This is a genomic window from Pelagibacterium sediminicola, from assembly GCF_003390885.1.
GTDB classification, from domain to species: Bacteria; Pseudomonadota; Alphaproteobacteria; order Rhizobiales; family Devosiaceae; genus Pelagibacterium; species Pelagibacterium sediminicola.
Map to the genome: position 1 here is coordinate 1 of NZ_QMEL01000005.1, position 115343 is coordinate 115343.

At 62.6% G+C, this 115343-nt stretch carries 96 protein-coding genes and 6 tRNA genes (1 of these 102 running past the window's edge); 41 read left to right on the top strand and 61 right to left on the bottom strand.

Annotated elements, in window-relative coordinates; translation table 11 throughout:
• Positions 1-243 precede the first annotated feature (243 nt).
• From DQG18_RS09515 to DQG18_RS09545, 7 genes are all read right to left on the bottom strand, one after another.
• Positions 244-924, bottom strand: a complete 681-nt coding sequence (locus DQG18_RS09515; RefSeq protein WP_116654040.1) for a DUF2497 domain-containing protein — start codon at positions 922-924, stop codon at positions 244-246.
• A gap of 171 nt (positions 925-1095) precedes the next feature.
• Entirely contained in the window at positions 1096-2445 is a 1350-nt protein-coding gene (locus DQG18_RS09520; RefSeq protein ID WP_116654041.1) for a TolC family outer membrane protein, read from the bottom strand.
• 127 nt (positions 2446-2572) lie between these two features.
• Entirely contained in the window at positions 2573-3226 is a 654-nt protein-coding gene (locus DQG18_RS09525) for a protein-L-isoaspartate O-methyltransferase family protein (protein ID WP_198669720.1), read from the bottom strand.
• A 207-nt stretch (positions 3227-3433) separates the two neighbouring features.
• Positions 3434-5041, bottom strand: a complete 1608-nt coding sequence (locus DQG18_RS09530; protein WP_116654042.1) for an ABC transporter ATP-binding protein — start codon at positions 5039-5041, stop codon at positions 3434-3436.
• Entirely contained in the window at positions 5038-5862 is an 825-nt protein-coding gene (locus DQG18_RS09535) for an ABC transporter permease (protein ID WP_116654043.1), read from the bottom strand. The genes DQG18_RS09530 and DQG18_RS09535 overlap by 4 nt, the downstream gene beginning before the upstream one ends.
• Positions 5859-6806: an ABC transporter permease gene (locus tag DQG18_RS09540; protein WP_116654044.1), complete on the bottom strand. Its 948-nt coding sequence runs from the start codon at positions 6804-6806 to the stop codon at positions 5859-5861. The genes DQG18_RS09535 and DQG18_RS09540 overlap by 4 nt, the downstream gene beginning before the upstream one ends.
• Positions 6807-7159: 353 nt before the next feature.
• The gene (locus tag DQG18_RS09545) at positions 7160-8632 is read right to left on the bottom strand and encodes an ABC transporter substrate-binding protein (RefSeq protein ID WP_116654045.1); all 1473 of its coding nucleotides are present in this window, start codon (positions 8630-8632) and stop codon (positions 7160-7162) included.
• Positions 8633-8891: 259 nt separating this feature from the next.
• On the opposite strand from DQG18_RS09545, the gene DQG18_RS09550 reads away from it, so the two are divergent.
• On the top strand, positions 8892-9107 hold the full coding sequence (locus tag DQG18_RS09550; protein WP_116654046.1) for a hypothetical protein: 216 nt from the start codon (positions 8892-8894) through the stop codon (positions 9105-9107).
• Positions 9108-9206: 99 nt separating this feature from the next.
• Here the strand turns inward: DQG18_RS09550 and DQG18_RS09555 are convergent.
• A tRNA-Asp gene (locus DQG18_RS09555) sits at positions 9207-9283 on the bottom strand.
• Between the two features lie 211 nt (positions 9284-9494).
• Between DQG18_RS09555 and arfB the strand changes: the two genes are divergently transcribed.
• Positions 9495-9923 (top strand): alternative ribosome rescue aminoacyl-tRNA hydrolase ArfB, encoded by a 429-nt coding sequence (gene arfB / locus DQG18_RS09560; RefSeq protein ID WP_245958427.1) that lies wholly within the window; start codon positions 9495-9497, stop codon positions 9921-9923.
• Here arfB and DQG18_RS09565 read toward each other — a convergent pair.
• The gene (locus DQG18_RS09565) at positions 9920-10183 is read right to left on the bottom strand and encodes a hypothetical protein (RefSeq protein WP_157970093.1); all 264 of its coding nucleotides are present in this window, start codon (positions 10181-10183) and stop codon (positions 9920-9922) included. The two genes, arfB and DQG18_RS09565, sit on opposite strands and share 4 nt — an antisense overlap.
• Positions 10184-10407: 224 nt before the next feature.
• On the opposite strand from DQG18_RS09565, the gene DQG18_RS09570 reads away from it, so the two are divergent.
• The gene (locus DQG18_RS09570) at positions 10408-10929 is read left to right on the top strand and encodes a YgjV family protein (protein WP_116654048.1); all 522 of its coding nucleotides are present in this window, start codon (positions 10408-10410) and stop codon (positions 10927-10929) included.
• A gap of 84 nt (positions 10930-11013) precedes the next feature.
• Here the strand turns inward: DQG18_RS09570 and DQG18_RS09575 are convergent.
• The 9 genes from DQG18_RS09575 to DQG18_RS09615 all read right to left on the bottom strand — a co-directional run bounded on the left by DQG18_RS09575 (position 11014) and on the right by DQG18_RS09615 (position 20604).
• Positions 11014-11089 (bottom strand) — tRNA-Val (locus tag DQG18_RS09575).
• Positions 11090-11263: 174 nt separating this feature from the next.
• Entirely contained in the window at positions 11264-11536 is a 273-nt protein-coding gene (locus tag DQG18_RS09580; RefSeq protein WP_116654049.1) for an HU family DNA-binding protein, read from the bottom strand.
• Between the two features lie 308 nt (positions 11537-11844).
• Positions 11845-14277, bottom strand: coding sequence for an endopeptidase La (gene lon / locus DQG18_RS09585; protein WP_116654050.1), 2433 nt, complete (start codon positions 14275-14277; stop codon positions 11845-11847).
• Positions 14278-14488: 211 nt separating this feature from the next.
• Entirely contained in the window at positions 14489-14884 is a 396-nt protein-coding gene (locus DQG18_RS09590; RefSeq protein WP_116654051.1) for a hypothetical protein, read from the bottom strand.
• A 169-nt stretch (positions 14885-15053) separates the two neighbouring features.
• Positions 15054-16331: an ATP-dependent Clp protease ATP-binding subunit ClpX gene (gene clpX, locus DQG18_RS09595; RefSeq protein ID WP_116654052.1), complete on the bottom strand. Its 1278-nt coding sequence runs from the start codon at positions 16329-16331 to the stop codon at positions 15054-15056.
• A gap of 176 nt (positions 16332-16507) precedes the next feature.
• On the bottom strand, positions 16508-17137 hold the full coding sequence (locus DQG18_RS09600) for an ATP-dependent Clp protease proteolytic subunit (RefSeq protein ID WP_116654053.1): 630 nt from the start codon (positions 17135-17137) through the stop codon (positions 16508-16510).
• Between the two features lie 321 nt (positions 17138-17458).
• Complete coding sequence (locus DQG18_RS09605) at positions 17459-18928, bottom strand: NAD(P)H-hydrate dehydratase (protein ID WP_116654240.1); 1470 nt, start codon at positions 18926-18928, stop codon at positions 17459-17461.
• Between the two features lie 140 nt (positions 18929-19068).
• Entirely contained in the window at positions 19069-20457 is a 1389-nt protein-coding gene (gene tig / locus DQG18_RS09610; RefSeq protein ID WP_116654054.1) for a trigger factor, read from the bottom strand.
• A 62-nt stretch (positions 20458-20519) separates the two neighbouring features.
• Positions 20520-20604 (bottom strand) — tRNA-Leu (locus DQG18_RS09615).
• Positions 20605-20903: 299 nt separating this feature from the next.
• Here DQG18_RS09615 and DQG18_RS09620 point away from each other — a divergent pair.
• On the top strand, positions 20904-21242 hold the full coding sequence (locus DQG18_RS09620; protein ID WP_116654055.1) for a P-II family nitrogen regulator: 339 nt from the start codon (positions 20904-20906) through the stop codon (positions 21240-21242).
• A gap of 73 nt (positions 21243-21315) precedes the next feature.
• The gene (gene glnA / locus DQG18_RS09625) at positions 21316-22725 is read left to right on the top strand and encodes a type I glutamate--ammonia ligase (RefSeq protein ID WP_116654056.1); all 1410 of its coding nucleotides are present in this window, start codon (positions 21316-21318) and stop codon (positions 22723-22725) included.
• A 176-nt stretch (positions 22726-22901) separates the two neighbouring features.
• Here the strand turns inward: glnA and DQG18_RS09630 are convergent, their stop codons facing one another.
• Positions 22902-23795 (bottom strand): sulfotransferase domain-containing protein, encoded by an 894-nt coding sequence (locus tag DQG18_RS09630; RefSeq protein ID WP_157970094.1) that lies wholly within the window; start codon positions 23793-23795, stop codon positions 22902-22904.
• 505 nt (positions 23796-24300) lie between these two features.
• On the opposite strand from DQG18_RS09630, the gene parE reads away from it, so the two are divergent.
• The 3 genes from parE (at position 24301) to DQG18_RS09645 (ending at position 29162) form a co-directional block, all read left to right on the top strand.
• Positions 24301-26319, top strand: a complete 2019-nt coding sequence (gene parE, locus DQG18_RS09635; RefSeq protein WP_116654058.1) for a DNA topoisomerase IV subunit B — start codon at positions 24301-24303, stop codon at positions 26317-26319.
• A 252-nt stretch (positions 26320-26571) separates the two neighbouring features.
• Entirely contained in the window at positions 26572-27906 is a 1335-nt protein-coding gene (locus tag DQG18_RS09640) for a DEAD/DEAH box helicase (protein WP_116654059.1), read from the top strand.
• Between the two features lie 194 nt (positions 27907-28100).
• Positions 28101-29162, top strand: coding sequence for a GGDEF domain-containing protein (locus DQG18_RS09645; RefSeq protein WP_116654060.1), 1062 nt, complete (start codon positions 28101-28103; stop codon positions 29160-29162).
• Positions 29163-29419: 257 nt separating this feature from the next.
• Here the strand turns inward: DQG18_RS09645 and DQG18_RS09650 are convergent, their stop codons facing one another.
• The 7 genes from DQG18_RS09650 to DQG18_RS09680 form a co-directional block, all read right to left on the bottom strand.
• Positions 29420-29806 carry a HesB/IscA family protein gene (locus DQG18_RS09650; RefSeq protein WP_198669721.1) on the bottom strand — a complete coding sequence of 129 codons (387 nt, stop codon included), beginning with the start codon at positions 29804-29806 and terminating at the stop codon, positions 29420-29422.
• Positions 29807-29808: 2 nt separating this feature from the next.
• Positions 29809-30198, bottom strand: a complete 390-nt coding sequence (locus DQG18_RS09655) for an SUF system Fe-S cluster assembly protein (RefSeq protein WP_116654061.1) — start codon at positions 30196-30198, stop codon at positions 29809-29811.
• Between the two features lie 9 nt (positions 30199-30207).
• Positions 30208-31425, bottom strand: coding sequence for a cysteine desulfurase (locus DQG18_RS09660; RefSeq protein ID WP_116654062.1), 1218 nt, complete (start codon positions 31423-31425; stop codon positions 30208-30210).
• Positions 31425-32636 (bottom strand): Fe-S cluster assembly protein SufD, encoded by a 1212-nt coding sequence (gene sufD, locus DQG18_RS09665; RefSeq protein ID WP_157970095.1) that lies wholly within the window; start codon positions 32634-32636, stop codon positions 31425-31427. Before sufD ends, DQG18_RS09660 begins: the two co-directional genes overlap by 1 nt.
• A gap of 10 nt (positions 32637-32646) precedes the next feature.
• On the bottom strand, positions 32647-33411 hold the full coding sequence (gene sufC, locus DQG18_RS09670; RefSeq protein WP_116654242.1) for a Fe-S cluster assembly ATPase SufC: 765 nt from the start codon (positions 33409-33411) through the stop codon (positions 32647-32649).
• Positions 33412-33481: 70 nt separating this feature from the next.
• The gene (gene sufB / locus DQG18_RS09675; RefSeq protein WP_116654064.1) at positions 33482-35011 is read right to left on the bottom strand and encodes a Fe-S cluster assembly protein SufB; all 1530 of its coding nucleotides are present in this window, start codon (positions 35009-35011) and stop codon (positions 33482-33484) included.
• A gap of 26 nt (positions 35012-35037) precedes the next feature.
• Positions 35038-36231 (bottom strand): cysteine desulfurase family protein, encoded by a 1194-nt coding sequence (locus DQG18_RS09680; RefSeq protein ID WP_245958428.1) that lies wholly within the window; start codon positions 36229-36231, stop codon positions 35038-35040.
• A gap of 221 nt (positions 36232-36452) precedes the next feature.
• On the opposite strand from DQG18_RS09680, the gene DQG18_RS09685 reads away from it, so the two are divergent.
• Together DQG18_RS09685 and tyrS are read left to right on the top strand one after the other, a co-directional pair.
• Positions 36453-37115, top strand: coding sequence for an alpha/beta hydrolase (locus tag DQG18_RS09685; protein ID WP_116654066.1), 663 nt, complete (start codon positions 36453-36455; stop codon positions 37113-37115).
• 46 nt (positions 37116-37161) lie between these two features.
• A complete protein-coding gene (gene tyrS / locus DQG18_RS09690) occupies positions 37162-38415 on the top strand; it encodes a tyrosine--tRNA ligase (RefSeq protein ID WP_116654067.1) in 1254 nt (417 codons plus the stop codon).
• 171 nt (positions 38416-38586) lie between these two features.
• Here tyrS and DQG18_RS09695 read toward each other — a convergent pair whose 3' ends face one another.
• Positions 38587-42054, bottom strand: a complete 3468-nt coding sequence (locus DQG18_RS09695; protein ID WP_116654068.1) for a hypothetical protein — start codon at positions 42052-42054, stop codon at positions 38587-38589.
• 141 nt (positions 42055-42195) lie between these two features.
• Here DQG18_RS09695 and DQG18_RS09700 point away from each other — a divergent pair, with 141 nt between their 5' ends.
• Together DQG18_RS09700 and DQG18_RS09705 are read left to right on the top strand one after the other, a co-directional pair.
• Positions 42196-42657, top strand: coding sequence for a peroxiredoxin (locus tag DQG18_RS09700; protein ID WP_116654069.1), 462 nt, complete (start codon positions 42196-42198; stop codon positions 42655-42657).
• A gap of 82 nt (positions 42658-42739) precedes the next feature.
• Positions 42740-43888, top strand: a complete 1149-nt coding sequence (locus DQG18_RS09705; RefSeq protein WP_245958429.1) for a M23 family metallopeptidase — start codon at positions 42740-42742, stop codon at positions 43886-43888.
• A gap of 138 nt (positions 43889-44026) precedes the next feature.
• Here DQG18_RS09705 and DQG18_RS09710 read toward each other — a convergent pair whose 3' ends face one another.
• From DQG18_RS09710 to DQG18_RS09725, 4 genes are all read right to left on the bottom strand, one after another.
• Positions 44027-44953, bottom strand: a complete 927-nt coding sequence (locus DQG18_RS09710) for a pirin family protein (RefSeq protein ID WP_116654070.1) — start codon at positions 44951-44953, stop codon at positions 44027-44029.
• Positions 44954-45228: 275 nt separating this feature from the next.
• A protein-coding gene (gene prfB / locus DQG18_RS09715) for a peptide chain release factor 2 (RefSeq protein ID WP_116654071.1) occupies positions 45229-46348 on the bottom strand; the annotation gives its coding sequence in 2 pieces (ribosomal slippage) (positions 45229-46278 and positions 46280-46348; 1119 coding nt in all).
• Between the two features lie 200 nt (positions 46349-46548).
• Entirely contained in the window at positions 46549-48957 is a 2409-nt protein-coding gene (locus DQG18_RS09720; protein ID WP_116654072.1) for a penicillin-binding protein 1A, read from the bottom strand.
• Between the two features lie 281 nt (positions 48958-49238).
• Entirely contained in the window at positions 49239-50471 is a 1233-nt protein-coding gene (locus DQG18_RS09725) for an N-acetylmuramoyl-L-alanine amidase (protein ID WP_116654073.1), read from the bottom strand.
• A 600-nt stretch (positions 50472-51071) separates the two neighbouring features.
• Between DQG18_RS09725 and DQG18_RS09730 the strand changes: the two genes are divergently transcribed.
• Complete coding sequence (locus tag DQG18_RS09730; RefSeq protein WP_116654074.1) at positions 51072-53684, top strand: Rne/Rng family ribonuclease; 2613 nt, start codon at positions 51072-51074, stop codon at positions 53682-53684.
• A gap of 247 nt (positions 53685-53931) precedes the next feature.
• On the opposite strand, the gene DQG18_RS09735 is transcribed toward DQG18_RS09730, so the two are convergent.
• On the bottom strand, positions 53932-55077 hold the full coding sequence (locus DQG18_RS09735; RefSeq protein ID WP_116654075.1) for a pyridoxal phosphate-dependent aminotransferase: 1146 nt from the start codon (positions 55075-55077) through the stop codon (positions 53932-53934).
• Positions 55078-55419: 342 nt separating this feature from the next.
• On the opposite strand from DQG18_RS09735, the gene DQG18_RS09740 reads away from it, so the two are divergent.
• The 9 genes from DQG18_RS09740 (at position 55420) to aat (ending at position 60708) form a co-directional block, all read left to right on the top strand.
• Positions 55420-56283 carry a DsbA family protein gene (locus tag DQG18_RS09740; RefSeq protein ID WP_116654076.1) on the top strand — a complete coding sequence of 288 codons (864 nt, stop codon included), beginning with the start codon at positions 55420-55422 and terminating at the stop codon, positions 56281-56283.
• The gene (locus DQG18_RS09745; protein ID WP_157970096.1) at positions 56276-56620 is read left to right on the top strand and encodes a DUF2087 domain-containing protein; all 345 of its coding nucleotides are present in this window, start codon (positions 56276-56278) and stop codon (positions 56618-56620) included. The genes DQG18_RS09740 and DQG18_RS09745 overlap by 8 nt, the downstream gene beginning before the upstream one ends.
• The gene (locus tag DQG18_RS09750) at positions 56620-57051 is read left to right on the top strand and encodes a DUF4440 domain-containing protein (RefSeq protein ID WP_116654078.1); all 432 of its coding nucleotides are present in this window, start codon (positions 56620-56622) and stop codon (positions 57049-57051) included. The genes DQG18_RS09745 and DQG18_RS09750 overlap by 1 nt, the downstream gene beginning before the upstream one ends.
• Positions 57052-57118: 67 nt before the next feature.
• Positions 57119-57307, top strand: coding sequence for a hypothetical protein (locus tag DQG18_RS09755; RefSeq protein WP_116654079.1), 189 nt, complete (start codon positions 57119-57121; stop codon positions 57305-57307).
• Positions 57300-57590, top strand: coding sequence for a type II toxin-antitoxin system RelE/ParE family toxin (locus tag DQG18_RS09760; RefSeq protein ID WP_116654080.1), 291 nt, complete (start codon positions 57300-57302; stop codon positions 57588-57590). The genes DQG18_RS09755 and DQG18_RS09760 overlap by 8 nt, the downstream gene beginning before the upstream one ends.
• A gap of 101 nt (positions 57591-57691) precedes the next feature.
• The gene (gene aroQ, locus DQG18_RS09765; RefSeq protein WP_116654081.1) at positions 57692-58126 is read left to right on the top strand and encodes a type II 3-dehydroquinate dehydratase; all 435 of its coding nucleotides are present in this window, start codon (positions 57692-57694) and stop codon (positions 58124-58126) included.
• A gap of 45 nt (positions 58127-58171) precedes the next feature.
• Positions 58172-58663 carry an acetyl-CoA carboxylase biotin carboxyl carrier protein gene (gene accB / locus DQG18_RS09770; protein ID WP_116654082.1) on the top strand — a complete coding sequence of 164 codons (492 nt, stop codon included), beginning with the start codon at positions 58172-58174 and terminating at the stop codon, positions 58661-58663.
• Positions 58664-58674: 11 nt separating this feature from the next.
• Positions 58675-60021 (top strand): acetyl-CoA carboxylase biotin carboxylase subunit, encoded by a 1347-nt coding sequence (accC, locus tag DQG18_RS09775; RefSeq protein ID WP_116654083.1) that lies wholly within the window; start codon positions 58675-58677, stop codon positions 60019-60021.
• Between the two features lie 42 nt (positions 60022-60063).
• Positions 60064-60708, top strand: coding sequence for a leucyl/phenylalanyl-tRNA--protein transferase (gene aat / locus DQG18_RS09780; RefSeq protein WP_116654084.1), 645 nt, complete (start codon positions 60064-60066; stop codon positions 60706-60708).
• A gap of 170 nt (positions 60709-60878) precedes the next feature.
• Here the strand turns inward: aat and DQG18_RS09785 are convergent, their stop codons facing one another.
• Together DQG18_RS09785 and DQG18_RS09790 are read right to left on the bottom strand one after the other, a co-directional pair.
• Complete coding sequence (locus DQG18_RS09785) at positions 60879-61271, bottom strand: DUF2155 domain-containing protein (RefSeq protein WP_425454222.1); 393 nt, start codon at positions 61269-61271, stop codon at positions 60879-60881.
• 28 nt (positions 61272-61299) lie between these two features.
• Positions 61300-61737: an NADH:ubiquinone oxidoreductase subunit NDUFA12 gene (locus DQG18_RS09790; protein WP_116654086.1), complete on the bottom strand. Its 438-nt coding sequence runs from the start codon at positions 61735-61737 to the stop codon at positions 61300-61302.
• Between the two features lie 508 nt (positions 61738-62245).
• On the opposite strand from DQG18_RS09790, the gene DQG18_RS09795 reads away from it, so the two are divergent.
• Complete coding sequence (locus tag DQG18_RS09795; RefSeq protein WP_116654087.1) at positions 62246-65932, top strand: vitamin B12-dependent ribonucleotide reductase; 3687 nt, start codon at positions 62246-62248, stop codon at positions 65930-65932.
• 128 nt (positions 65933-66060) lie between these two features.
• On the opposite strand, the gene DQG18_RS09800 is transcribed toward DQG18_RS09795, so the two are convergent.
• The 3 genes from DQG18_RS09800 to DQG18_RS09810 all read right to left on the bottom strand — a co-directional run bounded on the left by DQG18_RS09800 (position 66061) and on the right by DQG18_RS09810 (position 68278).
• A complete protein-coding gene (locus DQG18_RS09800; protein ID WP_116654088.1) occupies positions 66061-66294 on the bottom strand; it encodes a hypothetical protein in 234 nt (77 codons plus the stop codon).
• A gap of 66 nt (positions 66295-66360) precedes the next feature.
• Positions 66361-66819 (bottom strand): YbaK/EbsC family protein, encoded by a 459-nt coding sequence (locus DQG18_RS09805; protein WP_116654089.1) that lies wholly within the window; start codon positions 66817-66819, stop codon positions 66361-66363.
• A 37-nt stretch (positions 66820-66856) separates the two neighbouring features.
• Entirely contained in the window at positions 66857-68278 is a 1422-nt protein-coding gene (locus DQG18_RS09810) for a TIGR03862 family flavoprotein (protein ID WP_245958430.1), read from the bottom strand.
• Between the two features lie 257 nt (positions 68279-68535).
• Between DQG18_RS09810 and DQG18_RS09815 the strand changes: the two genes are divergently transcribed.
• The 3 genes from DQG18_RS09815 (at position 68536) to DQG18_RS09825 (ending at position 72182) form a co-directional block, all read left to right on the top strand.
• Positions 68536-69789, top strand: a complete 1254-nt coding sequence (locus tag DQG18_RS09815; protein WP_116654090.1) for an aminopeptidase — start codon at positions 68536-68538, stop codon at positions 69787-69789.
• 14 nt (positions 69790-69803) lie between these two features.
• Positions 69804-70394, top strand: a complete 591-nt coding sequence (locus DQG18_RS09820; RefSeq protein WP_157970097.1) for a DUF1176 domain-containing protein — start codon at positions 69804-69806, stop codon at positions 70392-70394.
• 309 nt (positions 70395-70703) lie between these two features.
• Positions 70704-72182, top strand: coding sequence for an AMP nucleosidase (locus tag DQG18_RS09825; RefSeq protein ID WP_116654245.1), 1479 nt, complete (start codon positions 70704-70706; stop codon positions 72180-72182).
• Positions 72183-72292: 110 nt separating this feature from the next.
• On the opposite strand, the gene DQG18_RS09830 is transcribed toward DQG18_RS09825, so the two are convergent.
• The 3 genes from DQG18_RS09830 to aspS all read right to left on the bottom strand — a co-directional run bounded on the left by DQG18_RS09830 (position 72293) and on the right by aspS (position 78252).
• On the bottom strand, positions 72293-74578 hold the full coding sequence (locus tag DQG18_RS09830; protein WP_116654092.1) for an NADP-dependent malic enzyme: 2286 nt from the start codon (positions 74576-74578) through the stop codon (positions 72293-72295).
• A 92-nt stretch (positions 74579-74670) separates the two neighbouring features.
• Entirely contained in the window at positions 74671-76260 is a 1590-nt protein-coding gene (locus tag DQG18_RS09835) for an EAL domain-containing protein (RefSeq protein ID WP_157970098.1), read from the bottom strand.
• 195 nt (positions 76261-76455) lie between these two features.
• Positions 76456-78252 carry an aspartate--tRNA ligase gene (gene aspS, locus DQG18_RS09840; RefSeq protein WP_116654094.1) on the bottom strand — a complete coding sequence of 599 codons (1797 nt, stop codon included), beginning with the start codon at positions 78250-78252 and terminating at the stop codon, positions 76456-76458.
• 164 nt (positions 78253-78416) lie between these two features.
• Between aspS and DQG18_RS09845 the strand changes: the two genes are divergently transcribed.
• A complete protein-coding gene (locus tag DQG18_RS09845; RefSeq protein WP_198669722.1) occupies positions 78417-78791 on the top strand; it encodes an iron chaperone in 375 nt (124 codons plus the stop codon).
• Positions 78792-78866: 75 nt separating this feature from the next.
• Positions 78867-80024 carry a ribonuclease D gene (rnd, locus tag DQG18_RS09850; RefSeq protein ID WP_116654096.1) on the top strand — a complete coding sequence of 386 codons (1158 nt, stop codon included), beginning with the start codon at positions 78867-78869 and terminating at the stop codon, positions 80022-80024.
• A gap of 147 nt (positions 80025-80171) precedes the next feature.
• Here the strand turns inward: rnd and DQG18_RS09855 are convergent, their stop codons facing one another.
• From DQG18_RS09855 to DQG18_RS09890, 8 genes are all read right to left on the bottom strand, one after another.
• On the bottom strand, positions 80172-81320 hold the full coding sequence (locus DQG18_RS09855) for a Gfo/Idh/MocA family protein (RefSeq protein WP_116654097.1): 1149 nt from the start codon (positions 81318-81320) through the stop codon (positions 80172-80174).
• 12 nt (positions 81321-81332) lie between these two features.
• On the bottom strand, positions 81333-82388 hold the full coding sequence (locus DQG18_RS09860; RefSeq protein WP_116654098.1) for a sugar phosphate isomerase/epimerase family protein: 1056 nt from the start codon (positions 82386-82388) through the stop codon (positions 81333-81335).
• 232 nt (positions 82389-82620) lie between these two features.
• On the bottom strand, positions 82621-83757 hold the full coding sequence (locus DQG18_RS09865; RefSeq protein WP_116654099.1) for a Gfo/Idh/MocA family protein: 1137 nt from the start codon (positions 83755-83757) through the stop codon (positions 82621-82623).
• Between the two features lie 2 nt (positions 83758-83759).
• Positions 83760-84515, bottom strand: coding sequence for a sugar phosphate isomerase/epimerase family protein (locus DQG18_RS09870; protein ID WP_116654100.1), 756 nt, complete (start codon positions 84513-84515; stop codon positions 83760-83762).
• Between the two features lie 18 nt (positions 84516-84533).
• Entirely contained in the window at positions 84534-85616 is a 1083-nt protein-coding gene (locus DQG18_RS09875; protein ID WP_116654101.1) for an ABC transporter ATP-binding protein, read from the bottom strand.
• A gap of 5 nt (positions 85617-85621) precedes the next feature.
• Positions 85622-86566: a carbohydrate ABC transporter permease gene (locus DQG18_RS09880; protein WP_116654102.1), complete on the bottom strand. Its 945-nt coding sequence runs from the start codon at positions 86564-86566 to the stop codon at positions 85622-85624.
• A complete protein-coding gene (locus tag DQG18_RS09885) occupies positions 86563-87444 on the bottom strand; it encodes a carbohydrate ABC transporter permease (protein ID WP_245958436.1) in 882 nt (293 codons plus the stop codon). The genes DQG18_RS09880 and DQG18_RS09885 overlap by 4 nt, the downstream gene beginning before the upstream one ends.
• A 138-nt stretch (positions 87445-87582) precedes the next feature.
• On the bottom strand, positions 87583-88824 hold the full coding sequence (locus tag DQG18_RS09890) for an ABC transporter substrate-binding protein (protein WP_116654247.1): 1242 nt from the start codon (positions 88822-88824) through the stop codon (positions 87583-87585).
• A gap of 523 nt (positions 88825-89347) precedes the next feature.
• Between DQG18_RS09890 and DQG18_RS09895 the strand changes: the two genes are divergently transcribed.
• A tRNA-Arg gene (locus DQG18_RS09895) sits at positions 89348-89424 on the top strand.
• A 139-nt stretch (positions 89425-89563) separates the two neighbouring features.
• Positions 89564-89998 (top strand): universal stress protein, encoded by a 435-nt coding sequence (locus DQG18_RS09900; RefSeq protein ID WP_116654248.1) that lies wholly within the window; start codon positions 89564-89566, stop codon positions 89996-89998.
• 319 nt (positions 89999-90317) lie between these two features.
• On the opposite strand, the gene DQG18_RS09905 is transcribed toward DQG18_RS09900, so the two are convergent.
• Both DQG18_RS09905 and DQG18_RS09910 read right to left on the bottom strand, forming a co-directional pair.
• A complete protein-coding gene (locus tag DQG18_RS09905) occupies positions 90318-90776 on the bottom strand; it encodes a DUF192 domain-containing protein (RefSeq protein WP_116654103.1) in 459 nt (152 codons plus the stop codon).
• A gap of 32 nt (positions 90777-90808) precedes the next feature.
• On the bottom strand, positions 90809-91360 hold the full coding sequence (locus DQG18_RS09910) for a cold-shock protein (protein ID WP_116654249.1): 552 nt from the start codon (positions 91358-91360) through the stop codon (positions 90809-90811).
• Positions 91361-91704: 344 nt separating this feature from the next.
• On the opposite strand from DQG18_RS09910, the gene DQG18_RS09915 reads away from it, so the two are divergent.
• The 4 genes from DQG18_RS09915 (at position 91705) to DQG18_RS09930 (ending at position 93011) form a co-directional block, all read left to right on the top strand.
• Positions 91705-92121, top strand: a complete 417-nt coding sequence (locus DQG18_RS09915; protein ID WP_116654104.1) for a VOC family protein — start codon at positions 91705-91707, stop codon at positions 92119-92121.
• Positions 92122-92227: 106 nt separating this feature from the next.
• On the top strand, positions 92228-92692 hold the full coding sequence (locus DQG18_RS09920) for a YcbK family protein (protein WP_245958431.1): 465 nt from the start codon (positions 92228-92230) through the stop codon (positions 92690-92692).
• Between the two features lie 71 nt (positions 92693-92763).
• Positions 92764-92839: transfer RNA gene (locus DQG18_RS09925), tRNA-Glu, on the top strand.
• Positions 92840-92936: 97 nt separating this feature from the next.
• Positions 92937-93011, top strand: a tRNA-Glu gene (locus DQG18_RS09930).
• Positions 93012-93247: 236 nt separating this feature from the next.
• Here DQG18_RS09930 and DQG18_RS09935 read toward each other — a convergent pair.
• Together DQG18_RS09935 and DQG18_RS09940 are read right to left on the bottom strand one after the other, a co-directional pair.
• On the bottom strand, positions 93248-93970 hold the full coding sequence (locus DQG18_RS09935; protein WP_116654106.1) for a dihydrofolate reductase family protein: 723 nt from the start codon (positions 93968-93970) through the stop codon (positions 93248-93250).
• 29 nt (positions 93971-93999) lie between these two features.
• Positions 94000-94737: an SDR family oxidoreductase gene (locus DQG18_RS09940; RefSeq protein ID WP_116654107.1), complete on the bottom strand. Its 738-nt coding sequence runs from the start codon at positions 94735-94737 to the stop codon at positions 94000-94002.
• 405 nt (positions 94738-95142) lie between these two features.
• Here DQG18_RS09940 and DQG18_RS09945 point away from each other — a divergent pair, with 405 nt between their 5' ends.
• From DQG18_RS09945 to DQG18_RS09955, 3 genes are all read left to right on the top strand, one after another.
• The gene (locus tag DQG18_RS09945) at positions 95143-96051 is read left to right on the top strand and encodes a LysR family transcriptional regulator (protein ID WP_116654108.1); all 909 of its coding nucleotides are present in this window, start codon (positions 95143-95145) and stop codon (positions 96049-96051) included.
• Positions 96052-96326: 275 nt separating this feature from the next.
• A complete protein-coding gene (locus DQG18_RS09950; protein WP_116654109.1) occupies positions 96327-97721 on the top strand; it encodes a dipeptidase in 1395 nt (464 codons plus the stop codon).
• A 345-nt stretch (positions 97722-98066) separates the two neighbouring features.
• Positions 98067-98819 (top strand): SDR family NAD(P)-dependent oxidoreductase, encoded by a 753-nt coding sequence (locus tag DQG18_RS09955; protein WP_116654110.1) that lies wholly within the window; start codon positions 98067-98069, stop codon positions 98817-98819.
• 255 nt (positions 98820-99074) lie between these two features.
• Here the strand turns inward: DQG18_RS09955 and recJ are convergent, their stop codons facing one another.
• The gene (gene recJ / locus DQG18_RS09960) at positions 99075-100865 is read right to left on the bottom strand and encodes a single-stranded-DNA-specific exonuclease RecJ (RefSeq protein ID WP_116654111.1); all 1791 of its coding nucleotides are present in this window, start codon (positions 100863-100865) and stop codon (positions 99075-99077) included.
• A 149-nt stretch (positions 100866-101014) separates the two neighbouring features.
• Here recJ and DQG18_RS09965 point away from each other — a divergent pair, with 149 nt between their 5' ends.
• Entirely contained in the window at positions 101015-101548 is a 534-nt protein-coding gene (locus tag DQG18_RS09965) for a hypothetical protein (RefSeq protein ID WP_116654112.1), read from the top strand.
• 176 nt (positions 101549-101724) lie between these two features.
• On the opposite strand, the gene DQG18_RS09970 is transcribed toward DQG18_RS09965, so the two are convergent.
• From DQG18_RS09970 to argC, 3 genes are all read right to left on the bottom strand, one after another.
• Positions 101725-103071 (bottom strand): homoserine dehydrogenase, encoded by a 1347-nt coding sequence (locus DQG18_RS09970; protein ID WP_116654250.1) that lies wholly within the window; start codon positions 103069-103071, stop codon positions 101725-101727.
• A gap of 566 nt (positions 103072-103637) precedes the next feature.
• A complete protein-coding gene (locus tag DQG18_RS09980; protein WP_116654251.1) occupies positions 103638-104849 on the bottom strand; it encodes an LL-diaminopimelate aminotransferase in 1212 nt (403 codons plus the stop codon).
• A 175-nt stretch (positions 104850-105024) separates the two neighbouring features.
• Positions 105025-106077: an N-acetyl-gamma-glutamyl-phosphate reductase gene (gene argC / locus DQG18_RS09985; RefSeq protein ID WP_116654114.1), complete on the bottom strand. Its 1053-nt coding sequence runs from the start codon at positions 106075-106077 to the stop codon at positions 105025-105027.
• Positions 106078-106220: 143 nt separating this feature from the next.
• Between argC and DQG18_RS09990 the strand changes: the two genes are divergently transcribed.
• The 3 genes from DQG18_RS09990 to DQG18_RS10000 all read left to right on the top strand — a co-directional run bounded on the left by DQG18_RS09990 (position 106221) and on the right by DQG18_RS10000 (position 109299).
• The gene (locus DQG18_RS09990) at positions 106221-107504 is read left to right on the top strand and encodes a glycosyltransferase (protein WP_116654115.1); all 1284 of its coding nucleotides are present in this window, start codon (positions 106221-106223) and stop codon (positions 107502-107504) included.
• A 116-nt stretch (positions 107505-107620) separates the two neighbouring features.
• The gene (locus DQG18_RS09995) at positions 107621-108370 is read left to right on the top strand and encodes an electron transfer flavoprotein subunit beta/FixA family protein (RefSeq protein ID WP_116654116.1); all 750 of its coding nucleotides are present in this window, start codon (positions 107621-107623) and stop codon (positions 108368-108370) included.
• Positions 108367-109299, top strand: coding sequence for an electron transfer flavoprotein subunit alpha/FixB family protein (locus DQG18_RS10000; RefSeq protein ID WP_116654117.1), 933 nt, complete (start codon positions 108367-108369; stop codon positions 109297-109299). The genes DQG18_RS09995 and DQG18_RS10000 overlap by 4 nt, the downstream gene beginning before the upstream one ends.
• Before the next feature lie 108 nt (positions 109300-109407).
• Here the strand turns inward: DQG18_RS10000 and DQG18_RS10005 are convergent, their stop codons facing one another.
• The 5 genes from DQG18_RS10005 to ctaD all read right to left on the bottom strand — a co-directional run.
• On the bottom strand, positions 109408-110286 hold the full coding sequence (locus DQG18_RS10005) for a carbohydrate kinase family protein (protein ID WP_116654118.1): 879 nt from the start codon (positions 110284-110286) through the stop codon (positions 109408-109410).
• 6 nt (positions 110287-110292) lie between these two features.
• The gene (locus tag DQG18_RS10010; protein ID WP_198669724.1) at positions 110293-111216 is read right to left on the bottom strand and encodes a pseudouridine-5'-phosphate glycosidase; all 924 of its coding nucleotides are present in this window, start codon (positions 111214-111216) and stop codon (positions 110293-110295) included.
• Positions 111217-111451: 235 nt separating this feature from the next.
• Positions 111452-112594, bottom strand: a complete 1143-nt coding sequence (locus tag DQG18_RS10015; RefSeq protein WP_116654119.1) for a fumarylacetoacetate hydrolase family protein — start codon at positions 112592-112594, stop codon at positions 111452-111454.
• Positions 112595-112661: 67 nt separating this feature from the next.
• Positions 112662-113000 carry a hypothetical protein gene (locus DQG18_RS10020; RefSeq protein ID WP_116654120.1) on the bottom strand — a complete coding sequence of 113 codons (339 nt, stop codon included), beginning with the start codon at positions 112998-113000 and terminating at the stop codon, positions 112662-112664.
• Positions 112997-115343 carry the 3' portion of a cytochrome c oxidase subunit I gene (gene ctaD / locus DQG18_RS10025; protein WP_116654121.1) on the bottom strand. The gene runs 167 nt beyond the window's last position, so the window shows 2347 of its 2514 coding nt (coding positions 168-2514); its start codon lies off the right edge, out of view — the gene reads right to left on this strand; the stop codon is at positions 112997-112999. Before ctaD ends, DQG18_RS10020 begins: the two co-directional genes overlap by 4 nt.

A 115343-nucleotide genomic window follows, 5' to 3' on the forward strand; every position in this document is an offset into this window, starting at 1 on the left:
ACCTACGACGCCATCATCGACGCTGCCTGCCAAGCCTGGAACAACCTCATCGACCAGCCCCAAACCATCACCTCTATAGGAATGCGCGACTGGGCGCATATCGGTCAATCATGACAGCCGTTGGTATTACCTTCCCCATCCCCGCCTGTCACCCCGGAATCCAGACCGAACCCGCAGCAATCGCGAGAGCCTCGACGATCCCGTCAAACACTGAAGTATTCTAAGGCCAGCATAACGCCGCAGCTACCCGCCGCGCGATACGCGCTCGATTTCCTGCGTTACGATCCGCTCGACCATGGCGGGCAGGTTTTCCTCGAGCCATTCCTTGAGCATGGGCCGCATCATTTCGCGGATCATGGCCTCGACCGTCAGCCCCCCTGCCGTAAGCGGCATGTCAGGGGAAATGCGCGGCGCATTGAGTTTGGAGAAAGCCGAGGAAACGGCGGCGGCGGTTGCCGGTTCGAGCAGTTCCTCGGCAAGATCGGCACCCAGATCAGGGTCGGGCATCGGCGCCGCCTTCGCAAAATTCGCGGCAGGCTTTGGCGCGGGCTTGAGGACCGCGACCGGCGGCGCCTCCTCGTCCTGCGCAAAAGCGACATCGTCCGGCACCACCATTTCCGCCGCTGCCTCAAGGCTTGCGGCGGAAGGCATTTCGGGTTCGGGCGTTTCGATTTCGTCGGGCTCCGCCACAGCACCGTCATCGATGATCTGCTCCGGCGAGAGCGCAAGGGTGGAAACTTCGTCTTCGTCATCATCGCTGAACGGATCGATGACAGGGCTTGGCTGGGGCTCGGCGGCTTTGGCACCGGATGCGGCCGCCGCAGGAACCTTTTGCGCCGCGCTCTCGTCATCATCGGCAATGATCTGCCTGATCGATGACAGGATTTCATCCATCGTCGGTTCTTTGGCAGCCGGCTGGTTCATGCTCGCCTCATTCCCAGTTTGCCCCCCAACAGGGCGGATACTCTACACTTTGCGAACCGGACCCGGCGATCGCGGCGTTGATTCGCTTTACAATACCTTAACGCGGGAGTGCGGGCCGCGAAACGGGCGGGCCGGGCAAGCCATGCTTATTCCACGGAAATCCTTACCGGGTCAGCGCAAATTGCCCCAGACATCAGCGGGGGCTTCGGGAACCCGCACGGGCTCGGCCACCGTGCCGTCTGCACCGCGAAGCTGCACCGGCAGGCCCAGATTGGCCGCGCTCAGCGCACCGGTCGCCGCGATAAGCGAATAGCTGGCAATGGCGCGCTGCGCCTGCGCGGATGCAAGAGCCTCCTCGGCATTGAGCAGGCTGGCCCGCGCGTTGAGTACATCGAGGGTCGTTGCCTGCCCGACCTCGTTCTGGTCGATCACAGCCTGAAGCGCAAGGCGGCTGGCCGCGACGGCGGCGGTTGCCGATTCGATCTGTGCGGTCGTTGCCTGAATGCCCGCCCAGCCCTGACGCACCGCTTCGGTGATCTGGTCGCGCGTTGCAATGCCTTCGACCTGCGTCTGAATCTGCCCGATATTGGCTCGCTCCACAGCCGGATCGCGCGCCGGAACAAATATCGGCACCGACAGGCGCAACGAAACGGAAGCCTGGCTGGCAATCGTATTGGTGGAAAACCCGCCAAGCCCGGCCTGTCCGGTAAATGAGATGGTCGGGCCGAACCCGGCAACGGTTTCGTTATAACCGTGCTGGGCAGCGCGAATTTGCGCGGCGGAGGCAAGCAGCGCCGGATGGTTCGTTGTCGCCGCCGCGATCGCGGAATCGAGCGAGCCCGGCAGCAGATTGCCGAAGCGGTAGGATGCGGAAAGGCCGCGCGGCTCGTGCCCGACCCAGCGCACGTAATTGGCCTCGGCCTGCCGCAGATTGTTGATCGCCCCCTGATAGGCTGCCTCGGCCTGCGCAAGACTGGCCTGCGCCTGCGCCACGTCAAGCTGGGTACCCTCTCCCAGTTCCAGACGGTCTCGTGCCGATTGCAGTTGCGCGCGCACGAAGCCGATATTTTCCTGCCTTATGTCGACGATGCGCCTGTTGGTTACAACGTTCACATAGGCCTGCGCCACTGAGAGCAATACGTTCTGCTCGACGTTGCGTGCGCCCTGCACCGCGGCATCATATTCCGCCTGCGCTCTCAGGATCGCGTCATCGGTGCTGCTGTCGAACAGCGTCTGGGAATAGCTCAGGCCCAGGCTATCGTTCGGCGCGGTGCGCCCGGGTACGTCCGACCACGTATAACCCACGCTCGCTTCGCCGCCGATGGTAGGCAGCCGCGCGCCCTCCGCGCTCCTGATTCCCTGCTGGGCAGAACGGACCGTAAGAAAGGAGGAGGCAAGGGAGGGATTGTTCGCATAGGCGTAAGCCATTGCATCCGCCAGGCTTTCCGCATGCGACAGTGTCGGGGTTAGCCCAAGAGCCAGCGCAAGTGCGCCCAAGCGAAAAACTTTCAATACCGACATGATACCGCCTCCAGCGCGCCCGCTAACCTATTGTGCCGGCGCGCTTGTTTCAATGTGCTGACGGGAGGTTGTCCAAGTTTTAATACCCGTAATGTGCGCGGCGTGGTTTGGGCGCAACACTTGCCCTTCAGAACCGGAACGCGGGTGCTTCCGCGAAGCTCGCGATCACCGGTATGCTGGCGTTGAAGGCGGGACGCGACGAGATGTCCTTGCCCGATTTCACATAGACATGGGCGACCGCAGCGTTTCCGTGCCCGTGCACGGCGACCAGCCGTCCCTCGTCGCCAAGCTGCCTGAAAAGCGTTGTGGACACCTGGTCTACCGCGCCCTCGATGATGATGACATCGAAGGGTGCACTCTTCGGAGCGCCATTCTCCAGCGCGCCGACCACCACTTCGGCATTGGCGATCCCCTGCGCCCTGAGCGCATCGTTGGCCGCCGCGGCCAGTTCGGCATCGTCCTCGAGCCCGGTGACGCTCGCGGCCAGCCCGGCTAGAACCGCCGTCGAATACCCCGTGCCGCACCCCACATCGAGCACCTTGTCCTGCGGCCCGACCTCGGCAAGCTGGATGAGGCGTCCGAGGCTGGCCGGGGCGAGCATGGTGCGTCCCGCCGAAAGCTTCACGTTCTCATCGATATAGGCCAGCGCCCGGCGTTCTTCCGGAACGAAGGTTTCGCGCGGCACGCGGTTCATCACATCCAGAATACGCCAGTCTGTAATCCCGCTGGTCCGAAGCTGATTATCCACCATCGTCCGGCGCGCGCGTGCAAAATCGATCATCCCTGATGTCCCTGGCAGGATAAGTATGAGGCTCCCCGGCTCAATACCGCCGCCCACCAAGGGAAGCAAGCGCTTTGGGCTGGATCGACATTCAGAGCAGGCGGCGGCATCGCTCCCCCCTCACCGGTGGAGCGATTGGAGCCGAAGAAGGGTTGGGGGTCAGGGGGCTGCGGTGCAGGCGAAAAACGCCCAACAGCAACTTTACCATTACTCCCCAAACCGTGTCTTCAGCGCCGCATCGAGTCTCGGCGCCGCCGCGATAAGCGCTCGCGTATAGTCGTGCCGGGGGCGCTCGAACACCTCGCTGGTTGCCCCGCTTTCCACTACCTTGCCGTCCTTGAGCACATAGACCCGGTCCGTCACGGCCCGCACCACGTGAAGGTCGTGCGAGATGAAGAGATAGGCGACCCCTATGCGCTCGGAAATCGCCGCCAGGAGATCGAGGATCTGCGCCCGGATCGACACATCGAGCGCCGACACCGCCTCATCGAGAACGATCAGGGAGGGCTCGACGATCAACGCCCGCGCGATCGCGATCCGCTGGCGCTGCCCGCCGGAAAATTCGTGAATGAACTTGTTCGCATCGGCAGGAAGGAGCCCGACCTGCGTGAGCACGGTGTCGATCCGCCGGCGCCGCTCGGCACCCGAGGGCGCTTCCGTCCCAAGAAGATGCAGCGGCTCGGCCACCAGCCGCTCAACCGTATGGCGCGGATTGAACGAACCGTAAGGGTCCTGAAACACCATCTGCATCGCCCGGCGCGTTGCAAATGCCGTATCGCCGGGCCCGCGTACCGGCGCGCCGTTGATCGCGATCTCGCCCGCCTGCGCCGTTTCCAGCCCCAGCACCGCCCGCGCCAGCGTCGATTTTCCACTCCCGCTTTCTCCCACCAGTCCAACGCTCTCGCCTTGCGCAACGCTCAACGAGACCCCGTCCAGCGCAACCTTGAAGGCCCGTGGAGCCCAGGGGGCCGGTTTCGGCTTGGGATAGGTGCGGACAAGCCCTTCCACCTCGAGCAGCGTGCGCGCCGATTGCTGGGCTTTTCGCGCAGGGACATGCGCGGAAGCCGAAAAGAGTTTTCGCGTATAGGGATCGCGCATCTGGCGGAAAACATCGCGCACCGGCCCGCTCTCGACCACCCTGCCCGCCTTGAGCACGGCAACCGTATCGGCCATTTCCGCAACGACCGCCAGATCGTGCGTAATGAGGATCAGGCCCATCCCGTCCTCACGGACCAGATCTTTGAGAAGATCGAGCACCTGCGCCTGATTGGTCACGTCCAGTGCCGTGGTGGGTTCGTCAGCGATCAGCAGGCGCGGCCTCAACGCAATGGCCATCGCGATCCCCACCCGCTGGCGCTGCCCGCCCGATAGCTCGTGCGGATAGCGCGAAAGCGGAAACTCCTCCGCACCGAGCCCGACCCGATCCAGTGTCTGCCGGGCGATCGCCATGGCCTCGCCGCGTCCGGCCTTGCCATGCACCAGCACGGTCTCGGCCACCTGCGCGCCGATGGTTTTGACCGGATTGAGCGCGGTCATCGGCTCCTGGAAGATCATCCCGATGTCGTCGCCCCTGACGTCATTGAGCGCACGATCCGAAAGCCGCGTCAGCTTGATGTCATCGAAGATGACCGAGCCGGAAAGCCGGGAGTGGCGGGGCAGCAGATTCAGGATCGACAGCGCGGTCAGCGATTTGCCGGACCCCGATTCCCCGACGATCCCCAGGATCTCGCCCCGCCCGGCCTCAAGCGACACGCGATCCAGAATCGGCGTCGGACCAATGGACAGCGAAAGATCCTTGACGCGCAACAGGCTCATCGGCTCCTCTCGCGCAATCGGGGATCGAGCAGGTCGCGCAAGCCGTCGCCGAACAGATTCAGCCCCAGCACCATCAGAACGATGGTTAGCCCCGGCACGATAGCGACATGGGGCGCCAGCGCGATCATGGTCTGCGCCTCGGCCAGCATCCGGCCCCAACTCGGGATGGGCGGCTGGGCGCCTAGCCCGACATAGGCCAGCCCCGCCTCGGCGAGAATGCCGAGCGAGAACTGGATGGTCGCCTGCACGATCAGCGTATTGGCGATGTTGGGCAGAACGTGCTCGAGCGAGATATGGGCCGCCCCCTTCCCCGACAGCCGCGCCGCCATGATGAATTCACGCGTCCAGACCGGCAGCGCCGAGCCGCGCGCGATGCGGGCGAAAACCGGGATATTGAAGATCCCGATGGCAATGATCGCGTTGACCGCGCCCGGTCCGAATATCGCGGTGATCAGGATGGCGATGACCAGCGCGGGAAACGCAAAGACCACGTCGTTTCCCCGCATCACGATCTCATCGAGCAGGCTCCCATGCGTCGCCGCCGCGAAAAGGCCCAGCGGCACCCCCACCAGCACGCCAACGCCGACCGCGATCAGCGCCACGGCGATGGAAGTCTGCGCGCCGACCATGAGCATGGAAACGATATCGCGCCCGAAATGGTCGGTCCCCAGCCAGTGCGCGCCCGAAGGCGGCTGCAGCCGGTCGGCAACCGACAGAACGGTGATGTCGTACGGCGTCCAGACCATCGATACGGTCGCCAGCACGACGAAGAAGGCCGTGATCCCCGCGCCGATGACCAGGTTGAGCCCGACGCTCCTCATGTCACCGGCCTCCTCAGGCGCGGATCGACCAGCGCATAGGTGACATCGACGATGAAATTGACGGCCACCACGGCGAAAACCAGAAGCATCACGACCGAACGCACGACGATCAGGTCGCGCGCATTGATCGCCTGAAACACCAGCCTGCCCAGGCCCGGCAGAAAAAAGACGTTCTCGATGATGATCGCTCCGGCCAGCAGGAAGGAAAACTGCAACCCCATTATGGTCAGCACGGGGATCAGCGCGTTGCGCAGGGCGTGGTGACGCAGCGCCTGCCCCCGGCTCAGCCCCTTGGCGCGCGCCGTCCGGATATAATCCTCATCGAGCGTGTCGATCAGCGCCGAGCGCATCATCCGCGCAAGGATCGATGCCTGCGGCAGCGCCAGCGCAACGGCGGGCAGCGTCAGCGCCTTCATTGCAGCGTAAGGATCGTCCCAGCCGGGAAATCCGCCGGCGGAAAACCAGCGCAGCCCCACCGAGAACGCCAGCACCAGAAGCATAGCGAACCAGAAATTGGGCACCGCGATCCCCAACTGGGTCACCCCCATGATGCCGGTATCGAGCGGAGAATTGCGCGACGCCGCCGCCAGCGCGCCCATGGGAATGGCAATGAGGGTGGAGAGCGTCAGCGCATAGATCGCCAATGGCAGCGAAACCCCCAGCCGCGCCCCGATCAGGTCGGCAACCGGAACCCTGTAGGTATAGGAAATCCCGAAATCGCCAACCGTCATCCCCGCCAGCCAGCCGCCATAGCGGGCCCAGAGAGGCGCGTTGAGCCCCAGCTGGTCGCGCAGCGCGGCCACCGTATCGGGTGCGGCATTGAGCCCGAGCATGAAGGCCGCCGGATCGCCCGGCAGCACCTCGAGCACCAGAAAGATCACAAGGCTGGCGGCCAAAAGGCTCGCCAGCAACGACCCCAGGCGCTTGAGGACGAAGAGTGTCATTCCGTGCGCTCCGCGCCTCTGGTCAACACCGCAGCCCCCTTCCGCCCCCACGGAACACGGCTATTGCATATGTTTCGGCTATCGCCGACCCCTCCTCCCATCCTCCCCCGCAAGGGAGGAGGTGCTGGCCTTGTACGTAGGGAGACAACAAGGAAAAGGAAACACCCTCCCCTTGATGGGGAGGGCTGGGGAAGGGTGAAGCCACACACGCAAATCTATCTACTGTAGCCCTCCGCCTTGAAGGGAGAAAAACCGTAAGACAGCCTTTTTCGCCCCCCTCTTCCCTTTGTGGGAGAGGGTTGGGGGCAAGGGGGCCAGCGATATTGCCATGAGCCATGAATGCCGGACTGGCCCTACCGCCAATAGACCGCGGTCAGGTCCGTCGCCTGCGTGGGCGCATTCACCCATAGCCCTTCAAGATCGACGTGCTGGATAGCGGTCTTGGCCATCTGGAAGAGATAGGCGTTGACGTAGTTCTCCGCGATGTCCCGCTGGGCGGCCTGCAAAAGTTCCGTCCGCCGTTCGGGATCGGTGGTAAGGTTCAATTCCTCCATAATCGCCTTGAACGAAGGCGCGCCGTAGCCGAAATAATAATCGTCCCGGCCATAGATCTCGATATCGAGCGGCTCGGTGTGCGAAATCACCGTAAGGTCGAAGTCGGCCCCCGAAAACACCTGTTCGAGCCACTGCGCCCATTCCATGTTGACGATGTCGGTCTCGATCCCCACGGCACGAAGCTGCGCGGCGATGATCTCCCCACCCCGGCGCGCATAGGTCGGCGGGGGCGGCAGGGCCAGCGAAAGTCGGATCGGCCCGACGCCTGCTTCCTCGAGGAGTTCCCGCGAGCGCTCGGGGTCGTAGGCGGAAAGATCGGTCAGATCGACATAGGCGGGATGGTGCGGCGCGAAATGCGTGCCGATCGGTGTCCCGTACCCGAACATGGCCCCATCGATGATCGCCTGCCGGTCGATGGCGTGGGCGATCGCTTCGCGCACGAGAATGTTGTCGAGCGGCGCACGGCGGTTGTTCATGGCCAGCAGCGTTTCGCCCTCGGTCGAGCCCACGACCGCGACGAATCGCGGATCGGCATCGAGAATGGGCAGCATTTCAGGCGCCGGGAAGATCGGGAACGTATCCACGTCCTCGGCCATCATCGCCGCGAACGCTGCGGTCGGATCGTCGATGAACCGGAAGGTGGCGCGTTCGAGCCGCGCGGGCTCACCCCAGTAATCTCCATTGCGCTCGATGACGACGCTGTCCCCTTGCGTCCAGCGCGCAAAGCGGAACGGACCGGTGCCCACCGGATTGCTGGTGTTGGCATCTGCACTCGAAGGCGAGACAATCACCGCATCGCCCCAGGCGAGGTTGAACAGCAGATTGCCGTTCGGGTGCTCGAGCGTCACGACCGCCGTCAGGTCGTCCGGTGCCTCGACCGTGGCGATCGCGTCGAACAGCACCTTTTGCGCATTGACCGAATCGTCGGCCATGGCGCGCTCGAAGGAAAAGACCACGTCATCGGCCGTCATCGGCGTGCCGTCGTGGAAGACGACGTCTTCATTGAGATGGAAGGTATAGGTCAGCGCGTCCTCGGAAATGTCCCAGCTCTCCGCCAGCGCGGGCAGGATCGCACCATCGGGCCCGAACCGGGTCAGCCCCTCGAAGACATTGGCATAGACCACCTCGTCGATAGCGGCGGCAGCGCCCGCTGTCGGATCGAGATGCGGCGGCTCTAGCACGAGGCCGACGACGATGTCGGTTCGTTGTGCCAGCACCGGCCCCGTCCACAGCATCGCCAACGCCAGCCCCGTCATCCATACCTTGTTCATACGTCCATCCTTTCCCCATAAAAACCCGCCGAGTCGGAAGGCTCCCTTTCGGAGCCGGGATAATGGGGGCAATGGGCACTGGTCGCAAGGCCTGCAAAAGTTTAACAAGACCGCATTAAACGCCTGTTTTTCCTGCATATTTTAAAACAACCAAGGATTATTTTTTGACCGAATGGAACAAATTCGCCAGAATCCGCTTTGCCCTTCACATAGCCACACTTATATAGGCAACGGTTGTTTAACGACGACAGGGGACAACATGGCCCGAAACGACCTCTTTTCGATGCAGCGCAGGCACACAAACACCGCCATGACGGCCCCGGAGCCCGAATGGCGCGAGAACCTGCGCGATCTGGGCCTCATGCTCTCCGGCATCTGGCAGGACGTGCGTGGCGATCTCGCCGATAGCTTTTCCGATTACGTAAAGTGGCTCACCGCCGGCCTGCGCCGCGCCTTTTCCCAGCGCGCCGAATAAAATTCACCCATATCCCGCAGGCATTCCGGACCGTGGTCACGCCACGGTCTTTTGCCATGCGCCGGATGTATCGACATTGCACTGATGCGGAAAAGAAAATGGCGGGAGTGACGGGACTCGAACCCGCGACCTCCGGCGTGACAGGCCGGCGCTCTAACCAACTGAGCTACACCCCCTCTGGGGAGGCTGTTGCATCCCTCGTAAGGTGGGCTTCGTTTAGCGGGCACCCGAAAACAAGTCAAGCGGCATTGCCGCTGGTTCATAGGGAAAATCACACAAACGCCCCGCGCATGCGTCGCACACCGGCAAAACCTTGATAGCGTTGACGTTTTGCCCCATATCGAAATGCTGTTTATTTTACGCTCTCACGAACCGGGAGGCGCACTGTTGGCCGAATCCATACCCATCACGGATCGGATCGTGCTCGATGCGGACGAGATCGTGTTTTCCTTCGTCAGAAGTTCGGGCCCCGGCGGGCAGAACGTCAACAAGGTGGCGACCGCCGCCCAGCTTCGATTCGACGTCGAGAACTCCCCCTCCCTGCCCAACGGCATCAAACCCCGCCTCAAGCGCCTGGCCGGAAGCCGCATGACGGCTGATGGGGTGCTCATCATCTTTGCCGACCGGCACCGCTCCCAGAATCGCAACCGCGAGGACGCGATCGCCCGTCTTGCCGATCTCATCCGCGCCGCCGCTATCCCGCCCCGGCCGCGCAAGCCGACACGCCCGACCCTTGCCTCAAAGACACGTCGCCTCGAAGCAAAAACCCGGCGCGGCGCTGTCAAATCCCAACGGCGGACACCGCCGGTCGACTAAAATATCAATCCGGCCAATCTCGAGACCGCATCGACGGCCAGTTCGGCCCAGACCAGCACCAACAGCACGACGATCCCGGCACAGGCCAGCGCCCGGAAGACCGGGTCCTTCAATTTTCGCCACGCAAGATCGAGCGCAAGGCCGGTGGCGAAAAGCAGCGCACCCATAACCAGAAAGTCCCCCGGCGCCCAATCCCAGCCGCGCCCATCGACGCCGCCATCACGAATGGTCAGCACCAGCGGAATGAGAAGAACGAGCAAGGTCCCCGCACCGACCCGCAAAAGACTGTTGCGGTTAAAGACCATATCTCTGGCTAGTTTGCACTCCCGCTCCGAAGGCGGCGAATTCCGCGCTATTCCCTCCGGCAAGCATTCATGGTTACCTTGGCAGCTTTTTGAAGGGGGATGGTGATCGTGCGCCCGGATTCGGAGGAAAATATGTCGCGCTGCGAAATGTGCCTTGATGCACCGCAAAAGGCTGCGCGATGCTGAACCTTACCCCCTTCGAACTGACCGGCCAGATAGTCGGCGTATTGGCCCTTATTCTGTGCGTAGTTGCATTTTCCAGCAAGGATGACGACCGGCTGATGGCCGTCCTCATCCTGGGAAATATCGCCTTTGCCACTCAGTTCGCTCTCTTCGGCGCCTGGACCGCATCAGGCGTCACGACCGTGATCATCCTTCGCCTCATCCTCGCGCGCCGCATGCCCGGCAGTTGGAAGGCCATGCTCACGATCCTTGCCGCCACCGTCTGCGTTGCCGCGCTGACCTGGTCGGGACCGCTCGACGCTATCCCGCTGGTCGCTGGCATCCTGGGGACATACGCCATGTTCATGTTGCGGGGCATACAGATGCGCCTCACGATGGCGCTGGTCAGTCTGTGCTGGATCATGACCAACCTGCTCATCGGATCGGTCGGCGCACTCGCCGCAGAAGTCTTCATCCTCGTCACCAACCTGCTCACCATCGCCCGTATCGCCCGGAGCCAGGCCCCGCGGACGACCTAGCCTTGAACCGAAACAAGGCCGCAAGCCACAGGACGAGCGGAAGCGAGGACCCCGGTGAACGGTACGGCGCGTGAGAGAGAAAAATGGTGGGCGATGACAGACTCGAACTGCCGACATCCTCGGTGTAAACGAGGCGCTCTACCAACTGAGCTAATCGCCCTTGCCGCAAGGCGCGGAAAGTGGTTCGGCCTGCTTGGGCCGCTGCGGGGCACTGCTTAAGCGCAATAAGATGCCGCGTCAAGCGCGACCGATACCGCCCCGGAAAGCTGTTCTGCAAATGGCGAGACCCCGGACGCCGTCCGGGGTCAAACCAAGAACCATATCGGTATATGGCTTAGTTCAGCGCATCCTTGAGGCCCTTGCCGGGCTTGAACTTGGGCTGGGTCGACGCCGGAATATCGATTTCCGCGCCGGTTGCCGGGTTACGGCCCTTGGTGGCCTTGCGCTGCACGGCAGCAAACGTGCCGAAGCCGACCAGGCGCACTTCATCGCCGCCCTTGAGAGCTGCGGTGATGGCCTCGAAAACAGCATCGACTGCTGCCCCGGCATCTGCCTTGGTGAGACCGGCCTTGTCCGCAACTGCCGCGCTCAGATCGTTCTTGTTCATAGCGTTTCCTCACAATGAATTGCCCATCCCAAAATTCGGGGCTGGGCGGAAGCGCGATCACCCTTTTACGATTCCGGGGTAAAAGCAAGGAAAACTGCGGGTTTCCGCGTTTTGCAAAGCGGAAAATCGGCAGTTTTCCACCCCCATTGCAGCTTGGCCGCGCTCGATCAGGAGAAAAATCATCGTGACGGCCGGAAACGCCTAGTGGACGGGGGACTACGGGTGAAGAACATGCTCAGGGAAAAGTGACCATCACAACGAAAAACGGCGCCCGAAGGCGCCGTCTGGGTTCAGGGTGACAAGAGGGATCAGTGCGGCAGCGCGGCACCGGCATCCTCGCCCTCGGCGGCAGGCGTCTTCTCCTTGAGATCGGCCTCATCGAAATTCCATTCGATAGCTTCAGGCATTTCCACAAGCGCGTGCTCGAGCACCTCGCCCATGCGCGAAACCGGGACGATCTCGAGGCCTTCCTTGACGTTGGCCGGAATCTCCTTGAGATCGCGCACGTTCTCTTCCGGGATCAGCACCTTTTTGATGCCGCCCCGAAGCGCTGCAAGCAGCTTTTCTTTGAGCCCCCCAATCGGCAGCACACGGCCGCGCAGAGTGATCTCGCCGGTCATCGCCACATCGTTGCGCACCGGAATCCCGGTCATCACCGATACGATGGCCGTCGCCATGCCGATGCCCGCCGAGGGGCCATCCTTGGGCGTTGCGCCTTCGGGCACGTGTACGTGGATGTCGCGCTTCTCAAATAGCGGCGGCTTGATGCCGTATTCGACAGCCCGGGCCTTCACATAGGTCGCGGCGGCGGAGATGGACTCCTTCATCACGTCCTTGAGATTGCCCGTGACGGTCATGCGGCCCTTGCCGGGGCTCATGATGCCTTCGATAGTCAAAAGCTCGCCCCCGACCGCCGTCCAGGCAAGTCCGGTCACAACGCCCACCTGCGGCTCGGTCTCGCTTTCGCCATAACGGAAGCGCGGTGCGCCCAGATATTCCTCGACCACCTCGGGGGTGACGTCGATTTTCTTCTTGCCGGTGATCAGGATGTCCTTGACCGCCTTGCGCATCAGGTTCGCGATCTCGCGCTTGAGATTTCTGACGCCCGCCTCCCGCGTATAACGGCGGGTCAAAAGCATCAGGCTCTCATCGGGCAATTCGAACTCTTCGGCGCGCAGCCCGTGCTCCTTGAGCGTTTCGGGGATGAGGTGACGGCGGGCGATTTCCCACTTTTCCTCATCCGTATAACCCGAGAGCCGGATGATCTCCATGCGGTCGAGCAGCGGCCCCGGAATGTTGAGCGTATTGGCCGTCGTCACGAACATCACGTCCGAAAGGTCGAAATCGACCTCCAGATAGTGGTCCGAGAATGTCGAGTTCTGCTCGGGGTCGAGCACTTCGAGCAGCGCCGAGGACGGGTCGCCCCGAAAATCCTGCCCCATCTTGTCGATCTCATCGAGCAGGAACAGCGGGTTGGCCTTGCCGGCCTTCTTGAGCGATTGCACGATCTTGCCCGGCATCGAGCCGATATAGGTCCGCCGGTGCCCGCGGATTTCCGCCTCGTCCCGCACCCCGCCCAGGCTCATGCGCACATATTCGCGCCCCGTCGCCTTGGCGATCGAGCGTGCCAGCGAAGTCTTGCCGACGCCCGGAGGGCCGACAAGGCACAGGATCGGTCCCTTGAGCTTGCCGGTGCGGCTCTGCACCGCCAGATATTCGACGATGCGCTCCTTGACCTTTTCAAGACCGTAGTGATCGTTGTCCAGCACCTGCTCGGCGAACTTCAAGTCCTTCTTGATCTTGGACTTCTTGCCCCAGGGCAGGTTCAGCATCCAGTCGAGATAGTTGCGCACGACCGTCGCCTCGGCAGACATCGGCGACATCTGCTTGAGCTTCTTCATCTCGGCCGCGGCCTTCTGGCGGGCTTCCTTGGAGAGCTTGGTCTTGGCGATGCGGTCCTCGAGCTCCTGAAGCTCGGAGGTGCCGTCCTCATTGTCGCCCAGCTCGCGCTGGATCGCCTTCATCTGCTCGTTGAGGTAGTATTCGCGCTGGGTCTTCTCCATCTGGCGCTTGACCCGGCTGCGGATGCGCTTTTCGACCTGCAACACGCCGATCTCGCCTTCCATCAGCCCCAGCACGCGCTCCAGCCGTTCGGTGACCGAAGGCGTGGCCAGGATATCCTGCTTGTCCTGGATCTTGACGGTCAAGTTGGACGCGATCTGGTCGGCCAGCGTCGAGTGATCCTCGATCTGGGCAACAGCCGCGACGATCTCCGAGGAAATCTTCTTGTTGAGCTTGGCGTAGTTCTCGAACTCGGACACCGCCGAGCGCGCCAGCGCCTCGGCCTCGACCTCGTCATGGGCGACGAGTTCGAGCGGTTCGGCGACCGCCTCGAAATAATCCTCGGTCTGGACGTACTTGTCGATTTTCGCGCGGTACAGCCCCTCGACAAGCACCTTGACGGTACCGTCCGGCAGCTTGAGCAGTTGCAGCACCGAGGCGATGGTACCGATCTCATAGATGGCGTCAGGGGCGGGATCGTCTTCCTGCGCGTTCTTCTGCGTCACGACGAAAATATGCTTGTCCTCGCGCATCACCTCTTCAAGGGCACGCACGGACTTTTCCCGGCCTACGAACAGCGGAACGATCTTGGTGGGGAACACCACGATGTCGCGCAGCGGCAGAACGGGGTACACCTTGGAGCGGTCGATGCTTTCGACCGTCTTGTTGTCTTCCGACATTCTCTATCCTTTCACGGCTGGCGCAAAGGGAGGGGCACCAGCCAATCCGGCATTCGTCCGATGATGGCCTGCAACCCGCTAGGGATTCGTAAACCGCCCGGAACGACTCTTCGATCATAAGATAGGGCATAAACCGCGCGCCACAAGCGCGCGGCCCAACATTTCCCCTTTCCAAACCGATGATATCGGAGCGCGTTGACTGCCGGAGCGGTTAGCGGAGCTGGAGCTTGTCGGCCTGATAAGCTTCCTCGCAAGCATCCAGCTCGACCAAATAGCTTGTCTCATCGTCCAGCGCGAAATCGGCCGCGGCCTCATCGAAGATCGCCCAGATCTCCTCACCCTCTGCGGTGGGCAGCCCAGCCTCGCGCATCACCTCATCGAGCCGCTCGCCCAGATCATAGGCCATGTCCTCATAATGGAGCGCATCTTGCGACCCTTCGTCCCAATAATAGGCTTCCTCAAGAAACAGTGCGCTGCACCAGATGGCGTCAATCGTGGCCGGGGAAAGATTGGCGGTGAGTTTAGTGACCGGTTGCCCGTAAGCGGCTGGCGATCCGAGCAACAGACCGCCCGCCATGACCGCCAGCACGAAAATTCTGCTTTTCATGGATCATCCCCCGATAGATGCCGCAACCGCTTTTTAGGACATTTCAGAGCTTGAAGAAAGCAGCCTCGCACTCACTCCCTGCTTTTCCAGCAAAACGAGCGGGGTCTTCCAATTCCAAATGAAAAAGCCCGGAGAAATCTCCGGGCTTTCGCAAAATCCGGCCGGGGCGTTACGCTCCCGACTTCATATCTTCCTTGGCGCGCTCGGCGTAAATATAGAGCGGGCGGACATCCTTGTTTTCCACCACGTCCTGGCTGATCACCACTTCCTCGACCCCTTCGAGCGAAGGCAGGTCGTACATGGTGTCGAGCAGAATCGCCTCGAGGATCGACCGCAGCCCGCGCGCGCCGGTCTTGCGGGCGATCGCCTGCCGTGCCACGGCCTTGAGCGCGTCCTCGTGGAACGTCAATTCGACGTTCTCCATCTCGAACAGCCGCTGGTACTGCCGCACCAGCGCGTTCTTGGGCTCGGCCAGAATCTGGACCAGCGCATCCTCGTCGAGGTCTTCGAGCGTGGCGATGACCGGGAGACGGCCGATGAATTCGGGGATCAGCCCGAACCGCACCATGTCCTCGGGCTCGACCTCGGCCAGAACGTCGCCGACGCGACGGTCCTGCGGGTCCTTGACGTCGGCCATGAAGCCGATGGAAGAACCCTCGCCGCGTTCGGAAATGACCTTTTCAAGCCCCGCGAACGCGCCGCCGCAGATAAAGAGGATATTGGTCGTATCCACCTGCAGGAATTCCTGCTGGGGATGCTTGCGTCCACCCTGCGGGGGAACGGACGCGACCGTTCCCTCCATGATCTTGAGCAGCGCCTGCTGCACGCCCTCGCCCGAGACGTCGCGGGTTATGGACGGGTTATCCGACTTGCGCGAAATCTTGTCGACCTCGTCGATATAGACGATGCCGCGCTGGGCCTTCTCGACGTTGTAGTCGGCGGCCTGCAGCAGCTTGAGGATGATGTTCTCGACATCCTCGCCGACATAGCCCGCCTCGGTCAGCGTCGTCGCATCGGCCATGGTGAAGGGCACATCGAGAATGCGCGCCAGCGTCTGGGCCAGAAGCGTCTTGCCGCAGCCGGTGGGGCCGATGAGCAGGATGTTGGACTTGGAAAGCTCAACGTCCTGATTCTTGGCCGCATGGTGCAGGCGCTTGTAGTGGTTGTGCACGGCGACCGAGAGCACGCGCTTGGCGCGGCGCTGGCCGATCACGTAGTCATCGAGCACCTTGCAGATGTCGGCCGGGCTCGGCACGCCATCGGCGGACTTGACCATCGAGGTTTTGGATTCCTCGCGGATGATGTCCATGCACAGTTCCACGCACTCATCGCAGATGAATACGGTCGGACCAGCGATCAGCTTTCGGACTTCGTGTTGGGATTTCCCGCAGAACGAGCAGTAAAGCGTGTTCTTTGAGGAGTCTCCGCTCGAATTTTCCTTGGACATCCAGTTACTCCGGTAAGCGCGTCCCACGCTTTGGGTTAGATCACCGTATCGTTCAAGGCTAGTCCCATGGACATGAACAAACGGTATTCATTACGACCATAAAGGCCAAGTGCGCGGGGCGCAATCCAGACAGGCGCCGCATCGGCGCCTGTCGATAAATGCGGTAAATGCTGCGGTCAGGCGCCCCCTTCGGGGATGGCGCGCTTCTCGTGAACCTGGTCGATAAGCCCCAGTTCCTTGGCCTCTTCGGGGCTCAGGAACCGGTCGCGTTCGAGCAGGTCCTCGATTTCCTGATAGGAACGCCCGGTGTGCTTCACATAGATTTCATTGAGGCGCTTCTTGAGGCTTTCCGCCTCACGGGCGTGAATCAGGATGTCGGTCACCTGTCCCTGATAGCCGCCCGAAGGCTGGTGCACCATGACCCGCGCATTGGGCAGACATCCGCGCATGCCGGCGTCACCGGCCGTCAGCAGCAGCGAACCCATCGATGCCGCCTGCCCGAGACACAGCGTCTGCACCTTGGGGCGGATGAACTGCATGGTGTCGTAGATCGAAAGCCCCGCCGTCACCACGCCGCCGGGCGAGTTGATGTACATGGCGATTTCCTTTTTCGGGTTCTCCGATTCAAGGAACAAGAGCTGCGCCACGATCACCGAGGCCATGTTGTCCTCGACGACGCCGGTCACGAAAATGATACGCTCGCGGAGGAGGCGCGAATAGATGTCGAACGCGCGTTCGCCACGGTTTGACTGCTCGACCACCATCGGCACGAGCGTGTTGTTCAGAAGTTCGACGGGATCACGCATGTCTTTAAAAATTCTCCCCCAGGGAAACGAATCGGTTGGATGGCGATTGCAGCGAGGTTGGTTTAACGGCGGGTAAAGCGTCAAATAGGTTTTGAGCAGCGCCGGTTCAATAGCAATCCCCAGATGGCCCAAATATGGCGGCATGCTTAACCGCTAAAATGCCGTCTTTGCCGCAAACCTATCAATCCCGGAATGACCTTGGAGTGGCTGACACGCTTCCACCTTCTATCCTCACTATCATTCTGGGACGTGCACCCGGGTCCAGACCGAACCCGTCAAAATCGTGGAAACCTTCATGATTTCATCAAAACCCGAAACGACCTAAACCATCAATTCCGCCAAAACCCCCGGCACCAGCCCCGGCAGATCGTCAGCCACGAGCCCCGGCTTGTCGAACGCCCTGCCCGCCCTGCCATGAACGAATGCCCCCGCGCATGCCGCGTCGAACCCGTTCATGCCCTGCGCCAATAGCCCGCCCACGATCCCGGCCAGCACGTCCCCCGCCCCTGCCGTCGCCAGCAGCGGCGTTGCCATGGTGTTGATGACCGTTCGTCCATCAGGCCGGGCGATGACGGTATCCGCCCCCTTGAGCAATATCGTCGCGCCGGACCGGGCGGCGGCCTCGCGCGTCCTCGACGCCTTGCATCCCCCGATCTCGCCGAATAGCCGCACGAACTCGCCGTCATGGGGCGTCAGCACCACGTCTCCATCCCCCTTGGCGGCAATGGCCGAAAACAGCAGGTGCGGTTCCTTGGTAAAACTGGTCAGCGCATCGGCATCGAGCACCACCGACGCCTTGCTTTCGAGCGCGGCCAGCACCCGTGCATGCGTTGCTTCGCCAATCCCCGCCGCCGGGCCGATGATGACCGCATTCTTGCGTTCATCCTCCAAAAGCCCCGCGAACGCCTCGGCGGTCTCGGCCTCCGCCAGCATGATAGCCGTCAGATGCGCCGCATGGACCCGGAGCGCGGCCCGGTCGCCCACCACAGTCACCAATCCGGCACCAACCCGCGCGGCGCCCTGCGCAGCCAGCCGCGCCGCCCCGGTGTGGAACTCGTCCCCTGAAACCACCACGCAATGACCGGCGGAGAACTTGTGCCCGTCACGCTTGCGCCGCGGCAGGCTCCAGAGCTTGGGATCGTTCTCGAACAGCGACACCTCGATGTCATCGAGCACGCTGTCGGGTATCCCGATATCGGCCAGCAGGATTTCTCCGCAGAACGCCGCGCCAGGGAACAGCAGATGCCCCGGCTTGCAGCGGAAGAACGTGACGGTCAACACCGCCTCGACCGCAACCCCGTGCACCGCGCCGGTCTCGCCATCGACACCGGTCGGAATATCGACGGCCACCACATCGGCGCCATTGGTGTTGATCGCCTCGACCAGCGCGCGGGCTTCGCCATCGATATCCCGCGCCAGCCCCGCGCCGAACAGCGCATCGACGATCAATCCGAAATCCCGGCACATGTCCGGATGCGCGGGCTCTACATTGCCGGTCCAGCGCCGCGCCATCACGGCGGCATCGCCCGCAAGATCGGCCTTTTCGCCCAGCAATCCCACCCGCACCGGCCAGCCGCGCTCCTCGAGCAGCCGCGCCACGACAAATCCGTCCCCGCCATTGTTGCCCGGCCCGCACAGCACAAGCACCGGCTGGATCGGGAAGCGCCGCGCCACCTCATAGGCGACCGCCTGCCCGGCGTTTTCCATCAATGTCAGGGAAGCGATACCGGCCTCGACAGCAAGTTTGTCCGCATGCGCCATTTGCGAGGGGGTAAGAAGGTCCTGCACCATGATCTCCAGCATAGCCGGGCCAGGCCAAACGCCATAGCCGCGACTGCATCCCCCACCTCAGCCCATCCGGAACGAAAAAAGGCCCGCAACGGTTGCGGGCCTTCCCTCAAAATTCTGACGACTATGTGGCGGTTGCCCTGTCAGTGCTCGTGATCGTTATCGATATCGAACCCATCCTCGCCCTCGCGGACCAGCTTCACCAACTCGTCGCGGGTGATCGGCTTTTCGGTCACCGTGGCGAGTTCGGAAACAAAATCGATGACCTTGTTCTCGAAGATCGGCGCGCGCAAGGCGGCAAGCGCCTGCGGGTTCTTGCGGTAGTAGTCGTAAACCTGCTGCTCCTGCCCCCGGAAGCGGCGCACCTCGTTGACCAGCGCCTGCTGGTGCTCCTCGTCGGAAACCTGGATGTCGTTGACATTGCCGATTTCGGCGACGACCAGCCCGAGCCGCACGCGGCGCTCGGCGATCTTCTGGTAATCCTCGCGGGCCTTTTCCTCCGTCGTACCTTCGCTCTCGAAGGTCTTGCCGTGGTGCTCGACCTCGTGCTTGACGCGGTTCCAGATCGCCTCGAACTCGGCTTCGACCAGCTTTTCAGGAACGTCGAACTTGTGGCCTTCATCGAGCGCATCGAGCACAAGGCGCTTCATGCGCTGCAGCGAAAGCGAGGCAAGCTGGCTTTCCATCTGCTCGCGGATCGCCTTCTTGAGACCGTCGAGGTCTTCGAGCCCGATGGTCTTGGCAAACTCGTCATCGAGCTTGGCATCGCCCTTGGGGCCATCGACGTGAAGCATCTTGACGTCGAACTCGGCCTTCTTGCCCGCCAGTTCCTCGTTCTGGTAATCCTTGGGGAAAGTGACCTTGATGGTCTTTTCCTCGCCCTTCTTGATCCCGATGAGCGCGTCCTCGAAGCCGGGGATGAACTGGCCCGAACCGATGATCAGGTGCGTGTGGTCGGCAGCGCCGCCCTCGAAGGGCTCGCCGTCGATCTTGCCCACGAACGAGATGCCGACGCGGTCGCCATCGGCAGCAACGCCCTCGTCGCCCTTGTCCTCATATTCACGGTTGTTCTTGAAAAAGGATTCGACTTCCTTTTCCACATCGGCGTCGGCCACCTCGACGACAGGCTTTTCGATCGCGATCTTCTTGAAGTCCATCAACGCGACCGGCGGCAGCACTTCATAGCTAACCGAGAACGCCAGGTCCGATTCCCCGTCGAGCACGCGGTTGATCACCGCCTGATCCTCGGAAAGATCGATCTCGGGCTGGGTCGCGGCCTTTTCCGAGCGTTCCTCGAGCGTCTTGGAAACGGTGTCGTTGATCGAGTCCTGTAGCACTTCGCTCATCAGCGAACGGCCATAGACCTTCTTGAGGTGGCTCACAGGCACCTTGCCCGGGCGGAAGCCCTTGATCTGCACCTTGCCCCGAACCTCGTCGAGCTTTTCGTCGAGTTTCGATGCGAGCATCGTCGCCGGAATGGTCACATCGAGTTTGCGGCGCAGCCCTTCGTTCAGAGTTTCCGTCACGTTCATGTTCAAATCGATCCCGTCTTTGGACTGTCTTTTGCTGATCTTTGGTGAGCGGCCCGATGGACTGGTGCGGGTGAGAGGAGTCGAACCTCCACGCCTTGCGGCGCTGGAACCTAAATCCAGTGCGTCTGCCAGTTCCGCCACACCCGCGCCTCGTGCCGACCGGCGCCGAGTTTGGCACGCGGTCTATACCAGGATGCCCGGCCAGTCAAAGCATGTTTGCTCCAGCGCCACCCTGCCCACATGTGTAAGCCGGACCCTGCCATTGTGCAAACTTTGTGCACCTTGCACAATTATTGCTCACCCCATAGCGCCACCGCGACCTATGCCGCGCCCGGTTCAGCGTGTAGGATATTGAAATCACGCAATAAACCGCATTCGGGCACGTTTGGCACATCCCGTGCATTGATCGGGAATAACCGGTCCCGGACGAGAGAGGAGCACTGGACATGAAAAAGATCGAAGCGATAGTCAAACCCTTCAAGCTCGATGAGGTGAAGGAAGCCCTTCAGGAAGTCGGGCTCCAGGGCATCACCGTGACGGAAGCCAAGGGGTTCGGGCGGCAAAAAGGCCATACCGAGCTTTATCGCGGGGCGGAATATGTCGTGGACTTTCTACCCAAGGTAAAGGTCGAGGTGGTGGTGCCCGACCAACTGGCCGACAAGGCCATCGAAGCCATCCGCAACGCTGCTCAGACGGGGCGCATCGGCGATGGCAAGATTTTCGTCACATCCGTCGAACAGGCCATCCGCATCCGCACCGGTGAAAGCGGGGACGACGCCCTCTAGAGCGGTGGGCACCACTTATTCGGTTCTCGAAGAGCCGCCAACAGCAAGCAACCATACCAATAGGGATCAAACAATGAGTTCAGCAAGCGATCTCATCACCAGGATCAAGGACGAAGGCATCAAGTATGTCGATCTGCGCTTCACCGACCTGCGCGGCAAGCTTCAGCACGTCACCATGGACGCTTCGGTGGTCGATGCCGACCTGTTCGAGGACGGCGTGATGTTCGACGGCTCCTCGATCGCGGGCTGGAAGGCCATCAACGAGTCCGACATGGTGCTGATGCCCGACACCGGCTCGGCCTATGTCGATCCGTTCTTTTCGGCGCCCACGCTCTGCATCAACTGCGACATTCTCGAACCGGCCACCTATCAGCCCTACAACCGCGATCCCCGCTCGATCGCCAAAAAGGCCGAGGCATTCGTCTCGACCTCTGGCATCGGGGACTCGGTCGCCTTCGGCCCCGAGCCGGAATTTTTCCTTTTCGACGACGTCAAATATTCCACCTCGACCTACAAGGTCGGGTTCCAGGTCGATTCCAGCGAACTGGGCGTCAATTCGGACTCCGATTACGAGGGCGGCAATTCCGGCCACCACATCCCGCTCAAGAAGGGTTATTTTCCGGTGCCCCCGGTCGATAGCGCCCAGGACATCCGCGGGGAAATGCTCGAGGCGCTCGCGTCGATGGGCGTGGTCGTCGAAAAGCATCACCACGAAGTGGCCTCGGCTCAGCACGAACTGGGCATTCGTTTTGCGCCCATGATCACAGCGGCCGACCACGTCCTGCTCTATAAATACGGCGTCCAGCAGGTAGCCGCCCAGTACGGCAAGACCGCGACCTTCATGCCCAAGCCCGTCTATGGCGACAACGGCTCGGGCATGCACTGCCACCAGTCGATCTGGAAGGCGGGCAAGCCGCTGTTCGCCGGTGACGAATATGCCGGTCTTTCGATGGATTGCCTTTATTATATCGGCGGCATCATCAGGCACGCCAAGGCCATCAACGCCTTCACCAACCCGACCACCAACTCCTACAAGCGCCTGGTGCCCGGCTTCGAGGCACCCGTGCTGCTGGCCTATTCGGCCCGCAACCGCTCGGCCTCCTGCCGTATTCCGTTCGGCCAGAGCCCCAAGGCCAAGCGCGTCGAGGTCCGCTTCCCCGATCCCCTCGCCAACCCCTACCTCGCCTTCGCCGCCCTGCTGATGGCGGGTCTTGACGGCATCCGGAACAAGATCCACCCCGGCGACCCGATGGACAAGGATCTGTACGAGTTGCCCAAGGAAGAACTCCGGGACATCCCCACCGTCTCGGCCTCGCTCCGCGAAGCACTGGAAAATCTCGACAAGGACCGCGATTTTCTCAAGGCGGGCGGCGTCATGGACGACGATTTCATCGACAGCTATATCGAACTCAAGATGGAAGAAGTCATCCGCTTCGAGCACACCCCGCACCCGGTGGAATACGAGATGTACTATTCGGCGTGATATGCGCTGGTGTCAGGGAGATATCGTTCTGGTCCCCGGGAATAAATCCCGGGGCGACACCGGAGAAAAGGTCAGGATCGCGCCAAAGCGCCATGTCATTCCGGGACCTGTTCCCGGCAATCCAGCGCGATCTCACGACAATCACGCAAGCATAGCCCCGAGTTGATGCGAAATCCTCAGCCCGCCATCACCGGTGCGTATTTGGCCGCGATGGCCAGCGCTTCGGCGCGCTCGATCCCCGCATGGCTTAGCACACGCTCGGTGAGATAGCCGTGCCGGTTCATTTCGATCGCATGGCCCTCGATGACGGCGCGGGCATGGGCGGGCTGGAGGATCGTGCGGTAATCTCGCCGATCCTCGGCCCACCCTTCGGCCTTGTGCATTTCGGCCATCAGCCCGCAGGCCTTTTCGATGGTCCGTTCGTTGGCAGGGATGGCCATGTGCCTTGCGAGTTTCTGGAATTCGCGCGCCGGATCGGCCACCATGTCCTCGAAGCGCAGGACGAGGATTTCCTTTTGCGGCGCCCCGGTCCAGCTTGCCACGTTCTGCGTCCACGAGCCCTGCGGCTCGGCCACCGTGAACTGCGCCTGCTGCACGCGCCGGTCCGTCTTCATCATCAATTCGATGATCCTGAGCGGAGCAACGCCTTCCATCTCGACCAGCGCAGCGGCGACGTTGAGCGGGTTGCGCACCACATAGGTAGCCCCGCCCGTCACCTTGGGGTTGATCGTCTCGTGCCCGTGAAACGTGCCGCGGATCGCGTGGGTCCGTACCACCGGCAGCGAAATGTCCTCTGTTGCCAGCAGCGTATGGACCTTGGGCCGCGCTTCGGCCACTTCCAGTTCATCGAGCGTATCGTGCTCCCTGCCGGTCACGGCCCTGTAGAGCAGCCCATGCGCATCCCAAGGGATGATGTTGTCGAGATTGCGCATGTCGATCTGCTTGGGCGCATCGGGCTGGCTCAAAACGATCAGCAGATAGGCCATGGAGCGCACCCACGTTCCGCCCGAACGCGGATACGAGGCAACGAAATAAAGAGGGCGGACGGACTTTCCCGCTGCAACTGACACGAGGGCATCTCCCGGATCGGAACTGGCCGATCTCTAGCGCCACGCGCCCGCGTACGCAACAAACGAGAACGTCTCAGATGAGGAAAAAACCAAGGGAAAGAACGCCGATCACGGCGGGCCGGGGAACCGAGAGGTGGGCAAGCCGGTACGCAATACCGGTCAATCCGGCCTGCAACCACCAAATCGTTCCGTGCTGATCCCCGGTTGCAAGATACGCAACGCTGCCACCGGATTTTGCACGCATACGGCAACTCCAAACACATGAACCGTATGAAAAAATTTCTACACTGCCGGGCTTAAAAAAGTGCTGATGAACAACGAACCGTTGGTAAATCCGCTCATGAAAATGATACCTGCGCCTGTCCCGCGATGGCACACGTCAATCGCCCGTCCCTGACCGGAAACTCTTGAACACCCCGGAAAACTATGGTGTTTCCGGCAGACCGGCCCACCATATGCTATTGCAGTATCCACATTGATTCGCGGGGATGAACCTGACCGACCGATGAGTGAAGACAACGATCTGTTTGGCACGCCCCAGCCCGTGCCGCCCCGGCCCCAGCCCCGTCCGACCCCCGCCCCCCAGAAGCCGGCGGCGGGTGGCGAGAGCTATTCGGCTGCTGACATCGAGGTTCTCGAAGGTCTTGAACCGGTGCGCCGCCGCCCCGGCATGTATATCGGCGGCACGGACGTCAACGCGCTGCATCACCTGTTTGCCGAGGTCATCGACAACTCGATGGACGAGGCGATCGGCAGCTACGCAACCCGCATCGAGGTACATCTTGGGGCGGACGGTTATGTCACGGTCATCGACAACGGGCGCGGCATCCCGGTCGAAAGCCATCCCAAAATGCCCCATCTGTCCGCGCTCGAAGTGATCATGACAACGCTCCACGCGGGCGGCAAGTTCGACTCCAAGGCCTATGAGACCTCGGGCGGCCTGCACGGCGTCGGCGTCTCTGTGGTCAACGCACTTTCCGACGATCTGGTCATCGAAGTCGCGCGCGAACAGACGCTCTACAGGCAGACCTATTCGCGCGGCAAGCCGACCTCGGCGCTGGAGAATCTGGGCCGCGTCAACAATCGCCGGGGCACTTCGACCCGTTTTCATCCCGACCCGGAAATCTTCGGCCCGGCGCTCAAATTCGTTCCCGACCGCATCTTCCGCATGACGCGCGCCAAGGCGTATCTTTTCGGGGGCGTGGAAATCCGCTGGTCGTGCGATGAATCTCTTGCCTCGGGCGATGTCCCGGCCAAAGCGAACTTCCATTTCCCCGGCGGCCTGCGCGACTTTCTCGAACGCCGCATCGAGGGCAAAACCCGCATCATCGATGACGTCTTTTCGGGCAAGGCCGGAAAGCCCGGCTCGCATGGGGCGGTGGAGTGGGCATTCGCCTGGTATCTGGGCGACAGCTTCACCTCGTCCTACTGCAACACCGTGACGACGCCGGATGGCGGCACCCACGAAGCGGGGCTGCGCACCGCCCTGCTCCGGGGTTTGAAGAACTACGCCGATCTCGTGGGCAACAAGCGCGCCTCGGTCATCACCTCGGAGGACGTACTCGGCCATTGCGGAGCGATGCTGTCGGTGTTCATCCGCGAGCCCGAGTTCGTGGGCCAGACCAAGGACAAGCTCGCCTCGGGCGAAGCCACGCGCATCGTTGACAATGCCATCCGCGACGCCTTCGACCACTGGCTGACCGCCTCCCCTGCCCAGGCCAACAAGCTGCTCGACTGGACCATCGAGCGCGCCGAGGAGCGCGTCCGCCGCCGCAAGGAAAAGGAAGTCGACCGCAAGACCGCGACGCGAAAGCTGCGCCTGCCCGGCAAGCTGGCCGATTGCAGCCAGTCCGCCGCGCAGGGTGCCGAACTCTTCATCGTGGAAGGCGACAGCGCAGGCGGCTCGGCCAAGCAGGCGCGCGACCGCGCTTCACAGGCCGTGCTCCCCCTGCGTGGCAAGGTGCTCAACGTCGCCGGAGCCAGCCGCGACAAGCTCAAGGCCAACCAGCAGATCGCCGATCTCGTCCAGGCGCTGGGCTGCGGCACGCGCGACAAGTACCGCGAGGACGACCTGCGCTACGACAAGATCATCATCATGACCGACGCGGACGTGGACGGCGCCCACATCGCCTCGCTGCTGATGACCTTCTTTTATCAGGAACTGCCGGGCCTCATCGAAGGCGGGCACCTCTATCTCGCCCTGCCCCCGCTCTACCGCATTTCGCAAGGCGCCAAGACCCTTTATGCCATGGACGACGCCCACAAGGACCGGCTCGTGGAGACCGAGTTCACCGGGCGCGGCAAGGTCGAGATCACCCGTTTCAAGGGCCTTGGGGAGATGCCCCACGCCCATCTCAAGGAAACGACGATGAATCCCAAAACCCGCACGCTGCTGCAGGTGAGGATCGAGGCCGACCGCGCCGATACCGCCCAGACGGTCGACCGTCTGATGGGCAACAAGCCCGAAGCACGTTTCGAGTTCATTTCCGAACACGCCGCCTTCGTTACTGATGTCGATGTGTGATGCGTAAAATGCCCGCACATTAAGGATTGCGGCCTTTTGAACATTGACTTGGGAACATGTTCCGTTATGGTCCGCCCCGTCAGAGGCCAAATGGTAACATCGGAACGATTTTCAGGTCCCGGTGACAGCGTAAAGCACAAGGCTGCCATGGCAGTTCTCGCGAGATTGCGGTGCGTTTGGGAATGAAGAACGGAAAGCCGCTTTCCGTTTCAACGTCGCCCCTCTGGCACAAGTGACAATGGACATCCGATTTTGACCGTAAAATTTTCCGAGCTCGGACTGGGCGACAAGGTGACCGACGCCGTCACTGCCGCCGGCTATACCAAACCGACCGACATCCAGGCACAGGCCATCCCGCACGTCCTTGAGAAAAAGGACCTGATCGGCATTGCCCAGACCGGCACCGGCAAGACCGCCTCGTTCGTCCTGCCCATGCTGACCCTGCTCGAAAAGGGCCGCGCCCGCGCCCGCATGCCGCGCACGCTCATTTTGGAACCCACGCGCGAACTCGCTGCGCAGGTGCACGAGAATTTCGAGAAGTACGGCAAGAACCATCGCCTGACCGTCGCCCTGCTGATCGGCGGTGTCTCCTTCGAGGACCAGAACAAGAAGCTCGATCGCGGCGCGGACGTGCTGATCGCAACGCCGGGCCGCATGCTCGATCATTTCGAGCGCGGCAGGCTGCTGTTGACCGGCGTGGACATTCTCGTCATCGACGAGGCCGACCGCATGCTGGACATGGGTTTTATCCCCGATATCGAGCGCATCTGCTCGCTGCTGCCCCCGCGCCGCCAGACCCTGTTCTTTTCGGCCACCATGCCGCCTGAAATCCAGAAGCTCACCCAGCGCTTCCTGCGCGATCCGGTGAAGGTCGAGGTGGCCCGCCAGAATTCGACCGCCGAGACCATCGACCAGAAGCTTCTGAAGGTCGGCAAGACCCCCGCCGAAAAGCGCGCCGCGCTGCGCGACCAGATCCGCGCCGCCAAGGACATGCAGAACGCCATCATCTTCTGCAACCGCAAGCGGGACGTGGCGACCGTCGCTCGCTCCCTCGAGCGACACGGCTTTAACGCGGGCGCGCTGCATGGCGATATGGACCAGAAAAGCCGCATGGATACGCTGGACCGTTTCCGCACCGGCAGCCTTGCCATTCTGGTCGCCTCCGACGTTGCGGCGCGCGGCCTCGATATTCCCGCCGTCAGCCACGTCTTCAATTTCGACGTGCCGACCCACGCCGAGGATTACGTCCACCGCATCGGCCGCACCGGGCGCGCCGGACGGTCCGGATCGGCCATCACGCTGGTCGGGCCCTCCGAGGGCAAATATGTCGATGCGATCACCAGCCTGATCGGCCGCCAGATCGACTGGATCGACGCGCCCGCCACCAGGGCTCCTGTCCGCGAGGACAAGCAGGACGACAAGCCGCAAAAATCCCGCGCCGCCGAAAAGCCGCGCCCGGAAGAGAGCCGCAAGCCGCGTCCCGAGAAGCGGCGCCATACATCCGACAACGACACCGAACCGGCCACATTCGGCGCGGACGGCCATATTCCGGCATTTCTCCTGCGTTCGGTGGGGAAGCGCGCCTGACGTTCGGCGATCACGAACGCGTGACCGCCTGTGGATGATAGCGCCTGCGCGAGATTGCGCTGGACACGCCAAAATGGAATGATTAGCAAATGCTGACTGCACGAGGGGGAAGTGCAGGGTCATGCAGCAACTGAACTGAACCCCCGCCATTCTCGAAGCAGGTTTCGCCTCGATTCAGGTCTGTTGGACGTAAAGTGACGAAACTCGATTTTGATCGTGCATCCGGGTTCGCGAATGCGGCGCTCGCTTTGCTCAAGCGTTCGCAGATACCACCCTTCCCGGTCTATTTCGAGCTGTTCTATACCTATGCGACAGCCGCCAACCGGGACCTGAACAAAAGCGTCAACGCGATCCTTGCCGAAAAGGGCTCCATCGGGATCGATGACGCTTCGACACTTTGCGAAAAACATCTCAAGATTGCCGACATGGACGCGCGGCTGCGTCACATGTCGCAGGTGATGAGCAGCAAGATCACCGACGTCAACCATGCCATCGAGATCGCGATGGTCACCGCCAGTTCCTATTCAGGCTCGCTCCAGCAGGCCTCCGGCGACCTCGAAAATGGCGGGATCGACGAGGACGCGCTAAAGCTCCTGTCCTCGCGGCTCCTCAAAGAAACCCGCCGGATGCAGGACATGAACCGCAAGCTCGAGGCCGAGCTTGAAAACACCAAGGACGACATTTCCGTCCTCCAGCGCGATCTCGATGAGGTGCGCAAGGAATCGATGCTCGATCCCCTGACCAAGATCGCCAACCGCAAGGCCTTCGACGAGCAGCTCGAAGCCGAGATCGAGCGCACGGTCGCCAGCGGCAAGCCGCTCTCACTGCTTGTCTTCGACATCGACCATTTCAAGGCGTTCAACGATACCTACGGCCACCTGACCGGCGATCAGGTGCTGCGCCTCGTGGCTCAGGTCTTGAAGGCCAATCTGCGCGGCCGCGACATGTCGGCCCGCTTCGGGGGCGAGGAGTTCGTCGCGATCCTGCCCGAAACCGATCTGGCGGGCGGGCTCAATGTGGGCGAAACCATCCGTGCCGCCGTCCAGTCAAAAGAACTGCTCAAACGCTCGACCAACGAGAAGCTGGGCCGAATCACGCTCTCGGTAGGCGTTGCCACGTTCCGCAGCGACGACACAGCCGCCACCCTCGTCGAACGCGCCGACAAATGCCTTTACGCCGCCAAGGGCAACGGCCGCAACCGCGTGGTCGCCGAACACCAGCTCTCGGAAAACAACGGCACGATCGATGTGGCTTGAGTAAGGGCCGCAACTTTCGTCACTGCTGGAGCCGTTCAAAGTTCATGGAATCGGTGTGGCGGAGGCTCCGCACTGGACCCCGGTAATAAATACCGGGGTGACAGCGGAGTTTGTGGTTGGCTCCCCGCCCATCTTTCCCATCAAATGTCACCCCGGTATTTATTACCGGGGTCCAGTGCGAGCCCGGCCAAATCATCGGGAGCATATCGTTTCCATCACAATCTGAAACGATCCGGGGAAGCAAAGGCGAAAAATGTTCAGGCGGTAGCCGCCGCGCGCGCCGCAGCGATCTCGGCAAGGTCGGCGGGCTTGAGCTGCACGCTCTCCCCGCACCCGCACGCGCCTTCCTGATTGGGATTGTTGAAGGTGAAGCCCGAGGACATTTTCGATTGCTCGTAATCCATCACCGTCCCCAACAGGAACAGCGTCGCCTTGGGCTCGATCCAGACGTGAACACCCTTCTCATGGATGTGATCGTCGCCCGCCACCGGCTCGGTGACGTAATCGAGCGTATAGGCCATCCCGGCGCAGCCGGCGTTCCTGACGCCAACCCGCACCCCGGCCACCGGCTTGTCGCTATCCGCGATGATTTCGCGGATGCGGTCTGCGGCGCCATCGGTAAGGGACATAATCGCGAAAGGCATTGCTACCACCAGTTCAGCGCAACCTGCGCTTCCTCGCTCATCCGGTCCGGCCCCCAGGGGGGGTCGAACACCATGTGGACCTCGACATCGGAAATGCCCTCGACGGTGCGCGCCGCGTTCTCGACCCATCCGGGCATTTCGCCCGCCACGGGACACCCCGGCGCGGTCAGCGTCATGTCGATGGTGACCTTGCGGTCATCGTCGAGGTCCACCCGGTAGATGAGCCCGAGTTCATAGATATCGACCGGGATTTCCGGGTCATAGACGGTCTTGAGCGCACCGATCAGGTCGGCCGTGATCCGCTCCACCTCTTCGGGCGGCAGGGCGGAGCCGGAGGCTGAAACCACTGCGGACTTTTCGTCGTCGGTATCGGTGGAAACTGTGTCGTTCATCGTCAACCTCTAGAAAAACGTCCGCGCCTTCTCGATGCCCTCGACCAGCGCGTCCACATCGTCCTTGCCATTATATAGGGCAAACGAGGCGCGGCATGTAGAGGTCGCGCCAAATCTCTTCAAAAGCGGCATCGCGCAATGGGTCCCCGCGCGCACCGCGACCCCGTAGCGGTCCAGCAGCGTCGAGACGTCATGGGCGTGCGCATTGTCGAGCGTGAACGAGAAAATCCCGCCCTTGCCCGGCGCATTGCCGATAACGCGCAGCGAATTGATCCGCGCCAGCCGCTCATGGGCGTAAGCGGCGATCTCGCGCTCGTGGGCGGCGATCGCATCCCGCCCGACACTCTCGACATAATCGATGGCCGCGCCGAGCCCGATGGCCTCCACGATGGGCGGCGTCCCGGCCTCGAAGCGGTGCGGCGGCACGTTATAGGTAACCGCATCGAGACTCACTTCCTCGATCATCTCACCGCCACCCTGATAGGGCTGCATTTCGGCGAGCAGGTCATGGCGCCCGTAAAGAACGCCGATCCCCGTGGGCCCGTAAAGCTTGTGGCCGGTGAAGACGTAAAAATCCGCGCCGATGTCGCGTACGTCCACCTTTTCGTGCACCGCGCCCTGGCTGCCGTCGATCAGCACCGGAATGTTCCTGGCGTGCGCGATCTCGACGATCTTCCTGAGCGGCGTGATCGTGCCCAGCACGTTGGACATATGCGTGATGGCCACCATCCGCGTGCGATCGGTCAGCGCCGCCGCGAACGCATCGAGATCGAACGCGCCCTCGTCATCGACGTCCACCCATTTAAGCACCGCGCCCTTGCGCTCGCGATGAAGATGCCAGGGCACGATATTGGAGTGGTGCTCCATGATCGAAAGGACGATTTCGTCGCCCTCCCCGATCCTGGGCCCGGCAAAGGAAGCTGCGACCAGATTGATCGCCTCGGTCGCCGAGCGCGTGAAGATGATCTCCTCGGCCCGCTCGGCGTTCAGAAACGCCCGCACCTTTTCCCGCCCCGCCTCGAAAGCGTCGGTTGCGCGGTTGGCCAGCGTATGCAGGCCCCGGTGCACATTGGCGTATTCGTGCCGGTAGGCGTGGTCCATGCGGTCGAGCACCTGCACCGGCTTTTGCGCCGATGCGCCGCTGTCGAGATAGACCAGCCGGTTGCCGTGGATATTTTCCCCAAGGATGGGGAAATCCGCGCGGACCCTTGCGAGATCGATGCCCATCAGCCGGCCTTGCCGAGCCAGCCCTCGACAACCCCGCCAAGTGCCTCGATGACGTGCTCCTCACCGACCGCTTCCACGACTTCCTCGAGGAACGCCCGGATCAGCATGGTTTCCGCATCGGTGCGCGAAATGCCCCGGCTCATGAGGTAGAATAGCCAGCTCTCATCGAGATCGCCACAGGTGGCGCCATGGCCGCACACGACGTCGTCTGCGAAGATCTCAAGCTCGGGCTTGGTAAGGATTTCGGCTTCATCCGAAAGCATCAGCCCCTGCATCATCATCTTGGCGTCGGTCTTCTGCGCGTCCTGGGCGACGTTGATCCGGCCCTGGAACACCGCCTTGCCCCGCCCGCGCGCAATCTGCTTGTAAAGCTCGGTCGAGGTGGTGTGCGCCACGCCATGGGTCACATCGAGCGTGATGTCCTTGTGCTGCCCGTCATTGACAAGATTCAGCCCGTAGAAATCGCCATGCGCGCCCTCGCCGGTGAACTCGGCGAAAATCTGCGCCCGGGCGAGATCGGCACCCGCATTGATGACGACGGACTTGAATTTGGCACCCGCCGACAGCCGGTATTCGAGCGAGGCGAAATGCGTCGCCTGACTGGCGGAAAGATCGACGAGGATATGGGTCACCTCTGCGTTTTCGCCCACCGAGACGTAGCTCCCGGCGTTGCCCATATGCCCCGCATCGCTTCCCGAGACGGTCTCGATCACCGTGGCCTTCGATCCGGGGGCAAAGGCGATCTTGGCCCCGCTGTGCACATGGGCGGCCTCACCCTCCATGCGCCGGTCGATATGGACCACCGTTTCGACGTCCCCGGCCAGCTCGATGCTGACCGATTCGGGAACCAGTGCCGCGTTGAGCCGCACGAGCACGTCGTCGCGCGTCGTGAGCGTCGCCCCGGCAACCTTGGAGACGATCACCCCGTTGGGGGCCGTACCGGTATTCTGCACCTCGCCATTGGCAATGACGATGCGATAGGCGCCCGGAATGTCGATGGCCGGCGCGCCCGCGCCCGCCCCCTGCCTCGCCAGCGGCGGCACCGCCGAGAGCAGGGTCTTGAGATCGGTATAGTGATAGGATTCGACGCGCCGGGTCGGCAGGCCGATGACCCGCAGCCTTTCCGCAGCGTCGGTCGCGCCCGTACTTTCGAGCTGGCTGACGAGCGCTTCCTCGGCCGCGCTGAGACGAACTGGTGTCTGGATATTCACGGTCCGCTCCTTATGCAGCGTGGGATTCGTCGAAGTCGGCATAACCCTTGGCTTCGAGCTCGAGCGCCAGTTCCTTGCCGCCAGTCTCAACGACCCGGCCATTCGAGAAGACGTGCACCACGTCGGGGACAATATGGTTCAAAAGCCGCTGGTAGTGCGTGATGACCAACATGGCGCGGTCATCGCTGCGCAGCCGGTTGACACCTTCCGACACCACCTTCAGCGCGTCGATGTCCAGCCCGGAATCGGTCTCGTCGAGGATCGCGAGCTTGGGCTGGAGCAGCGCCATCTGCAGGATTTCCGCGCGCTTCTTCTCGCCGCCCGAAAAGCCCACATTGAGCGGGCGCCGGAGCATGTCCTGCTTGATGTCGAGCAGGCCGGACGCATCCTTGATCGCCTTCATGAACTCAGGGGTGGAAAGCTCGCCCTCCCCGCGCGCCTTGCGCTGGGCGTTCATGGCGGCCTTGAGGAAGGTGAGCGTTGCAACGCCCGGAATTTCGATCGGGTACTGGAAGGCGAGGAACACGCCCGCCGCCGCGCGCTCATCGGGCTCCATCTCGAGGAGATTTTCGCCGTCGAGCAGCACTTCGCCCTCGGTGACCTCATAATCTTCCTTGCCCGCCAGAACATAGGAGAGCGTCGATTTGCCGGACCCGTTCCGGCCCATGATCGCATGAACCTGGCCGCGATCGATCGTCAGGTTCACGCCCTTCAAAATTTCATTGTCCTCGACGCGAACGTGGAGGTTGCGGATTTCAAGAAGTGGTGTCGTCATTTTTGTCTCCGGCCCGCTGGCCGCCCCATATTTCATCTGCCCGCCTGGCGGGCGCCAAGTCCTGTTTCGGTCAGCCCACGCTGCCTTCGAGCGAAATGCCGATCAGCTTCTGGGTCTCGACCATGAATTCCATCGGAAGCTGCTGGAGCACGTCGCGCACGAAGCCGTTGACGATCAGCGCCACCGCCTCTTCCTCGTTCAGCCCGCGTTGCAGGCAATAGAACATCTGGTCATCCGAAATCTTCGAGGTCGTCGCCTCGTGCTCGAACACCGTCGACCCGTTCCGGCTTTCGATATAGGGCACCGTATGGGCCCCGCACCGATCACCGATCAGCAGGCTGTCGCACTGGGTGAAGTTGCGCGCGTTGGTCGCCTTGCGGTGCGAGGAAACCTGCCCACGATAGGTGTTTTCCGAGAACCCGGCGGCAATGCCCTTGGAGATGATCCGGGAAGAGGTGTTCTTGCCCAGATGGATCATCTTGGTGCCGCTGTCGATCTGCTGGTGGCCGTTCGAGATAGCGATGGAATAGAATTCGCCCCGCGAACCGTCCCCGCGCAGGATGCAGCTCGGATACTTCCAGGTGATCGCCGAACCGGTTTCCACCTGCGTCCAGGAAATCTTGGAGTTCTTGCCCCGGCAATCGCCGCGCTTGGTGACGAAGTTGTAGATGCCGCCCTTGCCGTCCTTATCGCCGGGATACCAGTTCTGGACGGTCGAGTACTTGATCTCGGCATCGTCCAGCGCCACCAGTTCGACCACGGCGGCGTGAAGCTGGTTCTCGTCGCGCATGGGCGCCGTGCAGCCTTCGAGGTAACTCACATACGAGCCTTCCTCGGCGATGATCAGCGTCCGCTCGAACTGGCCCGTATTGGGTTCGTTGATGCGGAAATAGGTCGAAAGCTCCATCGGGCAGCGCACGCCCTTTGGGATGTAGACGAACGAGCCGTCCGTAAACACCGCCGAATTGAGCGTGGCATAGAAATTGTCCGTCACCGGCACGACCGAACCGAGATACTTCTTCACCAGGTCGGAGTGCTCGCGGATCGCCTCGGAGATCGAACAGAAGATGATGCCGTGCTTGGCAAGTTCCTCGCGGAACGTCGTCACCACCGAAACCGAGTCGAACACCGCGTCCACGGCCACATTGCCGCTGAAGGGGGTGCCATCCGCACCATTGTCTTCCCGCACGCCGGCAAGAATCTTCTGTTCGGAGAGCGGAATGCCGAGCTTTTCATAGGTCCGCAGCAATTCGGGATCGACCTCGTCAAGCGACTTCGGCCCGTTCAGCCCCTTTGGCGCGGCGTAATAGTGCTGGTCCTGAAAATCGATCTTGGGATAGGAGACGCGTGCCCAGGTCGGCTCATCGAGCGTCAGCCAGCGCCGGAATGCGGCCAGCCGCCATTCGAGCATCCATTCGGGTTCATCCTTCTTTTTCGAGATGAACCGGATCGTATCCTCATCGAGCCCCTTGGGGGCCTTCTCGGTCTCGATGATCGTCTCGAAGCCGTATTTGTACTTGTCGACGTCCAGCGCAAGAACCTGATCGACGGTTTCCCTGTCGATTTCTTCCTTGAGTGTCGGGATGTCGTAGTCGGACATAGGTCTCTCCTGATATTCGCGCCCGCTCATGCGGCCGCGCCGCTCCGGCGTTGCCGGTTCATGACCGTCTCGAACGCCGTAAAGAAGGCGTCGACGTCTTTTGTTTCGCTGTTCCAGCCCAGGCTCACCCTGAGCCCGCATTCGCTGATTCTAGGGTCAACGCCCATCGCGCTCAGCACGTGGCTTCGCCCCACCTTGCCCGACGAGCAGGCCGAGCCGGATGAAACCGCAACCCCTGCCAGATCGAGCGCCATCATCGCCACGGTGTTCGTTATGCCCGGAACGGCGAAATTGGAGACCGTTCCGATCCGTTCGGCACCCTTGCCGAAAACCACTGCATCAGATGCCATATCGGTCAGCCGTGCCTCGAAATCAACCAGCACGCCGCCAATGCGTTCCAGATCGAAAGCCTCGGCATTGGCCTTGCAGGCCGCGCCGAACCCCGCGATCAGCGCGGCCGATTCCGTGCCGCCGCGCCGCCCCTGTTCCTGCCCGCCCCCCGGCACGAGCCGCACCGTGTCGCAATGGCCCTTGACCAGCAGCGCGCCCACACCGGCAGGCCCGCCGATTTTATGCGCGCTCACCGCCACCATATCGGCGGGGGAAGCGGAAAAATCGAGGGCCAGCTTGCCAAAACCCTGCACCGCATCGATGACGAGAATATGAGGCGTCGGCCCCACCATCGCCTCGATCCGCCCGCGCGGCTGGATGACGCCGGTTTCGTTATTGACCCAGGAGAACGCAACCAGCAGTTTTTCGCCCGCCGCATCCGCCGTTTCGATCATCAGCGCCAGCGCATCGAGATCGACAAGGCCGTTCTCATCGACCCCAAGCACCCGCACCGATGCACCGCTCGCCTCCCCCGCCTTGAGCGCGGCGGCGTGGTCGGTCGCGCCAACGACGACGCGGGAAATACCGAAAGCCTTCACCCCACCCACGATCGCCTGCGTCAGCGCCTCGGTGGCCGAACCGGTGAACACCACCTGCCTGGCCTCGGCGCCCGCGAGCGCCGCCACCTCATCGCGCGCATCGTCGATCAGCTTGCGCAGCGCGCGCCCCGGCCCGTGCACCGAGGACGGGTTGCCCACGCGCCCGAGCGCTGCGATCATCGCCTCCCGGGCTTGCGGGAGCAGCGGCGCCGATGCATTATGGTCGAGATAAGCGGCCATCCGATCCATCAACTGGTCCGAGGTCCGGCTGCCCGAAGGCGTGAACCTCAAACAATCCTTGAAATTCAGCGCGCACCTTCAGTACAAGGGGCGCTCAACAAAGGCCGGTAAAACGGCGGATACCAATTTGGAATAGTTCTAAACTGGTATTTCAGTCAGTTTTATGGACACCCGGGGCGTTCGTCAAGCCGCGCCGTTCGCCTGAATGGCTCCCATGCACGAGGCGCGCTGAAATTGCCATGGGCCGGATAATATCAAAAGGTAGTGCTCAAATGCCTGAAGTGATTTTTAATGGCCCCGAAGGCCGTATCGAAGGCCGTTACCAGCCGGGCAAGGAGCCCAACGCCCCCGTCGCGATCGTTCTTCACCCCCACCCCCAGTTCGGGGGTACGATGAACAACCAGATCGTCTACAATCTTTTTTACATGTTCGTGGAACGCGGCTTTGCGGTGCTTCGCTTCAATTCGCGCGGGGTCGGGCGTTCGCAGGGCGTATTCGATCACGGAGTCGGCGAGCTTTCCGACGCCGCCGCGGCGCTCGACTGGCTCCAGGCCCTCAACCGCGAAAGCCGGGGCTGCTGGATCGCCGGGTTCTCGTTCGGCGCCTGGATCGGCATGCAGCTCCTGATGCGCCGCCCCGAGGTCGAGGGCTTCATCTCGGTCTCGCCCCCGGAAAATCTTTACGATTTCTCGTTCCTTGCCCCCTGCCCCTCCTCGGGCCTGATCATCCATGGCGACAAGGACCGCGTGGCCCCTCCCGAAGCGGTCCAGAAGCTCGTGGACAAACTGAAGACCCAGAAGGGCATCACCATCGAACAGCAGATCATCGAGGGTGCAAACCACTTCTATGAAGGCAAGATCGACGAGTTGATCGGCAATTGCGGCGAGTATCTCGACCGCCGCCGGGCCGAGATCGCCGCCGGCGGCGGACGTTGAGCGATAAACAAAAACATCCTCAAAACCTTCGACCGGGTCCTGCCCAATGACACAGTTCAAATCGGAATTCCTCGCAACGCTCAACGAGCGCGGCTTCATCCATCAGATCTCCGACCCCGAGGGGTTGGACAAGGCTTTTGCGAGCGGGGTCGTCACCGGCTATATCGGGTATGATCCGACCGCCGCTTCGCTCCATGTCGGCCACCTGATGCAGATCATGATGCTGCACTGGATGCAGAGGACAGGCCATCGTCCCATCGCGCTGATGGGCGGCGGCACCGGAATGATCGGCGATCCTTCCTTCAAGGACGAGGCGCGCAAGCTGCTTACGGTGGAGGGCATCGCCGCCAATATCGAGGGCATCAAGCGCAAGTTCGCCAACTTCCTCGATTTCGACCGCCCCGGGAACCCGGCCATCATGGCCAACAACGCCGACTGGCTGCTCGGGCTGTCCTATGTGGAATTCCTGCGCGACGTGGGCCGTCACTTTTCGGTCAACCGCATGCTGAGCTTCGATTCGGTAAAGCAGCGCCTCGATCGCGAGCAGTCGCTCTCGTTCCTCGAATTCAACTACATGATCCTGCAGGCCTACGACTTCGTGGAACTGCACCAGCGCTATGGCTGCGTGCTGCAAATGGGCGGGTCGGATCAGTGGGGCAACATCATCAACGGGCTCGATCTGGGCCACCGGATGCTGGGCGCGCAGTTCTTCGCGCTCACCTCGCCGCTGCTCACCACTGCCTCGGGCCAGAAGATGGGCAAGACCGCGAACGGGGCTGTCTGGCTCAACGAGGACGCGCTTTCGGTCTACGAATTCTGGCAATACTGGCGGAACACCGAGGACGCCGACGTCGAGCGGTTCCTCAAGCTCTTTACCACCCTGCCGCTCGATGAGATCGCGCGCGTCGTCGGGGGCGTCGCCACCGATATCAACGAAGCCAAAAAGGTGCTGGCCACAGAGGCCACCGCGCTCGTCCACGGCCGCGCCGCCGCCGAGGAAGCCGCCGCCGCCGCCGTGGCGCTTTTCGAGGCAGGTCAACTGGACCTTTCGCTCCCCACCATCCAGATCGGCTGGTCGGCGCTGCGCGGGGGCCTTGGCATTCTCGCCGCCGCCGTCACCGCCAACCTTGCCAGCTCAAACGGCGAAGCCCGCCGCCACATCCAGGCCGGCGCGCTCAAGGTCAACGACGAGACGGTAACCGACGACAAGCTGGCGCTGGGCGAAGAACACGTCCTCTCCGAAGGCGTCATCAAGCTCTCGATCGGCAAGAAGCGGCATGTGCTGCTAAAGCCGGTCTAAGCGATAGACGCTGCTGCGCAGCGCCCCCTCATCCGCCCTTCGGGCACCTTCTCCCACGAGGGGAGAAGGTGGGCACTGTGGAGGTTTCGGCTCTTGAGCCCCCTCTCCCCTTGAGGGAGAGGGGCTGGGGGTGAGGGGGCCGCGATGCTTCCGCAGGCACAGCATCCGAGTTTACCCCCCCGTCTGCTCCTGCGCCCGATACTCGAACAGCGTCCGGAATACCCCCGGCGCAAGAATCGAAACCGGATTGACCAGTATCTGCGGCTGGCTCAGCGGACCGCGTACGGCAAACGTCACCCCGATCAGCCCCTCCCCTTCGCGCCCGCCGAAAATGGGCCCCAGGATCGGCAGTTGCTGGAAGATGTTGTTGAGCCCGAACAGCGGCACGTAGGTGCCGGCAAGGTCGTATTGCCCGTCGCGCGTCAGGACGTTGCCGCGCATGGTGCCCCCCACCGTATCGCCATAAAGCGCCGCTTCGAGAACCTCGATCCGGTCGGCGGTGCGCAGGAATTCGGCGCGGCCGAAATCGAAGGACAGTGAACTGCTCCGCCCCAGCACCTGCCGGGATTCCTGATGTTCGCCCACGATCTGGGACAGATTGGCTTCATCGGCGATCGAAAATTCACGGATGATGAATTCACCGCGATCGATCCGCGAAGGCGGATCGTAGCGCATGACGAGGCTCCCCTCGCCCCCGACGAGACGCGGATAGACGCCGATGAAGCGCAGGACGGCACCAATGTCGTTGGCCGCATAGGAAATGACGCGGCCTTCGGGCAGCGCGTTGGTCGTCGCTGACATGGTGCGCCCGCCGCCCAACTGCCCGGTGAGATTGACGCGCCGCAACTCGTCGCCGCGCACGGCAAGGTCGAGATCGAGATTATAAACCACCGCCGCATAGTGCCCCAGCGCGCGGTCGAGATTAACTGAGACATTGAAGACCTGGTTGCCCAGGTCCTCGCTGGCCCCGGCATCGGGATCGCCCTCAAGATCGAAGAAGCGCTTGAGGATGGGCTTGACGTCCAGTTGCTCGCCCCTGACCGCGAGCGAAAACCCGCCATCGATCTGCGTCATCGATACCTGGGCATCGTCCCCCGGACTGATCTGGAAGGTGGAGAATTCGGCCAGTTCCAGCGTGCCGTCGAGCCCGACATCGACATCGCCCATCAGCCGCACCGTACCGAAGGCAAGGTCGAGATCGCTGATCGCCGTCCGGTCGCCGTCCAGCCTCACCACCCCCGCCAGCCGCCCCGGCGCGCCGCGCTCCTTGGCGATGCCGATATCGGTGAGCCTCAACCCCGCATCGGCCAGATCGGCCAGCACCTGAAAGCTCCCGTCGGGCATCGGACGGGTGACTACCCGCACATTGCCATCCATGAACTCGGAAAGATCGAGCCCGATCGAGCGCGCATCCTCGACGCTGAACGTGGCGGCAGCCCGGAAATCGGCCGCCTCGTTTCCCGAGCGCGTGGCGTGAAGATCGACCGCGATATCCTCGAGCTTGCCCTGCCCCGCAATATTGAATCCGGCCTGCGAGGCGGTGAACGACAGATTGGTTTCGGAAAAGCCGAACCCCTCTATGGGGTTGATGCTGCGCAGGTTGGCGACCGATCCGTTGAGCACATAATCGGTGCTGATCATGCGCCCTGTTTCATCGGTCTTGATCGTCGAGATCACCGTCGCCGCCACGTCACCGCCGAGGTCGTCCGCCAGCGCATCGAGGTCGAACCCGAACTGAAACTCCTCGAGAAGGTTGAGCGGCTCGGCATTGGCGATCCGCATCACTGTGGGCACCGAGCCCGATATGTCGCCGGAAATTTCAAAAATCTGCGTCGGCGCGGAAGTATCCTGATTGAGAAAGGCCGCGTTTGAGATGGCGATATTGCCGGATGGATCGGTGATCGTCGCCTTCTCGAACGCCATGGTGAACTGGTTGTCGCGCACTGTCACCCGCGCCTCGCCATCCACCCCGAACTGGGGAATGCCCTCGAAAGGCTGTAATTCGAGATCGGAGCCGACGATCTCGATATCGATCGAGCCTTCGGGGACCGGGCCGGTCTGGTCGGGATTGCCGATGGTGCCGACGGGGAATTTGAACCGCATGTCGGCGGAATGGACCTGCCCGTCGATGACATATTCGGCGAACAGCTCCCGTGCCTCGGGCGAAAACAGATAGGGCCAGAGCCGTTTGAGATCGTCCGAGGACGCGCCGCGTCCGCTGATCGTCACATCGAGCCCGATCCCCTCGCGGACCGTGTCGACGCGCCCCTGCATGACGACGCTGACATTTTCCCGCGCACCCACCATCCGGTCGATGCCGATCGCCCCGTAGAGCGGGGCCGTCCAGCCCTCGAAACTGAAAAGCTCGAACGGCTCCCGGGGCGCATCGAGGTCGTCGGGGTGCAGCCACACATCGCTGGCCCGGATCGAGAGGCCGACCGTTGGCCCGAACAACTGATCGAACCCCATGACCAGATCGCCGCTGACCAGCCCCCGGCTCTGCCCGATGGCGGCATCCACATCGGCAAAGCTGAACCGCGATTCCCGCGGGGTCCACGCGACCTCGAACGGCTCGGTCTCGATGGCGAACAGGTCGTTGTTGAGCCTCAGCGCGGTGCCGGAAAGATCGATGGTGAAGGTCGCGCCTTCAACGATGCCTGCCGCATCGTAATCGATCTGCGCGCCCAACCGCCCCACCCCGCGCAGGGCGGCAATGCCCTCGGCGTCGTCGAGAAAGGGAATGACGGTCGAAAAGTCGATGTCGTCCACATCCGCCGAGATGACCGCGCCATCGACGGTCCGCTCGCGCACCAGCGTCCCGTGCATGGTCCGGCCCGCGATCTGCGCCGAAAAGACCGCCGAGACCCGCCCGTCCTCGCGTCCGGCCCGGACCTCGACGCCGATGCTGTCGAATTCCTTGTAGAGCCCATAGACCGTGTCGAGTACGCCCGCCGAGCCGTTGCGCACCTCGATGCGGTTGACCTGTCCGCCCATGGCGCGGGCGGCAACGTCCGCAAGCGAGGTGTTGATGTTTTCCACGTTGGCGATCAGCCAGTCATTGTCCGAGCGCAGCCCGGCGGCGCCCTCCTCCATGCCGTCGAGCGACAGCCCCTCGCTGCCGATGACGACCCCCTCGACGGTTTGGGCTCCCTGATGGATGCGCACGACCGAGGGCGTGCCATCGCCGGGGTCCTCGATATCGAAGCGGGAAAGGCGCGTGCCGAGCAGGTCCTGGACGGCCTGGAAATGGGGCTCGATCATGACGATCCGCGCCTCGGGCCGCCCGCGCAGCATCCCGAGGGGTGAAATGGAAATATCGAGGGCCGACATGGTGATGAGCGACTGATGTGTCTGTTCGGTCAGCGTCACGTCCGAAAGGCGGAAAGCCAGATCGACCGGCCCGTTGAGCGACAGCCCGAAATCGGTCCAGCCGACGGCAAAGCTGTCATCGACCACCCCGGCCACCATCGATTGCGCCCGGTCCGACAGGAAGTTGAGCGAGATCGGTCCGAACAGCAGACGGACATAAACCAGCGCGAAAAGCGCGACCACAATGAGTGCAGCGATACGGATGGCCCCGAGCCAGCGCTTCTTGCGCGCGGGACGCGGAGGGTCCGGGGTCATGGCGGTTTCGCTCACATCATAGGGTCCAGATCGAGTCCATTCCGGATTACCGGGAAGAATCGGCTAAAAGCCGATCAGCCGTTTGGGCGACCATACTGGCTCGAATGTGGCCGAACACCTAAAATGCCACGAATTTCGCATAAGGATGCCATTTTCATGATTGTGCTGGCCAAAGGCGATGCCGCCCCCGATTTCACGCTCCCCACTGACGATGGAAGCCATTTCACGCTTTCCGCCCATCGCGGCCGGTCGGTGCTGCTCTATTTCTATCCGCAAGCCGATACGCCGGCCTGCAACGACCAGAATATCGGCTTCACAACCCACGCCCCCGCCTTTGCCGAAAAAGACATCGTGCTGGTCGGCATCTCCCCGGATAGCATCGAAAAACTGGCGAAGTTCAGAACGACCTACCAGCTCTCCCCGATTCTTCTCTCGGACCCCGATCACGTCGCGATCGGCGCCTACGGTGTCTGGGGCGAAAAGCGCAATTATGGCCGCACCTATATGGGCCTCATCCGCTCGACCTTTCTTGTGGGACCGGACGGCAAGCTCACGGAAATCTGGCGCAATATCCGCGCCAAGGGGCACGTGGAACGAGTCCTGAAAGCGCTGGGCTGAAGGCTTTGTTAACCATGAGCCCGCATAGTTTCCCCTGGTCATCTTTCGGCAGAAGCCGCCTGTATTTTGGGGGAAGCGTCAGGTGCGTTCCGGGGAAGCGCAGAGCGGGTTTGGGCGGGCAAAACCCAAAAGCCCGCAACGAGGGCCGCATAAATCCGGTTTCCTGTTCTATGCGCTTTTCGCGCTGCTGCTCGGCACGAACGCCGTGACCGGCATCGCATTCTATTATACTCCCGAGATCAACGACCTGCTGCGCGAGGACAACTCGGCGATCATCACCGCCTATGAGCAGCGCATCGTCCAGCTAAGGCTTGAGGTCGACCGCCTCCATTCGCGCCAATACGCCCAGATGGGCGACATGAACCTGCAGATGCACGAACTGGTGCAACAGCAGGAAATCCTTGCAGAACAGCACGAATATGTTCGCGCGCTGGCCGACATGGCCCGCGACATGGGCATCGCCATGGGCGGCACAAGCGCGCCCGTCGATACCGATATCGTTACCGGCGCCATCGGCGGCCTGGCGCCCGCCGAAACCGGCGATACGGCAGTGCTGGCCCAGAACCTCATCGCCATGCAGGAAGAAACCCGCATGGCTCTTGCCTCGCTTTCCGATGCGGCAACGCTCTCGACGCAGGAGATCGTGGGCACGCTGGAAACCCTCGGCGTCCGCCCCTCCATGCCTCGAGACGAGGGAATCGGCGGCCCGTTCATCCCCGCCGATGGCATGGGCGAGCTTTCCATCATCGAGGAAGCCAATGCGGTGGCTTCGGCGCTGGCCCGGTTCCAGTCAGCGCGCCAGACCCTGATGATCACCCCTGTCCAGCGCCCGGTCGCCGGAAACCTCTCCATGAGTTCCAATTTCGGCAACCGCATGGACCCGTTCCTCAAGCGCACGGCCTTTCATTCCGGCATAGACTTCCGCACGCCGACCGGCACCCCGATCCTCGCCGCCGCCAAGGGCACCGTCACCTATGCGGGCACCAATGGCGGCTACGGCAAGATGGTGGATATAGACCACGGCAACGGGCTGGTCTCGCGCTACGCCCATATGAGCGCGATCAACGTGCATGAGGGACAGTCGATCAGGGGCGGAGAGCGGATCGGGCTTGCCGGATCGACGGGCCGGTCGACCGGCCCGCACCTTCATTTCGAGGTCCGGCGCGGCGGCAGCGCCGTCGACCCCAGCCGTTTCATCACCGCCGGGCGAACCCTCGCCAAATTCTTCTGAGAACGCTCCAAATTGAACGAGAAAACGATTTTCGTTCAATTCGTTCAGTCAAAATTTCCGCTCCCCTCCCAGCCAAGTCATTGATTTTCCTATGCCCACGCTATCCCGGATCGTGAAAGCGGGGATAAGTCGAGAAAATCAGAACGAAGCGTCGGGCAGCGGGATGACTTCGGTTTCGTCGGGCACGGCGCCGAACCGGGCCATCTTCCAGTCCTCCTTGGCCTCCTCAATGCGCTCCCTGCTGGACGAGACGAAATTCCACCAGATATAGCGCGGCCCCTCGAGCGCGGTGCCGCCCAGAAACATCATCCGGCTCGGGCGCACGGCGGTGACGGTAATGGCATCGCCGGGGCGGAAGACGAGGAGACGCGGCGCCTCGAACACGTCCCCTGCGATATCGATCGCGCCCTCGACGAGATAGATGGCCCGCTCCTCGTAATCGGCATCGAGCGGGGCGGAAAGGCCCTCGGCCAGCGTCACCTCGACATAGAACCAGTCCGAAACCATCGAAACACTGGCGCGCTTGCCGAATGCCTTTCCGGCGATGACGCGGGCGTTGAGGCCATTGTCTGCAACGACGGGCAGATCGGTGGAGGAAAAATGCTGGAAACTCGGCGCGATCTCTTCCTGGCCCTTGGGCAAGGCGATCCAGCTTTGGAGGCCCAGCAGCTTATGGCCGGTGGCCCGCTCGACCTCGGGCGTGCGCTCGGAATGGGAAATCCCGCTGCCCGCCGTCATGAGGTTCATGGCGCCGGGCTCGATAGCCTGGATATTGCCCTCACTGTCGCGGTGCATGACCCTGCCGTCGAAAAGATAGGTGACGGTGGCCAGCCCGATATGGGGATGGGGCTTCACGTCCATCCCCTGCCCGGCCACGAACTGCACCGGGCCGAAATGATCGAAGAATATGAACGGCCCCACCATCTGCTTCTTGCCATGCGGCAGCGCGCGGCGCACGGCGAACCCTTCGCCAAGATCGCGCGTGCGCGGCACGACGACGAGTTCGAGCGCATCGCAGCTCTGCTTGTCGCCGAGGATGGGATCGCGGTCTGGCATCCAGCTCATGGGGGGCTCCTGTAGGTGTTGGAGCATACCCCGACACCTCAGCGTGTACCAGCCAGCATCGCTGGCCCCCTCATCCGACCTTTCGCTTCGCTCCGGCCACTTTCGTCATTCAAATCGCTCCACCGGAGCGATTTGCCCTTCGGGACATTCCTCAATCCCACAAGGGGAGAAGGGGAACCCTGCGGATGTTTCGGCTCTTGAGCCCCCTCTCCCCTCGTGGGAGAGGGGTTGGGGGTGAGGGGGTGCGATGCTTGCCAAAAGCCGGAAAGGCCGAGCTACCCTTCTTCCCCCGTCTCAGCCCCCACCCGCTGCGCCAGCGAGGCCTCCATGAACTTGTCGAGGTCGCCATCGAGCACATCCGAAGGCGCGGTGCTTTCCACCTGCGTGCGGAGGTCCTTCACGAGCTGGTAGGGTTGCAGGACGTAGGAGCGGATCTGGTGGCCCCAGCCGATGTCGGTCTTGGAGGCCGCCTCGGCGTTGGCCGCTTCCTCGCGCTTTTGCAGCTCGAGTTCATAAAGCCGCGCCCGCAGCATGTCCCAGGCCTGCGCGCGGTTCTTGTGCTGGGAGCGCTCGTTCTGGCACTGGACGACGATACCGGTGGGGATATGGGTGATGCGCACCGCCGAATCGGTGGTGTTGACGTGCTGTCCGCCCGCACCGGAGGCGCGGTAGGTATCGATGCGCACATCGGCTTCGCTCACATCGATATCGATGGAATCATCGATCACCGGATAGACCCAGACGCTCGAAAAGCTGGTATGGCGGCGGGCCTGGCTATCATAGGGCGAGATGCGCACGAGGCGATGCACCCCGCTCTCGGTCTTGAGCCAGCCATAGGCGTTGTGGCCCTTGACCAGAATGGTCGCGCCCTTGATGCCCGCTTCTTCACCGGCGGTATATTCATAGGTCTCGACCTTGAACCCGCGCCGTTCGGCCCAGCGCGTGTACATGCGGAACAGCATCTGCGCCCAGTCCTGGCTCTCGGTGCCCCCGGCCCCGGCATGGACTTCCAGATAGCAGTCATTGGAATCCGCTTCGCCCGAAAGCAGCGTCTCGACGCGCATACGCGCGGCGGTTTCACGCAACTCGGCAAGCGCGGCCTCCGCCTCGGCGACGATTTCGCTATCGCCTTCGGCCTCGCCAAGTTCGATCAGTTCCACATTGTCGGCAATGCCCGATTCGAGCGCCTTGACGCTGGCGATGGCGTCTTCGAGCGACTGGCGCTCGCGCATCACCTGCTGGGCGGCTTCAGGATCGTTCCAGAGGTCGCCCGATTCCGATCGGGCGTTGAGGGCGTCTAGTCTTCGCTGGGCCGTATCCCAGTCAAAGATGCCTCCTCAGCAGGCTTATGGCCTGCTTGATGTGATCGACGGTCTTTTGCGTTTCCGCTCGCATTGTTCTTCCACTTTTCAAGAGATGCGGCTGTGACTTAATGGGAAATGGCGGGAGGATCAACTGCCAGCATCCGTGCGTGTGGCTTCACCCCTCCCCAACCCTCCCCATCAAGGGGAGGGTGCTTCCTTTGCGTGGTTGTCCCATACGCTCCAAGCCAGCACCTCCCCCCTTGTGAGGAGGTTGGGAGGGGGTGACGATGCCTACCACAACGCTCCCGTCCCAGTGACAAACCCCTGGGAATTCCCGCCCTGGATATTCTCGAACGCCGCCGAGTGCACGCCGATGACCGAGGTGATGAGGTTCGCTCCCGTTCCCGGCTTGAACGCCTCGCGCACCCCGCCGCCTGCCGAAGCAACGCCGGTGGCCGGATCGATCCATTCCAGCCGCATGCCTGCGGGCATGTTGAAGGGCGTGGCGGGCTGTCCGCGCAGGGCCGCCCCCACGAAATCGGCAAAGATCGGCGCGGCAAGCTCGCCGCCGGTGGACGAGCGCCCCATCGAGCGCGGAATGTCGTAGCCGACATAAACACCTACCGCCAGTTCGGGGGTGAAGCCCACGAACCATGCGTCCTTGTAATCGTTGGTGGTGCCCGTCTTGCCCGCCACGGGCCGGTCGAGACGGCGCACCGCCGTGCCCGTGCCGCGCTGGACGACGCCTTCCATCATCGAGGTGATCTGATAGGCGGTCATCGGGTCGAGCACCTGCGCGCGGTTGTCGATGATGTAGGGTTCCCCCTGCCCCGTCCATTCGGCCTGCTCGCACCCATCGCAGATGCGCTCGTCGTGGCGATAGATCGTCTGCCCGTAGCGGTCCTGGATGCGGTCGATCAGCGTGGGGGTGATCCGGCGCCCGCCATTGGCGATGGTGGCGTAGGCCGATGTCAGGCGCAGGACCGTCGTTTCGCCCGAACCCAGCGCCATCGAAAGCACCGGCATCAGATCGTCGTAAATCCCGAACATCTCGGCATAATCGGCAACCATGGGCATGCCGAGGTCCTTGGCCAGCCGCACCGTCATCACGTTGCGCGACAGCTCGATGCCGCGCCGCAGCGTCTGCGGACCATAAAATTGCTGGGCGTAGTTCTCCGGTCGCCAGACCGAGCCGTCCGCGTTGACGATTTCGAGCGGCGCGTCGAGTATCACCGAGGCCGGGGTATAGCCATTGTCGAGGGCTGCGGCATAAACGATGGGCTTGAAGGACGAGCCGGGCTGGCGCATGGCCTGGGTCGCGCGGTTGAACTCGCTTTCGGCAAACGAGAACCCGCCGACCATGGCGAGCACGCGGCCCGTGCGCGGGTCCATGGCCACCAGCCCGCCCTCGATCTCGGGCACCTGGCGGAGCGCATAGACCCCGTCCTGATCGGCGACCGGCTCGACATAAATGACATCGCCTACGCTCAGAAGCTGGCTCAGCGGCTGGCTGACCCAGCCCACCGCCGATCCGGGCACCTGCGCCTCGACCCGCACGGGATCGACCCGTCCATCGACATCGATGGCGGGGCGCAAGCCTATATGGGCGAGGTTGTTTTCCATTTCGAGGACGACCGCCAACTGCCATTCGGGCACGTCGCGCAGGGGCGAAATCTGTGAGAGGGCAATACCCCAGTCGCCATCGGTCTCGATGGTCGCCACCGGCCCGCGAAAACCGCGAGCCTGATCGAAACCGATAAGCCCGTCCATCAGTGCGCGCCGCGCCAGCGCCTGCAAACGCGGATCGAGCGAGGTGCGCACCGACATGCCGCCGCCATAAAGCTGATCCTCGCCGTAAAGCGAGCCGAGCTGGCGGCGCACCTCCTCGGTGAAATATTCAGCCGAATAAAGCTGGCTGCCGCCCCGGCGCGGGATGACGTCAAGGTTCTCGGCCTTGAAGGCCTCCCCTTGGGCGAATGTGATGTAGCCGTTCTCGACCATGCGATCGAGAACCCAGTTGCGCCGCTCGATGGCCGCTTGCGGGCGCCGGAAGGGATGGTAATTGGCCGGCCCCTTGGGGAGCGCGGCGATATAGGCGGCTTCCGAATAGCTCAGTTCATAAAGCGCCTTGTCGAAATAATTGAGCGCGGCGGCGGCAACGCCGTAGGAATTGAGCCCCAGGAAAATCTCGTTGAGATAAAGTTCGAGAATCTTGTCTTTCGAGAAGGTGTTCTCGATCCTGAGCGCCAGCAGGGCCTCCCTGATCTTGCGGTCCCAGGTCTGCTCGGAGGTCAGAAGAAAGTTCTTGGCCACCTGCTGGGTGATGGTCGAGGCGCCGACCAGCCCGCTGCCGCCATTGAGCATCCCTTCGACATTGTCGCGCGCAGCCCGGATGACACCCGCGACGTCGATGCCGAAATGGGAATAGAAATCCTTGTCCTCGGCGGAAAGGAACGCGGCGATCACGTGGGGCGGGATGGTCTCGACCGGCTGGAACAGCCGCCGCTCGCGGGCGAACTCGGCCAGAAGCGTGCCGTCGGCGGCATGGACGCGGGTGGTGACCGGCGGCTGGTAATCGGTGAGCGAGGTATAATCGGGCAGATCCTCGCTCACGATGAAAAGATAGGCCCCGACCCCGAGCAGCCCTGCCAGAGCGACAAACACGCCAAACCCGAAGAGCCAGCTCAAAAGTCGAAACATATACCGCCATTTCCCAAGCGCGGCGCATGGCGCCGACTGCGAATCATAAATACCAGACAAGGATTAAATTGTGGACGGCGGGAGCAGATTTGTGATGGATGGGCGCTCAAAAGCAACATCGCAGCACCCCTCATCCGACCTCCGCTTCGCTCCGGCCACCTTCTCCCTCAAGGGGAGAAGGGAACCCTGCGGAGTTCTCGGCTCTTGAGCCCCCCTCTCCCCTTGCGGGAGAGGGGTTGGGGGTGAGGGGTGCGCGATGTCAAGCCTCGCGCCGGGACTGGCTACCCCCGCCCCTCGAAATAGATCGCCACCCCCCGCGCCAGTGCCGCCGCGACGCGGTTGAGCCAGGCGTCGGTGGTCAGGTTTTCGGTATCGTCGGAGTTGGACAGAAACCCCAACTCGATCAGCACCGAGGGAACGTCCGGGGCGTTGAGGACGAAGAAATCGGCCTGCCGCAAGGGGAAGCGCCGCAACTGAACGGAAGGTTCGAGCTGGCTCAGGAGCGCCTGGGCGGCGGAATAGGATTGCCGACGCGTTTCCCGGCCGAAAAGATCGATCAGCACGTCGACGACGGCGGGGTCCTCGGGCGGACCGAACCCGGCAACGAGATCGGCGCGGTTTTCATTTTCGGCCAGCACCCGGTCCAGCGCGTCGAGCACGATGTCGCCGCGCGTATAGATGCTCGCCCCGCGCACATCCTCCTGATCGAACGAATCGGCGTGAAGCGAGATGAAAAGGTCGGCCCGGTTGGTGCGGGCCAGCGCGACCCGCTCGGCAAGGGTCAGAAAACTGTCGTTCTCGCGCGTCAGCGCAACGTCGAACTTGCCGGTCTCGACCAGAAGGCTCTGGAGCTTGAGCGCGAAGGCCAGCACGATATGCTTTTCCTCGAGCCCCGAGGCGGACTTGGCCCCGCCATCCACCCCGCCATGCCCCGGATCGATGACGATGAGCGGGCGGACGGTGACCTCGGCGGTTGTGGTTTCGCCCGGCGCGGTCTCGGTGCTGTCGAGCGCGGGCTCGGCAACGGGCGCCGCCTCGTCGGCGGGAATATCGCGCACATTGGCGGCGAAATTTTCAGCCGTGTCGGGAATGAGATCGATGACGAGCCGCGCCGGCTGATCCTCGAACGCTTCGAGGATATAGGATTGCTGCACGCGTGCCGGCGCGGTCAGTTCCAGTTCAGCCCGCACGCGCTCGGCCCCGGCCGAAGCGATATCATAGCTGGAGACCAGCCCGTCCCCGGCCACCTGCCCCCCGCTGTCCCCGGACTGGGCGCGCAATTCGATGATGACCCTTTGGGGCGCGGCCAGCGTATAGATGGTGAATTCGGTGGGGTTCGTAATGTCGAGCACCAGCCGCGCCCGCTCGGCGGTCGAGGTGACGCGCGAATCGAGGATGGCGGGCAATGCGGCGGTTTGCGCATCGGACGCATCCTCCTGCGCCAGCCCGGGCGCGGCGGGAAAGACGGCGAGGATCAAAAGGACAAGGAGCGCCCGCAAAGGTGCAAAATTCATACCCGACTCCGTTTGGCGCGCACCTTATGCGATTCTCCGGCATTTTGAGGGCCTGCTTGCATCGGCACGAAACACTCCCCACATCGGGCCGATGTTCAGCCCCAGATTGCCTATTGCCAATCGGGGGGAACACTCGTAAGGACAATATTCGGGCCCGAATATCGTTTGCGGCGAGGCCATTGCATCGTTTTGCGCCTTTTGAAAAGGCCGGTGGCAATTGCTCCTGATCGCGCAGCGGCTAGATGCCCGGATGAAGGATATTGGCCCTCATGGGCCGCGGCGGGTTCAGTATCGTGCCCGCCGGTTGCGCGGAAGGACCGTTCCGGTTTCCCAGCCGTGCGACACCGAGTTTGAGCGGCGCGAGGGCAGAATTTCCCTTCCCGCTCTGAGGATGAGGTCGAATGGGCACTTCGCTGGCAAGAAGCGACACCGCAGATTTTCTGTGCCGCAGCCAGTGGCTCGATGCCTCCGCGACCGAACCCCAAACCTCCCCGGACGTCCAAGGCGTCCTTTTTCACACGACATACGCCTCGCATGGCGCCGGCGCCCATCTTCATGGTGGACGCGGCATCGGCGCGCGAGCGCGCGGAGTTTTCTTAAATGCCTACAAAAAGAATGTTGGTGGACGCCACCCACCCGGAAGAAACGCGGATTGTCGTCACTAGCGGCAACAAACTCGAGGAATTCGACTTTGAGTCCGCCGAACGGCGGCAACTGAGGGGCAACATCTACCTCGCCAAGGTCACGCGGGTCGAACCTTCCCTGCAGGCGGCCTTCGTCGAATATGGCGGCAACCGCCACGGCTTTCTCGCCTTCTCGGAAATCCACCCCGACTACTACCAGATCCCGGTCGCCGATCGCGAAGCCCTGCTGAAAGCCGAAGAAGAGGCCGAGGAGGAGGAAGCCGCGCTCGACGATGCCGAGGCCGACGGCGGTGACGACGACCACCACGATGACGACGACAATGGCGAGAATGGCGACAACGGCGATTCCAGCCACGATCTCGACGCCCCCAACGCCGCAAGGCCCAAGGTCGTGCAGATCGGCGAAGGCGATGCACTGGAAGATATCCAGGAGCGTCCGCGCCGCAGCCAGCGCAAATACAAGATCCAGGAAGTGATCAGGCGCCGCCAGGTGCTTCTGGTCCAGGTGGTGAAGGAAGAGCGCGGCAACAAGGGCGCGGCACTCACCACCTATCTTTCGCTCGCCGGACGCTATTCGGTACTGATGCCCAACACGGCACGCGGCGGCGGGATCTCGCGCAAGATCACCAGTGCGGCGGACCGCAAGCGTCTGAAGGAAATCGCTTCCGATCTCGAAGTGCCCCAGGGCATGGGCGTGATCCTGCGGACCGCCGGAGCGGCGCGCACCAAAGCCGAGGTCAAGCGCGACTTCGAGTATCTGATGCGGCTGTGGGAGAACGTGCGCACCCTGACGCTCGAATCCACCGCCCCCTGCCTCGTCTATGAGGAGGGAAGCCTCATCAAGCGCACCATTCGCGACCTTTACAACAAGGACATCAGCGAAGTCCTCGTGGCGGGCGAGGCGGCCTATCGCGAGGCCAAGGATTTCATGCGCATGATCATGCCTTCGCATTCAAAGAATGTGCAGATCTACAAGGATGATGCGCCCATTTTCTCGCGTTTCAATATAGAAACGCAGCTCGACTCCATGTTCCACCCGCAGGTGACGCTCCCCTCGGGCGGCTACATCGTCATCAACCCAACCGAGGCGCTGGTTTCGATCGACGTCAACTCGGGCCGCGCGACCCGCGAGCACAATATCGAGGACACCGCGCTCCAGACCAATCTCGAGGCGGCCGAGGAAATCTCGCGCCAGCTTCGCCTGCGCGACCTTGCCGGGCTGATCGTTATCGACTTCATCGACATGGAAGAGCGCCGCAACAACCGCGCGGTGGAAAAAAAGCTCAAGGACTGCCTGAAGAACGACCGCGCACGCATCCAGGTCGGCCATATCAGCCATTTCGGCCTGCTCGAAATGAGCCGCCAGCGCATTCGCTTCGGGGTTCTGGAAAGCTCGACCCACTCCTGTCCCACCTGCGCGGGCACCGGACTGGTGCGCTCGGTCTCCTCGGTCGCGCTGATGGTCATGCGCGCCATCGAGGACCACGTGCTGCGCAAGCCGGGCCAGTCGATCAACGCCAACATGCCTGCCGAAGTGGCGCTCTATATCCTCAACACCAAGCGTGAAACGCTGCTGGCGCTCGAGGCCAAATACGGGCTGTCGATCACCATTTCGGCGCTGTCCGATCTCGTGGGTTCCCAGTTCAATATCGAACGCGGCGAGGCCCGCACACCGGTTTCGGCCGCCGCCGTCCAGCATATCCGCGCCGATTCCGCCACCATGAGCGATTATGACGAGGCCGAGGGAGAGGCCGAGTCCGAAGGTGAAGAAACCGCCGACGCCGACAGCCACGTCCAGCGCGACGGCAAGCGCCGCCGCAGGCGCCGGCGTGGTCGCGGCGGCAACGGTAACGGCGATAGCAATGGCAATGGCACTGACGCCGTGTCGCCCGAGGAAGCGGCAACGCCCGATGCCGAAAGCGGCGATACCGAGGAGGGAACCGCTCCCCTCGCCACCTCTGAAGACGACGACGATCATCCGCGCAAACGCCGCCGCCGCGGCCGCCGTGGCGGACGCCGCAACCGGCGCGGACAGGATGGCATGGAGACCGACAACGGCGATGACGAGGGTTCGGCGGAAGCCGAAGCCATGGACGCCGTCGAGGGCCGCACCGCCGAACCGGCTCCGGTCGAGGACGACACGCCCCCTGCCGATGCCGCCCCTGTGACCGAGGCTGAAGAGCAGCCGGTCAAAAAACCCCGCCGCACCCGCAAGCCCGCCGCTGCCAAGGAAGTGGAAGCCGAGACGGCAAGCGAACCGGTGAGCGAGGAACCCACACCCGTTGCGGAAGAACCGGCACCCGAAGCGCGCGAAGAACCCGTCAAAAAGCCCCGCGCACCGCGCCGGAGAGTGACGAAAAAGGTTGAGGCCGAAGCCCCCGCCGAGGAGGAGGCGAGCGAACCGGCAGCCGAGGAGCCGGCGCCCGAGCCGGAAAGTCCGGCTCCCGCCCGATCGCGCAAGAAGGTGGTGCCCGCCGACGAAATCGTCACCTCGTCAACCAGCACCGGCGAGGAAGAAAAGCCCAAGAAAGCCGGCTGGTGGCAGCGGCGGCTGGGGTTGGGTAGCTAAACGATCAGCTTGCCTCCGTCGCTATCCCGGGCTCGACCCGGGATACACAGCAAACCATCCAACACGGTGGACTTTGCAGCATGGGCCCCGGCTTTCGCCGGGGCAGCAAAGGAGCATGAGGCTCATTGCGTCAGAATCTGAAATGATCTAGACAGAAGAAATTCGATGGAGGCGGGCGTCGGCACCCAAAAAGGTCGAGCGAACGCGTGCGGGGAGTTCCGCGTAACAAGCCGTTCCATCGCCGTCCTCACGCCCCCGAGCGCAAAAACCGTTCCATCCGCTCCAGCGCTTCCTCGATGTTTTCGCGCGTTCCGGCGTAGGAAAAACGCATGTAGCGGCTTCCGTTGACGCGGTCGAAGTCGGCGCCGGGGGTTGCCGCGACACCCGCCTCGTTGAGCAGGCGCACGCAGAAGTCCATGGTGTCGTTGGTGAAAGGCGCCGCGTCCACATAGGCATAAAACGCACCATCGGCGGGTTCGGCGGAAGCAAAGCCGAGGCGTTTGAGGCCGTCGGCAAGCAGCAGCCGGTTTTGCGCATAGTCGTCGCGGCGCTGGTCATAGACCACGCGCTGGTCGAGCGCGGCGAGCGCGGCGTGCTGGGATACCGACGAGGCGGAAATGAAAAGGCTTTGCGCCATCATCTCGGTGCGGCGGACGACATCTTCGGGCATCACCAGCCAGCCGATGCGCCAGCCGGTCATGCAGTAGTATTTCGAGAAACTGTTGATCACCACGTGGTCGGCGCTGGTTTCGAGGGCGCTGACATCGCCCCCGGCGTAGTTCAGCCCATGATAGATCTCGTCGGAAATGAATCGCACGCCCAACCGGTCGCAACAGGCAATGATCGCCGCCAGTTCTTCCTTGTCGAGCACGGCGCCGGTGGGATTGGCGGGACTGGCGAGCAAAAAGCCCTCGAAGGGCATTTTTTCATAAGCCGCCTCGATGTCGGCAACGCTCGGCTTCCAGCCATTGGCCGCGCTCAGAGGGATTTCGGCAACGCTCATGTTGAGCGAGGCGAGAATGTTGAGATAGGCCGGATAGCCGGGCCGGGTGACCGCAATCCGCGCGCCGGGCGCAAATGCCGAAAGGAATGTGAGGATAAAGCCGCTCGACGACCCCATGGTGATAAGGATACGCCCGGGATCGACTTCTGCGCCGTGCCTCTCTCCGTAATAGCCCGCAAGCCGTTCGCGCAAGGCTGGAAGACCCTTGGCCGAGGTGTAACCCATGGGCCTGCCAAGGCACCCCCTCACTGCCTCGAGCACCGCCGGAGCGGGCGCACCCCCCGGTTCGCCAAGTTCGAGATGGCATATATCCCTGCCCTCCGCCTCGAGCATCTGCGCCCGGGCAAGAATCTCCAGTGCATAAAACGGTTCGATTGCGGCAAGAGTCATCTAACAGTCCGATTTGAGGTAGGAACGCAGGAGCAAAAAGCGCAGCCCGTCCAGGGCTCATTGCCCGGTTTTCCAGAGCAATCCAATCCCGGGCTGGCCGGCGAGCCGGAAGAGGGCAAAAAGGCTAATTTCTAATATCAGCTTTATAAATAGAATTGATTACCGTGTCGATACAAGTATATGGTAATTTGTTCTATAAAAAAAATAATATTACGGAAATTATTGCCCTGTCCCGCCATCGGAGCCGACATCACGGATTCGGCAACAATAGATTCTTGCTTGCCCGCATAGCTCCGGCCCCATGCTAAGGAAAGGCCAAACACAGGCGATTCGGAGCTGTCGATGACGAACCTGACAAACATTGCGACCACGGCCGCCGTCGCGGCGGTATGCGCGGGACTTGTGGCGGGGGTGCTGGTCCGTCCCGCGCCGGGGCCCACCCAGGCCGAGATCGCCGCGATGATCGATACCGCCGTCACCGAGCGGCTGGCCGAAACCGCCCCTGCCCCGGCAGCCGGCCCGATGGACACCGCCGATCTCAACACCGCGATCGAAACCTTCCTGCTCGACAATCCACGCCTGCTCGAAAGCATGTCGGTGGCGCTGGAGACCGAGATGCGCGCCGAAGAGCAGGAGCGCGCCCGCATCGCGCTCACAACGCTCGAAGACGATATCTACAACGACCCCGCCAACATCGTGCTCGGCAACCCCGAAGGCGACGTGACGCTGGTCGAGATGTTCGACTACAATTGCGGCTATTGCCGCCAGGTGCTGCCCGACGTGATGGCGCTGGTCGAGGAAGACCCCGGTCTGCGCGTGATCCTCAAGGAATTCCCCATCCTCTCGCAAGGCTCGGTCGATGCCGCCCGCGTCGGCGTTCTCGTCAACAAGCAGGGTGTCGATTACGCCCGGTTCCACACCGCGCTCTTTTCCGCCCGTGGCGCGGTGACGGGAGAAACCGCGCTGGCCGCCGCCGAAACCCTCGGCCTGAGCCGGGTGATGATCGAACTCGACATGAACACCGACGACGTCACCGCCGCCCTCCAGCGCAACTATACGCTGGCGCAGGGGCTGGGGATTTCGGGAACGCCCGCCTTCATCATCGGCAACGAGGTGATCCCCGGCGCGGTCGGCAAGGATGAACTGGCGCGCCGCATCGCCAACATGCGCGAATGCGGTGCCACCCAATGCCCCACCGATGGCTGAGGCCATCCCCGACAAGGCGCTGGCACGGCGCCTGGACCGGGTCGCACGGTGCTTCGATGCGGGCGGACGCCTCCAGCGCTGGCCCTCGCGCCGCGCCGAGCAGGACCTGGCGCTATGGATCATCTGGTCGCAACTGCCGGGCGATGGACAGATGGATGAACTCGAAATCAACACCCTGCTGCGCACGTGGCACGATTTCGAGGATTATGTATTGCTCAGGCGCGAACTGATCGAAATGGACCTCCTGCGCCGCACGCCCGATGGCCGGATCTACCGCCGCGTGGCGCGGGACCTGCCACCCGAGGCGGCGGCACTGGCGGAAAGGCTCGGTGCGTGATGGAAAAGGCCGCGCGGGAACTGTTCGATCGCTATGAGCGCTTCTTCAACCGCTCGCTCGCCGGCGACATGGACATGGAGGAAACCGCCGCCCTCTACGCGTCGGAATTCATAGCCGCCTCACCCGCCGGGGTGATGACCGGAAAGAACGACGAAAAATTCCGTGAGGCCATGCTCGGCGGATATGAGCATTACCGGGCCATCGGAACGAAAGGGATGAAGGTCCGCAACGTCCGCATTTCAGACATCGACGAACATCATTGCGTGGCGCACGTCGCATGGACCGCCTTTTATATGCGCAAGGACGGCTCCGAGGTGGCGATCGATTTCGAGGTCCATTATTTCGTCCAGGATACGGACGGAACCCCAAAAGTCTTCGGCTGGGTCGCCGGCGACGAGCAGGCGCTTTTGAAAGAGCGCGGGATTATCTGAGCCGGACGAGGCACTGTCGATATGCTCGAATGTGGCGGACAAAGGTGATCTGTGAGATAATGGACCTATGAGCACAAACGAAAAGCCGATCTCGATAGCCGACGCAATCTCACCGGTTCCCGTTGAGCCGACCGGAAACGTCGAGGCATGGCATCTTGAGAAAATCGGCCAACGCCACAAGGCCGCCGACGAGGGCCACTTCGTAGCCGCTGCCGACGTCCAGGCGGTGATCCGCAAATTCGTTCCCGATGAATGAAATCGTCTGGCTTCGGGATGCGCTGCAAGATCTCGATGACATAGGCTCGTATATCGCGCTCGATAACGAGCGCGCAGCCGCACACATCGTGCGACGTATCGTTGAGGCCGTTGCCGTCCTTTCCTGGCATCCCAAACTGGGCCGCCTGCTGGCGGATGGCGAGACGCGTCGCCTGACGATTACCGGAACCCCCTACATTGCGTTTTATCGGCTGCGCGAGCGAATCGAAATACTGGCGATTTTCCATGCTGCGCGGCGCTTTCCCGACACATTTCGCGACTGACGCCCGGAAATCGTCCGCTAATGGTTCTTTCTTTGCCATTTCTCTCGATTTCGTATAACCGGGCTTGCAGCCGAAAGACCGGTGTCGGAAAATCATAGTTCATGACAAAGCGCGTACTGATCCTCAATGGACCCAATCTCAATCTCCTGGGCAGCCGGGAGAAGTCGATCTATGGCGGCAAGACGCTTGCCGATATCGAGGCGCTGTGCCGCGAAACGTGCGAAACCCTCGATCTGTCCTGCGATTTCCGCCAGTCCAACCACGAGGGCGAACTGGTCGACTGGATCCAGTCGGCCAGGAAGACCGCCGACGCCATCATCATCAACCCGGCCGCCTATTCGCACACATCCCTTGCGATCCACGACGCGCTGCGCGCGGTGGACAAGCCGGTGGTCGAGGTGCATCTGTCCAACATCCACCAGCGCGAACCCGTCAGGCACCACTCCTACGTCTCGAGCGTTGCGGTGGGGGTGATTTGCGGGCTGGGCGCGACCGGGTATAAATTGGCCATCGAGGCCGTAGCCGAAATCCTCTAGAAAGAGAATGTCCCCGGCCAGGCGGGGCGTGGAGCAACGATAACAATGGCAAAAATCTCTCAGGTCGATCAGGACCTCATCCGCACCATCGCCGAACTGGTCAATGAGGCCAATCTCGCCGAGATCGAGCTCGAACAGGATGATTTCCGCATCCGCGTCACCCGCACCTTCGCCAAGGAAGTGGTGCAGGTCGCAGCGCCCGGATACGCCGCGCCGCACGCCCCCGCCCCGGCGGCAGCGCCCGCCGCCGCTCCCGCCGCAACGCCGGTTCCCGCCGCATCGAGCGAAGACCTTGCCTCGAACCCGGCAACGCTCACCTCGCCCATGGTGGGCACCGCCTATCTTGCGCCCGAACCCGGCGCCAAGCCGTTCGTGGAAGTGGGCTCGAAGGTTTCCGAAGGCCAGACCGTGCTGATCGTCGAAGCCATGAAGACCATGAACCAGATTCCGGCACACCGCGCGGGCACCGTCACCCGCATCCTCGTCGATGACGCATCGCCGGTCGAATACGGTGAGCCGCTCGTCGTGATCGAGTAGAGGACGTGTCCATGTTCTCCAAGGTCCTCATAGCCAATCGCGGCGAGATCGCGCTGCGCATCCTGCGCGCCTGCAAGGAGCTGGGCATCCAGACCGTCGCCATCCACTCGCTGGCCGACGCCGACGCCATGCATGTCCGGCTGGCCGACGAGAGCGTGTGCGTCGGACCCAACGCCGCCAAGGATTCCTACCTCAACATTCCCTCGATCCTTGCCGCCTGCGAGATCACCGGCGCGGACGCCGTACATCCGGGCTATGGCTTCCTCTCGGAAAACGCGCGTTTCGCGCGCATCCTTGCGGAACACAAGATCGCCTTCATCGGCCCTTCCGCCCACCACATCGAGATCATGGGCGACAAGATCCAGGCCAAAAAGACCGCGCTGGAGCTTGGCATCCCTTGCGTCCCCGGCTCGGCCGGCGCCGTGACCAGCGAAGCGCAGGCCAAAAAGTCCGCGGCCGAAATCGGCTATCCGGTGCTGATCAAGGCCGCAGCCGGCGGTGGCGGGCGCGGTATGAAGGTCGCCAAGTCCGAAGCCGAGCTTTCGGTTGCCTATTCCACGGCCCGCTCGGAAGCCAAGGCCGCCTTTGGCGACGACTCGGTCTATATGGAAAAATACCTCGAAAAGCCGCGCCACATCGAGGTGCAGGTGATCGGCGACGGCAAGGGCAACGCCGTCCATCTGGGCACCCGCGACTGCTCGCTCCAGCGCCGCCACCAGAAGGTCTGGGAAGAAGCGCTGGCCCCGACCGTGCCGATGGAAGAACAGGACCGGATCGGGGAAATCTGCGCCGCCGCCATGCGCAAGCTCAAATATTCCGGCGCGGGCACCGTCGAATTCCTCTACGAGAACGGCGAGTTCTATTTCATCGAAATGAACACCCGGCTCCAGGTGGAACACCCGGTGACCGAGCGCATCACCAATTTCGACATCGTCTATGAGCAGATCCGCGTCGCGGCAGGCGAACCCCTCTCGCTGACCCAGAACGAGGTCATCTTCTGGGGCCACGCCATCGAAGTGCGTATCAACGCCGAGGACGCGCAGACCTTTGCGCCCTCGCCCGGCAGGATCACTTATTACCACCCCGCCGGGGGTGTGGGCGTCCGCGTCGATTCCGCCGTCTATCAGGGCTACAATATCCCGCCCTACTACGACAGCCTGATCGGCAAGCTGATCGTGCATGGGCGCACGCGCCCGGAATGCCTGCAGCGCCTGCGCCGCGCGCTCGACGAGTTCATCGTCGACGGGGTCAAGACGACACTGCCCCTGTTCCGCCGCCTCATCAACGAGCCGGACATCCAGAGCGGGGACTACGACATTCACTGGCTCGAAAAATACCTCGAAGCCAACAAGCAGTGATCCGGACGGCCCTTGCGAGGGCCGTTTCATTTTGGAAGGCCGATGACGCGCAGGAGCGACGATCCCTTCGAGGTTGAACTGACGCCGGAGCTGATCCTGCGCGCCTACAAGGCCGGCATCTTTCCCATGTCCGAAAGCGCGGACGATCCAGACATCTTCTGGGTCAGCCCGCAACTGCGCGGAATCCTGCCGCTCGATGGATTCAATATTTCAAGAAGCCTCGCCAAGACCTTGAGGAAGCACCCCTATTCCATCCACGTGGATCGGGATTTCCGGGCCACCATCGAAGGTTGCGCGACCTCGGGCACGGAGCGCGAATCGACGTGGATCAACACCACGATCATCGATCTTTACGCGCAACTCTTCGCCATGGGCTATTGCCACACGGTCGAAATTTACGACGGCGACGCGCTCGTTGGCGGGCTCTACGGGCTGGCCATCGGCGGAGCGTTTTTCGGGGAATCGATGTTCCACCGCAAGACCGACACCTCCAAGATCGCCATGGCGCATCTGGTGGACCGGCTGAGCGCTGGGGGCTTTATCCTGCTCGACACCCAGTTCCTCACCCCCCACCTCGCCTCGCTCGGCGGCATCGAGGTCCCGAGGGCGGAGTATGAGGCAATGCTGTCTGAGGCGTTGCGGATGGAGGGGGATTTTGGTGCGTGGGATGGGGTTAGAGGTCAGTAGCAAACATCGCTGCCCCCTCATCCGACCTTTCGCTTGTGCGAAAGCCCACCTTCTCCCACAAGGGGAGAAGGGTATCCGGGGCTCCTCGGCTCTTGAGCCCCCTCTCCCCTCGCGGGAGAGGGGCTGGGGGTGAGGGGGCTGCGGTGCAAAATGCACCATCCGTGTTCGCCTCACCGCTCGCCGGGCGGCGGGATGTCCGAGCTTTGCTTGCAGTCCACCAGCCAGATGTCATAGACCGCGTCGTCAATCGCGTGCAGCGCGGGGCTTTCGGCGAACATCCAGCCCGAAAAGATGCGCCGCATGGTGGCGCGGAGCGAGACCTGATCGACCTCCACAAAGGCCGAAACGTCCTGCGCTTCGGTCGTGGGGCGGGAGTAGCAGACGCGCGGCGTCAGTTGCAGCGAGCCGAACTGCACCGTTTCATCGATATAGACGTCGAATGTGGTGATCCGCCCGGTGATCTTGTCGAGCCCGGTAAAGACCGCGACGGGGTTGGCCACCGCTTGCCCGAGGGCGGGAACCGGCAGCAGCAGGCCCAGCATGAGAAGAACACGAATCGCCATCTCCCGACCGATCATCGGGAACGCACCCTTATTCCGGCGACCAGGCGTCGTAATCCCCGGTAACGCGCGGACGCTTCTGGGGGTTGAGAATCGACCCGTCCGGACGATAGGCCGCTGCCGTGCCGGTGAGGTTGGAAACGTGCGGCAGCTCCCAGCCATGGGGATTGTAGCCGGCCTCGGAGGGCGCGATATCGGTGCGGTGGTGCATCCAGCCATGCCAGCCGGGAGGAATGGCGGAGGCTTCGGCCGGGCCGTTATAGACCACCCAGCGGCGCTTTTTGGCCTTGTCGGTATAATAGACATTGCCCGCCTCGTCCTCGCCGACCCTGACGCCACGCAACGCGGTGAAAATCCGCGTCGAAAGCGTCTGGCCGTGCCACCAGCCGAAAAGCTCGAAGATGATCTGCCCGATACCGCCTTTTGCCACGCCGATTGCCTTTATGCACAAGATCGATTGCACCGGCATTTAGCACACAGGTTCCCACGATCCTAGACCGTTTACTCGTTTTGGCATCGATGCCTGAGCCTGGGGCCAGAACCGGTTCCGATCCAGCGGCGGGAAAAAAGAAAAAACTGCGCGAAACATCAAAAAATCGTGCTTGACAGCGCCTGGGGGGAGACTCAGTTCGCACCCCCCTTCGCAAGACGCTAGGCACCATCGGCACTTAGCCCATAAAGCGCAAACAAGACTTTATTAACCCTCGTCGAAACCGGGGTGGGGAGGTATGCGTTATCCTAGTGATCCGTTGTCCCCATTTTCCTCGCTATCCACAGCAGAACACACTATATTTAGGTTTTGCCCACACAGTGAGCACTAGGGATAGTCGATTTCGTCCGATTGACCTTGAGCCAGAATCGCAAAAAGGTCGGTTGCAACAGGTGCTTCGCCTGTCACGCAATCTACACATGACGGATCGTCCCAACGAGAGCCGCCAGGCTCAAGCGGACATCTAACTTTGGGGAACCAGAAGGCAATGCAAATAGAGCGGCGCTTTACCACGGCAGGCCAGGACGCCTACGCGGGTATCGAATTCAAGAGTGCAACGAGCGAAATCCGCAACCCGGACGGGTCCGTGGTGTTCCGACTCGAGGATATTGCCGTGCCCGCGGCCTGGAGCCAGGTCGCCGCTGACATCATCGCGCAGAAATATTTCCGCAAGGCGGGCGTTGCGAGGGCTTTGAAAAAGATTGAGGAGAACGACGTTCCCTCATGGCTCTGGCGCTCGGTTCCCGACGAAAAGGCGCTCGCCAAGCTCCCCGAGGCAGAGCGCTACGGTTCGGAGACCGATTCCCGGCAGGTCTTCAGCCGTCTCGCCGGCACCTGGACCTATTGGGGCTGGAAGGGCGGCTATTTCTCCTCCGAGGACGACGCGCGCGCCTTTTACGACGAGCTGTGCTACATGCTCGCCACCCAGCGCTGCGCGCCCAATTCCCCGCAATGGTTCAACACGGGCCTGCATTGGGCCTATGGCATCGACGGCCCCGGCCAGGGCCATTTCTATGTCGACCCCTTCACCCACAAGCTGGTGCAGTCCAAATCCGCATACGAGCATCCCCAGCCGCATGCGTGCTTCATCCAGTCCGTGGACGATGACCTCGTCAACGAGAACGGCATCATGGACCTGTGGGTCCGCGAGGCGCGCCTGTTCAAGTACGGTTCGGGCACCGGCACCAATTTCTCGGCCCTGCGCGGCTCGGGCGAAAAGCTCTCGGGCGGCGGCAAGTCCTCTGGTCTTATGTCGTTCCTCAAGATCGGCGACCGGGCTGCGGGCGCCATCAAATCGGGCGGCACCACGCGCCGCGCGGCCAAGATGGTGGTGATCGATATCGATCACCCCGATATCGAGGAATATATCAACTGGAAGGTCAAGGAAGAGCAGAAGGTGGCCGCGCTCGTCACGGGCTCCAAGGTCGTCTCCAAGCATCTGAAACTCATCATGAAGGCCGCCGTCAATTGCGAAGGCAATGGCGACGACTGCTTCGATGTCACGAGGAACCCGGCGCTCAAGCGCGAGGTCAAGGCCGCCAAGAAAGCCCTGGTGCCGGAGAACTACATCTTCCGCGTCATCCAGTTCGCGAAACAGGGCTACACCGACATCGAATTCCCCATCTACGACACCGATTGGGATAGCGAAGCCTATCTCACCGTTTCGGGCCAGAACTCGAACAACTCGGTGCGCGTGACCGACCAATTCCTCAAGGCCGTCGAGGACGATGGCGAGTGGAACCTGACCGCGCGCCAGGACGGGCGGGTAACGAAAACCCTCAAGGCCCGCGACCTCTGGGAATCGGTGGGCTACGCCGCATGGGCCTGCGCCGATCCCGGCATCCAGTACCATTCGACCATCAACGACTGGCACACCTGCCCCGAGGCCGGCCCGATCGTCGCCTCCAACCCGTGTTCGGAATATATGTTCCTCGACGACACGGCCTGTAACCTGGCTTCGATCAACCTCCTGACCTTTAGGGGCAAGGACGGCAAGTTCGACATCGAAGGTTACGAGCACACCGTGCGGCTGTGGACGCTGGTGCTGGAAGTCTCGGTGATGATGGCGCAGTTCCCCTCGCGCGCCATTGCCGAACGCTCCTACCTCTACCGCACGCTGGGCCTTGGATACGCCAATATCGGCGGTCTGCTGATGACCTCGGGCATCCCCTATGACAGCGACGAAGGCCGCGCCATCGCCGGTGCGCTGACCGCGATCCTTTCGGGCATTTCCTACGCCACCTCGGCGGAAATCGCCTCCGAGCTGGGCGCGTTCAAGGATTACAAGCGCAACTCAAAACATATGCTGCGCGTCATCCGCAACCACCGCCGCGCCGCCTATGGCGAAGCTGGCGGCTATGAGAACGTCGCCATCGCCCCCGTCCCGCTCGACCACGGCGCGGCAATCGATGCCGACCTGCTCTCGGCGGCAAAAGCGGCATGGGACAAGGCGCTGACGCTGGGCGAAAAGCACGGCTATCGCAACGCGCAGGTCTCGGTGATCGCCCCCACGGGCACCATCGGGCTGGTGATGGACTGCGACACGACCGGGATCGAACCCGACTTCGCGCTGGTGAAGTTCAAGAAGCTCGCCGGTGGCGGTTATTTCAAGATCATCAACCGCGCCGTGCCCGAAGCGCTCAGGACGCTTGGCTATTCGGAAGACCAGATCGCCGAGATCGAGGCCTATGCCGTGGGCCATGGCAACATGAACCAGGCGCCCGGCATCAACCCGGCAACGCTTGCTACCAAGGGGTTCCCCGAGGACAAGATCGAAGCGCTCAACGCCGGGATGAAGTCGGCCTTCGACATCAAGTTCGTCTTCAACCAGTGGACGCTTGGCGTTGATTTCCTCAAATTCCTCGGCGTCACCGACGAGCAGCTTGCCGACCCGGCCTTTGAGCTTCTGGCTTTCCTGGGCTTCTCCAAAAAGGAGATCGAAGCGGCAAACATCCACGTTTGCGGCGCGATGACGCTGGAAGGCGCACCGTTCCTCAAGGACGAGCATCTGCCGGTCTTCGATTGCGCCACTCCGTGCGGCAAGATCGGCAAGCGTTATCTCTCGGTCGAATCCCACATCCGCATGATGGCCGCGAGCCAGCCCTTCATTTCGGGCGCGATCTCGAAAACCATCAACATGCCCAACGATGCGACCGTCGAGGACTGCAAGGAAAGCTACATGCTCTCCTGGAAGCTGGCATTGAAGGCCAACGCGCTCTATCGCGACGGCTCCAAGCTTTCCCAGCCGCTCAACGCCTCTATCCTTGCTGACGAGGACGAGGATGAGGACGACGCGGCCGAACTCGCCGCCCTCACCGCCGCCGAGCGCATTCCGGCCGTGGCGGAAAAGGTTATCGAGCGCGTGGTGGAACGCATCCGCGAGCGCGAAAGGATGCCCGACCGCCGCAAGGGCTACACCCAGAAGGCGATCGTTGGCGGCCATAAGGTCTATCTCCACACCGGCGAATATGGCGACGGGCGGCTGGGCGAGATCTTCATCGACATGCACAAGGAAGGCGCCGCCTTCCGCGCCATGATGAACAATTTCGCCATCGCCATCTCCATCGGCCTGCAATATGGCGTGCCGCTGGACGAATTCGTGGAAGCCTTCACCTTCACGCGCTTCGAGCCGGCCGGCCTCGTGATGGGCAACGACACCATCAAGAACGCCACCTCGATCCTCGACTACGTGTTCCGCGAACTGGCGATCTCGTATCTCGACCGGACCGACCTTGCCCATGTGACCCCCGATGCGGGCGCCACCTCGATCGGCAAGGGCGTTTCCGAGGACAAGGCCATCACCGACCGCGCCACCCCTGCCCCCATGCCCGCCGACAACTTCGTCTCGCGCGGCATGACCCGCGGGCGGGTGAAGGACAAGACCCTGATGCTGGTCGCCTCCTCGGACTACAAGCCCGCCAACCCCGTGCAGGCCATGCAGACCTCGGCGGTGACGGCCCTGAAACAGGACCGCCAGGAAGCTCCCAAAGCGGAATTGCCTCCCTTCGAGGAGGTGAAAGCCGCCGCCGCAAAGGACACTAACACGCTGCGCATGGAAGCCCAGATGAAGGGCTATGTCGGGGAAGCGTGCTCGGAGTGCCAGAATTTTACGCTGGTGCGGAACGGGACGTGTCTCAAGTGCGACACGTGCGGGTCGACGACCGGGTGTAGCTGATCGAATCCCGACATGATTTTCAAAGGGTGGCGGATGTTTCCGTCACCCTGAGCAACGTTGTGGCGGAGGCTTTGTGCTGGACCCCGGTAATAAATACCGGGGTCCAGCGCGATCCCAACGCAAGCATCCTACGTCCCCGAAAACGCCACCTTCACACCACGCTGGCGGAAATAGGCCTGCATCGTCTTGCGGCCTGCGCGGTTGTTTTGCGCGAGCCTCGCCGGCTCGAACACGGCCTCTTTCGCGCCCTCGCGCGCCATGACGCGTTTGAGGTTGGCGATATGGGTATCGAGGTCCGCGTTGTCCGCGGCCAGCGACGCATAAATGGCGTCAATCGCTTCTGCCAGATTCGGCTCGCTCATTGATAAAATTCCCCTGAAATCACGATTGCCCACTTATCACGAATCGGGCGCGCACCATACCGGCCCTTACGCGCCCACATCCACCCATTCCGCGCCGGTAATCTCGGCCAGCCGGTCCGGCGAAATGCGCACCGAGCTGTTGGTGCTGCCCGCCGCCGGGACGACGATGTCGAATTCTTTCAGGCTCACATCGCAATAGACCGGCAGCGGCTGGACCAGCCCGAAGGGACAGACGCCGCCCACCGGGTGGCCGGTGATGGCTTCCACCTCATCGAGCCCCAGCATCTTGGCCTTGCCGCCGAACGCTGTGCGGGCTTTTTTGTTGTCCAGCCGCGCGGTGCCCTTGGTGACCAGCAGGAACACGCGTTCGCCCACACGCAGCGACAGCGTCTTGGCGATCTGGCCGGGCGCAACGCCGAAGGCTTCGGCGGCCAGGGCAACGGTAGCGCTGCTCGTTTGCGCTTCCTCGATCTCGATTTCGGGGGCGTGCTGGGCCAGAAAGGCGCGGACGGACTCAAGGCTCATGAAGACAACCGGAAAAAAGGACAGAGACCCTTACCGGTTACACAATCATTCCATCCCGCTCAAGCCAGTGGCGCACGCCCTTGCCCGCCCAGCATCCTGTTGCAAGGCAGGCGGTGAGCAGATAGCCGCCGGTTGGCGCCTCCCAATCGAGCATTTCGCCCGCAACGAAGACGCCCGGCAGCGCTTCCAGCATCAGGTTTTCATCCACCGCCTCCCACGCAATGCCGCCCGCCGAGGAAATCGCCTCGGCAATCGGGCGCGGGCGCTCAACGGGGAGCGGCAACGCCTTGATGCGGGCGGCAAGAGTTTGAGGCTGGCTCCGCTCGCCCACCGTGGAAAATGCCCGCACCAGCGCGGCCTTCACCGGATCGAGCCCGGCCTTGCGCAACCGGTTTGAAAAGCTCGCCTTGCGCCCGGCCTTTTCCAGATCGCGCGCAATCCGCGCCGCGTCCCGGCCCGGCAGGAGATCGAGGATGAGAATGGCTTCCCCATCACGCTCCAACGCATCGCGCAACGCAGCGGAATGAGTGTAAACGAGGCTGCCTTCGATCCCCGTGCGGGTGATGACGAATTCGCCCCGCGATGTGCCCGATGCGGAGGTTGCGGCGACGGATTTGACCGGCATTCCGGCAAACCGGCTGCCGATCTCTTCCGGCCAATCCACATCGAACCCGCAATTGGCGGGGCGGAAGGGGAGGATCGGAATGCCCTTGTCGGCCAGCCACGGAACCCACGCAGCATCCGCCCCGAGTCGGGGCCAGCTCGCGCCACCCAGCGCGAGGATAACGGCGTCGAAATGGTAGGTTTGGGGGCCGGTGGGGGTGTCGAATTGAAAGGCGAGTCTTTGGCTGGTTTCAGAGCCGGCACCCCTCACCCCCAACCCCTCTCCCTCAAGGGGAGAGGGGGGCGAAGGAGCCGAGGCATCCACGAAGTTCCCTTCTCCCCTTGTGGGATTGAGGAATGTCCCGAAGGGCAAATCGCTCCAGTGGAGCGATTTGAATGACGAAAGTGGGCCGGCGAAGCCGGGTCGGATGAGGGGTGCAGCGATGCCAGCAAACCCCACCCAGCGATGCCGCGTAAGCACCGTTACCCCGCGCGCCTCCAAACGCGCGAGCCACGCACGCAGCAACGGCGATGCCTTCATGGCCACCGGGAACACCCGTCCCGACGATCCCGTGAACGTCTCCTGCCCCAAACCCGCCGCCCATTCCCGCGCATCGGCGCCGGTAAACGCATCGAGGATCGGACGCAGGCGATGGCCGGTCGTACCGAAGCGGGTGAGAAAATCGGCGTGCGGTTCGGCGTGGGTGAGGTTGAGGCCGGACTTCCCGGCCATCAGGAATTTGCGGCCCACGGTTGGCATGGCCTCGTAAACGGTGACCTTGTGCCCTGTTGCGCAAAGAACCTCCGCCGCCATCAGCCCCGCCGGGCCGCCACCGATGATGCCGATGTGTTTCATCTGACCTCCTAGGCCGTCGTGAGCGCCGCTGCACCCCTCCCCGGCCCTCCCCATCAAGGGGAGGGTGCTTCCTCTTTGCCAGGCTGTCTCCATGCGCACAGAGCCAGCACCTCCCCCCTTGTGGGGGAGGCTGGGAGGGGGGGCGGCGCAAGCCGAAACTTGCTTTCCCTCATGCCCTTCCCCCGATAGACGCGCAAGGGTTGAAGCGTTAGGCTCGGCCTTCCAAGTGACGAGTCCAATCTCAAAAGAGTTACCCAATGACCGCCCTGCCCTCCTTTCCCGCCGTCGATCCGCAAAAACTCGACAAGCTCGCGCAAGTCGCGGTTCATACCGGGCTTGGCCTCGCACCCGGCCAGAGCCTGTTGATGACCGCACCGATCACCGCGCTGCCGCTCGTGCGCGCCATCACCGAGCATGCCTACAAGGCAGGCGCGCATCTGGTGACCACCATCTATTCGGACGAGGCAACCACGCTTTCAAGGTTTCGCAATGCGCCGGACGGTGCGTTCGATACCGCCGCCGACTGGCTGTTCGAGGGCATGGCCAAGGCGTTCGATACCAACACCGCACGCCTTGCCATCGCGGGCGACAACCCCATGATGCTGGCCGATGAGGACCCCGAAAAGGTGGCGCGCGCCAACAAGGCGACCTCGATTGCCTATAAGCCGGCCATCCAGCGCATCACGACGTTCGCGACCAACTGGAACATCGTTTCCTATCCCAACGCGAAATGGGCGCAACTCGTCTTTCCCGGCCTTCCCGAAGACGAGGCGATCGTCAAGCTGGCCGATGCGATCTTCGCCGCGTCCCGCGTCGACCGCGACGATCCGGTGGCCGAATGGGCGCGGCACAACGCGGATATTCACGCGCGCCGCGACTGGCTCAATGCGCAGAACTTCCGCGACCTGCATTTCACCGCCCCCGGCACCGATCTGGTGGTAGGGCTGGCCGATGGGCACGCCTGGAAGGGCGGCGCATCGAAGGCCAAGAACGGAATCACCTGCAACCCCAACATCCCGACCGAAGAGGTGTTCACCACTCCGCACGCCCGCCGCGTCAACGGCCGGGTGCGCGCGACAAAACCGCTTTCCCATCAGGGCACGCTGATCGAAAATATCGAGATGGTGTTCAAGGATGGCGTTGCGGTCGAGGTGACGGCGACGAAGGGCGGCGAGGTCTGGAACAAGGTGCTCGATACCGATGAGGGCGGCCGCCGCATCGGCGAGGTGGCGCTGGTGCCCCATTCCTCACCCATCAGCCAGTCGGGCATCCTGTTCTACAACACCCTGTTCGACGAGAACGCCGCCTGCCACATCGCCATGGGCCAGTGCTACTCGGAGTGTTTCGTCGATGGCGACAAGCTCTCCGAGGCCGAGATCAAGGAGCGCGGCGGCAATTCCAGCCTCATCCATATCGACTGGATGATCGGCTCGGGCGAAACCGATATCGACGGCATCAAGGATGACGGCACACGCGTGCCGGTGTTCCGCAAGGGCGAATGGGCCTATTGAGAAAGGGCGTCCGCATGATCAGGCCAGCCATTACCGGGGTTTTCGCCGTTCTCGCGCTGGCCGCGCCCGCCAGCGCCCAGGATGCGCAAGCCGCGTTCGAGACGGCGTTCAGCGATTTCTGCTTTCTCGATGAGGAAAGCGCGGCAGCGGAATACTATCCCAACGAAAGCTGGTCACTGACCTGGGAGGACGGCTATTCGGACGTCCAGTATTCGGGCACGCTGCACCAGTTCTTCTGCTCGGCGGGCGCCTACAACGTCAATCTGGTCTATTATCTCGAGCAGGACGACGACCCTTTCCCGGGGCTCATGCCGGTAAGTTTCGCCACGCCTCACTACGACGTCGAATATGAAAACGACGATTTCGAGGGCGCGGTGGAAACGATCAGGGTGCGCGGTTTCGACACCCAGTTCATGCTCACCAACCCCGAATTCGACCCCGAAGCGCAGACGATTACCGACCATACGCTGTGGCGCGGGCTGGGTGATGCCTTTTCCTCGGGCCACTGGGTGTTCGACAAGGGACAGTTCGTGCTCAAGACCTACGACGTCGATGCCACATATGACGGCGAGCAGAACCCGCAGCGCATCGTGGAGTACAAATAGCACCCATAAAAAAAGGCCGCAGCGCCGGGCGGGCGACTGCGGCCTCAATATTTGCGCTTCCGCCGCGCTGTTGAGGGCTTGGGGGACTACAGCGAAAGCGCACATCAGCCGTTCCGACAATTGGGGAGGTGGGGGTACTTCCCGGATCGCGGAACTGGCGGCAATTTATAAACGTCCTGCATGGGCGCGTTTGCCGCCATGGCAGATGCCTATAATATCGCGCGTCAATGCGGCAATAAAAGGCCCGCTCACCGAACTGTGATAAGCACGTGCCAATATGCTAACAAGAACAAGAAAAAGGGAAACATCATGAAGCTCGTAACCCCCGATCCGATGCCGCTCAAATCCTTCACCGATACCGAGAAGGCATGGGAATATGTGAGCGAGATTTACGAACGCAACACGGGGTTCATCCGCGAGCATCTGGTCAACCTCACGCGGGGCATCGTCCCGCCGGGCAAGATCCGCGCGCACTATCCGATGGCGCAATTGCTCTCGACGAGCTTCCAGCAGAACGCCAATTCCCGGCTGGCCTACGGGTTCCTGCACAGCCCCGGCCTTTACCAGACGACGCTGACCCAGCCCAAGCTCTACCACAGATACCTGATCGAGAATTTCGACCTGATCCTCAAGAACCATGGCGGGCAGATCGAGATCGGGGAATCGGAAACCCCCATTCCCCTCCATTTTGCCGTGGACCCCACCGAGCGCGTCGAGGGCGAGGTGCTGCTCGATATCGGCGTTCCCCTGCGCGACCTGTTCGATGTGCCCGACCTTGCGCATGTGGACGACGAGATCGCCAATGGCACCTTCATCCCCCCGGCCGGCGGGCCGTTCCCGCTGGCGGCCTTCACCGCGCCGCGCATCGACTATTCGCTGCACCGGCTCAACCACTACACCGGCACGACGCCCGAGCATTTCCAGAACTTCGTGATCTTCACGAACTACCAGTTCTATATCGAGGAATTCATCCGGCTTGCCGCGCAATGGATGGCAGACGGGCATGAATTTTACGAGAGCTTCGTCGAGCCGGGCAATGTGGTGACCATGAACGCCCGCCTTGGCGGAGAAACGACCGGGGTCCGCGTTGCGCGCCAGCCGCAGATGCCCGCCTATCACCTGACCGCAACCAACGGGCGCGGCATAACGATGATCAATATCGGCGTCGGTCCTTCCAATGCGAAAACCGCCACCGACCACGTCGCCGTGCTCCGCCCCCACGCCTGGCTGATGCTGGGCCATTGCGCGGGGCTGCGCAATTCCCAGTCTCTGGGCGACTACGTGCTGGCCCATGCCTATGTGCGCGAGGACCACGTGCTCGACGACGACCTGCCGGTCACGGTGCCCATCCCCGCGCTCGCCGAAATCCAGGTGGCGCTGCAGGACGCCGTGGGCGAGATCACCAATCTCGAAGGGCTCGAGGCCAAGGCGATCATGCGCACGGGTACCGTGTTCACCATCGACAACCGGAACTGGGAGTTGCGCGATCAAAATGAGATCGTGCGCCGTCTCTCGCAATCACGCGCCATCGCGCTCGACATGGAAAGCGCCACCATCGCCGCCAACGGCTTCCGCTTCCGCGTACCCTACGGCACCCTGCTCTGCGTCTCGGACAAGCCCCTGCACGGCGAATTGAAGCTCCCCGGCATGGCCTCGGATTTTTACCGCACGCAGGTCAACCGGCACCTGCTGATCGGTTTGAAGGCCATGGAAATCCTGCGCAACCAACGCGTCGAACGGCTGCATTCACGCAAGCTCAGGAGCTTTGCGGAGACGGCGTTTCAGTAACCTACATCCACCTTAGCTGTCCCGGCGAAAGCCGGGACCCATTGTCTCCTCACGCGCGGACGCCGAGGCATGGTCCCCGGCTTTCGCCGGGGAAGCGAACGGTGGGGGCCCTACTCCCGCCCCGCCGCCAGCGCCTCGCTGACCGTTATCGCCGTCATATTGACGATCCCACGGCTGGTGACGGAGGGCGCGAGGATGTGGGCGGGGGCTCTGGTGCCCATCAGGATCGGCCCGACCGGAAGTGCGTTGTTCAACTCCTTGAGCAAGGTCATGGAAAGATTCGCACTTTCAAGGTTCGGGAAGACCAGAAGATTGGCCTCGCCCTTCAACACGCTGTCGGGGATGTAGCGTTCGCGCAGCGTCTGGTTGAGCGCCAGATCGCCCTGCATTTCGCCTTCCACGATCAGTTCCGGCGCCACCTGCTTGAGCGTGTTGTATGCCTCGTGCATCTTGACCGAGGTGTCCCCGATCCGCGAGCCGAAATTGGAATAGCTCAGCAGCGCCGCCTTGGCTTCGATGTTGAAGCGTTTGAGGTGGTCGCGCGCTTGCAGCGTGATCGACACGATCTCGTCGGCGCTGGGCTCCATGTTCACATAGGTATCGGCAAGGAAAAACACCCCGCGCGGCATGATGAGCATCGACAGCGCCGAAACGTCCGAAACACCCTCCGACAACCCGATGATGGATTTGATGTCACGCACATGCTTGATGTAGCGGCCTTGCAAGCCGCAGATCAGCCCGTCCGCATCGCCTCGCTTGACCGCCAGCGCGCCGATGACCGTGGTGTTGGTGCGCACGATGGTGCGCGCGGTATCCGGCGTTACCCCCGACCGGCCCACAAGCGAGTGGAACTCCGAAACGTATTCCTTGTAGCGCGGATCATCCTCGGGGTTGATGATCTCGAAATCCTTGCCCGGCGTCAGCGGAACCCCGATGCGCTCGATGCGCTGCTCGATGACGAAGGGGCGCCCGATGAGAATGGGCTTGCCGAGCCCTTCTTCGAGGATCACCTGCGTTGCGCGCAGCACGCGCTCGTCCTCGCCATCGGCAAAGGCAATGCGCTTTGCCCTGCCCCGCGCCTGCTCGATCATGGGCTTCATCACCATGCCGGAGCGGAAGACGAACTGATTGAGGCTGTCCTTGTACGCCTCGAAATCGGTGATGGGACGCTGCGCGACGCCGGTGTCCATCGCCGCCTTGGCCACGGCCGGCGCGATCCGGAGGATCAGGCGCTGATCAAACGGGTTGGGGATGAGATAGTCGCGTCCGAAGGTCGATGCGCCGCTGGGAATGGCTTCGAGCACCGGCTCGTGCGCCAGTTTGGCGATGGCGTGGGCCGCCGCTGCCTTCATCTCCTCGTTGATCATCGTCGCGCCCACGTCGAGCGCGCCCCGGAAAATGAAGGGGAAGCACAGTACGTTGTTGACCTGATTGGGGTAATCCGAACGCCCGGTGCAGATCATCGCATCGGGGCGCGCTTCCTGCGCGACTTCCGGCATGATCTCGGGAATGGGATTGGAGAGCGCCAGGATCAGCGGGTCCTTGGCCATATCCTTGAGCATTTCGGGCTTGAGGGCCCCCGCCGCCGAAAGACCGAGAAAAATATCGGCCCCCTCCATCACCTCGGCCAGCGAGGTCTTGTCGGTATCCTGGGCGAACGAGCCGCGCCAGCGATCGACCAGGTTGTGCCGTGCCGTGGTGACAAGGCCCTCACGGTCTGCCACCCAGATGTTCTCGCGCTTCGCGCCAACCGCGATCAGCATGTTGAGGCAGGCAATGGCCGCGGCTCCTGCCCCGGAGGTGCAGATCTTGACGTTGGCGATATCCTTGCCCGCGATCTTCAGCCCATTGAGCACGGCGGCAGCGACGATGATCGCGGTGCCGTGCTGGTCGTCGTGGAATACGGGGATCGGCATGCGCTCGCGCAGCGCTTCCTCGATCTCGAAGCAGTCCGGTGCCCTGATATCCTCGAGGTTGATGCCACCGAAGGAGGGCCAGAGCGGGGCGACTGTTTCGATGAACTTCTTGGGGTCGAGTTCGTCGATCTCCAGATCGATCGAATCTATCCCTGCAAACTTCTTGAACAGGACCGCCTTGCCTTCCATGACGGGCTTGGAGGCCAGCGCCCCGATATTGCCAAGGCCCAGAACCGCCGTGCCGTTGGAAATCACCGCCACAAGATTGGCCCGCGAGGTGTACTGCGCCGCCGTTTCCGGGTTGGCCGCGATTTCCTCGCACGGCGCGGCCACGCCCGGCGAATAGGCGAGCGCAAGGTCGCGCTGGTTGGCCAGCGGCTTGGTGGGGGAAATCTCCAGCTTTCCGGGCTTGGGATAGTTGTGGAAGTGCAGCGCGGCGTCTCTCAACGCCCGCTGGGCGTCACGCGGTTCGTCAGTCATGCCATCTCCTCAGAGGACCTCGGTTCTAGGTGCCATTATTCACCTCAAAAGGAAAGCCGAAGCACGCGACTTTCCGCACGGCGGCAAGGAAATCAGGCCGCCAGATCGTCCCCGAAGTTGGAGCGGCGCGCCTGGGGCTTGAGCGCGTTGGCCAGCGTGAGGAACGAGGACAGTTTTACGGGCGGGGAAAACAGGTATCCCTGTGCCAGAAAAACGTTCTTGGAGCGCAGGTAAAGCGCCTGTTCCTGCGTCTCGACGCCCTCGGCGATAATCTCGATATCCATGTCCTTGGCCATGGCGATCAGCCCATCGATCACCGGCACGGGGACGTTGGCGTCCCTGATCATGTCGACGAAAATCTTGTCTATCTTGACGATGTCGATGCCCAGTGTCTGGAGATAGGCAAGGTTGGAGTGCCCAGTACCCGCATCGTCCATGGCGATGCGCACGCCCAGCTTGTGCATCGCTGAAACCACGGTGTTGACCGCATCCTTGTCGTCGAGCGGACGCCGCTCGGTGATCTCGAAGACGAGCTGGCGGTAATTGATCCCGCTGCCGCCAAAAATCGACTGGATATCCTCAACGATCGACCCATCCCGGAAGTGGCCCTCGAAGAGGTTGATCGAGACCTTGAAGTCGGGCACCTCGGCGCACAGTTCCTCGAGGTCGAACCGCACCTGCTCCATGAGGCTCAGCGTCATGGGCACCGCAAGGCCGGAAATTTCGGCATAATCGATGAAGGCGCCCGGCGGCACCACTTCCCCGTTGCGCTTGACCCAGCGCACCAGCACCTCGCAGCCGATCAGCTTGCCGGTCTTCAAGTTTATCACCGGCTGGTAATAGGGCTTCATCTCGCCCGCAACGATCGCCCGTTCGATCTCGAAGGACGGAAGATTGGAGCGGCGCGCAAACTGCAGCGCAAGCAGCAGCAGGGTCACCCCCAGGAGGCAGGCAACCAGCGTCAACCCGATATCGAGCTCGGCATAGCCGGCCCGCACCGTCTCGAAACTCACCCCCGCCTCGGCCTTGAGGGGAATGTCGCCGGCGAACGAGCGCGCAAGGATATAATCGCCATTGGACGAGGGAGCCGCATCCACGGCATCGCCCCGCAGCACCACCGGCGCGCCATTGGTGAGTGAAACCACCAGATGACGCATATTGCCCACCACAAGCGGCACATCGCGCGTCACCAACGGCACGGCCTCGACAAACGCGGAAACCGTGCGGTTGCCGCCGAACCGTTGCGAAATCTTGAGGATCGAATGGTCCTCGCCTTCGAGTTCGACGACGCTGAGAACCTCGGTGTGACCGGGAATGGCCAGCGACTCGGAAAGAGCGCGATAGTTGACGACCCCGTCATAGGCCGCGCAATACTGGATGCCCTCGGCGTTCTCCACCGCGATCTGGCGCACGAAACGCGAGCGCTGCAACTGGGCATTGACGTTGGAAAAAAAGGTGGGCGTGCACAGCGACGGGCTGTGATGAAGGATCACCCGCAGCGCCTGCACCGCATCCTGCACGATGATCTGGCTATCATGGGTAATCGCATCGACCGCCGCCTGCAGCTTCTGGGTCTCGCGCGACTTCACATAGCCATCAAGCACATAATCCACCGCCAGCACCGGCAAAAAGGCCACTGCAGCGACGACGGCAACGAGAATATGGGAAGATCTGGACCGCACGCCTGCCCCACGGAAATACGACGCACCGACACTAAGGTGAAGCGTTTAACCGCGCATTAATGGTGATGGGGAAACGCTTGTCTCTCTCCCCTCGCTGTCCCGGCGAAAGCCGGGACCCATCGCAAACCATCCACCACCACGAATGCTGCAGGATGGACTCCGGCTTTCGCCGGAGAAGCGAACGGGGCTGAGTGCTCAGCCCTTCTTTTCCGCCGGCATGTTGACCCGCAGGTGCAGTTCGCGGAGCTGGCGCGCGGTGGGTTCGCTCGGCGCGCCCATCAGCAGGTCTTCGGCCTGCTGGTTCATGGGGAACGGGGTGATCTCTCGCAGATTCTGCGCGCCGCACAGCAGCATCACCACCCGGTCGATCCCGAACGCCGCCCCGCCATGTGGCGGTGCGCCGTACTGGAAGGCGCGATAGAGCCCGCCGAACTTGTCCTCGACATCGGCCTTTGAGAGCCCGACCTTCTCGAACGCGGCGATCATTGTCTCGGGCTCCTGGTTCCGGATCGAGCCCGAAGCGATCTCGAAACCGTTGCAGACCGCATCGTACTGATAGGCCTTGATGGTCAGTGGATCGGCGTTCTGGAGCGCGTCGAGCCCGCCCTGCGGCATCGAGAAGGGGTTGTGCGCGAAATCGAGCTTCTTTTCGTCCTCGTCCCACTCATAGAACGGGAAATCGACGATCCAGCACAGCTCGAAACTGTCCAGATCGACAAGATCGAGATCGGTCCCGATCCGCGTGCGCGCCGACCCGGCGAAGGCCGCGAATTTCGCCGGCACACCGCAGACGAAGAACACCGCATCGCCGTCTTCCAGCCCAAGCTGGGCGCGGAGCGCGTCGGTACGCTCTTCGCCGATATTCTTGGCGATCGGGCCAGAGCCGGCTCCTTCCTTGAAAAAGATGTAGCCCAGCCCCGGTTGGCCCTCGCCCTGCGCCCAGGCGTTCATGCGGTCACAGAACGCGCGGCCGATCGGCTCGGCCCCCGCCTTGTTCTTTGCCGGAATGGCCCAGACCTCGACCTTGGGGTCGTTGGCGATCTGGTTGGCGAACACCTTGAACCCAGAGTCCCGGAAGTGATCGGTCACGTCCTGCATTTCGATCGGGTTGCGCAGGTCCGGCTTGTCGGTGCCGTATTTGCGCATGGCGGTGTCATAGGGGATACGCGGCCAGTCTTTGGTCACCCGCTTACCCTCGGCGAACTGCTCGAACACCGAGGTCATGATCGGGGTCAGCGTGTCCCAGATCTCTTCCTGCGTCACAAAACTCATTTCGAGGTCGAGCTGGTAGAACTCGCCCGGCAGCCGGTCGGCGCGCGGGTCCTCGTCGCGGAAGCACGGGGCGATCTGGAAATAGCGGTCGAACCCGGCAACCATCAGCAATTGCTTGTATTGCTGGGGCGCCTGCGGCAACGCGAAGAACTTGCCCGGATGCATGCGGCTGGGCACGAGGAAGTCGCGCGCGCCCTCGGGCGAGGACGCGGTGAGGATCGGCGTCGAATATTCGCCAAACCCCGCCTCGGTCATCCCCTCGCGCATCGCGGCGATGATCTTGCTGCGCTTGACGATATTGGCGTGCAGCGTCTCGCGCCTGAGATCGATGAAGCGATAGCGCAGGCGCGTATCCTCGGGATAATCCGGTTCCCCGAACACCGGCAGGGGCAGTTCTGCGGACTTGCCCAGCACCTCGATCTCGCGGATGAAGACTTCGACCTCGCCGGTCGGCAGGTTCCTGTTGGTGGTCTCGGGCGTACGGGCCTTCACCTCGCCATCGACACGGATGACCCATTCTGCGCGCACCGTCTCGGCCAGCGCGAAGGCGGGAGAATCGGGGTCGACCACACACTGGGTCAGCCCGTAATGATCGCGCAGATCGATGAACAGCAGCCCGCCATGATCGCGAATGCGGTGCACCCATCCCGAGAGCCGGGCGGTCTGGCCCACATCGCCCTTTTCGAGCTGGGCGCAGGTGTGCGAACGATAGCGATGCATGATCGGAAGTCTCTCAAAACGATGCGGGGAAATTCGTGCCGGAAAAGCGCACGGCACGCCCCAAATGTCAAGCATGGAAGCCTGTTTCCGCCCGCACGGGGGTTGCCTCGCATCCCTCGCGCGGCGATGATGCGGTGGCGTTCAGCCATTCGGAGAGCCTTGCCATGGCAGGAGCGGACAAACCAACGACCATCCCCGCCTATATCGCCCGGGCCCCAAAAGATGCCCGGCCCAATCTGGAAGCTCTGTACGCCTGCCTTGCGCAAGTGGCACCCAAGGCCGAACAGGGCATCAAATGGGGCAGTCCGACCTTTACCGGCACCCGCATCTACTTTTCCTTCGCCGGGTTCAAGGCCCATACCAATTTCTACCCCACGCCGGCGGCGCTCGAGCCGTTTCTCGACCGGCTCGAGGATTACCGGATTACCGGTGTCGGGGTAAGCTTTCCCCACGACAAGCCGCTGCCGCTCGATCTTATCGCCGAGATCGCGGCCCACAGGATACGCGATGTCGAGGAAAACGGCGCGCGCTGGATGTAAAACCGGCCTTTGCCAAACAGCCCCGACCTGTTAGGAAACCGGCACCGATTACGTCCCAACCCAAGAAACGAGCTTATGCAGGTCATCACCACGACGCAGGCCCTCGCCGCGTTCTGCAAGGATGCAGCTACCTACGATTTCGTCACCGTCGATACCGAATTCCTCCGCGAAACGACTTACTGGCCCAAACTCTGTCTCGTTCAGGCGGCAACGCCCGACCGCGCGGTGATCATCGATCCGCTTGCCGACGGGCTGGTGCTTGACCCGCTGGCCGACCTTCTGGCCGATGACCACGTGACCAAGGTTTTCCACGCCGCCCGGCAGGATATCGAGATTTTCGTAAAGCTCTTCGGGCTCGTGCCCGCCCCGCTGTTCGACACCCAGATCGCGGCGAGCGTATGCGGGCACGGCGATTCCATTTCCTATGACAATCTGGTGCGCGCCATCGTGGGCGAGCAGATTGACAAGAGCTCGCGCTTTACCGACTGGTCGTCGCGCCCGCTTTCCGAAAAACAGCTCACCTATGCGCTGGCCGACGTCACCCATCTGCGCAACATCTACGTCAATCTGCGCAACGAGATCGCCAAGGCCCGGCGCCAGAGCTGGGTCGAGGACGAAATGGCGGTGCTCGAGAATGTCGGCACCTATGTCGTCCAACCCGAAGACGCCTGGAAGCGCATCAAGGCCAAGGTCAACCGCCCCCGCGACCTCGCGGCCCTCCAGGCGCTTGCCGCCTGGCGCGAGCAGAAGGCACAGACCAACGACCAGCCGCGCAGCCGCGTGCTCAAGGACGACGCGGTCGCCGAACTCGCCATCCAGCGCCCCCTTACCCCCGCCGCCTTTGAAAAGCTGCGCGCCGTGCCACGCGGCTATGGCCGCTCGTCCTCGGCCGCCGAGATCGTCGATGTGCTGAAATCGGTCGAGGCGATGGACAAGAGCGCACTCCCCAAGGTGGCCGAAAAGCCGCGCGGCCCATCGCCCAAGGGCGCCATCGGGGATTTGCTGCGCGTCCTGCTCAAGGCGATCGCCGACAGCAACGGCGTCGCCAGCCGCATCATCGCCTCATCCGACGACATCGACGCCATCGTCCTCGACGACCACGCCGACGTGCCCGCCCTTAAGGGCTGGCGGCGCAAGCTGTTCGGTGAAAAAGCGCTGGCGATCAAGCACGGCCGCCTGGCGCTGGCCGCAACCCGCAAGGGCGTGGTGGAAGTGCCGGTGGATCTGGAGTAGCCAACTCTCGGCTGCTCACTTCACTTGCCCCATTTCTCTCCTTCGCTACCCCGGCCTTGAGCCGGGGTCCATAACCCTAAACATCCGCCTCGGGGGGCGATGGACCCCGGCTTTCGCCGGGGCAGCGATAACAGAGTGTCTGGATGGCTAAGCGCCCAGCTTCGTCCACCTGCTGTCGTTTTCGCTCGATTTCACCGAGGCCATGATGAATTCCATGCCCTCGACCCCATCGTCGAGCGTGGGCAGCAGCCCCTCATATTCGGCCCCCTCGCCCCTTATGATCGCGGCGAACTGGCTGTAGAGCGTGGCGAAGGCTTCCAGATACCCTTCCGGGTGCCCGGTGGGGATGCGGATGCCCATGGAGGCCGCCGGGGGCGCATCGATCGCGCCGCCGCGCGTCAGGAGCTGCTTTGGCTTTCCGAACTCGGTAAACCACATGTAGTTGGGGTTATCCTGCCGCCACTCGATCCCACCCTTTTCGCCATAAACGCGAAGCTGGAGACCGTTCTCGCAGCCGACCGCAACCTGTGATGCCCAGAGCATGCCCTTGGCTCCGCCCTCGAACCGGAGCATGATGTGCACGTTATCGTCGAGCTGGCGGCCCGGCACGAAGGCGTCGAGATCGGCCGAAACCGCCTCAGTCTTCAGCCCCGTGACGTAGCGCGCAAGATTATAGGCGTGGGTGCCGATGTCCCCGATGGCGCCCCCTGCCCCCGAGCGTGCCGGATCGGTGCGCCATGCGGCCTGCTTGTTGCCCTCATCGGCGGCAACCGCCAGCCAGTCCTGCGGGTATTCGACCTGCACGACACGGATTTTTCCGAGTGCCCCCGATTCCACCAGTTCCCGCGCCTGCCGGATCAGCGGGTAGCCGGTGTAGTTGTGGGTGAGGAGAAATTTCGCGCCGTTCTTGGGCGCAACGTTCTTGAGCGCATAGGCGTCTTCCAGCGTCGAGGTCAGCGGCTTGTCGCAGATGACGTGTATCCCCGCTTCAAGGAACGCCTTGGCGGGCGCGAAGTGCATGTGGTTGGGCGTGACGATGGCGACCGCCTCGATCCCGTCCTCACGCGCCGCTTCCCCCCGCGCCATCTCGGCAAAATCGGTATAGACGCGGTCCTCGGCCAGCCCGAGGTTCTTGCCCGACTCCCTTGCCACCTCAGGGCGCGAGGACAGCGCCCCCGCGACAAGCCGATAGTCCCCATCGAGCCGCGAGGCGATGCGGTGCACGTAGCCGATGAAGGCCCCCGTGCCGCCCCCCACCATGCCCAGACGAATGGGGCGCTGTCCGTTCTCTGCCATCGGTCGTACTCCTTAATCGAGGCCCAGCATCTTGCGGTTGGCCGCCTTGTCGGTGCCTGCATCCGCAAAGTCGTCGAACGCCTTTTCAGTGACGCGGATGATATGGCTGGCGATGAACTCGGCGCCTTCCCGCGCCCCGTCCTCGGGGTGTTTTAGCGCGCACTCCCATTCCAGCACGGCCCATCCGGCAAAATCGTAGGCCGCGAGTTTGGAGAAAATCGAGGCGAAATCGACCTGTCCGTCGCCCAGCGAGCGGAAGCGTCCGGCGCGATCTACCCAGCCCTGATAGCCGCCATAAACGCCCTGACGCCCGGTCGGGTTGAACTCGGCGTCCTTGACGTGGAACATCTTTATCCGCTCGTGATAGATATCGATGTAATCGAGATAGTCGAGTTGCTGCAGCACGAAGTGGCTCGGATCGTAGAGCAAGTTGGCGCGCTTGTGGTTGTTCACGCGCTCAAGGAACATTTCGTAGGAAATCCCGTCGTGCAGGTCCTCGCCCGGATGGATTTCGTAGCAGACATCCACCCCCGCCTCGTCGAACGCATCAAGGATCGGCGTCCAGCGCCGCGCCAGTTCATCGAACGCTTCCTCGATCAGCCCGGCGGGCCGCTGCGGCCACGGGTAGACATAGGGCCAGGCCAGCGCGCCCGAAAAGGTCGCGTGCTCGGTGATCCCCATATTCTGCGATGCCCCGGCGGCCCATTTGAGCTGCTGCACCGCCCATTCCTGGCGCGCCTTGGGGTTGCCGCGCACTTCCGGTGCGGCAAAGCCGTCGAACGCCGTGTCATAGGCGGGATGCACGGCAACGAGCTGGCCCTGAAGGTGCGTCGAAAGCTCAGTGATCTCGACACCGTGGCTTGCGGCAATGCCCTTTAACTCATCGGCATAGGTCTTTGATTCGGCGGCCTTTTGGAGATCGATGAATCCGGAAACCCAGGTGGGGACCTGAACCCCCTTGTAGCCCAGCCCGGCTGCCCAGCGGCAAATGTTGTCGAGCGTATCGAACGGCGCCGTGTCGCCCGCGAACTGCGCCAGAAAAATCGCAGGTCCCTTGAGTGTGCGCATGAAAATCCTCCGTTTGTGCGCCAACGCGCAAAGCGCCCGCGCGCGCCTGAATGGCGATTATTTTCGCCTCACTTCTGTGGGCGGCGCATGACGTACGTGCGTCATATGAAAACGTTTACACGATACTGCGCGCGCTTCTCATGTCAAGCCGTCTCGCCCTTCGCAAAGGGAAGTGCCGCGACGCATCCCCCAACGCGCCGCGGCCCCCCTCCCCCCTCAAATATTCGCACGATCAGACGAGCAGCGCCTGCGCTTCGACGGGTCCGAGCGCATCGGGACGCTCGCAGGTCGTCGTCAGCGTGATCGCCTGCCCGATCTCGGCGGATTTGAGGATGGAGGTCATGATGTCGACGCCATGCAGGGTTGTCTCCAGCGAGCAGCGCGGCTTGCGGCCCGCCTCGATGGCCAGCATCATATCAGCCAGCCCCGCCGTACGGTAGTTGGCGAAGGGCGGTCCATTCGGATGCTCCCAATTGGGCACGCCCAGCGGGTGCTTCCATGACTCGACCGTCTCGCTCACACCGTTGCGCCGCGCCAGCACCAGTTCGCCCCCGAAGAAATTGGGGTCCGGCACATAGAGCGAGCCGTCGGTGCCGTATATTTCCATGTTCTGATGGGTGTGCGCCTCGACATCCCACGACGCACCCAGTGTCACAAGCGCCCCGTTGTGGAACTCCATGACCGCGTGGATGGTGGTCGGCGTCTCCACACTCACATATTGCCCGCGCCGCGGTTCGCTGGTGATCTCGCGCTTGTCCCGCGCGGCATTGGCGAACGCAGTCACGCGCTTGACCGGGCCGATAAGGTTGATGAGGTTGGCGACGTAATAGGGTCCGATATCGAGCACCGGCCCCGCGCCGGGCTTGAAGAAGAAATCGGGGTTGGGATGCCAATGCTCCAGCCCAAAACTCATCACGTGGCAGGTGCCCGAAACGATACGCCCGATCGCACCCTCATCGACCAGCGCCCGCGCCTGCTGATGCGCGCCGCCCAGGAACGTATCGGGCGCACAGCCAACCTGGACGCCTTTTTCGGCGGCAGCGGCCCGCAGTTCCTCGCCCTCTTCGAGCGTCAGGACAAGCGGCTTTTCCGAATAGGCGTGCTTGCCCGCCGAAATGATGTCCCTCGTCACCCGAAAATGCGCGTCCGGAATGGTGAGATTGACGACGACATCGATCTCGGGATTGGCAAGGAGTTCGTCGGGCATCTGGGCCGTGACATTGAACTCGCCGGCGCGCGCCTTTGCAGCCTCGGAATAGATATCGGCGATGGCCCGCACCTCAATGCCCTTGAAAAGCGGCGCGAGCTTGAGATAGGCGCTCGAAATATTGCCGGCACCCATGATGCCGACGCCGTAGGTCTTACTCATTTTCAGCGGCTCTCAAATCCTGAAACGGTCGCAAAGGATCGCGAGGCGAACCGTTCGAGATCGTTGGGGTTGTCGTGTTCCATGACGAAATATCGGGCGCGCGTGCCCGATTTGATGACCTCGGACAGCCTTGCCCAGTCCATCGTGCCGTGCCCCACATCGGCCCAGCCATCCTCATCCTCGGCCTCGCCCTCGGGAGCAATGTCCTTGACGTGCACGGCGTTGATGCGCCCGCCGTGATCGGCGATCCACTTTCTGGGATCGTTATTGCCCCTGACCACCCATGCAACATCCATCTCCCAATCGATATCGGGCGCTCCTTCGAGCAGGATATCCATGGGCAGGCGCCCGCTGGCCGTGGGCCAGAACTCGAAATGGTGGTTGTGCCAGCCAAAGCCGAAGCCTTCGCCCTTGTAAAAGCGCCCCAGTTCGGCAAGTTCGGCCGCCAGCGCCACCCAGTCCTCCTCGGGCTGCTTCCACTTCTCGTGGGAGATGGCGGGACAATATAGCGTCTTTGTCCCTACCGTCCTCGCCGTCTCCACCAGCTTTTCCCGGTCGCGGAGCTGGTCGAGGCTGAAATGGGACGTGGGCATGGCAAGCCCGTGCCGGTCCAGTAGCGCGCGCAGGGCGGCCGGGTCGGCAAACAGCCCCCCGAACCCTTCCACATTCCTGTACCCGATGCGGGCCAGCAGCGCGAAAGTGTCTTCGAGCGGGGGAAAATTACGGGCGCTATAAAGTTGGAACGAAATTGTACTCATCGGTGATCAGCCTTTGGATTAGATTCGTATTCCGCTTTCGGCATCGAACAGCGAAGCGCGCGCCGCATCGAAACCGAGCTTGACGGTCTGGCCTTGTGCAAGGTTGAGTTCCGCATCGGCCCGGAAGGTGAACGAATGGGAACCAAGCCGCGTCCAGGCCACGGTGTCGGCGCCCATAGGCTCGACGATCTCGATTGCCGCATCGAAGAAAAAGGGCTGCTGGCTGGCCCCCTCCCCGACGACGACATGCTCGGGGCGCACGCCCAGAATGGCCTTTCCGGACCATTTTTCGTTGCCCGGCTCGAAACCATAGCGCTCGGTCGGCACCGAAACGTCGCCCAGATCGATCGCGCCGCCGCTCAGCGTGCCCTCGAGGAAATTCATCGAGGGCGAGCCGATGAAACCGGCCACGAACAGATTGACCGGGTTGTTGTAGATCATGTGCGGGGTATCGAGCTGCTGGATGATCCCCTCCTTCATGATCGCGATGCGGTCGGCCAGCGTCATCGCCTCGATCTGGTCGTGGGTCACGTAGATCATGGTGTTTTTGAGCCGCTGGTGCAGGCGCTTGATCTCGACGCGCAGGTCGGCGCGCAGCTTGGCATCGAGGTTGGAGAGCGGTTCATCGAACAGGAACACATCGACATCGCGCACCAGCGCCCGCCCGATGGCCACGCGCTGGCGCTGGCCGCCCGAAAGGTTGGCCGGCTTGCGGTCGAGCAGCGCCTCGATCTGGAGCATTTCCGAGGCGCGCGCCACCCGCTCGTCGATCTCGTCGCGAGGAAGGCCCGCAACGCGCAGGCCGAACGAGAGGTTCTTGCGCACGCTCATCTGCGGATAGAGCGCATAGGACTGGAACACCATGCCGATGCCCCGGTCCTTGGGCTCCTCCCAGGTCACGTTCTTTCCCGAGATGAAGATCTGGCCCGCCGAGACGTCGAGCAGCCCGGCGATGCAGTTGAGCAGCGTGGACTTGCCGCACCCCGAGGGGCCGAGCAGGACGAGGAACTCGCCATTCTCCACATCGAGGTTCATTTCCTGAAGAACCCTGACCGCGCCGAAGTTCAGCGAGAGCCCCTTCACCGATACACTTTTCTGCATTCCACTCATCCTTTGACCGCGCCAGCCGCCACCCCACGGACGAACAGGCGCCCGGACAGGAAATAGACGATCAGCGGCACGAGCCCGGTCAGCATCGTCGCTGCCATGTTGACATTGTATTCGGGAGTCCCCTGCGCCGAGTTGACGATGTTGTTGAGCTGAACCGTCATCGGCAGGTTGGGCGTTCCGGCAAAGACCGCGCCGAACAGGAAGTCGTTCCAGATGCCCGTGACCTGAAGGATCAGCGCCACGACCACGATGGGAAGCGACATCGGCAGCATGACCTCGAGGAAGATGCGCCAGAAGCCTGCCCCATCCACACGCGCCGCCTTGAAAAGCTCGACCGGAAGCGATGCGAAATAGTTCCTGAACAGCAATGTCAGGATGGGCATGCCGAAAATCGTATGCACGAGAATGACCGCCCATATGGTGCCGAAGATCTTGAGTTCACGCGTGATCATCACCAGCGGATAGAGGAACACCTGGTAAGGGATGAACGAGCCGAAGATCAGGACGGCAAAGAAGATTTCCGAGCCCTTGAACTTCCAGTTGACCAGCGCATAGCCGTTGACCGCCGCCACTGCGGTAGACACCAGCACGCTGGGAATGAGGATCTTGACCGAGTTCCAGAAGCCGGGGCTGAGCCCCTGGCAGGTAAGCCCCGTACAGGCCGACGACCAGGCCTTGACCCACGCCTCGCCCGTAAATTCGACAGGCGGCGCAAAGATGTTCCCGAACCGGATCTCGGGCATGGTTTTGAACGAGGTCATCACCATGATGTACATCGGGAAGAGATAGTAGAGGCAGGCCACGAACAGGATCGAATAGATGATGACCCGCTTGGGCGTGAAGAACGGCTGGGGCCTGGGGCCCTGCGGGCCCGCGAAATCCGTCCGGCCGGAGACGGCATCGAGCGCGACCGTGGTCGAAATCACCGTGGGATTGCTCATGACTTTTTCTCCCCCCCGCCAAATTCGAGAATGGCCCACGGAATGACGATGATCATGACAGTGACCAGCATCATGGTCGATGCGGCGAGCGCCTGCCCGATATTGCCGGCGGTGAACATGTAGTCATAAACGTATTTGGCCGGGACTTCCGAGGCGATGCCGGGGCCCCCGTTCGTCAGCGCCACGACCAGATCGTAAAGGCGCACGATGCCGGACCCGGCGATGACGACAGCCGTCACCAGCACGCCGCGCATCATGGGCAGAACGATGAAGATATAGGTCTGCCACGTCGGGATGCCATCGACGCGCGAGGCCTTCCAGATTTCTTCGTCAATGCCCCGCAACCCCGCCAGCATGAGCACCATCATGAACCCGGTGCCCTGCCACAGCCCCGCGATCAACAGCGCGAAGATGACCATGTCGGAATTGAGTATCCAGTCGAAGGTGAAGCTTTCCCAGCCCATGCCCCGGATCGTGCCCTGAAGCCCGAGCGTGGGGTTCATGATCCACTGCCAGACAAGGCCCGTAACAATGAAGGACAAGGCGAACGGATAGAGCATGATGGTGCGGAAGGCGTCCTCGAACCGCACCTTCTGGTCGATCAGCACTGCGAGCAGAAACCCGATGGTCAGTGTGAAGACGAGCGAAAACGCGCCATAGAGTGCAAGATTGCGCACCGAGACGTTCCAGCGGGACGTCGAGAACAGGCGGTTGTACTGATCGAGCCCGGTAAACGACCCGGTCGGCAAGAGGCGCGAATTGGTGAACGAGAACCAGACGGTCCAGAGCGTGCAGCCGATAAAGACGACCAGCACGATGGCAATCATCGGCGTCGCTGCGATCTTGGCTGCCAGATTGCGGGTGAAGAGTTGGCGGATGGATCGCCAGAAGCGCGAGCCTTCCGTGGCGGTGTCGCCTGCCGCTGCAATAGTCAAGGTCGTTTCCTCCCGGGAAAACAGCGCGTCCGACCTTTTTTCAAGGCCGGGCGCGCCGGTCGTCTCAGCTATGCAGTGCGCTTAGTCGGCACTCTCGATGATCGAAGCATAGCGGTCGATATAGGCGTCGACCGAGATGTTATCGTCATTGATGAACTCGATGCTGAGGTCCTGAAGCTGCTGCTGGGTGTCGCTCGAAAGCGCAAAGTCACCCGAGGGCAGCAGGCCGTTGTCGAGCAGCACGAGCGCCTTCTGCATGCAGGCATTGGCCTGGCTCAGATCGATGTCGGTACGGATCGGCATCGAGCCCTTCTTGAGGTTGAACGCAAGCTGGGCCTCCGGCGAGAGCAGGATACGCGCAAGCTGGGTCTGCGCCTCGATCACTGCCGGATCGGTGCCTTCAGGCAGAACCGGGAAGTAGAAGGAATCGCCACCACCGGTCAGCATGTCGTTGAGGCCGAGCGCCGGGAGACACTCGTAATCCTCGCCCGGAACGCCGCCGGCGATCTGCAGGTCGCCCTGGAGCCAGTCACCGTGGATATTGCCGGCCGCTTCACCGGCCAGAAGCTGGTTGCCCACGTCGCCGAAGCTGGGCACCTGCATTTCGGGAGAAATGACCGAACGCAGATCATCCAGCGCCTCGGCAACCTCGCGGAACTTGTCGCTGCGCACCGCTTCGACGCTCTTGTCGCGGTTGATCGCGATGATCAGATCCGTGCCGCCGATACCGGCGATGAGCACGCCCGGAACGCCCGAGATGGGCCAGCCCGAAGCAAGGCCGAAGGGCAGGATGCCGGCTTCCTCGAGCGCGGGCCAGCTATCGACATATTCGTTCCAGTCGGTGGGAACCGGCTGACCGATCTTCTCATAGGCGGCGGTGGAGAGCCACAGCCAGTCCCACGAGTGGATGTTGATCGGGAAGCAATAGATGCGCCCTTCATAGGTGCAGGGCTCGAGAAGCGATTCATCGACGTAGAAGTCGCGGATGTTCATTTCTTCCGCGATGTCGGTCAGGTCGCGCATCAACCCGGCCTGGATCAGCTCTTCGGCGTCGCGGCCGGTGTTCATCTGGGTGGCGCCCATCGGGTTGCCGCCAAGGATGCGGCTGATGATGACGGGATTGGCGCCGGTACCCGAACCGGCAAGGGCGCTGTCCACCCAGGTATTGCCGGTCTCTTCTTCAAAGATGCGGGCGAACTCGGCGATGGACGCCGCCTCGCCGGCGGACGTCCACCAGTGCGTGACCTCGAGCTCCACCGCCGGAACGGCGGTCGCGCTCATGAGAGCGGCTGCGAAACCCGCAGCCACAGCAAATCTCTTCATGAAAATGTCCTCCCAAAGGTTTGTCCAAGGAGATCCGAAGACCCCCTTCTCCTCCATCTCCGCTTCCTTGACGCTTTAGCGTCCCTCCATGAAACGAATATGTAATCGATTACAATTCTCACTATCAGTATGAATGAAATCGATTGCACGAGCTTTCAACAATCGGAGCCACCCTGTCAATAGGGTTATGCTACAAAAGTTGTAGCCACCGTTCCGCAGCTTTCCCCCGCCGGAGAAATTTTCCCTGACCTCAACACCGCTCCTGACAAGCGCCCGCATATGCGCTAGAGCATTTCAGGTTTTGACGGAATCAAGAAGGTCCGTGTCGGCGGAAGCGCCCTTCTGGTCCCCGGTAATAAATACCGGGGTGACATTGGAGGAAGGGAAAGCTGGCAGAAAACACCATTGTCATTCCGGCATTTATTGCCGGAATCCAGCACAGGTCCTCCAGGATGGCGGAAACTGGATGTTTCCGTCAAAATCTGAAACGATCCAGACGATGCTGGCGCCGGACAGGATCGAGGGCCCCGTAGCTCAGCCGGATAGAGCAGTAGCCTTCTAAGCTATTGGTCGCAGGTTCGAATCCTGCCGGGGTCGCCAACCACAAAAACCACCGCCGCACCTTGCTTGATTCACATCAACGCTGGCCGCCGGGCCCGTGCTAGACTATTGCATGTATGGACGGAAACAGGGTCTGCCTGCCACCAGGGCAAGACCGGGCCAAGCCAAGGAGGCGGATATGTACAAGCACATTCTCATCGCGACCGACGGGTCGGAACTCGCAACCAAGGGTCTCGATCACGGCCTGAAACTGGCCAAGCTGGCGGGCGCGAGCGTGATCATCGTCACGGTGACCGATGTCTGGGCATCGAGCGCGCTGGCCGCCGCCGGCCCCGCCACCATCGCCGAATACGAGAACGCGATGAACGAGGCCGTGGACGACATTCTCAAGGAAGCTTCCAAAATGGCCGAGGATAGCGGCGTGGAATACAAGACCCTCCACATCCCCAACCGCTACGCCGCCGACGCGATCATCGAAACCGCGCAGGGACAGGGCGCCGACCTGATCGTCATGGCCTCCCACGGCCGCCGCGGCTTCCGCAAGCTCATCCTGGGCAGCCAGACCACCGAAGTCCTCCAGTCGAGCACCGTGCCGGTGCTGGTGGTGCGGTAGAGGCTATCTCCGCCGCGATCCCGGCTATCGCCGGGAGTGTTTTGCTTTGGACTTCTGTGAGATGCCGTACGCCCCGGCTCTTTCGCTCCCTCCCCTTGAGGCAGGGCTATCGCATCTAGATTAGCGAGTGTGGCTTCACCCCTCCCTAGCCCTCCCCATCAAGGGGAGGGTGTTTCCTTTGCTTGGCCGTCTTCCTACGCACAAGGCCAGCACCTCCCCCTTGTGGGGGAGGTTGGGAGGGGGGATCGGCGCAAGCCGAAGTATGCGAGAGCGCTACCCTCAAGGGGAAGGGGCGAAACCAGCCGGGCCCGAACCGCCCCTAATCCCCCGCCACCCGTGGATGCACGAGCGTATCGCCCGCGCCGATTCCCAGCTCCGCCGCCCTGCCTCCGGGAATTTCGAGCACGAATCGCACCGGTTCTCCCGAGGGAATCGGCGTTTCGTCGTGGGGGATGGCGTTTTCGTGCACGCGCACGATTTCGCCATTGGCGCGGATGAACACCATATCGAGCGGGATCAGCGTATTGCGCATCCAGAACGAGACGGGCCGCTCGTTGAAAAAATCAAACAGCATGCCCGCATCGGGCGCCAGTTCCCGCCGGAACATCAACCCGCGCGAGGTGGCCGCGGGCGTATCGGCGATCTCGATTGAAAAGATGAATTCGTCTTTGCCCGAAACGATTGTGGCCGATGTTTCATCCACAGCATGAACCTGCGTCGCGCCCAGCGCGCACACCAGAGCGATCCAGAGCCCGGCAACGAATCGCCTGATATCCATTCTCATCCGCACATCGCCTCCCCGACGGCGCACTAATGCGAGGATGGCCCGTCGCCCCAACCATCGGGCCGGATTTCAGCGACCATAAGGCCCTTCGGCCCGTCGCCATAGCGCGCGAAAACGAACTGGCCGGGCCGCAATTCGGTGATGCCGAACCGGCGCAGGGTTTCCATATGGACGAAAATATCGGGATGCCCCTCCCCGGCCGAAAGAAAGCCGAAGCCGCGCACCCTGTTGAACCATTTGACTTCCAGCCGCTCGAGCCCCGAGGTCGGCTCGACCTGCACATGGGTGCGGGCGGCAGGCATCTGGGATGGATGGCGCGCCGTGGTCTCGTCCATGGAAAGGATGCGGAAGGCCTGCAGGCCCCCGGGGCGATTGAGCGCCTCGACGACGATTCGCGCGCCCTCATAGGCGGTCTGGTAGCCGTCGCGCCGCAGGCATGTCACGTGCAGCAACACGTCCGGCCCACCCGCATCGGGCACAATGAAGCCGAATCCCTTGCCAGCATCGAACCACTTGATCGCACCGGCGATCTCGATCACGTCGAGTTCGCCACCGGGAGCAACGCCTGTATCGCGCATTTCCCTGCCCGCTTCGCCAGCAGGATCAAACCCGCTTTGCGCCGCGATCGATGTGTCCTTTGCCCCCATAGTCCACGCCTTTTTCAACACTCGAACCGGCAACAGCGTCCACAGGACGACCCTCCGTGCCGGCTGCGACAATAACAATGAGCCGCATGATACGCATCCGCCGCGTACTTTGGCCGATTCAAATCGAAAAGTTAAGGACCATTCACAAATTTGTGGGGATTTATTAACCATGAGCGCGCCGGCAACGGGGACTTGGTCGGAACAAGAACGATCTGCTAACCTCCCCCGGCGAAATCCGGCTCGCCTCCCCGAGCCTGACCATTGGAGATTCTGCCGTGAAATATCTGCACACCATGGTGCGCATAACCGATATCGAACAGAGCCTGCGCTTTTATTGCGAAGGGCTCGGCCTTGTCGAAACGCGCCGCATAGAGAATGAAAAGGGCCGTTTTACCCTCATCTTCCTCAACGCCCCCGGCGAAGAGCATGCGCAGGTCGAACTGACCTACAACTGGGATCCCGAGACCTATAGCGGGGGGCGCAATTTCGGGCACCTTGCCTATCGGGTCGATGATATCTACGCGCTGTGCCAGCACCTGATGGACATGGGCTACACCATCCACCGCCCTCCGCGCGACGGTCACATGGCGTTCGTCAAATCCCCCGATGGCATCTCGATCGAGTTGCTTCAGGACGGCAATCTCGACCCCAAAGAGCCCTGGGCCTCGATGCCCAACACCGGCACATGGTAAACGGGTAACGGGTTTTTAACCACGTGAGTTGACCGGCGGTTAGTTTACCGCCGGTTATTTTATGTCCGGGTTTGGGATCGGAATTGCCCCAAAAACGGACATGGTCATGCGTCTTGTTTCCAGTCTCATCGTGATGGTCATGCTGCTCGGCGCCTGTGCGCCGATGGCAATGTTCGCGTCCTCGAGCGGCAGCGCCTATAGCGGGTTGCGCACCGACTGGGGCACGTTCGTCTCTTCAAGCAACGTCAACGCGCTTTGCCTTTCGCCCGCGCTGCGCCTGCTGATCTGGGATTTCGAGGGCTATTTCGGCAAGAAGGTGGTGATGAGCTCGGGCTACCGCACGCCGTGGCACAACGCCTCTGTCGGCGGCGCGGAAGCCTCCTATCACACCAAATGCATGGCGGCGGACTTCTACATCCCCGGCGTCGATAAGAGCCGGCTGATAGGCTATGCCATGCGCAACAAGCTGATCGGCGGGCTTGGTTGCTATCCCGGCCAGCGCTTCATACATGTCGATGTGCGCGACCGGCCGCGCGGCCGCAACACCCCGGTTACCTTCTCGGGGTGCTGAAATCGGGGAATGAGTGGATTTTGGACTTGCAGATTCGCACCGCCCCCCCTATACACCCGCTCATTGGTTAGGCGCCCTTCGTCTAGCGGTCTAGGACGCCGCCCTTTCACGGCGGAAACACGGGTTCGAGTCCCGTAGGGCGCGCCACTTTTCCTCTTATGCGGATCGACAGACGGTCTGGCCGGTTGTCACCCCGCCTGCGGAAAGGTATCAATATAAAAGGGATCGCCACCCGATCCCCTCCGCGCCCTTCGTCTAGCGGTCAGGACGTCGCCCTCTCACGGCGAAAACAGGGGTTCGATTCCCCTAGGGCGCGCCAAAACCTCACCATACCAAAACAAATCCGAGAATCGGGCGACCACTCTCGATGGCATAGTGGTTGTTGCAGGATTCCAATCAGATACCCGGAAGCTGCCTTTCGGAAAAGTGAATGCACTATTGGTTTAAGGTAAAATCTGAGCTTCCACGGCATCCATAAGGAAAGCCCCAATTGCCTTCCTCAGGCTGGATTCACGCGACGGCCCGTTTCAAAAGCAGCAAACGAGACCGATCGCTCTATTTCACGTTGTATCTTAGCCAGACGCTGCCATCCGGCAGTTTCTTCGTGTTGATCAGTTCGAATCCGACCGGGCCGTCGTCGTTATACTTCGGGTTGCCGTCGAACAGGGAAGCGGATTCGGTCGAGCCGTCCGCTACCGGCGTCATGACGATGCTGACCTCGTCGACGAGGCCCTGTTTCAGAAGCGACCAGTTCACCCCGCCGCCGCCGTTCAGGAGCAATTGGTCCTTGCCGTAGATTTTCTGAATCTTTGAAATGGCCACCGCGAAGTCCAACTCCTCCTCACCAGCGATGATGTAGGAAACGTTCATCCGGCGCAGAAAATCCTTGTAGGCGTTGCTAACGCCCGCCGGAACGATCTCCACCACATGCGCGCTTGTGTCGAAATAGGTAATGGTGTTGCGGCTCCATGCCAGTTTCCCGGCGCGGTCGATGGCGAAATAGTGGATCGTCTCATCGTGTTCAGCGAGGAAATCGCCCGGCGGCACGTCCTTCGCATCAAGATCCAGATCCGGCTCCTTGTAATGCGTAAAATTCACTTCGCTCGTCGTGCTGCCGCTGAGCCAGCCGCTATGATCGCGGTAGAACGGGTCCGGTCCGAGGAACAGGTTATAGTATTCGATCTGAGAGGCCCGGCTTTCTTCGGTCTGCAGATGCGGCCCGTTGATCTTGCCGTTCAGGGACGTGTGCATGTGCACGATAATCTTCGGTTTCGTCATAGTGGTGATCCTTTATCGGATATCATTGTTCAGAGTTCCTGCGCCGTCGGCCGGAACAGGATTTCGTTGATACCGACATCCTCCGGTTCATTGATGGCAAAGGCGACCAGCCGGGCAAAGGTCTCGGCGGGCACGCCGACCTGGCCCACGTAGTCCTGGTTGGCCTTCTGCACATCCTTCTCGCTGATGTGGTCCAGAAGCTCGGTCCTGACCGCGCCCGGCGAGATGATGGTAACGCGGATGTTGTGCGGCGCCATTTCCTGCCTCAGCCCTTCCGAGATGACCCGCACTCCGGACTTGGTCGCGGAATAGACGGCGGAGCCGCCGAAGATCTTGTGACCGGCGACCGAGGAGAGATTGATGATGTGGCCTGATTTCTGCGCCTGCATGTGAGGCAGCGCTGCGGCGACACCGTAGAGCACGCCCTTGAGATTGACGTCGATCATCCGGTCCCACTCGTCGACCTTGAGCCGGTCGAGCGGCGACAGCGGCATGATCCCGGCATTGTTGATGAGAACGTCGATGCGGCCATAAGTCTTGACCGCCGCCTCCACGAGCGCCTTGAGGTCGCCGCGTCTGGTCACGTCCGTCGTGACCGCGATGGCCTTGCCGCCCGCCGCAGCAATTTCCGCCGCCAGCGCCTCGATCCGGTCGGAGCGGCGCGCGCCCAAGACCACGCTGGCCCCTTCGGCGGCGAGATGACGTGCGGCGGCCGCGCCCATGCCGCTGGAAGCGCCGGTGATGACGATGATCTTGTCCTTGATCATGATGGTATCCTTTTCGGTTGGTGACGCCGGATTATTCGTCCACGACACGCTTCAGTCAGTCCACAATCTTGCCGTTCTCGACTTCCTGAGGCGCGGCAATCGAGATGGCTTGTCTGGTCTGGCCATCTGTCGCGCCAAACCCGACGGCCACCGGGGTTAAGAGGCTGGTCGCCTGCCCCCCAATCAGACTCGCTACGCATAGCGCCATGGACTGCACCGCGCCCATGCAGCAGCCAGCGGGTCTTTTGCATGGATGATGACTACGCTCATGCTATCCGCCTTATTCCGGAAACCCGCTTGCAAAACATAGTGCGGCCATTGCTATTGATTATCTGGTAAAATTCGCATGGACCTATCGATCCAGTCGATTAATTCCGTAGAGTATGTATGTGAGGGAAACGTCTAATGAAGAGGACTGACTTCAATCGTCTGACATGGTTCCGGATGGTTGCCGAGGAGCGCAGCTTCACCAGGGCCGCTGCAAAGCTCGGTGTCTCCCAGTCGACGCTCAGCCATACCATCAAGCAGTTGGAGGCGCAGATAGGCTTGCGGCTGCTGACACGCACGACGCGAAACGTCGCTACGACCGCCGCCGGCGAACGCCTGCTTCAGACCATCGCCCCGCGCATGACCGAGATCGAGGATGAGATCGCTTCCCTGACGGCGTTCCGCGAAAAGCCATCGGGCTCCATGCGACTGACGCTCTCCGATCATGCATTCCACAGCGTCGTGTGGCCCAAGTTGAAGCCGATGCTCCGCCAATACCCGGATATCCATGTCGAGCTGCTTCTCGACAGCACCTTCCGAAACATCGTCGAAGAGCGGTTTGACGCTGGTGTCCGGCTCGGCGAAAGCGTCGAAAAGGATATGATCGCGGTTCGGATCGGCCCCGACTGGCGGCTCGTCGCCGTCGCTGCGCCGGCCTATCTCGCCGTGAACGGAACGCCCGGGCATCCACAGGATCTGGTTCGGCATGCCTGTATCAACATGCGCCAGGAAACGGCCGGAGGCCTCTACGCTTGGGAGTTCGAGAAGGACGGGCAGACGCTTCGCGTCAGAGTTTCGGGTCAACTGACATTCAACGATTCCTACGCGATGGTCGATGCTGTAGTAAATGGCTACGGGATCGCCTACGTTCCCGAAGACATCGTTGAAGACCAGATCGCGCAAGGCTCGCTCACGCGGGTTCTCGATGACTGGTCACCCTACTTCGAGGGATATTTCCTCTATTATCCCAGCCGTCGCCAAAATCTTCCTGCTTTCCGGCTTGTGGTCGACACACTTCGGCATAGAGATCAATTCATGGGACGTTGATGATCGGCAAACGCATATTTGCGGTATGGATAACCATTTTTAGAAGATGCCTCCACCTCGACTGCTAGGCTGACTTCACAAAAGCAAGGTGCCCAGTTCCATCCTCTCCGGCGCGCAATCTCTTCAATATCACCTTGTCATATTCCATGCCGATGGCGCGCATAGGTGCGATATGCGCGGCCCAGCGGGTTATTTTTTGCTCCAGCTTGCCCGCTTCAAAGCGGCTGTTATGCTGGGGCGATTCAGCCCGTTCAACGATTTCGGATTATCCAGAAATGACAAACGCCAACGCCCCGCTCGATGCGGTTCTCGCCCATGTGGACGCAACCGTCGAGGATAGTGTCGCGCGCCTGTTCGACCTTTTGCGCATCGCATCGATCTCGACCGATCCGGCCTATAAGGACGAATGCCGCAAGGCGGCCGAGTGGCTGGCCGGTGAGTTGGACGGGTTGGGTTTCGATGCCTCGGTGCGCTCGACCGAGGGCCACCCCATGGTGGTCGGGCATGCAAGGGCTGATGCCGGGCCGAACGTTCTGTTTTACGGACACTATGACGTGCAGCCGGTCGATCCGTTGGAATTGTGGGCCAACGATCCCTTCGCCCCGCGGATCGGCGAGGAAAACGGCCGCAAGGTGATTCTCGCGCGCGGCGCGTCCGACGACAAGGGCCAGCTCATGACCTTCGTTGAGGCGTGCCGGGCCTATAAGGCGGTGCGCGGCGCGCTGCCGGTCGGCGTCACCGTGCTGTTCGAGGGCGAGGAGGAAGCCGGATCGCCCTCGCTGAAACCCTTCCTCGAAGCGACCGCCGACGAATTGAAGGCCGATGTGGCGCTGGTCTGCGATACGGACATGTGGGACGAAGAAATCCCCTCGATCATCACCATGCTGCGCGGGCTCGTCGCCGACGAAATCGAAATCACCGCCGCCAGCCGCGACCTGCATTCGGGCATGTACGGCAACGCCGCGCGCAACCCCATCCAGGTGCTGGCGGCCATCATCGCCTCGCTGCGCAACCCCGACGGTTCGGTCGCCGTACCCGGGTTCTATGACGATGTCGCGGAGCTTGCGCCCCAGGTGAAGGAACAGTGGCAGCGCCTGCCGTTCGATGACAAGGCCTATCTGGGCGATGTGGGGCTTTCGGTCCCCGCCGGCGAGCAGTCGCGTTCGGTTCTCGAACAGATCACCTCTCGGCCCACCTGCGAGATCAACGGGATCAGCGGCGGCTATACGGGCGACGGGTTCAAGACCGTCATCCCGGCCAAGGCCAGCGCCAAGATTTCCTTCCGCCTCGTCGCGAGCCAGGACCCGGCAAAGATCCGCGACGCATTCCGCGCCCATGTCAGATCGCTCGTGCCCGCGGATTGCACCGTAACCTTCACGCCCCACGGCGGCTCTCCTGCCGTCGCGGTCCCCGCCGATGGCCCCTTCCTCACCAAAGCCCTCGGCGCGCTGACCGACGAATGGGGCAAGGAAGCCGCGATCGCCGGTTCGGGCGGCTCGATCCCCATCGTGGGGGATTTCAAGACGCTGCTGGGCATGGATTCGCTGCTCATCGGCTTTGCCCAGACCGACGACCGCATCCACAGCCCCAACGAGAAATACAATCTCGAAAGCTATCACCGCGGCATCCGCTCTTGGGTGCGGATCCTCGACGCGCTGGCTGAGGGCTGAATTTCGCATTCTTCCGGACGTTAATAGAAAAGGCATGCTCCGCCGGCCGCAGCAAGATCACTCTGGGTTCCGGGAATGAATCCCGGAATGACATCAGTTTTTTGGCGCAACCCGCGCCCCATCTCTAATGTCATCCCCGGGACTGATTCCCGGGGTCCAGCACGATACAACGACAACCGCAGGGCGATAGGGAACGGATACCCAGTCGACGCCCGAGGCCCCGATCCGGTCGGGGCGGACCTCTGAGGCAAATCTCCCTTGGTCATATCGGGGCCAATCCCGTTTGCCCCTGTTCAGTTGCCAAAAAAAGATGGTCCACATGGCCCGTCTGGAAAGGATGAAGTCATGGCCAGGATCGCGTGGATCTTGGGAGGCGGCACCGGGCTTGGCGCCGAAACGGCCAAGGGCCTGATTGCGCGTGGCTGGACCGTCGCCGTTTCCGGCCGCCGCACCGCGCCGCTTGAAGCGCTGAAAGCCAGCCACGGCGCGCATCCCTACCCGTTCGACGTGACCGACCGCGACGCGGTGGGCGTGACCGTTGCGAAAATTGTCGCCGATCTCGGGCGCATTGACCTCATGATCTATTCGGTGGCGCGCAAGCAAACCGCGCGCGCCGGCGACTATGGCTATGAAAGCTACGCCTCGATCATCGACACCAACCTGCTCGGCGCAGCCCGGGTCATCGATCCGGTCGTTGACCAGATGCGCCGGCAGGGCGGCGGCGAGATCGCGCTCGTCGCCTCGGTCGCGGACTATTTCGGCCTGCCGCGCGCCGCTGCCTACAGTTCCGGCAAGGCGGCGATGATCGCGCTCGCCCAGACCATGCGCACCGAACTGGCGCAGGACAATATCGCGGTGCGCGTCATCTCGCCGGGCTTCGTCAAAACCGATTTCACGGCAAAGAACGATTTTCCCATGCCGTTCCTGATGGACGCCGACGAGGCGGGCAAGCGGATCGTCGCGGGCCTGCTCGATTCAAAGCGCTTCGAGATCGCGTTTCCGCGCCGTTTCGTCCTGATCCTCAAGACGATCGGTCTGCTGCCTTACCCGGTGTTCTTCTGGGTGATGGGGAAATTGGCCGGGGTGGCGGGGAAATAGGCGCTGCCGATTTTTCCTATGGATTTGGCTGGCATCGCAGCCCCCTCACTCCCAGCCCTTCTTCGGCTCCAATCGCTCCACTGGAGCGATTGGTGGCTGCGCCACCACCTCGAAGTCCCACGAGGGGAGAGGGGGGCTCATATGGTTGCCCCACGGTTCCCCTTCTCCCCCTCGTGGGAGAAGGTGGCCGGAGCGAAGCGGAGGTCGGATGAGGGGGCCAGCGATGCTAGAACCAGCACCAAACAAATCGCCTCATCACCCCGGAACGGCAGCATCGCTCACCCTCAGTTGCACCGTTTCGCGCCCCTGCCAGTGATCGATATTGAGCGTGCCGCACAGATGCAGGCGCTGGCCGTCGCGGGCTTTCAAAAGTGCATCGCCGAGCGGGGTTCCCGCCGCCCGGAAGGCGATGCCCTTGAGGTTTGCGCCGTCTCCCGAAGATAGCGAAAGCCGCACGTGCCCGCCTGCACCCATGATCTCGGCAAAGCGCACGGCATGGGAGGGAAAGGCAAAAACGGGGGTCGGGTTGCCGGCCCCGAACGGCCCGGCCCGCTCGATATCGCGCACGAAATCCGGCGTCGCGCCCCGCGCGGTCAGCGCGGCATCGAGCCGGAGCGCCGTGCGCACGCGCGCCGCCGTCACCGCCGCGCGCAACCGCTCGTCGATAAAGGCGCGGAACGGCCCCATCTGCCCCGGCGCCAAGGTGATTCCCGCCGCCATGGCGTGTCCCCCGCCCTTCCCGATGACGCCCTCGGCAACCGCCGCGATGACCGCCGCGCCCAGATCGACGCCCGGCATCGACCGTCCAGACCCCGTGCCCCCGCCATCGGGCGCCAGCGCAATGGCAAAGGCGGGGCGACCGAACCGCTCGCGCAGCCGCGCCGCCACCAGCCCCACGATCCCCGGATGCCATTGCGGCGAGCCGGTGACGAGAACCGATGGCCCCTCGCCGTCCCCGATTTCCATATCGGCGGTCGCGACGGCCTGCTCCACCGCCTCGATCTCGATGCGCTGGCGCTCGGCGTTGAGTTCATCGAGCTTTGCGGCGATGGCAAGCGCCTCATGTTCGTCGGTGGTCGAGAGCAGCGCCGCTCCCATCCCCGCATTGCCGATCCGCCCCCCCGCATTGATGCGCGGCCCGAGGATATAGCCCAGATGGTAGGGCCCGACCGGCCCCGAAACGCGCGCGCCAATGGCAAGGCTGGTCAGCCCCACATTGCCGCCTGCGCGGATCACGTCGAGCCCGCGCGCAACGAAGGCGCGGTTGAGCCCGGTTAGCGGTACCACGTCGCAAACCGTTGCCAGCGCCACGAGATCGAGCAGCGCCATGAGATCGGGCAGGCCCGTCCGTCCCCGCTCGCGCAGTACGCGATTGACCGCCACCAGCGTCATGAAGGCAACGCCCGCCGCGCACAGATAGCCAAGCCCGGAAATATCGTCGGGCCGGTTGGGGTTGACCAGCGCATCGGCAGCGGGATGTTCGCCAGCCGCCAGGTGGTGGTCGATGACCAGGACGTCCGCGCCCCTGCCCTTGGCATGGGCGATCGGGCCGAGGCTGGTCGTACCGCAATCAAGCGTTACGATGAGGGTACAGCCCTGTTCGATGAGGCTGTCCATTGCCGCATCGTTGGGCCCATACCCTTCAAAAATGCGATCCGGGATATGGCAGGCCGGATCGAGCCCGAACGCGCGCAGATAGCGCAGCATCAGCGCCGCCGAACAGGCCCCGTCGACATCGTAATCCCCGAACAGCCCGATTTTCTCGCTGTTCTCGATGGCATCGGCGAGTCGCTGGGCCAGCACATCCATGTCCACCAGCGTCGATGGATCGGGCATGAGAGTGCGCAGCGTCGGGTTGATGAAATCCTCGGCGTCCTCCACCGCGACCCCGCGCGCCGCAATGACCCGCGCAAGAATTTCCGATAATTCGGTCTGCTGCCCGATGGCCTGCGCCATGCGCGCGGCTGCCGGATCGAGCCGGTCGACCCAGCGCCGCCCGGTGACGGACCGCTCGACATTGAGAAAAGCTGGGGTTTCGGGCTTCATGGGCCACCTATATCGCGCAACCGAACGGGGGCAAATGCGTTTAGTCCGAAGATAACGGGTTCTCCCCGGCGAAACCCGCTCCGCCCAAACTTCGCCCTGATTTGGACCAAAAGCACCATGGTCAGTCATGACCAACAACGAGGGTTCCCATGAACGCCAGATTTCTTCTTCCCTTTGCCGCTGTTTCCGCGCTTGCGCTTGCCGCCTGCGGCGGCGATACCCCCGCTCCCGCCCAGCCCGATCCCGATGCGGGCGATCCGGTGGTGATCGAGACGCCCGAGGTCGAGGAGGCCGCGCCCGAACCCGAGCCTGCAACGAGCGAGGAACTTTCCCAGGAAGTCGAGGAAGTCGAGCAGGAGGCCGCTGAAACCTTCGAGCAGATCATGGAGGAAACCCGTCAGGCCGGCGATAACCTCGTGGATATGGGCAACAACGCCATGCAATCCATGTCGAGCCAGTTCGAGGGCGCCCAGGAAACGGTCGAGGAACAGGTGGACAACCTCATCACCGGACTCGAAGAGTTGCGCGACGAAAACCTCACCGATGAGCAAAAGCTCCAGGCCGTCGCCAGCGCCCGCACCGCCGCCGAAAACGCCGCCCGCCTCGCCGGCCGCAGCGACGACGACATCCGCGCCTTCGGCGATGCCACCGAGGAACGCGCCCGCGCCGCGCTGGGCCTTTAAGAGCGACGGAAGAACCGGATCACCCGCTCCCCTGGTTCATTTCGGGTTTGACGGAATGAGCCACATGCTCCTTTGCTGCCCCGGCGAAAGCCGGGGCCCATGCTGCAAACTCCGCCGTGTTTGAGGGTTCGCCGTGGCTCCCGGGCCGAGCCCGGGAGCCACGGAGACGAGCCGATCTAGAACTCTTCGATGCGGATCAATTGCGGTTGCCCGACGATAAAGCCGTCGCTGGCCACGCGCTTCAGCGCATCGCGCACCGCGCGTTCGATGGTCTCGTGGGTGATGAGCACCACCGTGCGCGTGCTCTGCGTGTCGACACCGGGTTCCACCGCGCGCAGGTCGGGACGCTGGATGACACTTTCGAGAGAAATGTCGCTTTCGCCCATGCGCGTCGCGATCGCGGCCAGCGCGCCGGGCACGTCGCGGGCGTTGAGGCGGATATAATAGCCACCCTCATGGACGCGCATCGGCGCGCGCTGGCAGGGCTTGAGCTCGGACGCAGGCACGCCCAGCGGAGGCACCCACGTGTCGCGCGCAACGTCCAGAATATCGCTCAAAACCGAGGCCGCCGTGGCATCGCCTCCCGCGCCCGGCCCGGCAAGCAGCAGTTCGGGGACGTGGTCGGTTTCGAGCGCCACCGCGTTCAGAACGCCATCGACCCCCGCGATCGCGCTCGTCTTGCGTACCAGCGTCGGGTGCACGCGCTGCTCGATCCCCTGATCGGATTTGCGCGCCACGCCCAACAGCTTGATCTTGTAGCCCAGATCGGCCGCCACCTTGATGTCGGCCTGCGTGATGCGCGAGATGCCTTCGACAAACACCTGATCGGCGGCAATCTCCGTGCCGAAGCTGAGGCTGGCGAGGATAGCCAGCTTGTGCGCCGTATCGTATCCCTCGACGTCGAAGGTCGGGTCGGCTTCGGCATAGCCGAGCGCCTGCGCGTCCTTGAGGCACTCTTCAAACCCGATCCCCTCCTCGCCCATGCGGGTGAGGATGTAATTGGAGGTTCCGTTCATGATGCCGTAAACGCGGGTGATGCTGGCCGAGCCCAACCCCTCGCGCAGCGTCTTGATCACCGGAATGCCGCCCGCGACAGCGGCCTCGAAGCCCAGTTGCGTATCGTTCTGTTCCGCCAGACGCGCCAGCGCCACGCCATGCCGGGCAAGCAGCGCCTTGTTGGCCGTCACCACCGGGCAGCCACGTTCGAGCGCCGCGGTGACCGAGGCCAGCGCCGGGCCGTCCTCCCCGCCCATCAGTTCGACGAACAGATCGACATCGCCCGACCGCGCCAGCGCCACGGGATCGTCGACCCAATGGATGCCGGAAATATCGATGCCCCTGTCGCGCGAGCGCGACCGCGCCGAAACGGCCGAAATCACGATATCCCGCCCCAGCTTGCGCGAGATCGCCTTGGAATCGGCCTGGATGATGCGGATGAGCGCCGCCCCGACCGTCCCGAGCCCGGCAAGGCCCACCCGCAGCGGCTTGGCTTCGAGTTCAGCCTGTTCGGCATGCTCGGCCATCCCCGCCACGATCCGCTGCCGCGTATCGCTGCGCGGCTCGCGGCCCTCCCGCAAGTCGAACACGAACTGCGGGTCCCCCGCCAGCACGCGCCCGAACCGGGTCGGCGACCACCCATGGGTCGTCAAAAAGGCTTCAACGGACTGTTTGAACGCTTCGATATCACTCATGGCACACACGGAAATCCTATCGCATGCGCGAGGTGAATAGGAAAAATCCTATTGGGTCAAGGGGGGCGTGGAACATCGAGCCCTTGCTTTCGCGGCTGGCACCGCTGCACCCCTCACCCCCAACCCCTCTCCCGCAAGGGGAGAGGGGGGCTCAAGAGCCGAGGAGCCACAGTTTCCCTTCTCCCCTTGCGGGAGAAGGTGGGCTTTCGCGCACGCGAAAGGTCGGATGAGGGGTGCGCGATGCCTACCGCAACCGCCGAATATCGCGGTCTCACACCTTCTTCTACACTGCCCCGTCGTCACCCGGTTTATCCGGGTGACCCAGCGGCCACAAAGGCTGGGTTGCCCGGATAAACCGGGCAATGACGGAGGGGACAGAGATCCGCTAAAGACTCGCCTTATGCCTTCAGCGTAACGACATTCCCCCCGCTCGCGCTCCCGCCGAGGAATTTTCTGATCGAGCGCGCCGCCTGCCGGATGCGTTGCTCGTTCTCGACGAAGGCGAGGCGGACATACTGGTCGCCATATTCGCCGAAGCCGACGCCTGGCGCCACCGCCACTCCGGTTTCCCGGATGAGCAGTTTGGCGAATTCGAGCGAACCGAGTTCGGCGAACTGGTCGGGAATCGGGGCCCAGGCAAACATGGTCGCGGCGGGCACCGGAATGTTCCAGCCGGCGCGGCCAAAGCTTTCCACCATCACGTCGCGGCGGTGCTTGTAGATCTTGCGCACCTCCTCGATGCACGAATCATCGCCATTGAGAGCCGCGGCGCCTGCGACCTGAATGGGCGTGAATGCGCCGTAATCGAGATAGGACTTGACCCGCGCCAGCGCCGCGATCAGGCGCTCGTTACCCACCGCGAACCCCATGCGCCAGCCGGGCATGGAGAACGTCTTGGACATCGAGGTGAACTCCACCGCGATGTCGATCGCCCCCGGCACCTCGAGGACGGAATGGGGCGGTTCGTCATCGAAATAGATCTCGGAATAGGCAAGATCGGAGAGGATGAAGATGTCGTGCTTGCGGCAATAATCCACGACTTCCTTGTAGAAATCGAGGCCCGCGACATAAGCCGTGGGGTTGGCCGGATAGTTCAAAATCAGTGCGATCGGCTTGGGAATCGAGTGCCGCACCGCCCGGTCGAGCGAGCGCAGGAAGTCCTCATTGGGATCGGCGGGCATCGAGCGCACCACCCCCCCGCTCATGATGAAGCCGAACGAATGGATGGGATAGGTCGGGTTGGGCACCAGCACCACGTCGCCCGGCGCGGTGATGGCCTGCGCCATATTGGCAAAGCCTTCCTTGGAGCCCAGCGTTGCGACCACCTGCGTATTGGGATCGAGCTTCACCCCGAACCGGCGGCCATAATAGGACGCCTGCGCCTTGCGCAGCCCCGGAATCCCGCGCGAGGTCGAATAGCGGTGCGTGCGCGGATCGTTTACCGTTTCCTTGAGCTTGTCGACGATATGCTCGGGGGTCGGCAGGTCGGGATTGCCCATGCCCAGATCGATGATGTCCACCCCATCGGCGCGCGCCTTGGCCTTGATGGGGTTGATATGCTCGAAGACATAGGGCGGCAGGCGGCGGATGCGATGAAATTCTTCGCTCATTGGTTCCTCGTTGGGGCACGTTGCGTCCCCGTTATCCCGATGGTGCGGCGCATTTCGGGCGGCCGCCAACGCATGGGGCAGATTATCTCAATACCATGGTGTTGAAAGTATGAACGGGGCATCCGGACACGCCGGGCGCTTCGCCCGTGATCTTTACCGGCCCTGCCCCTTGCCCTTACGGGAAGAGAGGCAGAGCCTCGATAGCGGTTGCCTCAGGGAACCCGAACGCCACGTTGAAATTCTGGATCGCCTGCCCGGCGCTGCCCTTGACGAGATTGTCGATAGCCGCGATCACGATGGCTCGCCCGGCGATCCGGTCGTCGAACACCGAGATGACGCAAAAATTGGAGCCGCGCACGTGTCCGGTCGCGGGCAGTTCGCCCTTTTCGGCCACGCGCACGAAAGGCTCGTCCGCATAGGCCTGCCGCAACACCCCCCGCAGATCGTCGGCATTGGTGGCGTTGCCCAGTTTCACATGCGCGGTGACCAGTTCACCCCGGCTCATGGGGATGAGGTGCGGGGTGAAATTGACGATGACGTCCTCACCCGAGGCCAGCGACAATTCCTGCTCGATCTCCGGCGCATGCCGATGAACGCCCACCGCATAGGGCGAAACGCTTTCGCCCGCCTCGGCCATCAGCGTATTCTGCTTGGGCGAACGCCCCGCGCCCGAAACGCCGGACTTGGCGTCGATGATGAGATCCTGGGTCGAGATCGCGCCCGTCTTCGCCAGTGGCAACAACGCCAGAAGCGCCGCCGTCGGATAGCAGCCCGGGCACGCGATGATCCGGGCCTTCGCAATCACCTCGCGATTGTGCTCGGTCAGCCCATAGGCCGTCACGTCCTGCAAATGCGGCGCGACATGCTTGGCGCCGTAGGCCGAGGTAAAGACATCGGGTTTGCGGAACCGGAAGTCGGCCCCCATGTCGATCACGCGAATGGAGGGATTGCTCTCGACGATATCCGCGATGAGCTGCTGGCCGGTTCCGTGCGGCAACCCGCAGAACACCACATCGATGCCCGAAAAATCGACGTCCTCGTTGGCAACCAGATCCGGCAGGCCCGCATGGGCGAGATGAGGATAGACCGAGGCCATGGGCTTGCCCGCATGGGTATTGGCGGTCAAAGCCTCGAATTTCAAACCCGGATGGCGCACGCCAAGGCGCAGCAGGTCGGCTCCGGTATAACCGGAAGCACCCAGAAGTGCGGCTTTGACTGGCGGCTGCATCTTGCTTGCCCTCGATACGGGATTGTGTAAATGAAGCTGTTGCAAGAGGCCGTATTACTGCCGCACCGGTATAATGTAAATGGCCCAGCGCATCGGGAAGGAAAGGCCATTCCGCCCGGTTTGCGGCTTAATGTGGGGTATAGATGTCCAAACGCATTGCGATGGCCACGATAGGCACGCAGGGCGACGTGCAGCCCTATCTTGCACTTGCCGTCGCCATGAAGGCGCGCGGCTATTCCGTGGTCCTGGGGACCAACGACGATTTCAAGGACCTGATCACCAGCTACGGCATCGAGTTCTACAGCCTTGGCTCCTCGATCCAGGAATTCGTCACCCAGTCCCAGTTCGACAAGGCAATGAGCCAGAATTTCCTCGCCAACGCCCCCGCGCTCCTGCGGCAGGGCCAGAAGATCGTCGACCGTGCCGCCCGCGCCGCATGGGATATGTGCCAGGGCGCCGATGTCATACTCTTTCACATGAACACCAGCTTTGCCGTGGACATCGCCGAAGCGCTCGACATCCCGGCCATCGTGGTCGCGCTCCAGCCGCTCAACGCCACCAGTGAATTTCCGCTCTGCGTCCACTATACGCCCACTTTCGGCAAGGCGATCAACAAGCTCACCTACACCACCATGACCGTGCAGCAGATCTACTACAACTTGCCGCGCAACAAGCTCCGCCGCGAACTCATGGACCTCCAGCCGCGCAAGAAGGGCGGGTTCTTCAAGGATACGGACGGACGGAACCTGTGGGTGCTCAATGCCTTTTCCGACGTCGTCTCCCCCCGCCCCCGCGACTGGCCCAGAACCTCCATCGTCACCGGCTACTGGATGCTGCCCGACCGGTCGGGCTGGGAGCCTGACGAGAAGTTCGAGCAGTTCCTTTCCGCCGGGCGCAAGCCGATCTATGTGGGCTTCGGCTCCATGCCGTTCGGGGCGGACCGCAACACCGAGATCCTGCGCGAAGCGATGCGTCGCTGGGACGGGCGCGTGGTCGTCGCGCGCGGCTGGGGCGGCATGAAGACCGACGATCTGCCCGAGAGCGTCTATGCCATCGAGCGCGCGCCCCACGACAAGCTGTTCCAGCACGTCCGGGGCGTCGTCCACCATGGGGGCGCGGGGACGACCGCCGCGGGCCTGACGCTGGGCCTTCCCACCTTCGTCGTCCCCCAGACCGTCGATCAGCCCTATTGGGGCCGCCGCGTCTACGAGCTGGGCTGCGGGCCCAAGCCCATCCGCCGCCGCAAGCTGACCGGCGAAAACCTCGCCGAAGCCCTGCGCGATCTCGAATCCAATATCGGCTATGCGCGCAACGCCGAAAAAGTGGGCGAAAAGCTCCGCGCTGAGGATGGCACCGGCAAGGCCATCAAGGTCATCGAGCGCGTGATGGCCAACTATCAACCGCGAAAAGCGCGCGCCACGGCGTGACCCGTCCGACAAGGCCCGCTATTTTACGCACTCACCCCAAAGTTCACATGCGCACCGCGACGAATTGATATAGAATATAACAAACAGGTCCGCCTGAATTTTCTCTGGAGAACGCCGTGAAGATTTTCGTACCGGTCAAGCGCGTGCTCGATGCCAATGTCGCCGTCAGGGTCAGGCCCGACGGCTCGGGTGTCGATCTCGCCAACCTCAAGATGAGCATGAACCCCTTTGACGAGATCGCCGTCGAAGAGGCCATCCGGCTCAAGGAAGCCGGCAAGGCCGAAACGATCACCGCCGTTTCCATCGGCCCCACGCAGGCCGTTGATACGCTGCGCTCGGCGCTGGCCATGGGCGCGGACGCGGCCATTCTGGTCAGGGCGGATGGTCCGGTCGAACCGCTGGCGGTCGCACGGATTTTGAAGGCACTTGTCGAGCGGGACCAGCCCGACCTCATCATCATGGGCAAGCAGGCTATCGACGGCGATTCCGGCCAGGTCGCCCAGATGCTCTCGGCGCTCGTTGGCTGGCCACAGGCGACCTATGCGTCGAAGGTCGAAATCGAGGGCACGGCGGTCCGGGTCACCCGCGAGGTCGATGGTGGCCTCGAAACGATCGAAATGGACCTGCCCGCCGTCATCTCCACCGATCTGCGGCTCAATACGCCGCGCTACGCTTCGCTGCCCAACGTGATGAAGGCCAAGAAAAAGCCGCTCGAGGAAATCGACGCGGCAAGCCTCGGCGTCGCACTCGAACCGACGCTCAAGATCGCCTCGACCCTGCCGCCTCCGGCGCGAAAATCCGGCTCGAAGGTCGAAACGGTGGCCCAACTGGTCGATAAACTCAAGAACGAGGCGCGGGTGATATGACGACGCTAATTCTCGCCGAACACGACAACACTGCCCTGCTCGGAGCGACGGCCCGCACCGTCGCCGCCGCCAAAAATATCGGCGCACCGATCCACGTGCTGATTACCGGCCACGGGGTGTCGGCGGCCGCCAATGCCGCCGCAAAGCTCGATGGCGTCGAAAAGGTGCTGGTGGCCGATCACGAAAGCCTTGCCCATGGCGCGGCTGAACCCGTCTCCGAGGCGATCCTCGCCATCGCCGCCGCCTACGAGCACATCGCGGCGCCCGCAACGACATTCGGCAAATCGGCAATGCCGCGCGTTGCCGCCCTCCTCGGCGTGATGCAGGTTTCCGATGTCACGAAAATCCTCTCGCCCAGTAGCTTCGAGCGCCCCGTCTATGCCGGTGCGGCCATCGAAACCGTCGAGGCGACGGCGGACAAGGTCGTCTTCACCGTGCGCACCTCGGCCTTTGATGGCGTTGCCGAAACGGGTTCGGCCTCCATCGAGCCGGTAGGCTTTAGCCCCACCGCCCGCACCTCGCGCTTTGTCAGCCGCGAAAGCGCCGCCGGCGGCGGCGGGGTGGATCTTTCGAGCGCCAAGGTCGTCGTCTCGGGCGGCCGCGCGCTCGGCTCCGCCGAACAGTTCACCGAAATCCTCACCCCCCTGGCCGAAAAGCTCGGCGCCGCCCTCGGCGCCTCCCGCGCCGCGGTCGATGCGGGCTACGCCCCCAATGACTGGCAGATCGGCCAGACCGGCAAGGTCGTCGCCCCGGACCTTTACATCGCCATCGGCATCTCGGGCGCCATCCAGCACCTTGCGGGCATGAAAAACTCCAAGGTCATCGTCGCCATCGACAAGGACCCCGAAGCCCCGATCTTCTCCGTCGCCGACTACGGACTGGTCGCCGATATCTTCGAGGCCGTGCCGGAGCTGACCAAGGCGCTATAAGGTCTCGTCCTCTCCTGCTTCCCCGGCGAAAGCCGGGGTCCATGCCTCCACATCCCGGAAAGCTGCGAAAATGGGTCCCGGCTTCCGCCGGGACAGCATAGGGAGCGTTTATGGCTGCGCCCCGACCTTCCCAACCGCTTCCGCCCCGGCCTCGATTCCTGCCTCAAGGCACCCCGTCTCATCCTCCCCGCGCAGATACGCGGCAAGGAAGCCCGCAAGGAACGCATCCCCTGCCCCGGTCGTATCGATCGCCTCGACCTCTCGCCCCGGCAGCGCGAAGGATGTCTTGCCCCTGCCCCCGAGCAACGCGCCGTCCGCGCCGCGCTTGATGACGACCGTACCGTAAAGATCCTGCAGCGCTGCCATTTGTGCGTCCGCACCGTCCTTGCCGGTCAAAAGCGCGGCCTCCTCGGCATTGGGAAAGAGGAAATCGGCGCCCGCCGTCCAGTCAAGGAAGCGCGCTGCGCCGATTTCGGCAAGAAACCCCGTCGATGACGGATCGATGCTCACCGCGATTCCCGAGGCGTGCGCCGCCGCGATCAGCGCCAGAACCGCGGCGCGCGGGCCGGGCTCGAACAGCGCATAACCCGACACGTGCAGCAGATCGATATCATCGAGCAGGCTTTGCGGCAGGTCGCCGGGCCCGAGCGCCGCGTTCGCGCCCCGGTCGGTCAGAAAGCTCCGCTCGCCATCCTTTTCGACAAGGCAGATCAGCGCGCCGGTTGGCCTTTCCGGGTCGCCCGCCAGCGCCGCCTCGACGCCCCGCGCGCCAAAATGCGCATCGAGCGCCGCCACATCCCCGATCCCGACCCGCGCCGCAAAGCGCACCGGTGCGCCCTGCGCCGCCAGCCACACGGCCTGATTGGCCCCGGACCCGCCCGGCATCTGCCGGATGGCGGCACGCACATCGGTGCCGCGCGCGATCGCGCCCTCGGGCATCACGATAATGTCGGTCATCACGTCCCCGACCACGAGCGCCCGCTTCATGACAGCCTAATGCCGCGCGACCAGCGCCACGGCGATACGCGCCGCGATCGCCGCGTTATGCTTGACCAGCGCGATATTGGTCTCGAGGCTTTTCCCGCCCGTCAGCTCGAAAATCCGGTTCAGCAGATAGGGCGTCAGATCCTTGCGCGACACCCCCTCCGCCTCCGCGTCGGCGATTGCCGCCCCGATCCGCGCCTCGATCTCGTCGGCATCGATGGCATCGGCCTCGGGCACCGGGTTGGCGACCAGAATTCCGCCCTGCATGCCCAATTCGCGCTGCATGGTGATGATCTCGGCCACCTCACCCGGCGTTTCGAGCCGGTAATCGACCGGATAAGGGCTGGTGCGCGCGAAAAAGGCGGGAAACACGTCCGTCTGGTAGCCGATCACCGGCACGCCGTTGGTTTCCAGCACTTCGAGCGTCTTGGGAATATCGAGGATCGACTTGGCGCCCGCGCAGATCACCGTCACCGGCGTCTGGGACAATTCGCGCAGATCGGCCGAAATATCGAAGGTCGTTTCGGCACCCCGGTGCACGCCGCCAATGCCGCCCGTCGCAAAAATGCGGATGCCCACCAGATCGGCGATCTGCATGGTGGTGGCAACGGTTGTGCCCGCCGTCTTGCCCGAAACGAGCAAAGCCGCCACGTCGCGCCGCGACGCCTTGGCCGCCTCCAGCCCAGTCCGCGCCAGCGTCTCCAGCACGTCCTCGGTCAACCCGACGCGCAATTTCCCGCCCAGCAGGGCAATAGTCGCCGGAACGGCCCCGTTCTCACGCACCACCGCTTCCACAGCCTGCGCCATTTCCAGGTTCTGCGGATAGGGCATGCCATGCGTGATGATGGTCGATTCGAGCGCAACGACCGGCTGATTCTCCGCCAGCGCCGCGGCGACCTCTTCACTGATTGCCAGATGCGCGTGAATGCTCATGAGATACCTCTTTCCGGCAGAATGTGCGATCCTGCTACAACCATAGCGGGGCCATGCGCGCAAGAAAAGCACCGCCTGCCCGTGCCGCAAACATCGCCCCCCTCACCCCCAGCCCCTCTCCCACAGGGGGAGAGGGGGGCTCGTAGGCCGAGACATCCGCAGGGTTCCCTTCTCCCCTCGCGGGAGAAGGTGGGCTTTCGCGCAAGCGAAAGCTCGGATGAGGGGGCAGCGATGCCTACAGCAACCCCTCAGCCGCCAGATCACCCATCAACCGCCGAACGCCATAGGTCCACGGCGCGCATTCGGTCGAGAGCCGTACCGTGTTGACGAGTGCCCCGAGCTTCGGCGAGGAGATGGTCACCACGTCCCCGATCTTGTGGGTAAAGCCCAGTCCCGGCCCTTCGCGATCCTTGATCGGCGCGAACATGGTGCCGAGATAAAGGATCATGCCGTCCGGGTACTGGTGATGCGGCCCCAGCGCCGCCTTGACCAGCGATTCGGGCGTGCGCGAGATTTCGCTCATCCGGCTCGTGCCGTCGAGCACGAACCCGTCCGGGCCACGCACTTCGAGCGTCACTTCCGCCGATTTCACGTCATCGAGCCCGAACGTCTCATCGAACAAGCGCACGAACGGCCCCAGCGAAGCCGAGGCGTTGTTGTCCTTGGCCTTGCCTAAAAGCAGCGCCGAGCGGCCCTCGACGTCGCGCAAATTGACGTCGTTGCCCAGCGTTGCCCCGATGATCGTGCCCCTCGAATTGACCGCCAGCGCGATTTCCGGTTCGGGGTTGTTCCAGTTCGAGACCGGGTGCAGTCCGATGTCCGAACCGTGTCCGACGCTGCCCAACGGCTGGCACTTGGTGAAGATTTCTGCATCCGGCCCGATCCCGACTTCCAGATACTGGCTCCAGATGCCGCGCTCGATGAGGTTCTGCTTGACCGCCATGGCGGCGTCCGACCCCGGCACGAGCTCGGAAAGATCGGTGCCCACAAGCTCAAGGATTTCCCCGCGCAGCAGATCGGCTCGCGCCGGATCGCCCTTGGCCTGCTCCTCGATCACCCGCTCGAGCAGGCTCACGACGAATGTGACGCCCGCCGCCTTGATGGCCTGAAGGTCGACCGGCGAAACCAGATGGGGCAGTTTCTGCTGCCCGTCATGGGCCATGCTGTTGGCCATCACCGTTTCCACGCTGCCAAGGCTCTCGCCCTTGGCGCTGCGTACATACCCCGCCGGGTCACCCATCTCGCAGATATCGCGCACGGTCGGCGCGGTCCTGGAGGTGATGTCGATGATCTCCCCGTCCCGCACCGTCACGACGTGCGGCAACGCCGCGCCGGTCCGCGCGCGGCCCAGATAGGTTCCCTCTTTCCAGAAATCCATCTCTTTCCTCTTTTGCAGGATTCGTGTGCGCGACCATACCCAATTGGAGCGTATGTTCCAGCCCGTATCACACACACATCGAAGCAAAGAGGCTTGGCGCAAAGACCAGCACTGTCGAAGCCAGCGCCGCAACGGTCAGCCCCAGCCCGGCCCAGGCCAGCGTCCGGGCCGGTTCAAACCCCGCGCCCCGCAAATGCCGCACGATCCCAACGGCGAACCCGCCAAGAACGACCGTGTGCAGCGCAAAAAGCCCGATCAGCAGCGCGCGCTGAAAACCGGCATCCCAGCCGAACCCGCACCCGATGGCGTTGAGCGCATAAAGCGCGATGAACGCCACCGACCAGACGATGAACCCGACGACCAGCAGCAAAAGCCGCGATGGCGGAATGGCGGTTGTTTTGTTCATCGCACCCCCTCCAGCATCCCGATCAGCGCGGGCATCGCCATCACCAGCATGATCCCGGCGACACCCGTGACAGCGGTATAACCATGCCAAAGGCTCCCGATCCTCACCTCTAACTGGGCCCCCGCAACGATCATTCCCCGCCACATCTTGATCGCCGCATTGAGAAGGAAGACCAGCCCGATGGCACTGTGCAAAGCCCCGTAGCCCAGCAGCGTAAAGACCGTTGCCGCATGGGCATGGCCCGAAGGCGCAGGCATTCCGGTGAGCGCAACGACCGCAAGTCCGATGGTGACGATATAGACAGCACTAAGCGCGGCCATGGGCACAAGCGCCCGTCCGGTCCGGTTGGCGCGGACGATCCACCAGCCGAGCGCCCCCGCCGCCGCATAGCCGATCAGCGCCAGAAACAACAGCGCCCCTCCTCCGGCGATCTCGGAAGGCGGCCAGTTGGGGGCAACGAGCCATACATAGAGCGTTCCGAACACCAGCGAGGCGAACAGCGTCCCATCGGCAAGCAACGCAAAGACCGTCGCCCACCACGGCGCCGGCCCGTCCACTTCGGTGTGGGGTGGCACCGTCTCGCCGCGCCCGGCATCGAGCGGCCCGATATCGGGCTCGATCGCGTTGTCCTGCGACCACCAGACAAAGCTGGCCGCCACCAACACCGTGCAACCCAGCGCGAGCCAGTACGCCTTGAACAGCATCGAGAGCACCGCCAGCCCCGTCAGCACCGCCGCGATCAGCGGAATATAGGACTGCCGGGGCAGCAGCGCGACGTGCTCGATCCGGCCCGTCGTCATATCGACCCCCAGCGTCTCCATGCGCTCGTGGCGCACGAACGCCAGATAGCCCTTCCCTCCCGCGAGGTCGCGCCCGAGCGTTTCAACGTCCAGCCCATCCGCCCTTTCCTCGATATGGGGAAGCGAGGCAAAGGCGTAGGACGTTGGCCGTGTCGGGATCGCCCATTCGAGCGTCCTGGCCCGCCATGGATTGCGCCGGAAATACCGTCCGAACCTGAATTGCAGGATCATGTCCGCCAGCACCAGCGCGAACCCCATGGTGAGGATGAACCCGCCCACCGAAGACAAAAGGTTCAGCCAGTCCCACCCGAAGGCCGAAGGATAGGTATGGACGCGCCGGGGCATCCCCATCAGCCCGGTGATGTGCATGAGGAAAAAGGTGAGGTTGAAGCCGACAAAGATCAGCCAGAAGGCGGGAACCGAAATCCGGTGCACGCTCTCGCGCCCCGTCACATGCGGCATCCAGTAATAGATCCCGGCCAGCATGGGAAAGACGAACCCGCCCACCAGCACGTAATGAAGGTGCGCGACGATAAAGTGGCTGTCGTGAGCCTGCCAGTTGAACGGCACCATCGCGATCATCACCCCCGTCAGCCCGCCAATGACGAAGATGATGAAGAACCCGAAGATATAGAGCATGGGCACATCGAACCGTGGCCGCCCATGCGCCAGCGTGGCCAGCCACGCAAATATCTGCACCGCCGTGGGTATCGCAACCACCGCTGACGCGGCGGAAAAGAACGCCAGCGCCAGATGCGGGATGCCCACCGTGAACATGTGGTGCACCCAGAGCCCGAACGAGAGAAAGGCCAGCGCGACGATGGCGACGATGATGGCGCGGTAGCCCACGATGGGCCGCTGCGCGAACACCGGGATGATCGTCGAGAGCGCCCCGGCGGCGGGCAGGAAGATGATATAGACCTCCGGGTGCCCGAACAGCCAGAACAGGTGCTGCCAGAGCAGCGGATCGCCCCCGCGCGTCGGATCGAAGAACGGCAGGCCGAACGCCCGCTCCATTTCCAGAAGGACCGACCCCAGGATCAGCGGCGGAAACCCCACCACCATCATCATCGCGGTCACCAGCATATACCAGGCAAATAGCGGCATGCGGTCCAGCGACATGCCCGGCGCGCGCAGTTTCAGGATCGAAACGGTGATCTCGATCGCCGCCGTGATCGCCGAAATCTCGACGAACGTTATCCCCAGAAGCCACACATCGGCATTGATGCCCGGCGTATAGACGTTGGACGAAAGCGGGGTGTACATGAACCACCCCGTATCGGGCGCCACCCCGAACAGCATGGCAGAAATGATGATCGCGCCGCCGAACAGGTAGCACCAATAGCCATAGGCCGAGAGGCGCGGAAACGCGAGGTCGCGCGCGCCCAGCATCTTGGGCAGGAGATACATCCCCAGCCCTTCGAGCATGGGAATGGCGAACAGGAACATCATCACCGTGCCGTGCATGGTGAAGACCTGGCTATAGAGTTCCGGCCCCATGAAGGCCGAATCGGGGGTCGCAAGCTGGGCGCGGATCAGCATG

Bases quoted from the DNA above. Each gene is read 5' to 3' on its own strand.
- DQG18_RS09515 (WP_116654040.1), bottom strand. From the start codon at position 924: ATGAACCAGCCGGCTGCCAAAGAACCGACGATGGATGAAATCCTGTCA.
- DQG18_RS09520 (WP_116654041.1), bottom strand. From the start codon at position 2,445: ATGTCGGTATTGAAAGTTTTTCGCTTGGGCGCACTTGCGCTGGCTCTT.
- DQG18_RS09525 (WP_198669720.1), bottom strand. From the start codon at position 3,226: ATGATCGATTTTGCACGCGCGCGCCGGACGATGGTGGATAATCAGCTT.
- DQG18_RS09530 (WP_116654042.1), bottom strand. From the start codon at position 5,041: ATGAGCCTGTTGCGCGTCAAGGATCTTTCGCTGTCCATTGGTCCGACG.
- DQG18_RS09535 (WP_116654043.1), bottom strand. From the start codon at position 5,862: ATGAGGAGCGTCGGGCTCAACCTGGTCATCGGCGCGGGGATCACGGCC.
- DQG18_RS09540 (WP_116654044.1), bottom strand. From the start codon at position 6,806: ATGACACTCTTCGTCCTCAAGCGCCTGGGGTCGTTGCTGGCGAGCCTT.
- DQG18_RS09545 (WP_116654045.1), bottom strand. From the start codon at position 8,632: ATGAACAAGGTATGGATGACGGGGCTGGCGTTGGCGATGCTGTGGACG.
- DQG18_RS09550 (WP_116654046.1), top strand. From the start codon at position 8,892: ATGGCCCGAAACGACCTCTTTTCGATGCAGCGCAGGCACACAAACACC.
- DQG18_RS09570 (WP_116654048.1), top strand. From the start codon at position 10,408: ATGCTGAACCTTACCCCCTTCGAACTGACCGGCCAGATAGTCGGCGTA.
- DQG18_RS09580 (WP_116654049.1), bottom strand. From the start codon at position 11,536: ATGAACAAGAACGATCTGAGCGCGGCAGTTGCGGACAAGGCCGGTCTC.
- lon (WP_116654050.1), bottom strand. From the start codon at position 14,277: ATGTCGGAAGACAACAAGACGGTCGAAAGCATCGACCGCTCCAAGGTG.
- DQG18_RS09590 (WP_116654051.1), bottom strand. From the start codon at position 14,884: ATGAAAAGCAGAATTTTCGTGCTGGCGGTCATGGCGGGCGGTCTGTTG.
- clpX (WP_116654052.1), bottom strand. From the start codon at position 16,331: ATGTCCAAGGAAAATTCGAGCGGAGACTCCTCAAAGAACACGCTTTAC.
- DQG18_RS09600 (WP_116654053.1), bottom strand. From the start codon at position 17,137: ATGCGTGATCCCGTCGAACTTCTGAACAACACGCTCGTGCCGATGGTG.
- DQG18_RS09605 (WP_116654240.1), bottom strand. From the start codon at position 18,928: ATGGTGCAGGACCTTCTTACCCCCTCGCAAATGGCGCATGCGGACAAA.
- tig (WP_116654054.1), bottom strand. From the start codon at position 20,457: ATGAACGTGACGGAAACTCTGAACGAAGGGCTGCGCCGCAAACTCGAT.
- DQG18_RS09620 (WP_116654055.1), top strand. From the start codon at position 20,904: ATGAAAAAGATCGAAGCGATAGTCAAACCCTTCAAGCTCGATGAGGTG.
- glnA (WP_116654056.1), top strand. From the start codon at position 21,316: ATGAGTTCAGCAAGCGATCTCATCACCAGGATCAAGGACGAAGGCATC.
- parE (WP_116654058.1), top strand. From the start codon at position 24,301: ATGAGTGAAGACAACGATCTGTTTGGCACGCCCCAGCCCGTGCCGCCC.
- DQG18_RS09650 (WP_198669721.1), bottom strand. From the start codon at position 29,806: ATGCCTTTCGCGATTATGTCCCTTACCGATGGCGCCGCAGACCGCATC.
- DQG18_RS09655 (WP_116654061.1), bottom strand. From the start codon at position 30,198: ATGAACGACACAGTTTCCACCGATACCGACGACGAAAAGTCCGCAGTG.
- DQG18_RS09660 (WP_116654062.1), bottom strand. From the start codon at position 31,425: ATGGGCATCGATCTCGCAAGGGTCCGCGCGGATTTCCCCATCCTTGGG.
- sufC (WP_116654242.1), bottom strand. From the start codon at position 33,411: ATGACGACACCACTTCTTGAAATCCGCAACCTCCACGTTCGCGTCGAG.
- sufB (WP_116654064.1), bottom strand. From the start codon at position 35,011: ATGTCCGACTACGACATCCCGACACTCAAGGAAGAAATCGACAGGGAA.
- DQG18_RS09685 (WP_116654066.1), top strand. From the start codon at position 36,453: ATGCCTGAAGTGATTTTTAATGGCCCCGAAGGCCGTATCGAAGGCCGT.
- tyrS (WP_116654067.1), top strand. From the start codon at position 37,162: ATGACACAGTTCAAATCGGAATTCCTCGCAACGCTCAACGAGCGCGGC.
- DQG18_RS09700 (WP_116654069.1), top strand. From the start codon at position 42,196: ATGATTGTGCTGGCCAAAGGCGATGCCGCCCCCGATTTCACGCTCCCC.
- DQG18_RS09710 (WP_116654070.1), bottom strand. From the start codon at position 44,953: ATGAGCTGGATGCCAGACCGCGATCCCATCCTCGGCGACAAGCAGAGC.
- DQG18_RS09720 (WP_116654072.1), bottom strand. From the start codon at position 48,957: ATGTTTCGACTTTTGAGCTGGCTCTTCGGGTTTGGCGTGTTTGTCGCT.
- DQG18_RS09725 (WP_116654073.1), bottom strand. From the start codon at position 50,471: ATGAATTTTGCACCTTTGCGGGCGCTCCTTGTCCTTTTGATCCTCGCC.
- DQG18_RS09730 (WP_116654074.1), top strand. From the start codon at position 51,072: ATGCCTACAAAAAGAATGTTGGTGGACGCCACCCACCCGGAAGAAACG.
- DQG18_RS09735 (WP_116654075.1), bottom strand. From the start codon at position 55,077: ATGACTCTTGCCGCAATCGAACCGTTTTATGCACTGGAGATTCTTGCC.
- DQG18_RS09740 (WP_116654076.1), top strand. From the start codon at position 55,420: ATGACGAACCTGACAAACATTGCGACCACGGCCGCCGTCGCGGCGGTA.
- DQG18_RS09745 (WP_157970096.1), top strand. From the start codon at position 56,276: ATGGCTGAGGCCATCCCCGACAAGGCGCTGGCACGGCGCCTGGACCGG.
- DQG18_RS09750 (WP_116654078.1), top strand. From the start codon at position 56,620: ATGGAAAAGGCCGCGCGGGAACTGTTCGATCGCTATGAGCGCTTCTTC.
- DQG18_RS09755 (WP_116654079.1), top strand. From the start codon at position 57,119: ATGAGCACAAACGAAAAGCCGATCTCGATAGCCGACGCAATCTCACCG.
- DQG18_RS09760 (WP_116654080.1), top strand. From the start codon at position 57,300: ATGAATGAAATCGTCTGGCTTCGGGATGCGCTGCAAGATCTCGATGAC.
- aroQ (WP_116654081.1), top strand. From the start codon at position 57,692: ATGACAAAGCGCGTACTGATCCTCAATGGACCCAATCTCAATCTCCTG.
- accB (WP_116654082.1), top strand. From the start codon at position 58,172: ATGGCAAAAATCTCTCAGGTCGATCAGGACCTCATCCGCACCATCGCC.
- accC (WP_116654083.1), top strand. From the start codon at position 58,675: ATGTTCTCCAAGGTCCTCATAGCCAATCGCGGCGAGATCGCGCTGCGC.
- aat (WP_116654084.1), top strand. From the start codon at position 60,064: ATGACGCGCAGGAGCGACGATCCCTTCGAGGTTGAACTGACGCCGGAG.
- DQG18_RS09785 (WP_425454222.1), bottom strand. From the start codon at position 61,271: ATGGCGATTCGTGTTCTTCTCATGCTGGGCCTGCTGCTGCCGGTTCCC.
- DQG18_RS09790 (WP_116654086.1), bottom strand. From the start codon at position 61,737: ATGCCGGTGCAATCGATCTTGTGCATAAAGGCAATCGGCGTGGCAAAA.
- DQG18_RS09795 (WP_116654087.1), top strand. From the start codon at position 62,246: ATGCAAATAGAGCGGCGCTTTACCACGGCAGGCCAGGACGCCTACGCG.
- DQG18_RS09800 (WP_116654088.1), bottom strand. From the start codon at position 66,294: ATGAGCGAGCCGAATCTGGCAGAAGCGATTGACGCCATTTATGCGTCG.
- DQG18_RS09805 (WP_116654089.1), bottom strand. From the start codon at position 66,819: ATGAGCCTTGAGTCCGTCCGCGCCTTTCTGGCCCAGCACGCCCCCGAA.
- DQG18_RS09810 (WP_245958430.1), bottom strand. From the start codon at position 68,278: ATGAAACACATCGGCATCATCGGTGGCGGCCCGGCGGGGCTGATGGCG.
- DQG18_RS09815 (WP_116654090.1), top strand. From the start codon at position 68,536: ATGACCGCCCTGCCCTCCTTTCCCGCCGTCGATCCGCAAAAACTCGAC.
- DQG18_RS09820 (WP_157970097.1), top strand. From the start codon at position 69,804: ATGATCAGGCCAGCCATTACCGGGGTTTTCGCCGTTCTCGCGCTGGCC.
- DQG18_RS09825 (WP_116654245.1), top strand. From the start codon at position 70,704: ATGAAGCTCGTAACCCCCGATCCGATGCCGCTCAAATCCTTCACCGAT.
- DQG18_RS09830 (WP_116654092.1), bottom strand. From the start codon at position 74,578: ATGACTGACGAACCGCGTGACGCCCAGCGGGCGTTGAGAGACGCCGCG.
- aspS (WP_116654094.1), bottom strand. From the start codon at position 78,252: ATGCATCGCTATCGTTCGCACACCTGCGCCCAGCTCGAAAAGGGCGAT.
- DQG18_RS09845 (WP_198669722.1), top strand. From the start codon at position 78,417: ATGGCAGGAGCGGACAAACCAACGACCATCCCCGCCTATATCGCCCGG.
- rnd (WP_116654096.1), top strand. From the start codon at position 78,867: ATGCAGGTCATCACCACGACGCAGGCCCTCGCCGCGTTCTGCAAGGAT.
- DQG18_RS09855 (WP_116654097.1), bottom strand. From the start codon at position 81,320: ATGGCAGAGAACGGACAGCGCCCCATTCGTCTGGGCATGGTGGGGGGC.
- DQG18_RS09860 (WP_116654098.1), bottom strand. From the start codon at position 82,388: ATGCGCACACTCAAGGGACCTGCGATTTTTCTGGCGCAGTTCGCGGGC.
- DQG18_RS09865 (WP_116654099.1), bottom strand. From the start codon at position 83,757: ATGAGTAAGACCTACGGCGTCGGCATCATGGGTGCCGGCAATATTTCG.
- DQG18_RS09870 (WP_116654100.1), bottom strand. From the start codon at position 84,515: ATGAGTACAATTTCGTTCCAACTTTATAGCGCCCGTAATTTTCCCCCG.
- DQG18_RS09875 (WP_116654101.1), bottom strand. From the start codon at position 85,616: ATGCAGAAAAGTGTATCGGTGAAGGGGCTCTCGCTGAACTTCGGCGCG.
- DQG18_RS09880 (WP_116654102.1), bottom strand. From the start codon at position 86,566: ATGAGCAATCCCACGGTGATTTCGACCACGGTCGCGCTCGATGCCGTC.
- DQG18_RS09890 (WP_116654247.1), bottom strand. From the start codon at position 88,824: ATGAAGAGATTTGCTGTGGCTGCGGGTTTCGCAGCCGCTCTCATGAGC.
- DQG18_RS09900 (WP_116654248.1), top strand. From the start codon at position 89,564: ATGTACAAGCACATTCTCATCGCGACCGACGGGTCGGAACTCGCAACC.
- DQG18_RS09905 (WP_116654103.1), bottom strand. From the start codon at position 90,776: ATGGATATCAGGCGATTCGTTGCCGGGCTCTGGATCGCTCTGGTGTGC.
- DQG18_RS09910 (WP_116654249.1), bottom strand. From the start codon at position 91,360: ATGCGCGATACAGGCGTTGCTCCCGGTGGCGAACTCGACGTGATCGAG.
- DQG18_RS09920 (WP_245958431.1), top strand. From the start codon at position 92,228: ATGCGTCTTGTTTCCAGTCTCATCGTGATGGTCATGCTGCTCGGCGCC.
- DQG18_RS09935 (WP_116654106.1), bottom strand. From the start codon at position 93,970: ATGACGAAACCGAAGATTATCGTGCACATGCACACGTCCCTGAACGGC.
- DQG18_RS09940 (WP_116654107.1), bottom strand. From the start codon at position 94,737: ATGATCAAGGACAAGATCATCGTCATCACCGGCGCTTCCAGCGGCATG.
- DQG18_RS09945 (WP_116654108.1), top strand. From the start codon at position 95,143: ATGAAGAGGACTGACTTCAATCGTCTGACATGGTTCCGGATGGTTGCC.
- DQG18_RS09950 (WP_116654109.1), top strand. From the start codon at position 96,327: ATGACAAACGCCAACGCCCCGCTCGATGCGGTTCTCGCCCATGTGGAC.
- DQG18_RS09955 (WP_116654110.1), top strand. From the start codon at position 98,067: ATGGCCAGGATCGCGTGGATCTTGGGAGGCGGCACCGGGCTTGGCGCC.
- recJ (WP_116654111.1), bottom strand. From the start codon at position 100,865: ATGAAGCCCGAAACCCCAGCTTTTCTCAATGTCGAGCGGTCCGTCACC.
- DQG18_RS09965 (WP_116654112.1), top strand. From the start codon at position 101,015: ATGAACGCCAGATTTCTTCTTCCCTTTGCCGCTGTTTCCGCGCTTGCG.
- DQG18_RS09970 (WP_116654250.1), bottom strand. From the start codon at position 103,071: ATGGCCGAGCATGCCGAACAGGCTGAACTCGAAGCCAAGCCGCTGCGG.
- DQG18_RS09980 (WP_116654251.1), bottom strand. From the start codon at position 104,849: ATGAGCGAAGAATTTCATCGCATCCGCCGCCTGCCGCCCTATGTCTTC.
- argC (WP_116654114.1), bottom strand. From the start codon at position 106,077: ATGCAGCCGCCAGTCAAAGCCGCACTTCTGGGTGCTTCCGGTTATACC.
- DQG18_RS09990 (WP_116654115.1), top strand. From the start codon at position 106,221: ATGTCCAAACGCATTGCGATGGCCACGATAGGCACGCAGGGCGACGTG.
- DQG18_RS10000 (WP_116654117.1), top strand. From the start codon at position 108,367: ATGACGACGCTAATTCTCGCCGAACACGACAACACTGCCCTGCTCGGA.
- DQG18_RS10005 (WP_116654118.1), bottom strand. From the start codon at position 110,286: ATGAAGCGGGCGCTCGTGGTCGGGGACGTGATGACCGACATTATCGTG.
- DQG18_RS10010 (WP_198669724.1), bottom strand. From the start codon at position 111,216: ATGAGCATTCACGCGCATCTGGCAATCAGTGAAGAGGTCGCCGCGGCG.
- DQG18_RS10015 (WP_116654119.1), bottom strand. From the start codon at position 112,594: ATGGATTTCTGGAAAGAGGGAACCTATCTGGGCCGCGCGCGGACCGGC.
- DQG18_RS10020 (WP_116654120.1), bottom strand. From the start codon at position 113,000: ATGAACAAAACAACCGCCATTCCGCCATCGCGGCTTTTGCTGCTGGTC.